This window comes from Sulfitobacter sediminilitoris (genome assembly GCF_010667575.1).
Classification (GTDB): Bacteria; Pseudomonadota; Alphaproteobacteria; order Rhodobacterales; family Rhodobacteraceae; genus Sulfitobacter; species Sulfitobacter sediminilitoris.
Window position 1 is genome coordinate 167,180 of sequence record NZ_JAABNT010000005.1, and the last position, 115,040, is coordinate 282,219.

General features: G+C 59.8%; 100 protein-coding genes, 3 tRNA genes, 3 rRNA genes and 1 riboswitch (2 of these 107 running past the window's edge). Of the genes, 53 read left to right on the forward strand and 53 right to left on the reverse strand.

Annotated elements, in window-relative coordinates:
• The 3 genes from GV827_RS10280 to GV827_RS10290 form a co-directional block, all read right to left on the reverse strand.
• Window positions 1-986: the 5' portion of a DNA polymerase IV gene (locus tag GV827_RS10280; RefSeq protein WP_164353717.1), read on the reverse strand. The gene continues 268 nt to the left of window position 1, outside the view; only the first 986 of its 1,254 coding nucleotides appear in the window; its start codon is at window positions 984-986; the stop codon falls past the left edge of the window.
• 284 nt (window positions 987-1,270) lie between these two features.
• The gene (gene pyrF / locus GV827_RS10285; RefSeq protein ID WP_164353718.1) at window positions 1,271-1,963 is read right to left on the reverse strand and encodes an orotidine-5'-phosphate decarboxylase; all 693 of its coding nucleotides are present in this window, start codon (window positions 1,961-1,963) and stop codon (window positions 1,271-1,273) included.
• A 232-nt stretch (window positions 1,964-2,195) separates the two neighbouring features.
• Window positions 2,196-2,510 (reverse strand): orotidine 5-phosphate decarboxylase, encoded by a 315-nt coding sequence (locus tag GV827_RS10290; protein ID WP_164353719.1) that lies wholly within the window; start codon window positions 2,508-2,510, stop codon window positions 2,196-2,198.
• A 368-nt stretch (window positions 2,511-2,878) separates the two neighbouring features.
• On the opposite strand from GV827_RS10290, the gene clpB reads away from it, so the two are divergent.
• The gene (clpB, locus tag GV827_RS10295) at window positions 2,879-5,494 is read left to right on the forward strand and encodes an ATP-dependent chaperone ClpB (protein ID WP_164353720.1); all 2,616 of its coding nucleotides are present in this window, start codon (window positions 2,879-2,881) and stop codon (window positions 5,492-5,494) included.
• A gap of 410 nt (window positions 5,495-5,904) precedes the next feature.
• Here the strand turns inward: clpB and GV827_RS10300 are convergent, their stop codons facing one another.
• Window positions 5,905-6,390 (reverse strand): fasciclin domain-containing protein, encoded by a 486-nt coding sequence (locus GV827_RS10300; RefSeq protein WP_164353721.1) that lies wholly within the window; start codon window positions 6,388-6,390, stop codon window positions 5,905-5,907.
• A 315-nt stretch (window positions 6,391-6,705) separates the two neighbouring features.
• On the opposite strand from GV827_RS10300, the gene msrP reads away from it, so the two are divergent.
• The 8 genes from msrP to GV827_RS10340 all read left to right on the forward strand — a co-directional run bounded on the left by msrP (window position 6,706) and on the right by GV827_RS10340 (window position 14,552).
• Entirely contained in the window at window positions 6,706-7,611 is a 906-nt protein-coding gene (gene msrP / locus GV827_RS10305) for a protein-methionine-sulfoxide reductase catalytic subunit MsrP (RefSeq protein ID WP_164353722.1), read from the forward strand.
• 66 nt (window positions 7,612-7,677) lie between these two features.
• Window positions 7,678-8,289 carry a protein-methionine-sulfoxide reductase heme-binding subunit MsrQ gene (msrQ, locus tag GV827_RS10310; protein WP_164353723.1) on the forward strand — a complete coding sequence of 204 codons (612 nt, stop codon included), beginning with the start codon at window positions 7,678-7,680 and terminating at the stop codon, window positions 8,287-8,289.
• An 896-nt stretch (window positions 8,290-9,185) separates the two neighbouring features.
• Window positions 9,186-10,647: ribosomal RNA gene (locus GV827_RS10315) — 16S ribosomal RNA — on the forward strand.
• A 160-nt stretch (window positions 10,648-10,807) separates the two neighbouring features.
• Window positions 10,808-10,884: transfer RNA gene (locus tag GV827_RS10320), tRNA-Ile, on the forward strand.
• A 20-nt stretch (window positions 10,885-10,904) separates the two neighbouring features.
• Window positions 10,905-10,980 (forward strand) — tRNA-Ala (locus GV827_RS10325).
• Between the two features lie 402 nt (window positions 10,981-11,382).
• Window positions 11,383-14,215: ribosomal RNA gene (locus GV827_RS10330) — 23S ribosomal RNA — on the forward strand.
• A 90-nt stretch (window positions 14,216-14,305) separates the two neighbouring features.
• A 5S ribosomal RNA gene (gene rrf, locus GV827_RS10335) occupies window positions 14,306-14,420 on the forward strand.
• The 16S, 23S and 5S rRNA genes sit together here with 3 tRNA genes alongside, the layout of an rRNA operon.
• 55 nt (window positions 14,421-14,475) lie before the next feature.
• Window positions 14,476-14,552 (forward strand) — tRNA-Met (locus GV827_RS10340).
• A gap of 166 nt (window positions 14,553-14,718) precedes the next feature.
• Here GV827_RS10340 and rpiB read toward each other — a convergent pair.
• Entirely contained in the window at window positions 14,719-15,168 is a 450-nt protein-coding gene (gene rpiB, locus GV827_RS10345; protein ID WP_164353850.1) for a ribose 5-phosphate isomerase B, read from the reverse strand.
• 588 nt (window positions 15,169-15,756) lie between these two features.
• Between rpiB and aspS the strand changes: the two genes are divergently transcribed.
• A complete protein-coding gene (gene aspS, locus GV827_RS10350) occupies window positions 15,757-17,607 on the forward strand; it encodes an aspartate--tRNA ligase (RefSeq protein ID WP_164353724.1) in 1,851 nt (616 codons plus the stop codon).
• Window positions 17,608-17,640: 33 nt separating this feature from the next.
• On the opposite strand, the gene GV827_RS10355 is transcribed toward aspS, so the two are convergent.
• Entirely contained in the window at window positions 17,641-18,117 is a 477-nt protein-coding gene (locus tag GV827_RS10355) for a hemerythrin domain-containing protein (protein ID WP_164353725.1), read from the reverse strand.
• Window positions 18,118-18,277: 160 nt separating this feature from the next.
• Between GV827_RS10355 and GV827_RS23600 the strand changes: the two genes are divergently transcribed.
• Window positions 18,278-19,723 carry a DUF1800 family protein gene (locus GV827_RS23600; RefSeq protein WP_164353726.1) on the forward strand — a complete coding sequence of 482 codons (1,446 nt, stop codon included), beginning with the start codon at window positions 18,278-18,280 and terminating at the stop codon, window positions 19,721-19,723.
• On the opposite strand, the gene GV827_RS10365 is transcribed toward GV827_RS23600, so the two are convergent.
• Window positions 19,667-19,849: a hypothetical protein gene (locus GV827_RS10365; protein WP_164353727.1), complete on the reverse strand. Its 183-nt coding sequence runs from the start codon at window positions 19,847-19,849 to the stop codon at window positions 19,667-19,669. The two genes, GV827_RS23600 and GV827_RS10365, sit on opposite strands and share 57 nt — an antisense overlap.
• Before the next feature lie 161 nt (window positions 19,850-20,010).
• Between GV827_RS10365 and GV827_RS10370 the strand changes: the two genes are divergently transcribed.
• A complete protein-coding gene (locus GV827_RS10370; RefSeq protein WP_164353728.1) occupies window positions 20,011-20,736 on the forward strand; it encodes a GNAT family N-acetyltransferase in 726 nt (241 codons plus the stop codon).
• A gap of 120 nt (window positions 20,737-20,856) precedes the next feature.
• Here GV827_RS10370 and GV827_RS10375 read toward each other — a convergent pair whose 3' ends face one another.
• On the reverse strand, window positions 20,857-21,576 hold the full coding sequence (locus GV827_RS10375) for a response regulator (protein WP_164353729.1): 720 nt from the start codon (window positions 21,574-21,576) through the stop codon (window positions 20,857-20,859).
• A 132-nt stretch (window positions 21,577-21,708) separates the two neighbouring features.
• Here GV827_RS10375 and mce point away from each other — a divergent pair, with 132 nt between their 5' ends.
• A complete protein-coding gene (mce, locus tag GV827_RS10380) occupies window positions 21,709-22,113 on the forward strand; it encodes a methylmalonyl-CoA epimerase (RefSeq protein ID WP_164353730.1) in 405 nt (134 codons plus the stop codon).
• Between the two features lie 3 nt (window positions 22,114-22,116).
• A complete protein-coding gene (locus tag GV827_RS10385) occupies window positions 22,117-22,410 on the forward strand; it encodes a DUF1467 family protein (protein ID WP_164353731.1) in 294 nt (97 codons plus the stop codon).
• On the opposite strand, the gene GV827_RS10390 is transcribed toward GV827_RS10385, so the two are convergent.
• The 5 genes from GV827_RS10390 to trpS form a co-directional block, all read right to left on the reverse strand.
• Window positions 22,343-23,089: an EI24 domain-containing protein gene (locus GV827_RS10390; RefSeq protein WP_164353732.1), complete on the reverse strand. Its 747-nt coding sequence runs from the start codon at window positions 23,087-23,089 to the stop codon at window positions 22,343-22,345. The two genes, GV827_RS10385 and GV827_RS10390, sit on opposite strands and share 68 nt — an antisense overlap.
• Window positions 23,074-23,652: a nitroreductase family protein gene (locus GV827_RS10395; RefSeq protein WP_164353733.1), complete on the reverse strand. Its 579-nt coding sequence runs from the start codon at window positions 23,650-23,652 to the stop codon at window positions 23,074-23,076. The genes GV827_RS10390 and GV827_RS10395 overlap by 16 nt, the downstream gene beginning before the upstream one ends.
• A gap of 4 nt (window positions 23,653-23,656) precedes the next feature.
• Window positions 23,657-24,763 carry a class II histone deacetylase gene (locus GV827_RS10400; RefSeq protein ID WP_164353734.1) on the reverse strand — a complete coding sequence of 369 codons (1,107 nt, stop codon included), beginning with the start codon at window positions 24,761-24,763 and terminating at the stop codon, window positions 23,657-23,659.
• A gap of 111 nt (window positions 24,764-24,874) precedes the next feature.
• The gene (locus GV827_RS10405; RefSeq protein WP_164353735.1) at window positions 24,875-25,357 is read right to left on the reverse strand and encodes a VOC family protein; all 483 of its coding nucleotides are present in this window, start codon (window positions 25,355-25,357) and stop codon (window positions 24,875-24,877) included.
• Between the two features lie 121 nt (window positions 25,358-25,478).
• Window positions 25,479-26,495 carry a tryptophan--tRNA ligase gene (trpS, locus tag GV827_RS10410; RefSeq protein WP_164353736.1) on the reverse strand — a complete coding sequence of 339 codons (1,017 nt, stop codon included), beginning with the start codon at window positions 26,493-26,495 and terminating at the stop codon, window positions 25,479-25,481.
• 75 nt (window positions 26,496-26,570) lie between these two features.
• Here trpS and GV827_RS10415 point away from each other — a divergent pair, with 75 nt between their 5' ends.
• On the forward strand, window positions 26,571-27,257 hold the full coding sequence (locus GV827_RS10415) for a rhomboid family intramembrane serine protease (RefSeq protein ID WP_164353737.1): 687 nt from the start codon (window positions 26,571-26,573) through the stop codon (window positions 27,255-27,257).
• A gap of 40 nt (window positions 27,258-27,297) precedes the next feature.
• On the opposite strand, the gene murJ is transcribed toward GV827_RS10415, so the two are convergent.
• Window positions 27,298-28,842, reverse strand: a complete 1,545-nt coding sequence (gene murJ, locus GV827_RS10420) for a murein biosynthesis integral membrane protein MurJ (RefSeq protein ID WP_164353738.1) — start codon at window positions 28,840-28,842, stop codon at window positions 27,298-27,300.
• Window positions 28,843-28,906: 64 nt separating this feature from the next.
• Entirely contained in the window at window positions 28,907-29,770 is an 864-nt protein-coding gene (locus tag GV827_RS10425; RefSeq protein ID WP_164353739.1) for a LysR family transcriptional regulator, read from the reverse strand.
• 97 nt (window positions 29,771-29,867) lie between these two features.
• On the opposite strand from GV827_RS10425, the gene GV827_RS10430 reads away from it, so the two are divergent.
• Entirely contained in the window at window positions 29,868-30,941 is a 1,074-nt protein-coding gene (locus GV827_RS10430; protein ID WP_164353740.1) for a sodium-dependent bicarbonate transport family permease, read from the forward strand.
• Between the two features lie 23 nt (window positions 30,942-30,964).
• Here the strand turns inward: GV827_RS10430 and GV827_RS10435 are convergent, their stop codons facing one another.
• Both GV827_RS10435 and GV827_RS10440 read right to left on the reverse strand, forming a co-directional pair.
• Window positions 30,965-33,748, reverse strand: a complete 2,784-nt coding sequence (locus GV827_RS10435) for a [protein-PII] uridylyltransferase (protein WP_164353741.1) — start codon at window positions 33,746-33,748, stop codon at window positions 30,965-30,967.
• 2 nt (window positions 33,749-33,750) lie between these two features.
• Window positions 33,751-34,935, reverse strand: a complete 1,185-nt coding sequence (locus GV827_RS10440) for a penicillin-binding protein activator (RefSeq protein WP_164353742.1) — start codon at window positions 34,933-34,935, stop codon at window positions 33,751-33,753.
• 89 nt (window positions 34,936-35,024) lie between these two features.
• On the opposite strand from GV827_RS10440, the gene rsmI reads away from it, so the two are divergent.
• The 4 genes from rsmI to GV827_RS10460 are packed head-to-tail and all read left to right on the forward strand — an operon-like array spanning window position 35,025 to window position 38,182.
• On the forward strand, window positions 35,025-35,888 hold the full coding sequence (gene rsmI / locus GV827_RS10445; RefSeq protein WP_164353743.1) for a 16S rRNA (cytidine(1402)-2'-O)-methyltransferase: 864 nt from the start codon (window positions 35,025-35,027) through the stop codon (window positions 35,886-35,888).
• Window positions 35,885-36,265: a YraN family protein gene (locus tag GV827_RS10450; RefSeq protein ID WP_164353744.1), complete on the forward strand. Its 381-nt coding sequence runs from the start codon at window positions 35,885-35,887 to the stop codon at window positions 36,263-36,265. The genes rsmI and GV827_RS10450 overlap by 4 nt, the downstream gene beginning before the upstream one ends.
• Window positions 36,266-36,323: 58 nt before the next feature.
• The gene (gene gshB, locus GV827_RS10455) at window positions 36,324-37,259 is read left to right on the forward strand and encodes a glutathione synthase (RefSeq protein WP_164353745.1); all 936 of its coding nucleotides are present in this window, start codon (window positions 36,324-36,326) and stop codon (window positions 37,257-37,259) included.
• Window positions 37,256-38,182, forward strand: a complete 927-nt coding sequence (locus GV827_RS10460) for an alpha/beta hydrolase (protein WP_164353746.1) — start codon at window positions 37,256-37,258, stop codon at window positions 38,180-38,182. Before gshB ends, GV827_RS10460 begins: the two co-directional genes overlap by 4 nt.
• Here the strand turns inward: GV827_RS10460 and GV827_RS10465 are convergent.
• The 4 genes from GV827_RS10465 to cobU all read right to left on the reverse strand — a co-directional run bounded on the left by GV827_RS10465 (window position 38,148) and on the right by cobU (window position 41,619).
• A complete protein-coding gene (locus GV827_RS10465; RefSeq protein ID WP_164353747.1) occupies window positions 38,148-39,662 on the reverse strand; it encodes a YifB family Mg chelatase-like AAA ATPase in 1,515 nt (504 codons plus the stop codon). The genes GV827_RS10460 and GV827_RS10465 overlap by 35 nt on opposite strands.
• Window positions 39,663-39,775: 113 nt before the next feature.
• Complete coding sequence (locus GV827_RS10470; protein ID WP_164353748.1) at window positions 39,776-40,459, reverse strand: glutathione S-transferase; 684 nt, start codon at window positions 40,457-40,459, stop codon at window positions 39,776-39,778.
• A gap of 60 nt (window positions 40,460-40,519) precedes the next feature.
• Complete coding sequence (locus GV827_RS10475) at window positions 40,520-41,101, reverse strand: histidine phosphatase family protein (RefSeq protein WP_164353749.1); 582 nt, start codon at window positions 41,099-41,101, stop codon at window positions 40,520-40,522.
• On the reverse strand, window positions 41,098-41,619 hold the full coding sequence (gene cobU / locus GV827_RS10480) for a bifunctional adenosylcobinamide kinase/adenosylcobinamide-phosphate guanylyltransferase (RefSeq protein WP_164353750.1): 522 nt from the start codon (window positions 41,617-41,619) through the stop codon (window positions 41,098-41,100). Before cobU ends, GV827_RS10475 begins: the two co-directional genes overlap by 4 nt.
• Window positions 41,620-41,715: 96 nt before the next feature.
• On the opposite strand from cobU, the gene GV827_RS10485 reads away from it, so the two are divergent.
• The 5 genes from GV827_RS10485 to GV827_RS10505 all read left to right on the forward strand — a co-directional run bounded on the left by GV827_RS10485 (window position 41,716) and on the right by GV827_RS10505 (window position 47,455).
• Window positions 41,716-42,594 carry an RNA polymerase factor sigma-32 gene (locus tag GV827_RS10485; RefSeq protein ID WP_164353751.1) on the forward strand — a complete coding sequence of 293 codons (879 nt, stop codon included), beginning with the start codon at window positions 41,716-41,718 and terminating at the stop codon, window positions 42,592-42,594.
• 82 nt (window positions 42,595-42,676) lie between these two features.
• Window positions 42,677-43,870: a bifunctional phosphopantothenoylcysteine decarboxylase/phosphopantothenate--cysteine ligase CoaBC gene (gene coaBC, locus GV827_RS10490; protein WP_164353752.1), complete on the forward strand. Its 1,194-nt coding sequence runs from the start codon at window positions 42,677-42,679 to the stop codon at window positions 43,868-43,870.
• A gap of 3 nt (window positions 43,871-43,873) precedes the next feature.
• Window positions 43,874-44,326 carry a dUTP diphosphatase gene (dut, locus tag GV827_RS10495; RefSeq protein ID WP_164353753.1) on the forward strand — a complete coding sequence of 151 codons (453 nt, stop codon included), beginning with the start codon at window positions 43,874-43,876 and terminating at the stop codon, window positions 44,324-44,326.
• Window positions 44,326-45,369: a HesA/MoeB/ThiF family protein gene (locus GV827_RS10500; protein ID WP_164353754.1), complete on the forward strand. Its 1,044-nt coding sequence runs from the start codon at window positions 44,326-44,328 to the stop codon at window positions 45,367-45,369. Before dut ends, GV827_RS10500 begins: the two co-directional genes overlap by 1 nt.
• 73 nt (window positions 45,370-45,442) lie before the next feature.
• Window positions 45,443-47,455, forward strand: coding sequence for a M3 family metallopeptidase (locus GV827_RS10505; RefSeq protein WP_164353755.1), 2,013 nt, complete (start codon window positions 45,443-45,445; stop codon window positions 47,453-47,455).
• A gap of 95 nt (window positions 47,456-47,550) precedes the next feature.
• On the opposite strand, the gene GV827_RS10510 is transcribed toward GV827_RS10505, so the two are convergent.
• The 6 genes from GV827_RS10510 to GV827_RS10535 are packed head-to-tail and all read right to left on the reverse strand — an operon-like array spanning window position 47,551 to window position 54,105.
• Window positions 47,551-48,483, reverse strand: coding sequence for a 2-hydroxyacid dehydrogenase (locus GV827_RS10510; RefSeq protein ID WP_164353756.1), 933 nt, complete (start codon window positions 48,481-48,483; stop codon window positions 47,551-47,553).
• 3 nt (window positions 48,484-48,486) lie between these two features.
• Entirely contained in the window at window positions 48,487-49,626 is a 1,140-nt protein-coding gene (gene rodA / locus GV827_RS10515; protein WP_164353757.1) for a rod shape-determining protein RodA, read from the reverse strand.
• A complete protein-coding gene (gene mrdA / locus GV827_RS10520; protein ID WP_164353758.1) occupies window positions 49,623-51,566 on the reverse strand; it encodes a penicillin-binding protein 2 in 1,944 nt (647 codons plus the stop codon). The genes rodA and mrdA overlap by 4 nt, the downstream gene beginning before the upstream one ends.
• Window positions 51,567-51,578: 12 nt before the next feature.
• Window positions 51,579-52,118 (reverse strand): rod shape-determining protein MreD, encoded by a 540-nt coding sequence (locus tag GV827_RS10525; protein ID WP_164353759.1) that lies wholly within the window; start codon window positions 52,116-52,118, stop codon window positions 51,579-51,581.
• Window positions 52,111-53,007 (reverse strand): rod shape-determining protein MreC, encoded by an 897-nt coding sequence (mreC, locus tag GV827_RS10530; RefSeq protein ID WP_164353760.1) that lies wholly within the window; start codon window positions 53,005-53,007, stop codon window positions 52,111-52,113. Before mreC ends, GV827_RS10525 begins: the two co-directional genes overlap by 8 nt.
• A 51-nt stretch (window positions 53,008-53,058) precedes the next feature.
• Window positions 53,059-54,105, reverse strand: coding sequence for a rod shape-determining protein (locus GV827_RS10535; protein WP_164353761.1), 1,047 nt, complete (start codon window positions 54,103-54,105; stop codon window positions 53,059-53,061).
• A 172-nt stretch (window positions 54,106-54,277) separates the two neighbouring features.
• Between GV827_RS10535 and GV827_RS10540 the strand changes: the two genes are divergently transcribed.
• The gene (locus tag GV827_RS10540; RefSeq protein WP_164353762.1) at window positions 54,278-54,862 is read left to right on the forward strand and encodes a VOC family protein; all 585 of its coding nucleotides are present in this window, start codon (window positions 54,278-54,280) and stop codon (window positions 54,860-54,862) included.
• A 179-nt stretch (window positions 54,863-55,041) separates the two neighbouring features.
• On the opposite strand, the gene GV827_RS10545 is transcribed toward GV827_RS10540, so the two are convergent.
• The gene (locus tag GV827_RS10545) at window positions 55,042-56,610 is read right to left on the reverse strand and encodes a 2-isopropylmalate synthase (RefSeq protein WP_164353763.1); all 1,569 of its coding nucleotides are present in this window, start codon (window positions 56,608-56,610) and stop codon (window positions 55,042-55,044) included.
• A 305-nt stretch (window positions 56,611-56,915) separates the two neighbouring features.
• Between GV827_RS10545 and GV827_RS10550 the strand changes: the two genes are divergently transcribed.
• Together GV827_RS10550 and GV827_RS10555 are read left to right on the forward strand one after the other, a co-directional pair.
• Entirely contained in the window at window positions 56,916-57,581 is a 666-nt protein-coding gene (locus tag GV827_RS10550; protein ID WP_164353764.1) for an SDR family NAD(P)-dependent oxidoreductase, read from the forward strand.
• Window positions 57,575-59,104 (forward strand): cryptochrome/photolyase family protein, encoded by a 1,530-nt coding sequence (locus GV827_RS10555; RefSeq protein WP_164353765.1) that lies wholly within the window; start codon window positions 57,575-57,577, stop codon window positions 59,102-59,104. The genes GV827_RS10550 and GV827_RS10555 overlap by 7 nt, the downstream gene beginning before the upstream one ends.
• A 400-nt stretch (window positions 59,105-59,504) precedes the next feature.
• Here the strand turns inward: GV827_RS10555 and GV827_RS10560 are convergent, their stop codons facing one another.
• The gene (locus GV827_RS10560; RefSeq protein ID WP_164353766.1) at window positions 59,505-61,151 is read right to left on the reverse strand and encodes a hydantoinase B/oxoprolinase family protein; all 1,647 of its coding nucleotides are present in this window, start codon (window positions 61,149-61,151) and stop codon (window positions 59,505-59,507) included.
• Window positions 61,148-63,193 (reverse strand): hydantoinase/oxoprolinase family protein, encoded by a 2,046-nt coding sequence (locus tag GV827_RS10565; RefSeq protein ID WP_164353767.1) that lies wholly within the window; start codon window positions 63,191-63,193, stop codon window positions 61,148-61,150. The genes GV827_RS10560 and GV827_RS10565 overlap by 4 nt, the downstream gene beginning before the upstream one ends.
• 278 nt (window positions 63,194-63,471) lie before the next feature.
• Between GV827_RS10565 and GV827_RS10570 the strand changes: the two genes are divergently transcribed.
• The 8 genes from GV827_RS10570 (at window position 63,472) to GV827_RS10605 (ending at window position 73,391) form a co-directional block, all read left to right on the forward strand.
• A complete protein-coding gene (locus tag GV827_RS10570; RefSeq protein WP_164353768.1) occupies window positions 63,472-64,308 on the forward strand; it encodes an FAD binding domain-containing protein in 837 nt (278 codons plus the stop codon).
• Window positions 64,305-67,040 carry a molybdopterin-dependent oxidoreductase gene (locus tag GV827_RS10575; protein ID WP_164353769.1) on the forward strand — a complete coding sequence of 912 codons (2,736 nt, stop codon included), beginning with the start codon at window positions 64,305-64,307 and terminating at the stop codon, window positions 67,038-67,040. The genes GV827_RS10570 and GV827_RS10575 overlap by 4 nt, the downstream gene beginning before the upstream one ends.
• A complete protein-coding gene (locus GV827_RS10580; RefSeq protein WP_164353770.1) occupies window positions 67,037-68,497 on the forward strand; it encodes a 6-hydroxynicotinate reductase in 1,461 nt (486 codons plus the stop codon). Before GV827_RS10575 ends, GV827_RS10580 begins: the two co-directional genes overlap by 4 nt.
• Window positions 68,494-69,324: a UPF0280 family protein gene (locus GV827_RS10585; RefSeq protein ID WP_164353771.1), complete on the forward strand. Its 831-nt coding sequence runs from the start codon at window positions 68,494-68,496 to the stop codon at window positions 69,322-69,324. The genes GV827_RS10580 and GV827_RS10585 overlap by 4 nt, the downstream gene beginning before the upstream one ends.
• Complete coding sequence (locus GV827_RS10590; protein ID WP_164353772.1) at window positions 69,317-69,898, forward strand: amino acid synthesis family protein; 582 nt, start codon at window positions 69,317-69,319, stop codon at window positions 69,896-69,898. The genes GV827_RS10585 and GV827_RS10590 overlap by 8 nt, the downstream gene beginning before the upstream one ends.
• Before the next feature lie 265 nt (window positions 69,899-70,163).
• Entirely contained in the window at window positions 70,164-71,570 is a 1,407-nt protein-coding gene (locus tag GV827_RS10595; protein ID WP_164353773.1) for an amidase, read from the forward strand.
• A gap of 57 nt (window positions 71,571-71,627) precedes the next feature.
• A complete protein-coding gene (locus GV827_RS10600; protein WP_164353774.1) occupies window positions 71,628-72,617 on the forward strand; it encodes an acetamidase/formamidase family protein in 990 nt (329 codons plus the stop codon).
• Between the two features lie 12 nt (window positions 72,618-72,629).
• The gene (locus GV827_RS10605) at window positions 72,630-73,391 is read left to right on the forward strand and encodes an SDR family NAD(P)-dependent oxidoreductase (protein WP_164353775.1); all 762 of its coding nucleotides are present in this window, start codon (window positions 72,630-72,632) and stop codon (window positions 73,389-73,391) included.
• A 12-nt stretch (window positions 73,392-73,403) separates the two neighbouring features.
• Here GV827_RS10605 and GV827_RS10610 read toward each other — a convergent pair whose 3' ends face one another.
• The 9 genes from GV827_RS10610 to GV827_RS10650 all read right to left on the reverse strand — a co-directional run bounded on the left by GV827_RS10610 (window position 73,404) and on the right by GV827_RS10650 (window position 85,317).
• Window positions 73,404-73,700, reverse strand: a complete 297-nt coding sequence (locus GV827_RS10610; RefSeq protein ID WP_164353776.1) for a putative quinol monooxygenase — start codon at window positions 73,698-73,700, stop codon at window positions 73,404-73,406.
• An 18-nt stretch (window positions 73,701-73,718) separates the two neighbouring features.
• Window positions 73,719-75,410, reverse strand: a complete 1,692-nt coding sequence (locus GV827_RS10615) for an AMP-binding protein (RefSeq protein WP_164353777.1) — start codon at window positions 75,408-75,410, stop codon at window positions 73,719-73,721.
• A 21-nt stretch (window positions 75,411-75,431) separates the two neighbouring features.
• Complete coding sequence (locus GV827_RS10620; protein WP_164353778.1) at window positions 75,432-77,819, reverse strand: amidase; 2,388 nt, start codon at window positions 77,817-77,819, stop codon at window positions 75,432-75,434.
• Window positions 77,816-78,550: an ATP-binding cassette domain-containing protein gene (locus tag GV827_RS10625; RefSeq protein WP_164353779.1), complete on the reverse strand. Its 735-nt coding sequence runs from the start codon at window positions 78,548-78,550 to the stop codon at window positions 77,816-77,818. Before GV827_RS10625 ends, GV827_RS10620 begins: the two co-directional genes overlap by 4 nt.
• Window positions 78,547-79,587 carry a branched-chain amino acid ABC transporter permease gene (locus GV827_RS10630; protein ID WP_204325831.1) on the reverse strand — a complete coding sequence of 347 codons (1,041 nt, stop codon included), beginning with the start codon at window positions 79,585-79,587 and terminating at the stop codon, window positions 78,547-78,549. The genes GV827_RS10625 and GV827_RS10630 overlap by 4 nt, the downstream gene beginning before the upstream one ends.
• Window positions 79,584-80,453: a branched-chain amino acid ABC transporter permease gene (locus tag GV827_RS10635; protein WP_164353780.1), complete on the reverse strand. Its 870-nt coding sequence runs from the start codon at window positions 80,451-80,453 to the stop codon at window positions 79,584-79,586. Before GV827_RS10635 ends, GV827_RS10630 begins: the two co-directional genes overlap by 4 nt.
• Window positions 80,454-80,507: 54 nt before the next feature.
• Window positions 80,508-81,752, reverse strand: coding sequence for an urea ABC transporter substrate-binding protein (locus GV827_RS10640; protein ID WP_164353781.1), 1,245 nt, complete (start codon window positions 81,750-81,752; stop codon window positions 80,508-80,510).
• 41 nt (window positions 81,753-81,793) lie between these two features.
• Complete coding sequence (locus GV827_RS10645; RefSeq protein ID WP_164353782.1) at window positions 81,794-83,422, reverse strand: flotillin family protein; 1,629 nt, start codon at window positions 83,420-83,422, stop codon at window positions 81,794-81,796.
• 890 nt (window positions 83,423-84,312) lie between these two features.
• On the reverse strand, window positions 84,313-85,317 hold the full coding sequence (locus tag GV827_RS10650) for a M14 family metallopeptidase (protein ID WP_164353783.1): 1,005 nt from the start codon (window positions 85,315-85,317) through the stop codon (window positions 84,313-84,315).
• 184 nt (window positions 85,318-85,501) lie between these two features.
• On the opposite strand from GV827_RS10650, the gene GV827_RS10655 reads away from it, so the two are divergent.
• Window positions 85,502-86,239 carry a gamma-glutamylcyclotransferase gene (locus GV827_RS10655; protein WP_164353784.1) on the forward strand — a complete coding sequence of 246 codons (738 nt, stop codon included), beginning with the start codon at window positions 85,502-85,504 and terminating at the stop codon, window positions 86,237-86,239.
• Between the two features lie 348 nt (window positions 86,240-86,587).
• Here the strand turns inward: GV827_RS10655 and GV827_RS10660 are convergent, their stop codons facing one another.
• Window positions 86,588-87,004, reverse strand: coding sequence for an acyl-CoA thioesterase (locus tag GV827_RS10660; protein WP_164353785.1), 417 nt, complete (start codon window positions 87,002-87,004; stop codon window positions 86,588-86,590).
• A 135-nt stretch (window positions 87,005-87,139) separates the two neighbouring features.
• Between GV827_RS10660 and GV827_RS10665 the strand changes: the two genes are divergently transcribed.
• Window positions 87,140-87,880, forward strand: a complete 741-nt coding sequence (locus GV827_RS10665; RefSeq protein WP_164353786.1) for a helix-turn-helix domain-containing protein — start codon at window positions 87,140-87,142, stop codon at window positions 87,878-87,880.
• Window positions 87,881-87,947: 67 nt separating this feature from the next.
• Window positions 87,948-88,328, forward strand: coding sequence for a VOC family protein (locus tag GV827_RS10670; RefSeq protein WP_164353787.1), 381 nt, complete (start codon window positions 87,948-87,950; stop codon window positions 88,326-88,328).
• A gap of 19 nt (window positions 88,329-88,347) precedes the next feature.
• Here the strand turns inward: GV827_RS10670 and GV827_RS10675 are convergent, their stop codons facing one another.
• Both GV827_RS10675 and GV827_RS10680 read right to left on the reverse strand, forming a co-directional pair.
• Window positions 88,348-88,692 (reverse strand): antibiotic biosynthesis monooxygenase family protein, encoded by a 345-nt coding sequence (locus tag GV827_RS10675; RefSeq protein WP_164353788.1) that lies wholly within the window; start codon window positions 88,690-88,692, stop codon window positions 88,348-88,350.
• Window positions 88,689-89,012, reverse strand: a complete 324-nt coding sequence (locus GV827_RS10680) for an NIPSNAP family protein (RefSeq protein WP_164353789.1) — start codon at window positions 89,010-89,012, stop codon at window positions 88,689-88,691. Before GV827_RS10680 ends, GV827_RS10675 begins: the two co-directional genes overlap by 4 nt.
• A gap of 72 nt (window positions 89,013-89,084) precedes the next feature.
• On the opposite strand from GV827_RS10680, the gene GV827_RS10685 reads away from it, so the two are divergent.
• Window positions 89,085-89,765 (forward strand): ArsR/SmtB family transcription factor, encoded by a 681-nt coding sequence (locus tag GV827_RS10685; RefSeq protein ID WP_164353790.1) that lies wholly within the window; start codon window positions 89,085-89,087, stop codon window positions 89,763-89,765.
• Here GV827_RS10685 and GV827_RS10690 read toward each other — a convergent pair.
• From GV827_RS10690 to GV827_RS10700, 3 genes are all read right to left on the reverse strand, one after another.
• On the reverse strand, window positions 89,762-90,562 hold the full coding sequence (locus tag GV827_RS10690) for an alpha/beta hydrolase family esterase (RefSeq protein ID WP_164353791.1): 801 nt from the start codon (window positions 90,560-90,562) through the stop codon (window positions 89,762-89,764). The two genes, GV827_RS10685 and GV827_RS10690, sit on opposite strands and share 4 nt — an antisense overlap.
• 167 nt (window positions 90,563-90,729) lie before the next feature.
• Window positions 90,730-91,158, reverse strand: a complete 429-nt coding sequence (locus GV827_RS10695; protein ID WP_164353792.1) for a hypothetical protein — start codon at window positions 91,156-91,158, stop codon at window positions 90,730-90,732.
• 85 nt (window positions 91,159-91,243) lie between these two features.
• A complete protein-coding gene (locus GV827_RS10700) occupies window positions 91,244-92,902 on the reverse strand; it encodes an NAD+ synthase (RefSeq protein WP_164353793.1) in 1,659 nt (552 codons plus the stop codon).
• Window positions 92,903-93,105: 203 nt separating this feature from the next.
• Between GV827_RS10700 and GV827_RS10705 the strand changes: the two genes are divergently transcribed.
• Both GV827_RS10705 and GV827_RS10710 read left to right on the forward strand, forming a co-directional pair.
• Entirely contained in the window at window positions 93,106-94,494 is a 1,389-nt protein-coding gene (locus GV827_RS10705; RefSeq protein ID WP_164353794.1) for an MORN repeat-containing protein, read from the forward strand.
• A gap of 234 nt (window positions 94,495-94,728) precedes the next feature.
• Window positions 94,729-94,875, forward strand: coding sequence for a hypothetical protein (locus GV827_RS10710; RefSeq protein ID WP_164353795.1), 147 nt, complete (start codon window positions 94,729-94,731; stop codon window positions 94,873-94,875).
• 149 nt (window positions 94,876-95,024) lie between these two features.
• Here the strand turns inward: GV827_RS10710 and GV827_RS10715 are convergent, their stop codons facing one another.
• Window positions 95,025-95,951, reverse strand: a complete 927-nt coding sequence (locus GV827_RS10715; protein WP_164353796.1) for an MBL fold metallo-hydrolase — start codon at window positions 95,949-95,951, stop codon at window positions 95,025-95,027.
• Between the two features lie 101 nt (window positions 95,952-96,052).
• Here GV827_RS10715 and GV827_RS10720 point away from each other — a divergent pair, with 101 nt between their 5' ends.
• From GV827_RS10720 to GV827_RS10735, 4 genes are all read left to right on the forward strand, one after another.
• Window positions 96,053-96,460 carry a DUF1801 domain-containing protein gene (locus tag GV827_RS10720; protein WP_164353797.1) on the forward strand — a complete coding sequence of 136 codons (408 nt, stop codon included), beginning with the start codon at window positions 96,053-96,055 and terminating at the stop codon, window positions 96,458-96,460.
• Window positions 96,461-96,606: 146 nt separating this feature from the next.
• Window positions 96,607-97,023, forward strand: coding sequence for a VOC family protein (locus tag GV827_RS10725; RefSeq protein ID WP_164353798.1), 417 nt, complete (start codon window positions 96,607-96,609; stop codon window positions 97,021-97,023).
• A 175-nt stretch (window positions 97,024-97,198) separates the two neighbouring features.
• The gene (gene gltX, locus GV827_RS10730) at window positions 97,199-98,533 is read left to right on the forward strand and encodes a glutamate--tRNA ligase (protein ID WP_164353799.1); all 1,335 of its coding nucleotides are present in this window, start codon (window positions 97,199-97,201) and stop codon (window positions 98,531-98,533) included.
• 42 nt (window positions 98,534-98,575) lie between these two features.
• Window positions 98,576-99,967 carry an MATE family efflux transporter gene (locus tag GV827_RS10735; RefSeq protein ID WP_164353800.1) on the forward strand — a complete coding sequence of 464 codons (1,392 nt, stop codon included), beginning with the start codon at window positions 98,576-98,578 and terminating at the stop codon, window positions 99,965-99,967.
• Here the strand turns inward: GV827_RS10735 and GV827_RS10740 are convergent.
• On the reverse strand, window positions 99,947-100,501 hold the full coding sequence (locus tag GV827_RS10740; RefSeq protein WP_164353801.1) for a gamma-glutamylcyclotransferase family protein: 555 nt from the start codon (window positions 100,499-100,501) through the stop codon (window positions 99,947-99,949). The two genes, GV827_RS10735 and GV827_RS10740, sit on opposite strands and share 21 nt — an antisense overlap.
• Before the next feature lie 98 nt (window positions 100,502-100,599).
• A riboswitch (glycine riboswitch) is annotated at window positions 100,600-100,685 on the forward strand.
• A 155-nt stretch (window positions 100,686-100,840) separates the two neighbouring features.
• Here GV827_RS10740 and gcvT point away from each other — a divergent pair.
• The 3 genes from gcvT (at window position 100,841) to gcvP (ending at window position 105,253) form a co-directional block, all read left to right on the forward strand.
• Complete coding sequence (gene gcvT / locus GV827_RS10745) at window positions 100,841-101,965, forward strand: glycine cleavage system aminomethyltransferase GcvT (protein ID WP_164353802.1); 1,125 nt, start codon at window positions 100,841-100,843, stop codon at window positions 101,963-101,965.
• A gap of 19 nt (window positions 101,966-101,984) precedes the next feature.
• Window positions 101,985-102,344: a glycine cleavage system protein GcvH gene (gene gcvH, locus GV827_RS10750; RefSeq protein WP_164353803.1), complete on the forward strand. Its 360-nt coding sequence runs from the start codon at window positions 101,985-101,987 to the stop codon at window positions 102,342-102,344.
• Between the two features lie 62 nt (window positions 102,345-102,406).
• A complete protein-coding gene (gcvP, locus tag GV827_RS10755) occupies window positions 102,407-105,253 on the forward strand; it encodes an aminomethyl-transferring glycine dehydrogenase (protein ID WP_164353804.1) in 2,847 nt (948 codons plus the stop codon).
• Window positions 105,254-105,293: 40 nt separating this feature from the next.
• On the opposite strand, the gene GV827_RS10760 is transcribed toward gcvP, so the two are convergent.
• Genes GV827_RS10760 through GV827_RS10770 form a run of 3 tightly spaced genes read right to left on the reverse strand, consistent with a single transcriptional unit; the run spans window position 105,294 to window position 109,380 of the window.
• On the reverse strand, window positions 105,294-106,184 hold the full coding sequence (locus GV827_RS10760) for an inositol monophosphatase family protein (RefSeq protein WP_164353805.1): 891 nt from the start codon (window positions 106,182-106,184) through the stop codon (window positions 105,294-105,296).
• Between the two features lie 14 nt (window positions 106,185-106,198).
• Window positions 106,199-108,715, reverse strand: a complete 2,517-nt coding sequence (locus GV827_RS10765) for an ABC transporter permease (RefSeq protein WP_164353806.1) — start codon at window positions 108,713-108,715, stop codon at window positions 106,199-106,201.
• The gene (locus GV827_RS10770) at window positions 108,712-109,380 is read right to left on the reverse strand and encodes an ABC transporter ATP-binding protein (RefSeq protein WP_164353807.1); all 669 of its coding nucleotides are present in this window, start codon (window positions 109,378-109,380) and stop codon (window positions 108,712-108,714) included. The genes GV827_RS10765 and GV827_RS10770 overlap by 4 nt, the downstream gene beginning before the upstream one ends.
• 48 nt (window positions 109,381-109,428) lie before the next feature.
• Here GV827_RS10770 and GV827_RS10775 point away from each other — a divergent pair, with 48 nt between their 5' ends.
• Together GV827_RS10775 and GV827_RS10780 are read left to right on the forward strand one after the other, a co-directional pair.
• Window positions 109,429-110,070, forward strand: a complete 642-nt coding sequence (locus GV827_RS10775; protein ID WP_164353852.1) for an arylesterase — start codon at window positions 109,429-109,431, stop codon at window positions 110,068-110,070.
• Window positions 110,071-110,074: 4 nt separating this feature from the next.
• Complete coding sequence (locus GV827_RS10780) at window positions 110,075-110,692, forward strand: SOS response-associated peptidase (RefSeq protein WP_164353808.1); 618 nt, start codon at window positions 110,075-110,077, stop codon at window positions 110,690-110,692.
• A 46-nt stretch (window positions 110,693-110,738) separates the two neighbouring features.
• On the opposite strand, the gene GV827_RS10785 is transcribed toward GV827_RS10780, so the two are convergent.
• Window positions 110,739-110,945 (reverse strand): cold-shock protein, encoded by a 207-nt coding sequence (locus GV827_RS10785; protein WP_164353809.1) that lies wholly within the window; start codon window positions 110,943-110,945, stop codon window positions 110,739-110,741.
• A gap of 284 nt (window positions 110,946-111,229) precedes the next feature.
• On the opposite strand from GV827_RS10785, the gene GV827_RS10790 reads away from it, so the two are divergent.
• Both GV827_RS10790 and preA read left to right on the forward strand, forming a co-directional pair.
• A complete protein-coding gene (locus GV827_RS10790) occupies window positions 111,230-112,552 on the forward strand; it encodes an NAD(P)-dependent oxidoreductase (RefSeq protein WP_164353810.1) in 1,323 nt (440 codons plus the stop codon).
• A 24-nt stretch (window positions 112,553-112,576) separates the two neighbouring features.
• On the forward strand, window positions 112,577-113,878 hold the full coding sequence (gene preA, locus GV827_RS10795) for an NAD-dependent dihydropyrimidine dehydrogenase subunit PreA (RefSeq protein ID WP_164353811.1): 1,302 nt from the start codon (window positions 112,577-112,579) through the stop codon (window positions 113,876-113,878).
• Between the two features lie 2 nt (window positions 113,879-113,880).
• Here preA and GV827_RS10800 read toward each other — a convergent pair whose 3' ends face one another.
• Window positions 113,881-114,258, reverse strand: a complete 378-nt coding sequence (locus GV827_RS10800; RefSeq protein WP_164353812.1) for a hypothetical protein — start codon at window positions 114,256-114,258, stop codon at window positions 113,881-113,883.
• Window positions 114,259-114,476: 218 nt separating this feature from the next.
• Window positions 114,477-115,040, reverse strand: the 3' portion of a protein-coding gene (locus tag GV827_RS10805; RefSeq protein ID WP_164353813.1) for a TetR family transcriptional regulator C-terminal domain-containing protein. The gene runs 54 nt beyond the window's last position; the window shows 564 of its 618 coding nt (coding positions 55-618); the start codon falls outside the window, past its right edge; the stop codon is at window positions 114,477-114,479.

Here is a 115,040-nt window from a genome sequence, read left to right on the forward strand (position 1 = left end):
GTCAGGGTCTTGAAATCACCACGCTTGATCTTGAGTGTTACGATTCGCCCCGCAAGCCCCTTCGCCTTGGCGCGATCAGAAACCTGTTCAGACAGCCGCCACAGGTGACCATCCAGAATATCCGGGTCTGCGGTATCTTCGCCAAAGGTGGTTTCCTTGGAAATGGATTTCACCGGCTCATGCGCCGAAACGCGCCGCCGATCCTGCCCACGGGCAAGATACCACAGCCGTTCACCCATGCCGCCGAAGCGGGCAAAAAGGTCATCTTTTTCCCAGCGGTGCAGATCTGCAAAAGTACGAATCCCAGCCTTTTCCAATGCCTCTTGGGTGACTGCGCCCACCCCCCAGATCAATTTGACGGGCTTGGGGCGCAGAAACTCCACTGTTTCTGCTTGGCCAATGATCGAAAAGCCATGCGGCTTGTCGAGGTCTGAGGCGACCTTGGCCAGAAACTTGTTGTGGCTTAGACCGATGGAGCCCGTCAGCCCCAGTTCATCCTTCATGCGTTTGACCAGTCCGGCCAGCATAATCGCAGGCGCGTGACCGTGCAGGCGCGCGGTGCCTGTCATGTCGAGAAAGGCCTCATCCAGCGAGAGCGGCTCGATCGCCGGGGTCAGTTCCTCCATCATGGCGCGGATTGCGCGGGAGGCTTCGACATAGGCATCCATGCGGGGTTTGACGATGACGGCATCGGGACACAGCTTGAGCGCCTTGAACATCGGCATGGCTGACCGCACGCCCCTTATCCGGGCGACATAGCAGGCGGTTGACACGACGCCGCGCCGCCCACCGCCGATGATCACCGGTTTGCCTTCCAGCGCCGGATTGTCGCGCTTTTCAACCGAGGCATAGAAGGCGTCGCAATCCATATGCGCGATGGAAAGGTCAAAAAGCTCGGGATGGGAAAGCACGCGTGGACTGCCGCAGGCGGGACAGCGGCGACTTTCGTTAATTTCTTTCAGGCAGTCACGGCAGAGCGCGGCCATGGGTCCTCGTGTGCGGTGAAGATACGGGCATTAGACTAAGCGAATGGGCAGGCGATGAACATGGGATTGGAAACACAAACCTTTTGCCACGCTTTCTACAAGAAAGCCCCCCGCTGCCTTAAGCGGGGGGGAGGTGACGAACATCAGGAAGAACCAGTTCGTCGGGGAGTATCACCTAGGGTCAACGTACCATCGGAGTGTTATTTCACATAGTCATGAATACCTGACCACAGGGTCAAAATGCCTTTTGTTGTGAAATTGCTACAGTCACAGGTTGAAACCGCTTACATCGGTAATTCGGCCAGAACGGCCTTTGCCGCCGCACGCGGATCGTTCGCTTGCCAGATCGGACGGCCCACGACGATGTGATCCGCGCCATCCGCGATCGCCTGAGCGGGCGTGGCCACCCGTTTCTGATCGCCAAGCGCCGCGCCCGCAGGACGCACGCCGGGGGTGACAATCAGGCGGCCCTCCGCTTCGGGCAGTGCCCGGATCGCGGCGGCCTCTTGCGGGGACGAAATGACGCCATGCGCACCTGCATCAAAAGCGCGCGCTGCGCGGGTCAGGACCAGATCGGCCACATCGCCCGCCTGAATCAGGCTGGCATCAAGGTCAGCACGATCAAGTGAGGTGAGAATCGTTACTGCAAGGATCTTGAGGTTGCTGCCAGAGGCGCCCTCCATCGCGGCGCGAACCACGTGCGGGTCGCCATGAACCGTCAGAAAATCGAGGTCGAATTGCGCAAGACCCCGCACAGCAGCTTCGACGGTCGCGCCGATGTCGAACAACTTCATATCAAGGAAGATGCGTTTGCCGTGTTCTTGCTTGAGTTCGTTGGCGAGAGCCAAACCGCCCCCCGTCAACATGCCAAGTCCAATCTTGTAGAATGATACCGCGTCGCCCAGTTTCTCCGCCAACTCCAACCCGGCGACGGCATGGGGGACATCAAGGGCAACGATAAGACGGTCATCTGACATGGGGAGGCTCCGCTTTTGAAAATGCAAACGGCCATGACCTACGCGTCAGCTGGGGTCTTGTCCAGCATCGTGACGAATGCCCGCGCAGGCGAAAAAAGACCGGATCCGCCAAAGGCGTGATCCGGTCAAGTAGCAGAGACGATGCAGGCAGGCAGCTGTCCCTGGAGGGACCCTCTGACCATTGCGGGACGGCAACGGGAGGGTCAAAGCGCAGGCGAACCCGCGCAATCGGTTAGGCGGCCTTGCGTCCCGGCCGCGTGACGATGCTTTCGAGCCAGCGCAACGGGTCGAAACCGGGGCGTCCGGCGCGTTGTTTCGGCGCATGGCAGGCCGCGTTGGAAAACAGGCCGCCTCGGTGCTGGTGACGACGGATGGCCTGACGCGCCAATCCTTTCGCCGCGTCCTCGAAAGTCATTGAAATAGGGGCATTGATGGCACAGGCGTAACGGCGCACGGTGCTGTTGTCATGGACGGTCACCAATGCCTCGAAAGAGCTGCTGGATGCGTTGTATCGCACGTCGCTTAATTGAATGGGGCAGGTATACATCTCGATTACCTCAGGGTTCTTTGTTGTGCATCTTATGTGTGGATGCCGTATTGAAAATTGAACGTCTAAACAGGGGGGAAAGTTTCCCAAAAGTTAACATCTTGTGGAAAACTGCAAAAAATCAATGAATTACATGGGTTTGGCGCGGTATAACGTTGGCGTGAAGTCCTCGGGACACCAAGATTTTCGGACGTTTTGATGATGGCGACCGTGAGTGAAATGCTTTTTCGCCGAGCGACGACGATTTTTGCCCGCTACTTCACTTGAACGTGAACGATCCATCCCCACATTGATTTCGAGGCCCAACACCACGCGTGCCGCCAAGCGGGCGCAACGACAACAGGGCGCTTTTAAAAAGGAGAGAAACCATGGACTTGAGCAAGTTCACGGAGAGATCACGCGGATTTATTCAGGCCGCGCAGACCATCGCGACACGCGAAGATCACCAGAAGCTATCCCCCGAACATATTTTGCAGGCATTGCTTGATGACGATCAGGGCTTGGCCTCCAATCTGATTGCCGCAGGTGGTGGCGATGCAGGTCGGGTCCGCGAGGCGCTGGCGCTGCAATTAAGCAAGTTCCCCAAAGTGACAGGTGACGCCGCGCAGGTGTACCTGGATAACGCCACGACGAAAGTCCTGGCCGAGGCAGAGGCCATCGCCAAAAAGGCGGGCGACAGCTTTGTCCCCGTTGAACGAATTCTGATGGCTTTGTGCATGATCAAATCCGGTGCCAAAGAGGCGCTGGATGCGGGCAAGGTGACCGCGCAGGGTCTGAACACCGCGATCAATGACATTCGCAAGGGGCGTACGGCAGACTCGGCAAGCGCCGAAGAAGGTTATGAAGCGTTGAAAAAATACAGTACGGACCTGACCGAGCGTGCGCGCGAAGGCAAGATTGACCCGATCATTGGCCGGGACGAGGAAATCCGCCGCGCCATGCAGGTGCTGTCGCGCCGGACAAAGAACAACCCAGTCCTGATTGGTGAGCCGGGTGTCGGTAAAACAGCGATTGCCGAAGGCTTGGCCCTGCGGATCGTGAACGGCGACGTGCCTGAAGGTCTGCGCAACAAGCGTCTGTTGGCGCTGGATATGGGCGCATTGATTGCCGGTGCAAAATATCGCGGCGAATTCGAAGAGCGGCTGAAAGCCGTTCTGACCGAAGTGACCGAGGCTGCGGGTGAGATCATCCTGTTCATCGACGAGATGCACACGCTGGTTGGTGCCGGCAAGGCGGACGGGGCCATGGATGCCTCCAACCTGCTCAAGCCTGCGCTGGCACGGGGCGAGTTGCACTGTGTGGGTGCGACGACGCTGGATGAATTCCGCAAGCACGTGGAAAAGGATGCAGCCCTTGCCCGCCGGTTCCAGCCGGTGATGGTGCAGGAGCCCACGGTTGAGGATACGATCTCCATTCTGCGGGGTATCAAAGAGAAATACGAACTGCACCACGGTGTGCGGATCAGCGACTCGGCTCTTGTTGCGGCGGCGACGCTTTCGCACCGTTACATCACGGACCGGTTCCTGCCGGACAAGGCCATCGACCTGATGGACGAGGCAGCATCGCGTCTGCGGATGGAAGTGGACAGCAAGCCAGAAGAACTGGACGCGCTTGACCGCCAGATCCTGCAAATGCAGATCGAGGAAGAAGCGCTGAAGCTGGAGGATGATCAGGCATCCAAGGACCGCCTTGAGACCCTTCAGAAAGAGCTTGGTGATCTGAAAGACAAGTCCGCCCAGATGACAGCGACGTGGCAGGCAGAGCGTGACAAACTCGCCTCGGCCCGCGACCTGAAAGAGAAGCTGGACCGTGCGCGTGCCGATCTGGACATCGCCAAGCGTGAAGGCAACCTCGCCAAGGCGGGTGAACTGTCTTACGGCGTGATCCCCGATTTGGAAAAGCAACTTGAAGCGGCCGAATCCCGTGACGACGACATGATGGTCGAAGAGGCGGTGCGCCCGGACCAGATTGCGTCTGTCGTGGAACGGTGGACCGGTATCCCGGCTGGGAAAATGCTGGAAGGCGAGCGCGACAAGCTGCTGCGCATGGAAGAGCAGTTGCATGGCCGCGTGATCGGCCAGGACCAGGCGGTCAAGGCGGTTGCCAATGCCGTGCGTCGTGCCCGGGCTGGTCTGAACGACGAGAACCGACCCTTGGGCAGCTTCCTGTTCCTTGGACCAACCGGCGTCGGTAAGACCGAGCTGACCAAGGCGGTGGCCGAGTTCCTGTTCGACGACGACAACGCGATGGTGCGTATCGACATGTCGGAGTTCATGGAGAAACACAGCGTCGCCCGTCTGATCGGTGCCCCTCCGGGGTATGTCGGCTATGACGAGGGCGGTGTGCTGACCGAAGCGGTACGCAGGCGTCCGTATCAGGTTGTCCTGTTCGACGAGGTCGAAAAGGCGCACCCGGATGTGTTCAACGTGCTCTTGCAGGTGCTCGATGATGGTGTGCTGACCGATGGTCAGGGCCGGACGGTCGACTTCAAGCAAACGCTGATCGTACTGACCTCGAACCTCGGTGCGCAGGCGCTCAGCCAGTTGCCCGATGGCGGTGACATGGTACAGGCCAAGCGCGACGTGATGGATGCGGTGCGTGCACACTTCCGGCCCGAGTTCCTGAACCGTCTGGACGAGACGATCATCTTTGACCGTCTGGCGCGTGACGACATGACCGGGATTGTCGAGATTCAGCTGGCGCGGCTGCTCAAGCGGCTTGTCGGTCGCAAGATCGAACTGGAGCTGGATGACAGCGCCAAGGTCTGGCTGGCCGACGAAGGATACGACCCTGTGTTCGGTGCGCGACCTTTGAAGCGTGTCATCCAACGGGCCTTGCAGGATCCGCTGGCTGAAATGATCCTTGCCGGTGATGTCCGTGACGGTGATCTGATCAAAGTCACAGCCGGTGCCGACGGGCTGATCATCGGGGACCGGATCGCGGCCAGCAACAGGCCCAAGCCGGACGACGCGGTGGTGCACTAAGCACGCAGAAATATCTGAGAAAGGCCGGGGATTTCCCCGGCCTTTTTGTTTTGAGCCAGGTCTTGCGCAGACGGCCTGTCGGCTTTGTTTGGGCCGCGCACATCAAAGACAGCGAGGTCGTGATGCGAAACCCTCTTGTAGCTAAATGGCTCCTTCCTATTGCGAGGAAGGCCGCTTGTTCATTGTGGGATGAGCGCAGGTATGATGCAGTCAGTCCGGGATATCATGCCGCTCTGCCGTACGAATAGCCTCACTATATATATGCAACGTATTTTGCCGCACGTCCCTTGGCGTCGAAATCGGCGGTATCTGGCGCGCAAGTGCGTGTTCTGCGGTGGCTGCGGGGCCACAAGAAAGGCCCGCCAGCATACTGCTGACGGGCCAATAAGGCTTCGGTTTCAAATGCCGCTTCAGGAATCAGGCAGGATCACGGTGTCGATCACGTGGATCACGCCATTTGATGTCTCGATGTCCGCCTGCACAACGGTCGCTTCTTCGACCATTACGCCATTGTCGAGGTCGATGGTCACGGATGACCCTTGAACGGTCGGTGCTTCCATGTCGTCGGTCAGGTCTGTCGACATGACTTTGCCTGAGAGCACATGGTATGTCAGAATCGCGACCAGCTGGTCTTTGTTCTCCGGCTTTAGCAGCGTTTCAACGGTGCCTTCGGGTAGTGCGGCAAATGCTTCATCTGTGGGTGCAAACACGGTGAAGGGACCTTCGCCTTTCAGTGTTTCGACCAGACCGGCAGCCTCAGCGGCGGCCAGCAGAGTACCAAAGTTTCCTGCTTCGGATGCCGTATCTATGATGTCCTTGGCATGGCCACCGGCCAGAGCAGAGGTGGCCACGAGTGTGGCGGCAGTTGTCAGTGCAAGTGCTGTCTTACGAAACATTTGTTTCTCCTCAGTTTGGTTAAAGTTTGCCGTGAGTGGCAATGAAGTGGATACGCACGGGAAACCCTTTGGTTCACGGGGGGATGTCCGCTCATGCGCTGATGCTGCGCGTTGACCGAAAGGCAGCTCGGACTAAGCCAGCGTCAAGAAATTGGGCCACTCAATAATATGTGAAGAAACCGGCGATTTTCCCGCCTGATCCGGCGGCGTCTCATCTGACATTTCGGTGTTTTGGCTGAAATGATCCGGCTTAAACGTTGGTACATCTGGACCTGCGCCTTACCTAAACCGGTAATCATGCAAGGAGACCTGATCATGGCCCACCGTTGGACGAATACCCTGAACCATCAAGATATCACCCCCGAGGCGGCATTTCTGAACCGGCGTCAGGTCATGGCGGGTCTGGGGGTCGGTTTGGGTCTGGCCGGATTGGGCGGCGTGGCACAGGCGCAGAATGCGCTTGAACCGAATTCATATGAAGACATCACCTCATACAATAACTACTACGAATTTGGCACCGGCAAGGATGACCCCGCGCGCAATGCGCATACGCTTACAACCTCACCTTGGACGGTACAGATTGATGGGTTGGTGGATCAGCCCGGTGAATATGCTTTCGCAGACATCATGGACGCGATGACCATCGAAGAGCGCATTTACCGTTTCCGGTGTGTCGAAGCTTGGTCAATGGTCATTCCTTGGAACGGGTTCGAGCTTGCTGATCTGTTGAACATGGCGGGCGTACAGTCGGGTGCAAAGTATGTAGCTTTTGAAACAGTGCTGCGGCCGGATGAGATGCCGGGTGTCCGATTCCCGGTTCTGGATTGGCCCTATGTTGAGGGGCTGCGCCTTGATGAAGCGATGCATCCGCTGACGATCATGGCGACAGGTATATATGGTAAGGACATCCCAAATCAGAACGGCGCTCCTTTGCGTCTGGTGGTGCCGTGGAAGTATGGCTTCAAATCCATCAAATCGGTCGTTCGGATTACCCTCACCGAAGACGAGCCGCCGACCAGCTGGAACAAAGCCAACGCGCGCGAATACGGCTTCTATAGTAATGTGAACCCAGAGGTGAGCCATCCGCGCTGGTCGCAATCATCCGAGCGTGTCATTGGAAGCGGCCTTTTTGCCAAACGCCAGCCGACACTCATGTTCAACGGTTATGAGGATGAGGTTGCATCGCTTTATGAAGGTATGGATCTCAAGGCAAACTTCTGACGGTACCGATAGACCGGACCTGTTCATCTGGTCCGAACGTCTCTCGAAAAAAAAACGAGACCTCACTTGAGTATTGTAGAGCGTATAAACACAACCGCCCGCCGCATCCCGACCTGGGCTGTCTATATACTCTATATACTACCGGCGCCGTACTTCTTCTATCTGGCGCTGACCGGGGGGCTTGGCCCTGATCCGGTAAAGCCACTGGAACATGAATATGGAGAGATCGCGCTCCAGCTGCTGATCATTGGCCTGTGCGTTACGCCCCTGCGGCGCTTCTTTGGCATCAACCTGGTCAAGTTCCGCCGAACCTTCGGTATGCTGGCCTTTACTTATGTCACTCTGCATCTGCTGGTTTGGGCGTTCTTGGATGTACAGACCTTGGATCGCGTCATCGCAGACATAATTAAGCGGCCCTACATCACCATTGGCATGGCAGGCTTCTTGTTGTTGCTTCCTTTGGCGATAACCTCAAACAACTGGTCGGTACGCAAGCTGGGACCAAAATGGCGTCAGCTTCACAAGCTTACGTATGCCGCCGTGATTCTGGGTGGGGTACACTACATATGGCTCGTGAAAGGCATCCAGCTTGAGCCACTCATCTATATGGCCGTGATTCTGGGATTGTTGGCACTGAGGCTTCGTAAAAGCCGGTCTAGGGTGCGCTTGCCAGGCTAATTGTGCTGGCCTCTATATATACAGAGAAGAAAAAGCCGCCGGATGAGGCGGCTTTTGCCGTTTATAGTGCCGGTGATCGGTGAATCACTAAAGCGAGTCGCAGAATCTGCACGGTGACTCGCCATGCATGGGCAGATTCTGAGCTGTTTGAGAAAAAAATACCGGCTGATTCCGATGAATCGCCGAGTCGGGGCAAGCGATTCACCCGGAATCGAATGCCGATTCACCCGATTCACCCGAAAAATGTTCGCGCAAACAGGCTGAGTCTTGGTCTGAGTAGGGGGTATGCCTGTGGATAACACAATATCTGGCATTCTGTTGTCATGGGCTGACCCATGGTAAGAGCAATAAAGCTGCTCAAAACGGGCCTTTTGCGAAATAAATCAGACGCAAACTGCTGTTTTTATGGAAAAAATAGGGGAACACACAAAAAATGCAGATTTCTTGAAAAAAGGGGTTGCGGGTATCGGCCACTAACCGTAGAACCCACTTCACCGGCGGCGCAGAGATGCACCAACGGGGCGCCAGACGGGCCACACGGAAGCGGAAACGCAGACAGAGGCAACGAGGCGGAACGATAGAATACCAGAGGTATTAGGGCGGGGCGCGCCAGTAAGTTACGGCGCATCTCAGTCTCTTTTGTCTCTACGCTCTTTGAAATTGATAATATCTGAAGAGATATGTGGGCGGTTTGGTTCATTCGATGGATCAACGTCTGTATATCGCGCTCTTAGCCTAACGGCGATGATAGAGTGTCAGCTTCACTGTTTGGACGGCCTTCGGTTACTTTGGTAACTGAAAGCACAACAAACAGAAAAGACGCCTGTAGTATTCAGTAAGTACTGCAGGTCGATGTGCAGAGGTTCGACGTCAAGGATATGTTCGCAAGAACATTTCAACTTGAGAGTTTGATCCTGGCTCAGAACGAACGCTGGCGGCAGGCCTAACACATGCAAGTCGAGCGCACCCTTCGGGGCGAGCGGCGGACGGGTTAGTAACGCGTGGGAACGTACCCTTGTCTACGGAATAGCCTTTGGAAACGAAGAGTAATACCGTATACGCCCTTCGGGGGAAAGATTTATCGGACAAGGATCGGCCCGCGTTAGATTAGATAGTTGGTGGGGTAATGGCCTACCAAGTCTACGATCTATAGCTGGTTTTAGAGGATGATCAGCAACACTGGGACTGAGACACGGCCCAGACTCCTACGGGAGGCAGCAGTGGGGAATCTTAGACAATGGGCGCAAGCCTGATCTAGCCATGCCGCGTGTGTGATGAAGGCCCTAGGGTCGTAAAGCACTTTCGCCAGGGATGATAATGACAGTACCTGGTAAAGAAACCCCGGCTAACTCCGTGCCAGCAGCCGCGGTAATACGGAGGGGGTTAGCGTTGTTCGGAATTACTGGGCGTAAAGCGCACGTAGGCGGATCAGAAAGTAGGGGGTGAAATCCCGAGGCTCAACCTCGGAACTGCCTCCTAAACTCCTGGTCTTGAGTTCGAGAGAGGTGAGTGGAATTCCAAGTGTAGAGGTGAAATTCGTAGATATTTGGAGGAACACCAGTGGCGAAGGCGGCTCACTGGCTCGATACTGACGCTGAGGTGCGAAAGTGTGGGGAGCAAACAGGATTAGATACCCTGGTAGTCCACACCGTAAACGATGAATGCCAGTCGTCGGGCAGTATACTGTTCGGTGACACACCTAACGGATTAAGCATTCCGCCTGGGGAGTACGGTCGCAAGATTAAAACTCAAAGGAATTGACGGGGGCCCGCACAAGCGGTGGAGCATGTGGTTTAATTCGAAGCAACGCGCAGAACCTTACCAACCCTTGACATCCTGTGCTAACCCGAGAAATCGGGCGTCCACTTCGGTGGCGCAGTGACAGGTGCTGCATGGCTGTCGTCAGCTCGTGTCGTGAGATGTTCGGTTAAGTCCGGCAACGAGCGCAACCCACATCTTTAGTTGCCAGCAGTTCGGCTGGGCACTCTAAAGAAACTGCCCGTGATAAGCGGGAGGAAGGTGTGGATGACGTCAAGTCCTCATGGCCCTTACGGGTTGGGCTACACACGTGCTACAATGGCAGTGACAATGGGTTAATCCCAAAAAGCTGTCTCAGTTCGGATTGGGGTCTGCAACTCGACCCCATGAAGTCGGAATCGCTAGTAATCGCGTAACAGCATGACGCGGTGAATACGTTCCCGGGCCTTGTACACACCGCCCGTCACACCATGGGAGTTGGTTCTACCCGACGACGCTGCGCTAACCTTCGGGGGGCAGGCGGCCACGGTAGGATCAGCGACTGGGGTGAAGTCGTAACAAGGTAGCCGTAGGGGAACCTGCGGCTGGATCACCTCCTTTCTAAGGATGTTCCTAGCATCTTGAGCTTGCTCTTGATCGTGGAACACTTAGCAGATCGGCAAACAAAGCCGATCATATTTAGAGGCACTTTCGGGTGCACTCTACGGACCGAGCCGTCCTCATATCTCTTCAGCAAGTTTTCAGGCCTACCGGCCTGTCTGGGTCGGTAGCTCAGGTGGTTAGAGCGCACGCCTGATAAGCGTGAGGTCGGAGGTTCAAGTCCTCCTCGACCCACCATATCCCCACGGGGAACTGATGGGGCCTTAGCTCAGCTGGGAGAGCGCCTGATTTGCATTCAGGAGGTCAGGAGTTCGATCCTCCTAGGCTCCACCATCACACAGTAGAACACATCTTCAAGCATTCACTGAATGTTTGAACGTCTGTTCTGCAGACGAATTGACATCGTATAGAGAGATACAAATATCAACACTGTTTGATCGCGCCGAGTAAGGCGATGATCTCAGTTAGGTGCCCTTCGGGGCAAGCGATTGTGCGACTGTTTCCTCGGTCAATCCTTCGTATGCCTGCTGAAACGAACAGCGTTGTCCAAGTCAAGTACACTAACCAGAGACATGACGCTGCTTGCCCGCACGGCTGGCGGCTATATGCATGTCTCAATTGTCCACTCTTAGAGAGTGGGCGGGAAAGTATGCTTTTGAACCAGGATAAGGATCTACAGTTTCTTACCAGCTTCTGTGGATCGCGCAGGACGCAAGTCTTGCTTTTTCTGGATCAAATCAAGCGCGAAAAGGGCGTTTGGTGAATGCCTTGGCAGTAAGAGGCGATGAAAGACGTGATACTCTGCGATAAGCCATGGGGAGCCGAGAATAGGCACTGATCCATGGATTTCTGAATGGGGCAACCCACCTGATACTGTGTTATTGTTACCGCTTCGGCGGTTCTCAATAATGCGGTAAACCAGGTATTTTTAACCTGAATATATAGGGTTAAAAAGGCAAACCCGGGGAACTGAAACATCTAAGTACCCGGAGGAAAGGAAATCAATTGATACTCCCCTAGTAGCGGCGAGCGAACGGGGACCAGCCGAGCCATGAGTGTGGTTAGAATGCGTTGGAATGCGCAACCAGAGTGGGTGATAGTCCCGTATAAGAAGCATGATTGGACGTATTAAGTAGGGCGGAACACGTGAAATTCTGTCTGAAGATCGGAGGACCACCTTCGAAGGCTAAGTACTCCTTACTGACCGATAGTGAACCAGTACCGTGAGGGAAAGGTGAAAAGCACCCCGACGAGGGGAGTGAAACAGTACCTGAAACCGAACGCCTACAATCAGTTGGAGGGGCTTTACGCCCTGACAGCGTACCTTTTGTATAATGGGTCATCGACTTGGTCTCACGAGCAAGCTTAAGCCGTTAGGTGTAGGCGCAGCGAAAGCGAGTCTTAATAGGGCGTCGAGTTCGTGGGATCAGACCCGAAACCGAGTGATCTAGGCATGGCCAGGTTGAAGATAAGGTAACACTTATTGGAGGACCGAACCCACATCCGTTGAAAAGGATCGGGATGAGCTGTGCCTAGGGGTGAAAGGCCAATCAAACTCGGAGATAGCTGGTTCTCTGCGAAATCTATTTAGGTAGAGCGTCATCCGAATACCCTCGGGGGTAGAGCACTGGATGGGTAATGGGGCCCCACAGGCTTACTGATCCTAACCAAACTCCGAATACCGAGGAGTACTAGATGGCAGACACACGGCGAATGCTAACGTCCGTCGTGAAGAGGGAAACAACCCTGACCTCCAGCTAAGGCCCCTAATTCATGGCTAAGTGGGAAAGCAGGTGGGACGACCAAAACAACCAGGAGGTTGGCTTAGAAGCAGCCATCCTTTAAAGATAGCGTAACAGCTCACTGGTCTAAATAAGTTGTCCTGCGGCGAAGATGTAACGGGGCTCAAGCCATGAGCCGAAGCTGAGGATGCATTTATTGCATGGTAGCAGAGCGTAGTGTGACATAATTCCATGTCTCCTTACCGGTTTCGACCGGATTGGAGACGCGGAGTTTTCTGTGAAGCCGGCGCGTGAGCGATCCGGTGGAGAGATCACTAGTGAGAATGATGACATGAGTAGCGACAAAGAGTGTGAGAGACACTCTCGCCGAAAGTCCAAGGGTTCCTGCTTAAAGCTAATCTGAGCAGGGTAAGCCGACCCCTAAGGCGAGGCCGAAAGGCGTAGTCGATGGGAACCAGGTTAATATTCCTGGGCCAGATGGAAGTGACGGATCTCGAGGGTAGTTCATCCTTATTGGATTGAATGGGCTGCTTAGAGGTTCCTGGAAATAGCTCCATCGCTAGATCGTACCCTAAACCGACACAGGTGGACTGGTAGAGAATACCAAGGCGCTTGAGAGAACTATGTTGAAGGAACTCGGCAAAATACCTCCGTAAGTTCGCGAGAAGGAGGCCCGGTTCCTAGGCAACTAGGGGCTGGGGGCACAAACCAGGGGGTGGCGACTGTTTATTAAAAACACAGGGCTCTGCGAAGTCGCAAGACGACGTATAGGGTCTGACGCCTGCCCGGTGCCTGAAGGTTAAAAGGAGGAGTGAGAGCTCTGAATTGAAGCCCAGGTAAACGGCGGCCGTAACTATAACGGTCCTAAGGTAGCGAAATTCCTTGTCGGGTAAGTTCCGACCTGCACGAATGGCGTAACGACTTCCCCGCTGTCTCCAACATAGACTCAGCGAAATTGAATTACCTGTCAAGATGCAGGTTTCCCGCGGTTAGACGGAAAGACCCCGTGCACCTTTACTACAGCTTCACACTGGCATTAGGCCGAACATGTGCAGGATAGGTGGTGGGCTTTGAAGCCGGAACGCTAGTTTCGGTGGAGCCACCCTTGAGATACCACCCTTGTTCTGCTTGATGTCTAACCGCGGTCCGTTATCCGGATCCGGGACCCTGTGTGGCGGGTAGTTTGACTGGGGCGGTCGCCTCCTAAATCGTAACGGAGGCGCGCGAAGGTTGGCTCAGAGCGGTCGGAAATCGCTCGTTGAGTGCAATGGCAGAAGCCAGCCTGACTGCGAGACTGACAAGTCGAGCAGAGTCGAAAGACGGCCATAGTGATCCGGTGGTCCCAAGTGGGAGGGCCATCGCTCAACGGATAAAAGGTACGCCGGGGATAACAGGCTGATACTGCCCAAGAGTCCATATCGACGGCAGTGTTTGGCACCTCGATGTCGGCTCATCTCATCCTGGGGCTGGAGCAGGTCCCAAGGGTATGGCTGTTCGCCATTTAAAGAGGTACGTGAGCTGGGTTTAGAACGTCGTGAGACAGTTCGGTCCCTATCTTCCGTGGGTGTAGGATACTTGAGAGGAGTTGCCCCTAGTACGAGAGGACCGGGGTGAACGATCCACTGGTGGACCTGTTGTTGCGCCAGCAGCAGTGCAGGGTAGCTATGATCGGACAGGATAACCGCTGAAGGCATCTAAGCGGGAAGCCCCCCTCAAAACAAGGTATCCCTGAGAGCCGAGGTAGACCACCTCGTCGATAGGCCAGAGATGTAAGCGTGGTAACACGTTCAGTTGACTGGTACTAATTGCTCGATAGGCTTGATTTGATCCAGTAGAAGCAAGACTTCTGCTTATCAATCAAAAGCATACACAGCACGTTACTGTACGTGACTTGGACATTCAGAGGATTTACTTGGTTTGGTGATCATAGCGAGAGCAAAACACCCAGCCCCATCCCGAACCTGGCAGTTAAGTGCCTTAGCGCCGATGGTACTGCGTCTTAAGACGTGGGAGAGTAGGTCATCGCCAAACCTAGTAAGTTCTCTGAACGATGTATCTCTCTTCGATGATCATACATACTTAGTGGCGCGGGATGGAGCAGCCCGGTAGCTCGTCAGGCTCATAACCTGAAGGTCGTAGGTTCAAATCCTACTCCCGCAACCAAGTCAAAAACCAATCATCAGTCGACAAGAATACAATATCCTGCATGCCGCGTTGGCGCAGGATGAAGATCGTAATGCGTTTCATGCGCTGAAACCAAACTCATTTTCCTAGCGCGAAGATCAGCACCCAAAAATTGAATACCGGTACAAGGTACCTGTAGAGAGGGCTAACCCTCCAGTGCTTCAATCATGCTGACCCGTTTGCTATGGCGACCGCCATCGAACGGGGCAGACAGAAATGCGTCGACAATATCGAGGGCCAGCCCCTCACCGACAACACGGGCACCTAAAGAAAGCATATTGGCATCGTTGTGCTGACGTATCATCCGCGCTGAAAACGTGTCAGCGCAAACGCCGCATCTGATACCTTTGACCTTATTAGCCGCCATCATAATACCCTGACCCGTACCGCACAAAATGATCCCAAGCTGGCAATCACCGGAGACGATATGCTGTGCTGCCGCTTCGCCGTGTATTGGATAATCCGTGCTTTCTGCGGTCACCGGGCCGATATCAACCACTTCCCAGCCTTGCGCGGCGATGTGGTTAGCAATCACTTGCCGAAGCGTAATGGCCGAATGGTCGCTGGATAGAACGATGCGTTTGTTTTCGGTCATGAGAAATGCCCATTTTCCTGTAAGATGCAGCGACATGAGCCTTTCGCACCAGGTTTTCCACCTTCGCAACTCCTTGCATATAGCGGTGTTCAGAACAAGCAGGACGAGTGTGTGCCATCTCTGCCGGGATCCTCACGCATGAACGGAATCGCAATGAAGTTTCAACACCTATTGTGTGTTCAGGATGTTCTTGCGCTCCGCATCAAGTGGGCCAGGGACCACCGGTTTCCAGACAGCTCTCCAAATTTCCGATGGACATTTTTTTGGCTGACTTTTCACTGAAAAAAGCTGCGCCTACGCATCGTGCTCACGATGAAGAACTCACCCAATTCTTGGTCTGGGTCCACTGCCAATGTTCCCTATCAAACAGCGCTAAGATCTGCCTAATCCAGAAGAAACGTAGATCCATTGAAAGGCAGGGCCTTGGTTTGACTATAGACGCACGTCGGACTTGCCAGAAGGGCCCCAAAGGAACAAACCTTTCGATCAACCCAATAAACACAAGGCTTTCCCCCTACCCGCCCTTGACTTCCCCGCCGCCAAAAGGTGTACCTGCGCCAACAATTTCAGCCCTCGAAAGGGACGCTCATGCACGCCTATCGCAGTCATTCTTGCGCCGATCTGAACATCTCGAACAAGGGCGATACCGTCCGCCTTTCCGGCTGGGTTCACCGGGTCCGCGACCATGGCGGCGTGCTCTTTATCGACCTGCGTGACCACTATGGCATAACGCAGCTTTTGTGTGATCCAGACAGCCCGGTTTTCTCCGAGGTCGAGAAGGTCCGGTCTGAATGGTGTATTCGCATTGATGGCGAGGTGAAGGCGCGCGATGAGAGCCTGATCAACGCCAAGATCCCTACAGGTGAGATCGAAGTCTTCATTCGTGATCTCGAAGTCCTGGGCTCTGCCGGTGAACTGCCGCTCATGGTCTTTGGCGATCAGGAATATCCCGAAGAAACCCGCCTGCGGTATCGCTACCTCGATCTGCGCCGCGAGAAGATGCAGGAGAATATGAAGCTCCGCTCTGACGTGGTGGCGTCGATCCGAAAGCGCATGTGGGATCAGGACTTCCGTGAATTCCAGACGCCGATTATCACGGCAAGCAGCCCCGAAGGCGCGCGCGATTTCCTCGTCCCGTCGCGTCTGCATCCGGGCAAGTTCTATGCCCTGCCGCAGGCCCCTCAGCAGTTCAAGCAATTGCTGATGGTGTCCGGCTTTGATAAATACTTTCAGATCGCACCGTGTTTCCGCGACGAAGACCCGCGCGCTGATCGCTCTCCCACCGATTTCTACCAGCTTGATATGGAAATGTCTTTCGTCACCCAGCAGGACGTATTTGACACGATCCAGCCCGTTCTGATCGGCATTTTCGAAGAGTTCGGCGGCGGCAAGAAGGTCGATCAGACATGGGAGCAGATCTCTTATAAAGACGCGGCACTTTGGTACGGCTCTGACAAGCCTGACCTGCGTAATCCGATCAAGATGCAGGTGGTTTCAGAGCATTTCGCTCACTCTGGTTTCGCGATCTTTGCCAAGCTGCTTGAGCAGGAAGGCACAGAAATACGCGCCATCCCGGCACCCACCGGCGGCAGCCGCAAATTCTGTGACCGTATGAACGCCTTTGCGCAAAAAGAAGGTCTGCCCGGCATGGGCTATATCTTCTGGCGCGAAAAAACTGCTGATGCCGTGGCCCAGGAACTGGGCATCACCGTGAAAGAGGCTCAGGCCAAGCTGAAATCAGGCGAGGTCGAGGGCGGCATGGAAGCGGCCGGGCCGCTTGCCAAGAACATCGGACCAGAGCGAACGGAAGCCATCCGTCAGCAGTTGGGCCTGGATGTGGGCGATGCAGCGTTCTTCCTTGGTGGCAAGCCCAAGGCGTTTGAGGGCGTTGCAGGCCGCGCACGGAATGTCATTGGCGATGAACTGGGTCTGACCGACAAGGACCGTTTTGCCTTTGCTTGGGTCGTGGATTTCCCGATCTACGAAAAGGACGAGGAAACCGGCAAGATCGACTTTGAACACAACCCGTTCTCCATGCCGCAGGGCGGGATGGAAGCGCTGGAGGGCGATCCTCTGAAGGTGCTTGGATACCAGTATGACCTTGCCTGCAATGGGTACGAATTGGTGTCCGGCGCGATCCGAAACCACAAGCCAGAGATCATGTTCAAAGCCTTTGAAATTGCGGGTTACGGCGAGGACGAGGTTCGCAAGCGTTTTGGTGGCATGGTCAACGCCTTCCAATATGGTGCCCCACCCCACGGTGGCTGTGCGGCGGGCATCGACCGGATCGTAATGCTGCTGGCGGAAGAGCAAAACATCCGAGAGGTGATCCTGTTCCCGATGAACCAGCGCGCCGAAGACCTGATGATGAACGCTCCCAGCGACCCGACATCGGACCAACTGATGGAACTTGGCCTCCGCGTCATCCCACAGGAATAATCAAAAAAGGGCCGCATCAAGCGGCCCTTTCTTTTAATCTTCCAGGCTGTCTTCTTTCTTTTCCTCGATCAGCCCGCGCTCTTCTTTCTTGCGGGCCTCGAAACGCTCGCCGTAGCCTTCGATCTCGCTGTCCTCGATCACTTCTTTGGCGCGAGTGAAAACTTCGTCCTCTTCTTCTTCCATGTGATGCTCATAATCGTGTTTGAGCGTTTTGAACTTTGTCAGCCAACCGGGCGATGACATGTCCATTTCGTTCAGCTCTTCCATCAGGTCATCAAGCTGCTGATGCTCATGCACAGAATGACGGGCTGCGTCCTGACCCCATGTCTTGGAAATCAGCTTGGAATAGAATGTCTCTTCCTCTGCCGCCGCGTGAGATTTCACATCGTTGTAGAACGTATTCCAGGCATTCTGGCGCTTGATGCTGTCGCCGCTGGTGTCGGCCAGTTCGTTCAACAAGGCGCGGTGCTGATCATGGTCTGCTATGATGGCGTCGTAGATATTGGGCATGTTGGTTCCTTCCGTTTGAACGTTAACGCAGACCGCTTGGGCGCAGTTCCCGCTCATGCGACGTGATGGGCTGCAAGGCAGTACAGGTGGATGAAAAAAACCGATATTTGTGCCTATGTCAGAACGACGGGATCTGATTGAAAGAACGAAAGCAGCCAGAATGAACTTCAATCCCCACATCGCGGAGTGTCGCTTTGGCTATGGACTTTCGCCGATCATTGCTGCCCCTTCCGGATTGACCGAGATGCTGGACGGGCTGCAAGAACCGGACGACGCTCAAGCGCAGTTCCCTATCCCCCCATTTCGCTACATGCAGGACGCGTTGGCGCGCAGGCGTCGCTGGTCAAGCTATGCTCGCAAGTTCCCCGATACTGCAGAAGGCAAAGAGGCACAGAAAAAATCGCGCGATATTCTTTGCGCGGTGCGACAGGACCATGACGGATGGTTTGCGCAGGTCATGTTGCGGCGGATCAACACCCGAACCGCGTTTCGTGAAAGGCTGGTGGCGTTCTGGGCTGATCATTTCACCGCCGTGGGCAAGGGGGGCCTTTTGCGCGCAGCGGCTCCTCTATATGTCGAAAAATCGCTGAGACCCCACATCGCGGGCAAATTCACGGACCTGCTCATCTTTGCAGTCACGCATCCGCTGATGCTGCATTACCTGGATCAGAACACCTCGGCCGGGCCAAACAGCCCCCTGGCCCAGCGGCGAAACAGACCCATTGGACTAAACGAAAACCTCGCCCGTGAAGTGCTTGAACTGCATACGCTGAGGGTCCAGGGACCTTACGACCAGCGCGACGTCCATGAACTTGCCACGCTTTTGACCGGGCTTGCAGCGACCCGGAATTATAGCTTCAAGTTCTGCCAAAATATGACGGAGCCGGGGCCCAAGACCGTTTTAGGCCGGACCTACGGAGCGGAAGAAGGAATGCGTGCCATCCGCAAGGTGCTGAATGATCTGGCTCTGCACCCGGCGCTGGCGTCCCTTATGCCACTTTGGCACGCGCAGGAACTTGGGTTCATTCACGCCGTGTCGGCCCCTTACCGGGACAAGCGCAGCTATTTCGATGGCCAGGATTTGCTTGAGGCGGGCACCGATGCCTTGGCTGGCGGCGTGCGTGACGGTTGGCTGAACCGCATGCTACAGGAGGTGCCGGGCATCCGGGCCGATACCGCCTATGCGATTGGCAACAGCGATATCCGTGTACTTGACGCGGCCGCGCCGGTGGCGAACTGGGCACCCGAAGCCAATTTGCGGCTCAGCCCGCAGGCGTTGCGGTTGGCTGAATTGGTGATGGAGGACGATCCTGCACTGCACGCGGCATTGGCAGAGGCAGAGATGCTGTCAGTGACGGCATCCGGTCAGTCGCCTCAGGGCAGGGCACATAACAAGATAGCGCAGTTTGCGGCATCTCGGTTGCGCGGCGACGCACGTGTCGCGGCGTTTTCCCTTGGCGGATGGGACACGCATCGCAGACAGGATCGCGCCTTGCCCCGCAGCCTGACAGCGCTTGCTGATACGCTGCTGACGCTAAAGTCCGGAGTCCTAGAAGAATGGATAGTCCGTGATGTAATCACCGGTGTTGTCGGCAAGGCCTGCTGACCCGGTCTGAATGACGCCGATTGTAACTGCGGCAAGGGCCACAACCGCCGCCGTGAGGACGATCCAATCGACGGTAACCGCACCGGATGTGTCTTTGCAAAATGCCTGTAGCTTGTTCTTGATCATCTCTATCTCCTCTTCAGGCAAAAGGGCCCGAGTGTCGCAACAGTGTGCACCTGTATTGTGGCCGCAATAGGAGGCTGGGATGGCGGAATGCGGCTTTTCATATTGAAAAAAGGCAGTTTTTCGGGCTTGGCCTGCGTGGTTGGAGTGCCTAACGTGATGCCATGAACACTGAACCATCTAATGCGCGCCCATTGGGAAAACCATTGGAAGACTGGAGCCCGCCACCGGTCCCCCAAGGTGAAACGCTGACCGGTCGATACGCAGAACTTGCACCGCTTTCGGCAGAGGCGCATGCCGCTTTGCTGTATCGCGCCTACGCCGGTCATGATGCCGTCTGGGACTATATGCCCGTGGGCCCGTTTTCGTCCGCCTCTCAATATCATCGCTGGGTTCGGGATCACGAAAACAAGCCCGATCCGTTCTTCTATGCCATTCGGAACAAAGACACCGACAAATGGGAAGGGGCGGCAAGCTATCTTAGGATCAAGCCCGAAAGTGGGTCGATCGAGGTTGGCTTCATCAGCCTAAGTCCTGCGTTGCAGCGTACCCGCGCTGCGACAGATGCGATGTTTCTGATGATGAAGTGGGCCTTCGAGGCAGGCTATCGCCGTTACGAGTGGAAGTGCGACGCGCTGAACGCGCCGTCACGCAGAGCCGCGCAGCGTCTGGGGTTCAGCTATGAAGGCGTGTTTCGACAGGCCACAGTCGTCAAGGGCCGCAACAGGGACACCGCGTGGTTTGCGATCATCGACAAGGAGTGGCCCGCTCTCAAAGAAGCGTTCGAGGCGTGGTTGGCACCCAGCAATTTCGATACTGAGGGCCGCCAGATGGAACGTTTGGGTGACCTGACCGGGCTGGTGCGGGCGGCGAACGATCCGTCTTTGTGATAGGGGTGATCCACAGGGCGTGAGTCCCCGCAAGACGGCTTCGTTTAAGCAAGCTGCGGTTGGTGCCGAATGATCATACACCGTGTGACTGGTGCATTGAGAATACGCCAAGAAAAGTGACTAGATCGCCGCCTTGTCCGCCAGGCGGTGCTGAATGAGGCCCGCAATGCGCGCTGTTTCTGACGCCGCAGTTTCACCAACGGCACGTTTTTCGGCCAGCGCACGGGCGGCATCTACAAGAATCGTATCGTCGGCCAGACGGGCAACGCCGCTCAGAAACTGTGCCACGTAATCAAGCGTGTGACCGCTGATCTGATCCTCCAGCACATCCGCGATATGCGCCATATCATCCCGATAGGCGAGCTTGTCTGGCGCTACGGTAACTTCATCGATCGGGCGAAGACCTTTTGGCCGTCGATCCGGGGGGAGCAGGGAAAGTATCGTTTCCTGAAAGACGCTGAGTGACGTGATCGGTTTTTCAAGGAAGTCATCCGCACCGGCGGCCATGGCTTCGTCCCTAAGGTGGCCGTCGCCCGAAATGGCGAGTATCCCCTCAACCCGTGGCACGCTCTCGTTAAGTTCGGCAATCAAGTCAGTTCCGTTGCCGTCTGGCAAACCCAAATCAATCACAACGACCGAAGGGCGGTAGACCCTGAAATGGCGCCGGGCAGAGCGCAGGCAATCGGCCCGCCTGATCCGAGCACCCGAGCGCAGGCACAGCAGGCGCATCGCCTCGCAGGCAAAGCGGCTGTCCTCAACAGCCAGTATCGTGAGCCCCAGCAAGGGGCGCGCTGCGGTGGGCGCAGGAACATTGGCCGCAAAAGGGTCTGTCGTATCCATCATAGCCTCCGGTGTTCAGTCTCTCATCGTTATCCGCCGGTGGCTAACAGTCGGTTAACGTGACGCATTGCTCTTCACGAATCTTGCGGCCATAAGGCGGTGCAATTACGCCAGCCAGAAAGGACCAGGGAAATGATCGGACGTCTGAACCATGTGGCCATCGCCGTGCCAGACCTTGAGGCGGCGGCAGACCAATACCGTAACGCGCTTGGTGCCAACGTGGGCGCGCCGCAGGATGAACCTGATCATGGCGTGACGGTCATCTTCATCGAACTGCCCAACACCAAGATCGAATTGCTTTACCCGCTGGGCGATGACAGCCCGATCAAGGGATTTCTGGAAAAGAACCCCGCCGGTGGCATTCACCACATCTGCTACGAAGTCGACGACATTATCGCCGCCCGTGACCACCTGAAATCCACTGGCGCCCGCGTACTGGGTACCGGAGAGCCCAAGATCGGCGCGCATGGCAAGCCAGTGCTGTTCCTGCACCCCAAGGATTTCAACGGCGCACTGGTCGAGCTGGAGCAGGTCTGAACGATGGGTATTGTCTCGGGCCTTGTCCTGTTTGCGGTGATCTGGTCGCTGGTGTTTCTGATCGCGCTGCCCATTCGCGTGCAGACGCAGGGCGACCTCAACGACATTGTGCCGGGGACGCACGCAGGCTCGCCCGAACATCACCACCTGCGCAAGAAAGCGTTCTGGACCACGGTTGTTGCGCTGATCATCTGGGCGATTGCCGCGACGATTATCCTGTCCGGATGGATTACCGTTGATGAGGTGGAGAGCCTCTTTCGTGCAGGGGCGTGGTCAGGCCGTGGTATAGATGAGTAAACGTCGCGGCCCCGATGATCGGGATCACGAGGTTCAGCAGCGGCACGGATAGCGGGATCGCCATCAGCGTTCCCGCCACCCAGATCGCCCCGCTATGGCTGCTGCGCAGCCGCTTCGCCTCGGCCCGACCGACCCGGCGCATCGCGACCAGCATGAAATATTCCCGCCCCAGCAAGAACCCGTTCAACCCCCAGAAAACCAGGGGGGCCGCAGGCGGAAAGATAAAGAACAGGATCACATAGACGATCAGTCCTATCAGGTTCGCCAACAGCAAAACGCCCAGAAAGTTGACCGTGTCGCGCAATCCGTCCCAGAAGGACACCGGCTGCGCGCGCGGCAACTGGGGATAATGCTTGGCCTCAACCGCATGGGCCACATCTTCCAGAAACATCGACGTGATGGCTGACGCGACCGGAATCATCAGAAAGACCGACAGGAAAAGCAGCAGAAAGACTGCGCTCCAGGACAGCAGGTCATCGACCCAATGCACTTCCCCCAGCACCGGCAACCAAAGGTCTTCCGGCACCAGCCAGTCGGTGAACCACGCAAAGGCGGCGGTAAAGCCGATCAGAAGCGCCAGTGCCAGAAAAACCCCGATAAAGAATACCCGCCGGAAACGCGGGTCCGAAAGCTGCCCGATGGCACGCAGGAACGATTCAAAGATCAGTCCGAGAGCCATGTCGTGATCTCCTGCACATTGGGGCGCGGCCGCTCTGGCGGGGCAGATGTTTCGGTGCCGATGTGGATGATCCCGGCGATGCTTTCATGCTCTGCCAGCCCCAGTGCGTCCACCATGAAACCACGGTCGTGTGAGGGCCAGCCGCTCAGCCAGTTCGCCCCCCAGCCCGATGCCAGCGCAGCGTTCAGCAGCGACAGGCAAACCGCACCCGCAGAATAGCTCTGTTCGATTGGCGGAATCTTCTCCGAAGGTTTCTGCACTTCCACGACGACAACCGCCAATTGCCCCTGATCGAACTGGGTGCGCCCCTTGGCGATCTGCTCCGGCGCAAGGCCCAAGGCCTCACCCCGCTGCTGTACGACATCGGCCAAACGCGCCATTGCGGGGGCTTCGATGACGATAAACCGCCAGGGCTCAAGCTTGCCGTGATCCGGTGTCCGCGCGGCAGCGGTCAGCAGGGGCTGCAGCGCCGCACGGTCAGGCACGGGGGTGCCAAGCGTCTTGGCCGGACGCGAACGGCGGGATTGCAGGAACTGCAGGGCGTTCAGGTTCGGTGTCGGCATAGGTCTAAAGGTCCAGTTGTTCTGCCATCCGGTCGATGGATTGCCTCAGGAAAGCGTCAAAGTCAGACGACGGCTGGCGCATGCGCAGGCTTTGGCCCAGCGGGTCTGGCGCGTCAATGGCGCTGCCCGCAAGGGCCGCGATCGTCGCATGGCCGCAGAACGGCACATAGGCTTCGGAATAGCCGCCCTCGTGGACCAGCACCAGTTTACCGTCACACAGACGGTGCGCCGTCTCCTTGATCCTTTGCGTCATCGCGCCAAAGGTTTCGGCCAGCACCATCATCTGGGCCAACGGGTCCAGCACCGATGCATCAAAGCCGCAGGCAACGATAATCATGTCCGGCCGGAATGCTTCAAGCGCGGGGATCACCACGCGGTCCAGCGCATGCAGATAGGCGGTATGCCCCGATCCCGCGTACATCGGCAGATTGATGTTGTGGCCTTCACCCGCGCCCCGGCCCCGGTCAGCCAGCGCGCCCGTCGTGGTCGGATAGTTCCGCTCCTGATGCAGCGAGATCGTCAGAACGTCGTCGCGGTCATAAAAGATCGATTCCGTCCCGTTGCCATGATGCACATCCCAGTCCAGAACCGCGACGCGCTTGACCAACCCCTTGGCCCGCGCCGCTTCGATTGCGATGGCGATATTTGCCAGCAGGCAAAACCCCGCAGGAGTATCCGCTGAACAATGGTGTCCCGGCGGGCGGCTCAATGCATAGGCATTCTCAAGCGTGCCGGACGCAACGGCATCGACAGCCCCGACGGCCAGACCTGCCGAAAGGGCCGCAATCTCGTATCCGCCCTGCGAAAATGGCGTGTGGTGGCCCAACTCACCCCCACCCGCGTCCGAAGTTTTCTTGAATTCATCAAGATAGGCTGCGGGATGCACCCGTTCGAGGGCCTCGCGCGATGCAGGCGGCGCCGTCTGCGCGGCAAGCTCTGCGGTCAGGCCCGTCACATCCATCAGGTTCTTCAGCCTGCGTTTTGTTTCAGGGCTTTCCGGCAGCCCCCCTGCGGCAAGCGGCTGTACCAGCCCGCCCACCGGCATGGTCAGGGTATAATTGCCGCCCGAGTGCCAAAAGCAGCGTTCGTCCCAGAAGAAACCAGTGGCCATATCATCTCTCCCTCAGCGTCCGCTGCAAACTGGCGGAGGCTGAACGGATTGTCCATGGGGGCACGCTCTGTGCAGGGTGGCACAGGCCCGGCCGGTCATTTCAAGAGCGGTTCATATGCCAGCCGCTTCGGCCAGCAACGCCGGGATATCCAGCGGCGTGTTGCCCATGTTAAGGGCACCGTCACTGTCGCGGGGCCAGTCTTCGGGCGCCCGGTCGCGGTAGAGCTCAATACCATTCTGGTCCGGGTCGCGCAGATAGACCGCTTCGCTGACACCGTGATCTGCCGCGCCGTCCAGTGTAATTCCTGCGTCGATCACCCGCTGAAGGACCGCCCCCAGCGACGCCCGATCAGGATAAAGAAACGCCGCATGGTAAAGGCCCGTGTGCCCGTCTGGCGGCGGCGTCGCCCCAAGGCTGTCCCAGGTGTTCAGGCCAACATGGTGATGATAGCCACCCGCCCCGAGAAAGGCAGCGCCTGCGCCGTAACGCTGCGTGACCTCAAACCCCAGAATATCGCGATAGAACGCGATGGAGCGGTCGATATCCGATACCCGCAAATGAACATGCCCAACGGAAGGATGTGAAGTCGTCATGGCGCACCTCTTTGTGTCTGAACCAGAGGTATACCTCGCTCAGCCACCGCACAATTTCGATCTCTGCAGAGACGCTGTGCAGAAATGCAAGTTCAGGCCGCGACGTCCTGCCTGAGCGGGCTTAGCCAACCATCCCGACGATCTCGTAGGTGCGCTTGAGGATCGGCGCGGTGATCTCGCGGGCCTGTGACGCCCCCTTGGCAAGGATACGGTCAATCTCGGCCGGGTCGTCCATCAGGCGCGCCATTTCGGTCGAGATCGGCGCGAGCTTGGACACCGCAAGGTCGGCCAGCAGTGGTTTAAAGGTGCCGAATTGCTGTCCGCCTACTTCGTTCAGCACGTCTTCGACAGTCCGGTCGCTCAGGGCGGCAAAGATGTTCACCAGATTGCGTGCCTCGGGCCGCTCTGCCAGACCTTCCACTTCGGAGGGCAGGGCGTCAGGATCTGTCTTGGCCTTGCGGATCTTCTTGGCGATGGCATCGGCATCATCGGTCATGTTGATCCGGCTGGCATCGGAGGGGTCAGACTTTGACATCTTCTTTGATCCATCCCGCAAGGACATCACCCGTGTCGCCGCCCCTTCAATCACCGGTTCCGTCATCGGAAAGAAATCGACGCCGTAGTCGTGGTTGAACTTGGCCGCGATGTCGCGCGTCAGTTCAAGGTGCTGTTTCTGGTCCTCGCCCACCGGGACATGGGTGGCGTGGTAAACAAGGATGTCCGCCGCCATGAGGGCCGGATAGCCGAACAGCCCCAAGGACGCATTCTCGGCATTCTTGCCGGCCTTGTCCTTGAACTGGGTCATCCGCTTCATCCAGCCCATCCGCGCCACACAGTTGAAGATCCAGCCAAGCTGGGCGTGCTCGGGCACCTGGGACTGGTTGATCAGAATGGATTTTTCCGGACTGATCCCGCTGGCGATGAACCCAGCGGCCAGTTCACGGGTGTTCCGCGTGAGGTCCGCAGGATCCTGCCAGACGGTGATCGCATGCAGATCGACCATGCAATAGATCGTCTCGAAATCCTCTTCCTGCATCTGGACGAAACGCTTGATCGCACCAAGGTAATTGCCCAGCGTCAGACCGCCTGACGGCTGGATGCCGGAAAAGACGCGCGGTGTGAATTTTTGTTCGGACATGCGGATACCTCGGAGGGCTGGATTTCGGGCTGTGAGCGGCTTACTCATGGGGCTTGTCGCCGTCAAGGAGCGCCCATGCAAGACCCTGATTTCCAACCACCGGTGAACCCGTTGCCGCCGATCGTCACGCTGACCTTCCTGGCCATCGCAGGGGTCGAGGCAGGACTGTCGCTGGGCGAGGCCGGGATCCTTGGCGGACCGGGCGCGGTGGGCTGGCGTTTGGGCCTGATCCGGGACTACGGATTTTCTGGTCAGATCTTTGACTGGATGCTGGCCAATGGCCGCTGGCCGCTCCAAGAGGTGCTGCGCTTTTTCACATATCCCTTCATCCATCTCGGCTTTACCCATGCGCTGTTCGCCATGGTGTTGCTGCTGGCGCTGGGCAAACTGGTGGCCGAGGCAATGGGATCAGTGGTCTTTGCCACGATATTCGTGCTGGCGGGGGCCGGCGGTGCCGGGATCTATGCGCTCTTGCTCAATGAAAGCATGTGGCTGGCGGGCGCCTATCCAAGTGTCTACGGGCTGATCGGCGGATATTCTTTCGTGATGTGGCGGCATCTGGCAGGCAGCGGCGCGCAGCAATACCGCGCCTTTTCGCTGATCGCGTTCCTGATGGGCATCCAACTGATCTGGGGCATTTTCTTTGAGGTTGGCTTGCAATGGGTTGCCGAACTGGCGGGGTTCTTCATCGGCTTTGGTCTGTGCTTTCTGGTAGCTCCGGGCGAATGGGCGCGCATCCGCGAGGGGATCAGGCGGCGTTAGGTGGGGGGGGGGACCTCGGCGGGCACGGTCAGCCGCGCCGTCACCCGCCCCGGCGCAGTGCGCGGCGAAACTCGGAAATCTGAAACGCCCCGAAAAGCTGTCCGCTGCCAAAAAAGGTGACCGCGCCAATCGCTATCAGTGCCAGCAACCCAAGACCGCGCCACCACGGTGTGTTCAGCACCAACTCAAGCAGCGCCTCTCCGATCACCAGTGCCACACCCATCACCGCAGAGGCCGCGAGGATGCGCCACACCCGCCGCCGCAATCGCATGTCGAACTTTACCGCATCGCCATAGCGTCGCGCACCGAAGGCAAGGCAGGCCACCATGGTCCAACCTGCCACGCTGGTCGCAATCGCCGGGGCGAGCCATCCGATGTAGGGCGACAGTCCCACGGCAAGTGCCACGTTCACAACCATGGCCACCAATGCGAATTGAAACGGTCTTTTCGTATCCTCACGGGCAAAATAAATCGGCTGCAAGACCTTTTGCAGTACGAAGGATGGCAGCCCCAGCGCATAGACCGCCGTTGCTGCAGCGATCGCAGCGGTGTCATCCACATCCGACGCCCCGCGCTCGAACATCACGGATACAAGGGTTTGCGGGATCACCAGCAGTGCCACCGCAGACGGGATCGTCAACGCCAGTGAAATTTCGGCCGCGCGGCTCAGCGCATTGCGCGCACCATCCTCGTCGCCTGACCGCAACCGGCGCGACAGATCGGGCAGCAGCACGATGCCCACGGCAATACCGACAACCCCTAATGGCAACTGGTACAGCCGGTCCGCAGCAAAAAGCCAGGATACGGCCTTGTCATATTGGCTGGCAACCAGTTGACCGACCACAAGGTTAATCTGCATGACCCCTGACGCAAGCGCCGCTGGCAAGGCGATCACGATCATCGCTTTCATGTCAGGCGTCCAATGGGGCAGTTTCGGGCGCAGGGCAAATCCCGCATCTGCCGCCGCCCACCACGTCAGCGCCAGTTGCGCCACGCCCGCGATAGGGATGGACCAGACCAGCCAATTGATCACTGCGCCACCGATCACCTCGCCGGTGACCATCGCCGCAATCACAAAGATATTCAGCAAGACCGGTGCTGCGGCGGCCACGGCAAAGCGCCCCGTGGCGTTCAGGATGCCCGAGAACAGCGCGGCCAGCGACATGCAAAGAATATAGGGAAAGACGATGCGCCCATAGCCCACGGTCATGTCAAAGCGTTCATCGCCCGCGAACCCTTCGGCGGTCAGCCACACGAAACCGGGCATGAATACCATGCCCAATCCCACAAGGATCAGGACAACAAACCCAAGCCCGCTGAACGCATCTTGCGCAAACTTCGCGGCCCCTTCCTCGCCCTCGTATTTCTTGGCGAACATGGGCACAAAGGCCGCGTTGAACGCACCTTCGGCAAAGAAACGGCGGAACATGTTGGGCAGGCGGAAGGCTGCAACAAAGGCGTCCATGACCGGCCCCGGGCCAATTAATGACAGCAGCAGGACCTCACGCAGAAATCCCAGCACGCGGGACAGCAAGGTCCAGACGCCCACCGTGAAAAAGCCGGACATGAGGCGGATAGGTTTCATGAGGTGCCTTGCGCGTTCTGGTCGTCTCAGCCTTATCGCGGACCAAGTTCCGGTGCAATCTGCATCACTGCTCCAGCAAAGCCGCAAGAGCCGTATGCGGAAAGCTTCGACGCGGCACCACGGCATAGAAACTTTCGACCAGTTGCAGATCGAAAGGTGCGGTCCGCAGCATCCCTTGCGCGATCTCATCGGCCAGTACCACAGCCGGTGCCAAGGCCAATCCCACATCATCGCGTGCAAGCAGGCGAACCATGGCCATATCGTCCACCTCGGCCACGATGCGGGGCGTCACATCAAGGTGTTCCGCAAGGCTTTCAAAGTCGCTCCGGATGGAACTGCCGGAAGGGACAATCAGCGGTTCATTCCGGATCAGATCGGCAAGGGTCTCATGGCGCAGCCGGGCAGGGTGTCCATGAAGGCCAACGGGCTGTTCATCAATCCGGCGTGCCGTCAGCTCCCTGCCATAGACGCCGCGCGGTGGTTCTGTCGTCAACACAATATCAAGCGCCAGCGATGACAGGCTCTCGAACAAGACCTCAGCGCTGCCTGATTTCAGAGCGACATCGGTGCCACCGTCCCTGAGCAACGGCATCAGGAACCGCAGCTGAAAGTTGCGCGACAGCGTGGACAGCGCCCCGATCCTGAGCGGCGTGGCACTGCGGCCCGATTGCGCAAGCGTTGCGATCAGTTCTGCACCTGTGCTGAAGATTCGATCCGCATGATCGAGCGCGATGCGCCCGACCTCTGTCAGCACCAGTTTGCGATCCACCCGATTGAACAAGGGATGGCCCAGACGCTCTTCCAAGGTTTTGATCTGCATGGACAAAGCGGACTGCGACACGTTCAACCGCTCTGCCGTCCGGGTCAGATTGCCGTCGTGCGCCACCTCACGAAAATACCGCAGATGATGGTAGTTCAACGTGTCCATGTTCACTTTTATAGATCGAAAATAGAAAAAAGATATATTTTTATATCGCACCCCGCTCCTCCATATCCACCTGAAACGCAAATGAAGGGGAATTGCGATGGAACTGATGATGGACATTGCGTCGACCGTGGTGGGTCAGATGCAGAAACCGACGTTGGCTTTCCTGATCGGCGGCATGATGCTGGCCGCTTTGGGCAGCAAACTGGAGGTGCCCGAGCCGGTCTACAAATTCGTGGTCATGCTGCTCTTGCTCAAGGTGGGCCTCAGCGCTGGCATCTCGGTGCGCGAGGCGGATCTGATCGCGCTGGCGGTGCCTGCGGTGCTGGCAGCGCTTGTCGGCATCTCAATTGTTCTGGTCGGGGCAGGAACCATCGCCCGGTGGCGCGGCGTTTCCCAAATGGACGGCATGGCAACGGCTGGTCTCTTCGGCGCTGTCTCGGCCTCTACGCTCGCGGCGAGCATGGCGATGCTGGACGCCGAAGGGATCAGCTACGAAGGCTTCATCGGCGCACTGTATCCCTTCATGGATATCGCGGCACTGGTCACGGCCATCGTGCTGGCGCGGATGGCGGCGGCGCGCAAGGCGGCGGCCACGCAGAACGCCGGGGGTGGGACCCTGACGATGGGCAGCGGCAGCGGCAGCAGCAGTGGTTTTGGAGGGGGCTTCGACGGCAAGATGATCGGCACCATCCTGCGGGACACGTTCCAAAGCGCTGCAATCTCGGCCCTGATCCTCGGTCTCGCGCTTGGTATCTTCGCCCGGCCCGAAGCTGTGTTTGAAAGTTTCTACGAGCCGCTTTTCCGGGGCCTGCTGTCAATTCTGATGCTGATCATGGGCATGGAAGCCTGGTCGCGGCTCAGCGAACTGCGCAAAGTGGCCCATGCCTATGTGCTCTACGGTCTCAGTGCACCGCTGATCCACGGGCTGCTGGGCTTTGGCGCGGGTCTCATTGCGCATCACGTCACGGGCTTTTCTGCGGGTGGCGTGGTGCTCTTGTCGGTGATGGCGGCGTCAAGCTCGGACATCTCTGGTCCGCCCACGCTGCGCGGCGCGCTGCCCGAGGCCAACGCCTCGGCTTATGTCGGGTCTTCAACGGGTCTTGGCACACCCGTTGCGATCCTGAGCATCCCGCTCTGGATCTGGCTGGCGGATCTCGCCATCGGCATCTGATCCGCGAAAAATCGGGCCGGGATTTACTTCTCGGCCCGTTCCACCCCTTCAGAGATCGCCTGACGCAGACGCTTCTCCAGCGTCTTTTGTTTGCCTTCAGAATAGTATTTCAGCCCGAACATATCCTTGACATAGAAGGTATCTACCACCTGCTCGCCGAAGGTCGCGATCACCGCATTTGCGATATAAACGTTCGAATCCGCCAGCGTCCTGGCCAGATCATACAGCAGTCCTGGCCGGTCGCGGGTATCGACTTCAATGATCGTGTAAATCTCGGACCCGTCGTTGTCGAAGGTGATATGCGTCGGAACCTTGAACGCCTTCTCGCGCTTCTTGACCTTGTCGCGGGATTTCAACGCGTCGCGTGCGACCACCTCGCCGCGCAGTGTCTTTTCGATCATCTGCCGCAGACGCGGCAGCTTGGACGCTTCATAGGCATTCCCCTCGGCGTCCTGAATCCAGAAGGCGTCGGTGACATAGCCGTCCTTGGTCGTGTAGCTGCGCGCATCAACCACGTTCGCCCCGACCAGCGCCAAAGCTCCGGCAAGACGTGCGAAAATACCCGGATGGTCCGGCATCACGAAACTGGCGCGGGTCGCATCGCGGTCCTCGTCGGGGTGCAGGTCAATGCGCACATCATCCTCGCCAATGTCCCGCAGTAGTTCCGCGAAAGCGACATGCGCGGTGACGTGCAGCCCTTGCCAATAGGGTTCGTAGTGGCGCGACGTCTCGGTCTGCAAGGCCTTGCGGGGCCAACCGGACAACGCCTCGCGCAACGCCTTCTTGGCCTCCGCACCTCGGTTCTCGCGGTTCAGATCCTCCAGCCCGGTCTCAAGCGCCCGCTCTGTCTGGCGATACAGCGCACGGATCAGAACAGCCTTCCAGTTGTTCCAGGTGTCCGGCCCGACTCCCCGAATGTCACAGACCGTCAGCACACACAAAAGGTCCAGCCGCTTGACCGTCTGTACCGCCTTGGCAAAATCGCGCACCGTGCGCGGGTCGGCGATGTCGCGTTTCTGGGCCATGTCGGACATCAGCAGATGATAGCGTACCAGCCATTCAACCGTGTCCACTTCCTCCTGCTTCAATCCCAGCCGGGGCGCCACCTTGCGTGCGATCTTTGCGCCAAGGATCGAATGATCCTCGGGCCGCCCCTTACCGATGTCATGCAGCAGCAGCGCGGTATAAAGCACCTTGCGGTTGACCCCGCGCTTGAGGATCGAAGAGGCGACCGGCAGTTCTTCCTCCAGTTCGTTCTTTTCGATCATCGCCAGATTGCGGATCGTCTGGATCGTGTGCTCGTCCACCGTATAGCTGTGGTACATGTTGAACTGCATCATCGCCACGATGGGCTCAAACTCGGGAATGAACGCGGCCAGCACACCCAATTCATTCATCCGGCGCAGCGCGCGTTCCGGGTTTCCGTGCTTGAGAAGGAGGTCGAAGAAGATGCGCTTGGCCTCTGGGTTCAAGCGCATGTCATCATCGATCAGATGGAGATTAGCCTTGACCAGCCGCATGGCGTTCGGGTGGATCAGCATGCCTGTCCGCAACGCCTCCTCGAACAGGCGCAACAGGTTCAGCTTGTCGGTCAAAAACGCCGTATCATCGACAATTGCGATCCGGTTGTGAACCACCTCATAACCAGCCTTCGTCTTGGGACGGCGGCGAAAAATGCGCTCCAGAAGGGGTTCTGCCTTGACGTGAATAGCCTCAAGGCTGGTCAGGAAGATGCGGGTCAGATCGCCGACCGCTGTTGCATGCAAAAAGAAATCCTGCATGAAGATTTCAACGCCGCGCCGTCCACCCCGATCAGCATAGCCCATCGCGTCTGCGACCTGCACCTGCATGTCGAACGTCAGTTGCTCTGTTGCGCGGTTCGTCAACAGATGCAGATGACCGCGCACAGCCCATAGAAAATCTTCTGCTGCGCGGAATGTTTCGTACTCTTCGGGCCGGAAAATGCCCTTCTCCACCAGCTCCGAGATGGCATCGACCTTGTAGATGAACTTGGCGATCCAGAACAGCGAATGCAAATCACGCAGCCCGCCCTTGGCTTCCTTCACATTGGGTTCAACGACGTACCGCTCCCCCTGCTTTTCATGGCGGCGGTCGCGTTCTTCGAGCTTGGCCTCGATAAACTCGCGCCCGTTGCCAGAGAACAGCTCTTTGGCAAGCGCCTTGCGCAGCTTTGCCTCAAGACCTGCGTCACCACAGATATAGCGATGCTCCAGCAAGGCTGTCTGGATCGTGAAATCCTCCCCGCCAAGACGGACGCAGTCTTTGATCGTCCGCGTCGAATGGCCGACTTTCAGCTTCAGATCCCACAGCATGTAGAGCATGCTTTCGATCACGCTCTCTGACCATGCTGTGGCCTTGTATGGGATAAGAAACAGCAGATCGACGTCCGAGAACGGGGCCATCTCGCCGCGGCCATATCCGCCTACACCGATGACACACAGCTTTTCGCCCTCGGTGGGGCTTGGATTGCGGTGTAAAACGGATGTCGCAAATTCAAGCGTGGTACAGACCAGTTGATCGGTCAGATAGGAATAGGCCCGCGTCATGCCGCGCGCGTCAAAAGGCGCTTCGGCAAAACTGCGGGCAATCACCTCTCGCCCGTGCTTTTGTGCGTCGCGCAACACATTGACGGCGGCGCTGCGTTGCTCTGCCGGCGGCAGGTCCGCGCAGGCAGCGGTCACGGCGGCATCGACAGCAGCGTGATCAAAGATCAGCTCAGGTGCCGCGATCAGGCGCGGTGTGGTTGCCGCACCTGATGCTTTTGTGGAAGATTCTGCCGTGTCCAAGTTCAGAAACCGGCACCGCCGAAGGCCTGCGGCGCGCCTTCCAGCACCACAACGCCCTGATTGCGGATCGTCGCCACGGCCAGACCACGCTCATTCGTGCCGTCGCGGCGCAGCCGGAAGATGCCACTTGCCCCCCGGAAACCTGCCCCCTGCGTGAGCGATGCCCCCGTCAGCGCGGTGGACTTGCCGGATTTGGCCAGCGCCCCGACAGCAGCAATTCCGTCAAAGGCCAGACCGGCCAGCGGATGTGGATCAGAGCCGTAAGCAGCATTGTATTTCTGACGGAAAGCGCCGGATGCACCGGGATCGGGCAGGGCGAACCAACCGCCTTGCACACCCGGCAGGCTGAGCGTTTGCGGCGGAATATCCCAACGCGTCAGGCCAATGTATTGGGTCGAGGCAGTCTGAATACCCGCTTCTGGCAGCAGTTGGGCAAAAAGCGGCAAGGCCGACGCAGACGACGTTGTCAGGAACAGCGCATTGGCGCCCGCCCCGTCAACCGCCGCCTTGACGCGAGGTACAGCCGCGACAACAGATTCCTGGCTCAGCGCATAATCAACTGATCCTGCCAGCGTCGCCCCGTTGGCCGAAATCGCCTGCTGGATTGCATTGCGGCCCAGCTGACCGGCAACATCCTGCGCATGCAGGATCACGATGCGATCCTTGCCGTTGCGCTTGGCATAGCCCACCAGCCGGTTGGCGGTATTGGCAAAGGTTGGCCCCAGAACAAAGACGTTGCCGCCTGCAATGGTGGGGTTGTTGGAAAATGACAGCACGTTTACGCCGTTACTGGCGACCGCTACGCCGGCTGAATTGGCCGCTTCCCCATAGACCGGACCAAGGATGATCTTGGCCCCTTCGCTCACCGCCTGCGATGCCATGCTTGCAGCCGTTCCCGCATTGCCAGCGGTGGCGTAAACCCGCAGGTCCACATTTACGCCATCAAGGTCGCGAATGGCCAAACGCGCTGCGTTTTCAAGATTTTGCGCCAAAAGATCATCACTGGCTGACCCGCCACGAGGGACAAGAAGCGCCACCGGCACAGGGGCATTCGCATCAATCTTGGGGCCGCCCGTGTTGGCAATACTGCCCAGGGCCGCCGGATCACAGGCTGCCAGCATCAGGGCGATGAAGGGCAACACCAGCAACCGCAGCTTCTTGCGGCCCGCATCGAAAAAGGCAATCATCTTGAACTCACTCCCACCATGGTCAGATCGGTGCTTGCGCACCGTATCAATCGGGCGTGATCATAGAGGGTGCAAAAGGCGGGTCCAGCGTGAATTATCAAAAGGTGCCACTGGCGGCGGGTTTGTACTTTGTCGGTGTGCCAATCGGGTCAGCACGGGACATTACCTTGCGCGCACTGGATGTGCTTGCGTCGGCGGATCTGTTGGCTGCCGAAGACACCCGGTCCCTTCGCAAACTGATGGACATTCACGGCATTCCGCTGGGCGAACGCCGGGTGATTGCCCTGCATGATCACAGCCGCGCAAATGTTCAGGACCGGTTGATCGCAGCAGTACGCGAAGGCAAATCTGTCGCTTATGCGTCTGAGGCTGGCATGCCGCTGATCGCTGATCCGGGCTACGAGCTTTCGCGCGCGGCGGGTGAGGCGGGGATCATGGTCACCTGCGCGCCGGGCCCCTCAGCGGTGTTAACTGCCTTGACCCTCGCAGGCCTGCCAACGGATGCGTTCTTTTTTGCGGGCTTTCTTCCCAACAGTAAATCCGCACGGATCGACGCGCTCGAAAAACTCCGCGAGGTGCCGGGAACCCTTGCATTCTACGAATCTCCCAAACGCCTCGCGGCAATGCTGCGCGATGGCGCCGATGTCTTGGGCGCTGGCCGTGATGCCGCAGTTTGTCGCGAGCTGACCAAGAAATTTGAAGAGGTACGCAGGGGAAAACTGTCCGAACTTGCAGAAGCCTACGACACGAAACCACCCAAAGGCGAAATTGTGGTCCTTGTGGACCGATCGCGTTCAGGAACCGTTAAACAAGTTGATCTAGACACTGAATTGCGCAGTGCCCTGAAAACGATGTCAGTGCGTGATGCGGCAGATGTCGTGGCGCAGGCGCATGGTCTGCCGCGCAGGCAGGTTTATCAGGCGGCCCTTGCATTGGGAAAGGACATCGAATGAACGCAATCCAGATCAGGCACCATCGGGGCAAGACCGCGTTTCATGCCGGTGTCGCTGCTGAAAATCGTATTGCGCAGGACTATGAGCGCCGCGGATTTGCGATTGCCCGCAGACGCTGGCGTGGCAAGTGTGGTGAAATTGATCTGATTGTGCGCGACGGCAACGCCCTGATCTTTGTCGAGGTCAAGCAAAGCCGCAATTTGGCCCGCGCCGCCGAAAGTCTTTCTGCCAGGCAGATGGCGCGCATCTATGCCTCTGCCGAGGAATTCCTTGGGACTGAACCGGACGGCGCCCTGACAGACGTGCGTTTTGATGTGGCCCTCCTCGACGGTCAGGGCGACATGCAGATCATTGAAAACGCCTTCGGTCACGGCTGACCCATTGCACCTTGCAGCCTGCTGCGCCATTTAAAGTGGACGCAGCAAGGATAAGCCCATGAAGATCGCCTTTCAGATGGACCCCATTGGGGATGTGAACATCGACGCAGACAGCAGTTTCCGGCTGGCCGAAGAAGCGCAGGCACGGGGGCATTCGCTCTTTTTCTATTCCCCGGATAAACTAGCCTATCAAGAAGGGCGCATCACGGCGCGGGGCCACGATTTTACCGTGCAAAGGGTGCAGGGCGATCATGCGCAGCTTGGGCCGGAGCATGAGGTTGATCTGGCCGATTTCGACGTGGTCTGGCTGCGCCAGGATCCGCCGTTTGACATGCACTACATCACATCCACACATTTGCTGGATCGGCTCAAGGGCAAGACGCTGGTCGTCAATGATCCGTTCTGGGTGCGGAACTACCCCGAAAAACTCATGGTGCTGGATTTCCCCCAGCTCACGCCCCCCACGACCATTGCGCGCGATCTGGACACCATCAAGGCCTTCAAGATCAAGCATGGCGACGTCATCCTGAAACCGCTCTACGGCAACGGCGGTGCCGGGGTGTTCCGTCTGGACAAGCAGGATCGCAATCTGACCTCGCTGCACGAATTGTTCACCGGGTTCTCACGCGAACCCCTGATCGTGCAAAAATTCCTGCCCGATGTCGCGAACGGCGACAAGCGCGTCATTCTAGTGGATGGCGAGGCAGTGGGCGCGATCAACCGCGTCCCAGCCGAAGGCGAGACCCGTTCCAACATGCATGTGGGCGGGCGACCCGAAAAGATTGGTCTGACAGAGCGCGATCTTGAGATATGCGCGACCATTGGACCGCTGCTCAAGGAAAAGGGCCAGATCTTTGTCGGCATTGACGTGATTGGCGATTACCTGACCGAGATCAACGTGACCTCGCCCACCGGCATTCAGGAACTTGAACGTTTTGACGGTGTAAACATCGCTGCCAAAATCTGGGAGGCGATCGAGGCGCGCTGCGCATGAGCCTGCGCGCGCGATTGCTCAACATCTGGCTGAGGCGCGTGGAAAAACCCCTCATGGCCAGAGCCAGCGATCCCGTACAGCTCCGCCAGCGATTTGAGCGCACAGCGCGCATCATATTCCACGCGCCGCGTGGCACCCAGATGCAGTGGTACGTCATTGAACATGCCCAGCGGCGTGTTGAGGCGTTGGAAATTGTGCCGCCTGAGCTGAACGAGGACGCGGTGCTTCTCTATATCCATGGCGGTGGCTTTGTCTTTGGCAGCCCAAGAACACATGCGGCCATGGCAGCACAGCTTTGCAAACGGCTTCATGCGCGGGCGGTGCTGCCGCGCTATCGCTTGGCACCCGAAGCGCCCTTTCCGGCAGCTTTTGACGATGTGCGTTTGGCATGGGACGCCCTTTGCGCCAGCGGGGTGCGCCCCGACCAGATCGTAATCGGCGGTGACAGTGCTGGTGGCGCCTTGGCCTTGTCACTATTGGGGCAGTTGATTTCAGAAAAGGCACCCTTGCCCGCCGGGGTCTTTTGCTTTTCCCCGCTGACCGACCTGACATATTCAGGGCAGAGCTTTCAGAAAAATGCCGAGGTCGAAGTACTGTTGGCCGCAAGCCGTGCGGCCGACACGAGCGCGCAATATCTTAAAGGGCATTCAAAGACTGACCCAAGGGTCAGCCCGCTGTGGGCTAAATACGACGGTGCCCCACCTGTCTGGATCACGGTCGGAGACACGGAAATCCTATACGACGATGCGCGGCGCCTCGCAGCACGACTTGCCGAGGCTAACGTCGATGTAACCCTTGAGGAGCGGCACGACCTGCCGCATGTCTGGCCCATCTTTCACAATATCCTGCCCGAAGCCCGCGACACCCTGGATGATCTGGCCATATGGATCAGGCGACAACTGATGTCGCCAGACGAAAGCTGACGGCTTCGGCTACATGGGGTTTGCCAACCGTTTCGGCTCCGTCCAGATCGGCGATGGTGCGCGCCACCCGCATGACCCGGTGATAGCCACGCGCGGACAGGTGGAAACGTTCAGCCACCTTGGTCAAAAGCGCACGACCTTCAGAATCCGGGGTGGCGATCTGCTCAAGCATGTCCCCTTCGGCATCGGCGTTCACCCGAAGGCCAGGTGCCCCGTCAAATCGCGCCTGCTGGATATCGCGCGCCGCCGCAACGCGTGCCGCAACCTCGGCAGAGCTTGCGCCGCTCGGCGGCAGGTCAAGATCGGAAAAGGCAACGGGCGGAACATCAACGCGCAGGTCAAAGCGGTCCATCAACGGGCCTGAAATCCGGCCCATGTAGTCTTCTCCGCAGTGCGGCACGCGCGCGCAGGCGCGGGCAGGATCGGAAAGATAGCCGCATTTGCAGGGGTTCGCCGCGGCCACCAGCATGAATTTGCAGGGGTATTTCACATGCGCATTGGCGCGGGCTATCATCACTTCGCCGGTTTCAATCGGCTGGCGGAGAGTTTCCAGCACGGTGCGCGGAAACTCCGGAAATTCATCCATGAACAGAACACCATTATGGGCAAGGCTGACCTCGCCCGGTTTGGCCTGCCGCCCGCCGCCAATGATTGCGGCCATTGACGCCGTGTGATGCGGTTCGCGAAACGGCCGCGCCCGAGAGATACCACCCTCGTCCAGCAAACCGGCAAGCGAATGGATCATCGACGTATCCAGCGCCTCGGCCGCCGTGAGGGGAGGCAGGATCGAGGGCAGGCGTGCGGCCAGCATGCTTTTGCCCGACCCCGGCGTGCCGACAAACATCAGATGGTGACGCCCCGCTGCCGCGATCTCAAGCGCGCGTTTGGCGCGCTCTTGTCCCTTAACTTCGCGCAGGTCGCGCCCCTGCGGGCCAAGAGACACCTCGCCCGGTTCCGCCGGGTTCAACGGGGTTTGCCCGGTATAGTGCCGCACGACGTCCCCCAGACTGGCCGCCGCGATCACTTCTGCTGTGCCGACCCACGCGGCCTCGGCGCCGGACCCTTCGGGACAAAGCAGACTTCGGTTATGCTCGGCTGCGGCCATCGCGGCAGGCAGTGCACCCACCACCGGCACCAGTGTCCCGTCCAGCGACAGCTCACCCAGCGCGACGACGGTTTCTGTCACGTCCGCAGGCAGGATATCCAGAGCGGCCAGAAGCGCGAAAGCGATGGGCAGATCAAAATGGCTGCCCTCCTTGGGCAGATCGGCGGGGCTGAGGTTCACCGTGATCCGCTTGGACGGCAGCGCGATGGCCATGGATGTGAGCGCGGTGCGCACCCGGTCGCGGGCTTCTGAGACCGCCTTGTCAGGCAGTCCCACGATAGAGAACGCCGGAAGACCGGGGGTCACGGCGCATTGCACTTCGACCATCCGTGCCTCGACCCCCTGAAACGCGACTGTGTAGGCGCGCGATACCATCCCATCCTCCCGACAACTTGGTTAATGGGTATGCAGGGTGTGTTTAGGAATGGTTAATGCCGCGCTACTGGCGAGGGCGAATGCCGAAAGGCGTCAAGGCACTCTACCAGTCGTCAGTCTACAGGCCATGCGCGTGTCTTGAGGCCAAAATCGTATGGGAAAGGATCATAGGTGACCTTCAATCCTTCGGCCCGCCACGCTTTGAATGCCTCGTCATTGATCGTGGTTTCGCAATAGGGGCGCGCCCTGTCGGATACGGGCAAATCGTATCCGACGATCCGGGCCGCGACCGGGGCATAGAACACATCGGCCAGACTGTACTTGCCAAACAGCCACGGGCCGTCCGTGCCGCGCAGGTCTTGCGCATGGGTCCAAAGCGCCTCAACTTGGGCAAGGTCCGCTTTCACCGCGTCGCTGACGTCAAATCCGATGTTCACATGTTCCAATTGCATCGGACAGGCCCCGCGCAGCGCACCGAAACCTGCGGCCATCGCCGCACAAAGCCAACGGGCTGTTGCGCGCGCTGCCGGATCATCGGGCCACATCCCCGCGTCCGGATGCCTTTCTGCCAGCGTTTCCGCCATGGCGACTGTTTCGCCGATCACCGTCCCTTCGGGCGTGCGTAGCGTCGGCACCAGTCGCGCCGGTGCCAGATCTGCCAGATCCTCGGCCATGGTGCCGCTGTAGAGCCCCACCAGATGCGCGCGGTACGGCAGGTTGAATTTTTCCAGCATCAGCCAGCCCCGCAGGGACCAGCTCGAAAAGGTGCGATCACCGATATAAAGATCATAAGTCATGGCTCTGACCGTATGATGAGGCCGCAGTGAGCGGCAATCGCTATTCTGTGAGCCAGCCTATCACGGAAGATGATTGATCGCGCCGACGTCCCAGTTTCCGCCGTGGTGGTGCAGGGTGGTGACCGACAGATTGTCGATCTTGTGGGCCATCGCTTCGTAAGCTGTCACACCCAAAGCCCGCTGCACCTGTGTCAGGATCACGCCGAAATGCGCCACGGCGATGATATGTGCCTCGGGGTGCGCGTGGTTCATCGCATCCACCACGCTACTTACCCGCGCGGCAGTCTGGTTCCAGCTCTCGCCTTCTGGCGCCTGAATGTCTCCGGGCGTTTCCCAATAGGCACGTGAGAGTTCAGGATGACGTGCGGCGACCTCTTTGAAATGCATGCCGTCCCAAACACCAAAATGGATCTCACGCAGGTCAGGATGATGCGGCAAGCGGGTGCGCGCGCCATGATGCAGCACGTCAGCGGTAGCGATACAGCGGATGAGATCGGACGAAATCAGCAAGGCGTCCGACGGCAGATGGGCGTGCAGCCGCGCGATCTGCTCCGCATCGGACAAATCCGCAGGCACGTCGCGCCATCCGACAAAGGTTTTCTCATGCGTGGGGCCGTGTCGCACCCAATGCCATGTTGTCATGGTAACCTGCCCTTCAAAACCTGCGGAAGCCCCGCGATGACCTGCACCGCCAGTTCCGCCTGCGCCGCCAAAGTGATGTTAAGCCGCCCTTGCGCCTCGCGAAAAGAGCGCGCCATCGCATTGTCCGGGACAATCCCATGCCCCACTTCGTTCGATACGATCACCCATGATGCTGCACAGGTTTGAAGCGCGTTAAGGAGCCGGGCCTGTTCGATCTCAAGGTTTGCGTCATTCATCAGATGATTGGTCAGCCACATCGTCGCGCAGTCAATCAAAACAACCTGCTTGTCGCTTAGTGATGCGAGGGTTGGCGCAAGATCAAACGGCTCTTCCACTGTCTGCCATCGTAAATTTCGACGATTTTTGTGAATTTTTACGCGGGCCTCGACTTCGTCATCAAAGACCTGGCCTGTCGCCAAGTAAACCATTGGTAAATTGTAAGATTCAACGAGGCCCTCAGCCCAGATGGACTTGCCCGAAGCGGCGCCTCCTAAGACGAAAGTTGATCGCGGCAACATTTAATTCACTTTTTTCGGAAACCAATTAGCGACTTCGTGCGTATAGAATTCATAAGTCTGCCACAAGGTGGGCCAAGATCCAGGGAAAAACAGAATATGACACTCCAAACGGCGCGCGAATTCTCACTTACCCGTACCGCGATGAAAGCAGAACTGCTGGACGCGGAAACAGAGCTGGAGCTGGCCTACGCCTGGCGAGATAAACGCGACGAAGCCGCGCTTCATCGCCTGATCACCGCCTACATGCGCCTTGCGATTTCCATGGCGGGCAAATTCAAGCGCTATGGCGCACCGATGAACGACCTCATTCAGGAGGCGGGTTTGGGCTTGATGAAGGCCGCTGATAAATTTGACCCCGACCGTGGCGTGCGTTTTTCGACCTATGCTGTATGGTGGATCAAGGCGAGCATTCAGGACCACGTGATGCGGAACTGGTCCATGGTGCGCACCGGGTCCACATCGTCCCAAAAATCCCTGTTTTTCAACATGCGCCGTGTGCAGGCGCGGCTTGAGCGTGAAGCTGCCGCAGTGGGTGAAACGCTGGACAGGCACCAGTTGCGTCAGCTGATCTCGACCGAAATCGGCGTGCCGTTGCACGACGTTGAGATGATGGAGGGACGCCTGTCCGGCTCCGATTATTCGCTCAATGCCACCCAGTCCGCTGAGGATGAGGGCCGCGAGTGGATCGATGCGCTGGTAGACGATAGTGCGCAGGCCGCTGAACAGGTTGAGGAAAGCCACGACAATGCTCAGCTGCGCGCATGGTTGCTGTCCGCAATGCAGGAATTGAACGAACGTGAGCAGTTCATTGTGCGCGAACGCAAGCTGCGCGACCAGCCCCGGACGCTGGAAAGCCTTGGTGAGGAGCTGAAGCTTTCCAAAGAGCGCGTGCGCCAGCTTGAGGCGGCTGCTTTCGTCAAGATGCGCAAGTCGCTTGAGGGGCAATCCCGCGAAGTGCTTCATTTCCTGAACTGATTTGTCCAGCCCGCGAGGGCTGGCAAGCTTGACCTGTGCGCCTTATGGTCCCGTGACAGAACGGACCTGAAAGGGGCGACTTATGCTGGCAGGCAAACATATACTGCTGATCATCGGCGGCGGCATCGCGGCCTTCAAATCGCTTGATCTCATTCGGCGTCTGCGCGAACTCGGTGCCGAGGTCACGCCCGTTTTGACCAGAGCAGGTGAAGAATTCGTCACACCGCTTTCGGTTTCTGCGTTGGCAGGCAAAAAGGTTTTCCGCGATCTCTTCGATCTGGGGGACGAGGCGGAAATGGGCCACATCCAGCTCAGCCGCGTCGCGGATTTGCTGGTGGTCGCCCCGGCAACCGCCGATCTGATGGCAAAGATGGCGCAGGGCCATGCCAATGACCTTGCCTCGACCCTGCTCTTGGCAACCGATACGCCTGTCATGATCGCGCCTGCCATGAACGTGCGCATGTGGGATCACTCTGCGACCCAGCGCAATCTGGAAAGGCTCAAGCAGGACGGTATCACAGTCGTCGGCCCGAACGAGGGCGACATGGCCTGTGGTGAATACGGCCCCGGTCGGATGGCCGAACCGATGGAGATTGTCTCCGCGATTGAGGCCCATCTGTCGGACGGCCCATTGAATGGCAAGCGTATCCTTGTGACCTCTGGCCCAACGCACGAGCCAATTGACCCGGTGCGCTATATCGCGAACCGATCCTCCGGTGCGCAGGGCACGGCGATTGCCCGCGCCTTGGCCGCCCTTGGCGCCGAAGTGATCTTTGTCACCGGTCCGGCAGATGTGCCGCCGCCAGACGGTGTTCAGGTCATCCGCGTGCAAACAGCGCAGCAGATGCTGGATGCTGCTCGGGCCGCGTTGCCCGTTGATGCAGGGATCTTCGCCGCAGCGGTCGCGGATTGGCGCGTCGATGGGGCCAGCGACCGCAAGCTGAAGAAATCCAAGGATGGTCTGCCAACGCTGTCCTTTGCCGAAAACCCCGATATCCTGAAAACCATCAGCCAGATGGAAAAGGGGCGTCCTCCGCTTGTCGTGGGCTTTGCGGCAGAAACCAACGATGTGATCGACAACGCCACCGCGAAACGCGCGCGCAAAGGCTGTGACTGGATCGTGGCGAACGACGTCTCGCCCGAAACCGGGATCATGGGCGGCACTGAGAACGCGGTAACGCTGATCACGTCAGACGGGGCAGAAGACTGGCCGCGCATGAACAAGAAAGCTGTGGCCGAGAAGCTTGCCGCGCGTATCGCACAGGCGCTGGGCTGAGCCATGGTTCAGATCAAATGCACATGGGCGGCAGGGGCGGACAGCGCGCTGGGCCTGCCCCGATACGAAACCGCAGGGGCCGCAGGCGCTGACCTGCGCGCCAACCTGCCAGACGGGCCGGTGACCCTCGCGCCTATGGCGCGCGCGCTTATCTCGACCGGTTTGCATATGGAAATTCCCCAAGGGTTTGAGGTGCAGGTGCGGCCGCGTTCCGGCCTCGCGCTGAAACACGGGATCACCCTGCCCAACAGCCCCGGCACGATCGACAGTGATTATCGTGGTGTCGTTGGCGTGATCGTCCTGAATACCGGGGCGCACGCCTTTGAAATCACCCACGGGATGCGTGTCGCGCAGATGGTGGCAGCCCCCGTCGTTCAGGCTACCTTCCTCGAGGTCGAGGCGCTGGGCGACAGTGCCCGCGCTTCTGGCGGTTTTGGATCAACCGGGGTGAACTGATGATACTGGTATTGCTCTTGGGCGCCGCCATCTGGTTCGGCGGCGGGCGGATGGGTGCCAGCCGCGAAGTGCGCGGCATGTTTCTGGGACTGCTCTATGTGGCGATCCTTGGCATTCAGGTGGCGTTCCCGGAAACCCACCCGTTGCGCGTGGCCACTGGCGGCAGTGCAGCACTGTGGCTGCTCATTGGCGGGTTCGTCGTGCTGTTCTGGGGGTACCGGCAGGTGATCCTGTCACTGCGCAAGAAGGCCGGATGGCAGGAAGAAAAAGCGCCAGCACCCAAACCCGGTGCGTTTTCGGACACCGAGCTGAACCGCTACGCCCGTCACATCGTCCTGCGCGAGATCGGCGGTGCCGGTCAGAAGGCGCTCAAGGATGCAAAGGTTCTGGTGATCGGGGCAGGCGGCCTTGGCGCGCCTGCGCTGCAATATCTGGCGGCTGCAGGGGTCGGCACCATCGGCGTTGTTGACGATGACACGGTCGAGAACGCAAACCTACAACGGCAGGTGATCCACGACGACGCCAACATCGGGATGCCCAAGGTGTTTTCCGCTCAGGCCCGGATGGAAGCACAAAACCCCTTTGTCACGGTGCGCCCCTACAACCGTCGCCTGACCGACGACATCGCGGCAGAGTTGATTGCCGAATATGATCTCGTTCTGGACGGCACCGATAATTTCGACACCCGGTATCTTGTCAATGCGGCCTGTGTCGCGGCGCAAAAACCGCTGATTTCCGGCGCGCTCAGCCAGTGGGAAGGGCAGTTATCGGTGTTCGACCCGGCCAAGGGCGGGCCCTGCTATCGGTGTATCTTTCCGGAGGCACCCGCCCCGCATCTGGCCCCAAGCTGTGCCGAGGCTGGTGTGATCGGGCCATTGCCCGGTGTGGTGGGCGCGATGATGGCGGTCGAGGCGATCAAGCTGGTCACCGGGGCAGGCACGCCCGCACTTGGACAGATGCTGATCTACGACGCTCTTTTTGGCGAAAACCGCACCATCATGCTCTCGCGCCGGGCGGATTGCCCGACCTGTGGCGGCAGTTGAGCCGCAGGATTTTCTCTCATCCGATTGAACCCCCGCATCCGCGCCCCTAGCTTGAGCGCAAAGGAGAACATGCATGACAAATCCACTGCTCGCAGATTGGAACACCCCCTACGCCGTCGCCCCCTTTGACAAGGTCAGCGACGAAGATTTCGCCCCCGCGCTGGAAGAAGCGCTGGCGGCACACAATGCCGAAATTGATGCGATTGCCAACAACACAAGCGCCCCAACCTTTGCCAATACGGTCGAGGCGCTGGAGGCTGCTGGCGAGGCGCTGGACAAGGTGCTGGGTGTTTTCTTTACCGTGGCCGGGGCCGACAGCAATTCGGTGCGGGAGGATCTGCAGCGTGCTTTCTCGCCCAAGCTGGCGGCGCATTTCTCTGAAATCTCGGGCAACAAGGCGCTCTTTAGCCGGGTCGCCGCCGTGTGGGAGGATCGCGAAAATCTTGATCTGACCGATGAACAGGCGCGCGTGCTGATGCTGACCCATCGCGGTTTTGTCCGCGCAGGTGCCGCGCTGGAAGGCGAGGCCGAAAAGCGCATGAAGGAAATCAAGGCGCGGCTGGCCGTGCTGGGGACCGAGTTCACCCAGAACCTGCTGGCGGATGAGCGGGAATGGTTCATGCCATTGTCCGAGGACGATCTGGAAGGTCTGCCTGATTTCGTGATCGACGCTGCCCGTGCGGCGGGAGAGGAGAAAGGCGCGGATGGCCCCGTGGTGACACTGTCGCGTTCGCTGATCGTGCCGTTCCTGCAGTTCTCCCCACGCCGCGATCTGCGCGAGAAGGCGTTCCGCGCATGGGAGGCGCGCGGCGCAAACGGCGGCAAAACCGACAACCGCGCCATTGCTGCTGAAACGCTGACGCTGCGCGAAGAGCGGGCGAAACTTTTGGGCTATGAGAACTTCGCCGCCTACAAACTTGAAACCGAAATGGCCAAGACCCCGGAGGCTGTGCAGCAACTGCTGATGGAGGTTTGGGAGCCTGCCAAACGACAGGCCAATGCCGATGCCGAGGTGCTGACCGCCATGATGCGCGAGGACGGCATCAACGGTGATCTCGCCCCTTGGGACTGGCGTTACTACGCCGAGAAACGGCGTGCCGCAGAGCATGATCTGGATGAGGCGGCGCTGAAGCCCTATTTCCAGCTGGATCGCATGATCGAGGCGTCTTTTGCCTGCGCCAACCGGTTGTTCGGGTTGGAGTTCAAACCGCTTGACGTGCCGCTTTATCACCCCGACTGCCGTGCATGGGACGTGTCGCGGGGTGGCGAACATGTGGCGGTCTTCATCGGTGACTACTTCGCGCGCGGCTCCAAACGATCCGGCGCGTGGTGTTCCGCCATGCGGTCGCAGGCCAAGTTCCCCGAGCCGCAAACGCCGATCGTCATCAACGTCTGCAACTTTGCCAAGTCGGACCCGGCACTGCTGAGCTATGATGACGCGCGCACGCTTTTCCACGAGTTCGGTCATGCCTTGCACCAAATGCTGTCCGATGTGACCTATGAAAGCGTCAGCGGCACCTCAGTCGCACGTGACTTCGTGGAGCTGCCAAGCCAACTCTATGAGCACTGGCTGGAAGTGCCAGAGGTGTTGGGCGAATTCGCGACCCACGCCAAGACCGGTGAGCCGATGCCGAAAGAGATGCTCGACAAGGTATTGGGCGCGGCGACCTTCGATATGGGTTTTCAGACGGTCGAATACGTGGCCTCGGCTCTGGTCGACCTGGCGTTTCATGACGGTCCTGCACCGGCTGATCCGATGGCCAAGCAGACCGAGGTTCTGGACAAGATCGGGATGCCCTCAGCCATCCGGATGCGTCACGCGACACCGCAGTTCGCGCATGTCTTCTCTGGCGATGGTTATTCAAGCGGCTACTACAGCTACATGTGGTCCGAGGTGATGGATGCTGATGCGTTCGAGGCCTTCGAGGAAGCGGGCAGTGCGTTTGACACCGAACGGGCGAAGGCGCTTGAGACGCATATTCTGTCGACCGGTGGTTCGCGCGACGCGGCAGAGCTTTACGTGGCCTTCAGGGGGCGTTTGCCGGGGGTGGAAGCGTTGCTGAAAGGGCGCGGGCTAGCCGCCTGATGCCGGGCGTCCCCGCGGGGACGCCGCTCTTAGGTTGCGCGATTCCAAAGGTTTGCAGTGGCTGTAAACCTTTGGTTTACCTTTGATTTGTGGAGCTAGTAGCCTAGTTTCCGATCCACCAGATTGATAAACGGCTCTCCTGCTTCGCCCCGACGGATGTTGTCCACGATCACTTCCGAGGCGGTATCGGCCCGCGTCTCTGCCGCGATATGCGGCGTAACCGTGACCTTTGGATCCGCCCAGAAAGGGTGATCCGCAGGCAGGGGTTCCACCCGAAAAACGTCCAGCGTTGCATGGGCGATCTGCCCGCTGTCCAGCGCGGCCAGCAATGCATTATCGTCGATCAGCGGCCCACGCCCCGGATTGATAATAAAGGCCCCTTGGGGCATATGCGCCAGCGTCTCTGAGCTGATGATGTCTTGTGTCGCGGGTGTGTCGGGCAGCAGCAGAACAGCGATCTCGGCCCGTGACAGAGCTTCCTTCAATCCGTCTTCGCCGTGCAAACAATCAATGCCGTCGACCGTCTTTGGGCTGCGCGACCATCCTGTCACGGAAAACCCAAGATAGACCAGCGTTTCGGCAACTGCCTTGCCAAGAGCGCCAAGGCCAAGGATGACCACCTGCCGCTCCGGGGCCAGCGGGGGCGTCCGGTATTCCCATTTCGCATCACGGCGCAGGATGTCGCTGTCGATCCCCAGATGATAGCGCAGCACGTGGCCGGTGACCCATTCGACCATCCCCTTGGTCAAACCGGGGTCCACCATGCGGGCCAGCGGTATCTTGAGGGTTTCATTGCCGACGATGCTTTCTACCCCGGCCCAGAGGTTCAGCACCGCCTTGGCCCGGCTGTAGGGCGTGAAATCCTGCAGATCACTGTTGGGCGCGTAGATGATGTAATCCACGTCCTGCGCCGGTATGTCCGTCGAAAGATTGGCCTTGATCCCGGCTTTCTCCAAGGCATCCCGCAAGGGGCGTTCGTAAATCACCCACCGTTCCGGACGGGCGGCGAAAAGGATATTCAGGGGCATCGATTACCTCGGTCTGTGAACATGGGCTGATTGCACAAGACCAAAGGCCAAAAGCAACACCAGCATTGCGGATCCACCATAGCTGACCAGCGGCAGGGGAACACCCACGACAGGGGCAAGGCCCATCACCATCGACATATTCACGGCGAAAAACAGAAAGAAGTTGAGCGCGATGCCAAGTGTGAGCAGGGACGAGAAACGATCCTTGTTCAGGATCGCAGTGACCACGCAAAAGACAATGATCAAAGCGTAAAGCCCCAGAAGTGAGAAAGCCCCGACAAAGCCGAACTCTTCGGCCAGTGTGGTGAAGATAAAGTCGGTGTGTTTTTCCGGCAGGAAGTTCAGGCGCGATTGTGTGCCCTGCATGAAGCCCCGCCCGGTCCATCCGCCTGAGCCCAGGGCGATCTTGGATTGGGTGATGTGATACCCCGCGCCAAGCGGGTCAGCGGCCGGGTCCAGAAAGGTATCGATCCGGCGATACTGGTAGTCATTCAGCAACTGCCACGTGGTGCCGCGCGATTGGAAAACCGCCGTGATCAGCCCCACGCCCGAGGCGATAACCACGGCGAAATAGGCCCAGTGTACACCCGCAAGAAACATCAGACCCGCACCCGCGATCAGCAACAGGATCGACGTGCCCAGATCAGGCTGTTGAAGCACCAGCGCAGTGGGAGCAAGGATTACGACAACCGGCAGGAGAACCCAGAAAGGACGCGATACCTTCTTGGCAGGCAGCCAGTCGTAATAGGCGGCCAGAAACATCACCAGCGTGATCTTCATCAGTTCAGACGGTTGCAGATCGATGAAGCCCAGATCGAGCCAACGTTGCGATCCTTTGCGTTCATCCCCGACCAAGGCCACCGCGACAAGCAGCAGCATCGATGCACCGTAACCCACGCCAGACAGGTTCCGCCACAGCCAGATTGGGACCATCGCGACAAACATCATCAACGCAAGGCCAAGGCCAAACCGCTTCATCTGCGGTTCTGCCCAAGGGGAAAATGACCCGCCCGCAACCGAATAAAGCATCAGAAAACCGACACCGGAGACCGACGCCAGCAGCAGGGTCAGCGGCCAGTTCAGGTGCAGGATTTTGCGGAACCCCGTGGGGACCGATTTGACGGTATATTCAAGATAACTCATGCCTGATCGTTTCCGTCGATCGCGGCCTGCGGCTGCACATCGCGCAGCCGCTCTTGCTGGGCCTTGATCCGGGCGCGGTCGCCGGTGGGATAGGCCTCCAATGGTGGTTCGCCCCCGGCAAGCGCCTGCAACATCACATCGCGTGCGATGGGGGCCGCTGCGGTTGATCCGCCGCCACCGTGTTCGACCAGGACCGACAACGCGTAGCGGGGACTGTCGTAGGGCGCGAAAGCTACAAACAACGCATGATCGCGCCGCTCCCATGGCAGATCGGCGTTTCGGGTGACGCCGCGCGCGCGTTCGGCAGCGGTGATGTTGCGCACTTGCGATGTGCCGGTCTTGCCCGCCATGCGCCATTCGTCGGCGATGATCCGGCTGCGATAGGCCGTGCCGCGGCGGTCGTTGACGACCTCGTACATGGCGCGGCGCATCTTGCGCAGATTGTTTTCGTTCATGTCCAGTGGCCCGTCGCCAGCCAGCGGCTGTTCGACGCCGTCAATGGATTTGATCAGGCGGGGTGTGACCATCTCTCCGGTAGCGATCCGGGCGCTCATCACGGCAAGCTGCAAAGGGGAGGCCAGCATGAATCCCTGGCCGATTGACGCGTTGACCGTGTCACCGATCACCCAGTCAGCGCCGCGGGCGCTGCGTTTCCAATCCTTCGTGGGCGTGAGGCCCGAATTGACCGACGACAGAGCCAGATCATGTCGGATACCAAGCCCGAAGCGGTTGGCCATGGCCGAGATCTTTTCGATCCCGACCTTGAGCGCCAGATCGTAGTAATAGACGTCGCAGGACTGCTTGAGTGAGTTGCCAAGATCGACCCAGCCGTGCCCTGCGCGTTTCCAGCAGTGGAACCTGCGGCCCGCGACCTCCAGGTGGCCGGGGCAGTAGACGGTCTCATCCGGGCCGATCAGCCCCTCTTCGAGGGCGGCCATCGCGGTCATCATCTTGAAGGTTGAGCCGGGTGGATAAGCACCCTGCACTGTTTTGTTGACCAACGGGCGGTACTTGGAATTCAGGAGCGGATCGTAATCCTTGGAGGAGATGCCGCCGATAAAGAGGTTGGGATCATAGCTGGGTGCCGACGCGCAGGCGACCAGATCACCGGTTACACAATCGATCACCACGACCGCGGCGCTCTCTTCGCCCAGCCGCGCCTGCACATAACCCTGCAGCTTGGAATCGACGGTCAGCTGAACATCATTGCCCGATTGCCCCTCGCGGCGGGACAACTCTCGCATCACGCGGCCGGTTGCGTTTACCTCGACCTGCTTGGTCCCGGCGGACCCACGCAGCACGTCTTCGGCACGCGCCTCCACGTTGATTTTGCCGATTTGAAAACGCGGGATGCGCAGGACCTGATCGGGGTTCTCCAGCGCATCAAGGTCTTTCTGGCTGACGCGGCCCACCCGGCCCACCACATGGGCGAAATCCGATCCGCGCGGATAGACGCGGGTCAGACCCACCTCTGGCGTGATGCCGGGCAGGGCAGGGGCGTTCACGCTGACCTTGCTGACCTCGTCCCAACTGACATCATCAACGATGGTGACAGGCAGGAAGGGCGCGGAGCGTTTGACCTCGGCCAGTGCGCGCTCATAGGTTTCAAGGTCGATCTCGATGATCTGGCTGAGGCGGGCCATAACCTCATCCACGTCGCCTGCATCTTCGCGGACCATGACGATCCGGTAGCTGGGTACGTTTTCGGCCAGACGCACCCCGTTTCGGTCAAAGATTTCACCGCGTGCGGGTGGGATCAGGCGGATGTTGATGCGGTTCTCTTCGGCCAGCAGGCGGAACTGGTCAGCCTGATCAACCTGAAGGTACCGCATGCGGGCAGCCAGCCCACCCATGAACAACAGTTGCGCCCCACCCAGCAGGGCGGCACGCCGGGTCAGCTTGGCGTGGCTTGCATCGTTCTCTGCGCGGTTGCGTCTCATCCTGTCAAACCCTCAGACCCGGTTGCCCAAAGCGTCCAGTTCCCCGGCTGCTGCCTTGCGAACGCCCATGGCAAAGTGCGTTATCGCAACGACTGCGGGATAGAATAGCAAGGTCATGGCAAGTTCGGAAAGGCTGAGCGCGAGGCTGGGCTGATCGACAAGGGCCAGTCCCATGATAATGCGATTGGCAAAGGTGATCGCGACGACGATCAGACCGGCCGTCACCCATTCAGCGGCGAAATTTGCATCCCGCAGCGACCGGCTTCTTGATTTGAAGTTCTCGCAGCCGATCAGCGCCAGCATCGCCCACAGACCGGGCGGACGCTGCAACAGGAGATCGGCCAGCAGGAAGGAAGCCGCCAACACGGGGGATGGCACGTATTCGGGGCGTCGCATGCTCCACGCAAGGGCGAAACACAGCAGGATATCGGGACCGGCCCAGCGGCGCGGCGTCGTTTCAAGCGGCAACAGGTGGAAGAACAGGATCACCAACGTCAGAAGCAGGAACGACGCGCGCATCAGCCACAGGCGGGTTTGTGACAGATCATTCATTAACCACCTCCTGTGCTTCCGCCAATGGGCCTTCGGGTGTGATGATGCGGGCGGTGTCGGTCACATTTTCGGTGCCGTAATGGCGCAGAACACGCAGGAATTCGAGGCGTTCGTAATCTGCGGCAAGACGCACGCGCAGACGGCCACCGGGATCAGCCGCAACCTGTCCGATCAACAGCCCTGCGGGGAATACGCCACCGTCACCGGAACTGATCACGCGGTCACCGGGGCGCACCAGATCAGGATTTTCCAGAAAGTCGATGGGCGGCGCTGCAGAATTGTCGCCCGCGACAATGGCGCGCTGGCCGGAGGGCTGGATGACGGCGGGAATCCGGCTTGAGGCGTCCGTCAGGAGGATCACGCGGGCGGTATTCTCGGCCACGCCAGAGATGCGGCCGACCAGCCCGATGCCGTCCATGGTGGCCCAGCCGTCAATCAGACCATCGCGGGAACCGACGTTCAGCAGCACGGATTGCCGGAACGGAGAGCCACTGTCAGCAAGGACCACACCGGTGATGAAGGTCAGTCGTGGATCTAGGCGCACCTTGTTGAGGTCGAGAAGACGGGCGTTTTCCTGTTCAAGCTGAAGCGCTGCTTCTTTCCAGGCCTGCATCTGGCGCAACTCGCTGCGCAGTTCCTGATTTTGTTCGGCAAGCCGCTGATAAGACTGAAAATCACGCAACAGGTTAATGGTGCCTGTGACCGGCGCCATGGCCCAATCGAGGTTGGGCACCAACCTGTCGGTGATCTGTGCGCGGAAGCGTTCGACGCGCGGACTGTCGATCCGCCACAGAAGGAATGTGGCACCCAAGAGCAGGATCAGCACGGCCAACAGCAGCCGCCGCAGCGGGCCGGTATAGTCACTGCTGTTTGTGCGGTCGTTGGCCATGTCCCATGCGCTCCTGCCCTTTGTCCGGGCCTGCGTCTAGTCTAGCAAGGATCAGCTGTCGTAGTCGATGGCGTGGCGCAGTTGTTTTTCGTATTCCAGCGCCTTGCCGGTGCCCAGTGCCACGCAGTTCAGCGATTCGTCCGCGATGGAAACCGCAAGCCCGGTCTGTTCGCGCAGCGCGAGGTCCAGATCACCCAAGAGTGCGCCGCCACCGGTCAGCATTACGCCACGGTCCACGATATCAGCGGCCAGATCGGGCGGGGTTGTTTCAAGCGCGGTCATCACCGCTTCGCAGATCTGTTGCACGGGTTCCGCCAGTGCTTCGGCGATCTGCGCCTGCGTCACTTCGATTTCCTTGGGCACACCATTGAGCAGATCGCGGCCGCGGATCTGCATCGAGGTTCCGCGCCCGTCGTCCGGCATGCGTGCGGTGCCGATCGAGGTCTTGATGCGCTCCGCCGTGGTTTCACCGACCAGCAGGTTCTGCTGGCGGCGCAGGTAGGAAATGATCGCCTCGTCCATGCGGTCCCCGCCGACGCGGACCGAACGCGCGTAAACGATGTCGCCCAGCGACAGCACCGCAACCTCGGTCGTCCCACCGCCGATGTCCACGACCATGTTGCCGGTGGGATCTGTGATAGGCATGCCGGCCCCGATGGCCGCCGCAATGGGTTCTGCAATCAGACCGGCGCGGCGCGCGCCCGCCGACAGCACCGATTGGCGGATCGCCCGCTTTTCAACCGGGGTCGCGCCATGGGGCACACAGACGATAATCTTGGGCTTGGAAAATGTGGAGCGTTTATGGACCTTGCGGATGAAGTGCTTGATCATCTCTTCGGCGGTGTCGAAGTCCGCGATGACGCCTTCGCGCATCGGGCGGATGGCTTCGATGCTGCCCGGCGTCCGGCCCAGCATCAGCTTGGCGTCCTCGCCGACGGCGAGCACCTTCTTGACGCCGTCCTTGACGTGGTAGGCCACGACGGAAGGTTCGGAAAGGATGATCCCGCGACCTTTCACATAGACCAGCGTGTTTGCCGTGCCGAGGTCGATTGCCATATCGGATGAGAACAACCCACCGAGATTTCCAAACAGGTTCATGCCAGAAGATACCTTGTTAAAAGTCATATGGGCCCGCGACTCTGATGAGGCGGGCTGACAGCCCTTATAGGCTTGGGGCAGGGGAGGTGAAAGGGGGTGTTTATCCGCATTGGGCATGTTGCCGCCTGTGCGCTATGTTAGGATAAAATTCGCTACATCGGAGACCCGTGAAATGAAAAAGATCCAGAGCCTTGGTGTGCATCACATCACCCTGACGGGCGCCGACCGCCAGAGCAGCATTGATTTCTGGGAAGGGGTATTGGGCATGCCCTTTATCTTTGATCAGCCCAATCTGGACAACGACGACGAAGGGCATCTGTACTTTGATCCCGGCGACGGGCGGCTGATCACGATCTTCAGCAACGAGAACCGCAAACCGGTGCATGACCGGACGCCGACTGACCCCGGATGCGTGCACCACATCGCGTTTGAAGTGGATCACGCGATGTTCGATCAGGTGCTTGACCGGCTGGAGGAGCGCGGGATCGAGAATTCCGGCGTGAAGGACCGGGGTTTCATGCATTCGATCTATTTCAAGGATCCGCTGGGGCTGCTGATTGAATTGGCCGCCTACAATTTCATTCCGCCGCGCGGGTCGAGCCATGCCGAAGTCATGCTGGAGGCGCACAAGCTGCGCGTTGCGAGTGGTGCCAAGGCGATTGAGAGGGAACATCTGGCCGATGCGGCGGTGATGATTGTTGAGCGGTCACAGAGATCTCTCAGCGATGACCGGAGTGCCAAAAATCCATATGGCTAGAAACGTGTGTTCCTTGTCGTTCTGACAACGGCAAGGTTGCACGCGTCTCACCTCTTGAATTGAATTGTATTGGAAAGATGAAGCGCGACGGGTCTCTTCATCTTTCCAATACAATTCATTTTCTGCGTGATCAGCTTGCGCCGCGGCTGGCGTGAGACCACTCCGCGGCGCATCAGGGGTCAGCCCACGTCTTTATAGCTGACTTCGCGCTTGTCCGTCCCGCCCTTGGCGCGGCGCACCAGCAGACGGTTCAACGCGTGAATATAGGCGCGGACAGAGGCGACGACGGTGTCCGTATCGGCAGACTGGCCGGTGACGATGCGCCCATCTTCTTCCATCCGGACGGACACTGTCGCTTGTGCGTCCGTGCCTTCGGTGACCGCGTGCACCTGGTAAAGCTGCAGCCGTGCCTCGTGTGGCACGATGGCCTTGACGCAATTGAAGGCGGCATCCACGGGGCCGTCGCCGGTTTGCTCGGTCTTGTGCTCCTTGCCGTCCACTTCGAGGGTCATCCGCGCCTGGTTGGGGCCTTCGGTGCCGCAGACCACGTGCATGGATTTCAGCTTGATGTGGTCTTCTTCGGGGTCGGTCGTGGTCCGCATGAGGGCAATGAGGTCGTCCTCGTAGATTTCCTTCTTGCGGTCGGCAAGTTCCTTGAACCGGACGAAAACGTCCTTCAGCTGGTTGTCGCCGAGGGTGAACCCGAGGTCTTCGAGTTTCGAGCGCAGGGCCGCGCGGCCCGAGTGTTTGCCCATCACGATGTTGGTCTCGGTAAGGCCCACATCCTCGGGCCGCATGATTTCGAAGGTTTCGGCGTTTTTCAGCATGCCGTCCTGATGGATGCCGGATTCGTGGGCGAAGGCGTTCTTGCCCACGATGGCCTTGTTGGGCTGCACAAGAAAGCCCGAAACAGCCGAGACACGGCGCGAGATGTTCATGATCTTGGTGCTGTCGATGCCGGTCTGGTAGGGCATGATGTCATTGCGCACCTTCATGGCCATCACGACCTCTTCCAGCGCGGTATTGCCAGCGCGCTCACCCAGGCCATTGATGGTGCATTCGATCTGGCGCGCGCCAGCCTCGACCGCGGCGAGGGAGTTGGCGGTCGCCATGCCGAGGTCGTTGTGGCAATGGGTGGCAAAGACGATTTCATCCGCGCCCGGCACGTTTTCCAGCAATTTGCGGATCAGGTCGGCGCTTTCGCGCGGGGCGGTATAGCCGACGGTATCGGGGATGTTGATCGTGGTTGCACCCGCTTTGATGGCGATCTCGACCACGCGGTAGAGGTAATCCAGTTCGGTCCGGGTCGCGTCCATGGGGGACCACTGGACGTTGTCGCAAAGGTTGCGGGCATGGGTGACGGTGTCGTGAATACGCTCGGCCATCTCGTCCATGTTGAGGTTCGGGATGGCGCGGTGCAGGGGCGATGTGCCGATGAAGGTGTGAATGCGCGGGCGTTCCGCGTGTTTCACCGCCTCCCAGCAGCGGTCGATGTCGCCGAACTGGGCGCGGGCGAGGCCGCAGATCACGGCATTTTTCGCGTTCTTGGCGATCTCGGACACGGCGGCGAAATCACCTTCGGAGGCAATTGGGAAGCCTGCCTCGATGATATCGACACCCATTTCGTCAAGCAGGCCCGCGATTTCCAGTTTCTCGGCGTGGGTCATGGTCGCACCGGGGGATTGTTCCCCGTCGCGCAGCGTCGTGTCGAAAATCAAGACGCGGTCTTGGGCTTTGGTATCGGTCATGTGAGTATCTTTCGTTCTGCTGTTTTCATCCATGGCGCGGTGCATACCCTCTGAGCGGACGCGCCGGGATGGCACGCTCAGAGGCGGATTAGCAGCAGCAGGTTTGCACGCAGCGGCATCGCGGGCAGGCGCGATGGGGTCGGAATATGTGCGGCGTGTGTCATGGGGCGTATTTATACGCCAGTGATTTCAAATGGGAAGAGGGAGTTTGAACTTTGCTGTGCGGCGTGAGGCCGTCGTGTGGCCAGAAGATTTTGCTTGGGTGAAACATTGAAGCTGCGGATGCCACCGCTAGGTCGCATGGCATGAGGAAAACTTTGATATTGGGCGCATCAGGCGGGATCGGCAGTGCATTTGCCGCCGCTTGTGAAGCGCAAGGAGAACATGTGGTGCGCCTGTCGCGCAGTGCGGATGGGTTTGACATCACCGATGAGGCGTCTGTGGCGCGGCATCTGGGGGCGTTGGATGGATCGTTTGACCGCGTGGTCGTGGCGACCGGGGCGCTGGAGATCGGCGGGGCCGAGCCGGAAAAGACCATCAAATCCATCGAGCGGCAGGCGATGATGGATCAGTTTGCGTTGAATGCGGTGGGACCGGCGCTGGTCATTGCCCATGCGCATGATCTGTTGCCGCGGGACCGCCGGGCGGTGCTGGCCGTGCTGTCCGCGCGCGTGGGGTCCATCGGAGATAACCGGATTGGCGGGTGGATCAGTTACCGGTCGGCCAAGGCGGCGGTCAATCAGGTGGTGCACACGGCGGCGATTGAACTGGCGCGGACCCACAAACAGGTGGTTTGCGTGGCGCTGCATCCGGGAACGGTCGCGACGCCCTTTACCGAGAAGTACCTCGGGCGGCATCCGGCAGTGGCACCGGAAGAAGCCGCCCAAAATTTGTTGCGGGTGATGGATGGTCTGACGGTTGAGAACTCCGGGCAGTTCTTTGACTGGGCAGGCAAGGAGGTGCCGTGGTGAGCCGTCTTGTTTTGATATTGGGCGATCAGCTTTCAAAGGATCTCTCGGCGCTGAAGAAGGCGGAGAAGGGCAGCGATATCGTCGTGATGGCGGAGGTTGCCGAGGAGGCGGGGTACGTCAAACACCATCCAAAGAAAATCGCGCTGATCTTTGCCGCCATGCGCAAGTTTGCGCAGGCGCTGGAGGATGGCGGTTGGGACGTCCGCTATACCAAGCTGGACGACCCGGACAATGCGGGGTCCATCGTCGGAGAGCTGTTGCGGCGGGCCGAGGAAACGGGCGTGGCAGGGGTGATCTGTACCGAGCCGGGGGAGTGGCGGCTGTTGGGCAAGCTCAAGCATGCGCCGATCAAAACGCATATTCTGAACGATGACCGATTTATCGCCAGCCATGCAGAATTCGAGGATTGGGCCGAGGGACGCAAGGCGCTGAGGATGGAGTATTTCTATCGCGATATGCGTCGCAAGACCGGGCTGATGATGGAGGGTGATCAGCCCGCCGGGGACAAGTGGAACTATGACCATGAGAACCGCAAACCGGCACCGGAGGACGTGACCTATGACGGACCTTTGTGGTTTGAACCGGATGAGGTGGTCGAAGAAGTGCTGGAGCTGGTTGAGGCGCGGTTTTCAGATCATTTTGGCGACCTGCGGCCCTTTGGCTTTGCCACCACGAGAGAGCAGGCGCTGGAGGCGCTGTCGCACTTTGTGAAACACGCCCTGCCCAAGTTCGGGGACTATCAGGATGCGATGCTGGAGGATCACAAGTTCCTCTATCACGCGATTGTTTCGCCCTATATCAACCTTGGTCTGCTGGGGCCATTGGAGGTGTGTCAGGCCGTCGAGAAGGCTTGGAAAGATGGTGACGCGCCGATAAATGCTGCCGAAGGGTTCATCCGGCAGATCATTGGCTGGCGCGAATACGTGCGCGGCATCTATTTCATGGAAGGGCCCGATTATACCGAGCGGAACGTGTTAAAGCAGTCACGTGATTTGCCAGATTTTTACTGGGGCGCGGAGACGAAAATGAACTGTGTCGCCCATGCGGTGGCACAGACCCGCGAAGAGGCTTACGCGCATCATATTCAACGTTTGATGGTGACAGGGAACTTTGCGCTGCTGGCTGGGGTCGACCCGCATCAGGTGCATGAGTGGTATCTGGCGGTTTATGCCGATGCCTACGAGTGGGTGGAGGCCCCGAATGTGGTCGGGATGAGCCAGTTCGCAGATGGCGGGATCATCGCGTCGAAACCCTATGTTTCTTCGGGCTCCTACATCAATCGCATGTCAGACTACTGCAAGGGGTGCGATTACAGCGTGAGCAAGAAGACAGGCGAGGGGGCCTGTCCGTTCAACCTGCTGTACTGGCATTTTCTGGATCGTCATCGGGACAGGTTCGAGGGCAACGGCCGCATGGGGAACATGTACCGGACCTGGGACCGGATGGATGAGGGCAGGCGCGAGACGGTGCTGAAAGAGGCCGAGGCGTGGCTGAAGCAGCTGGACGGGGGCGAGGTGGTTTAACGCACGGACAGGTCAACCAAATTATTCATACTCAGATGAACGGACACGTTCGTTCAAGGCTTCAAGTGATGCTGAAAGAGGCAATACTCGGCTGCCTGACCTTAGTGCAGCAACAACTTCGCAGAGCCTCTGCGGCAGTGCTCAGACCTAGAAGAAATCGAAATCAGCTGGTCTCATAAAGCGATTGCGAGTCCTGCGTTTGTATTCAGCAAAAGGCGGGACAAGATCGGCCCGCATGCGTCGCCGATAGCGATGGCGTTGCCACAGATACTTCCACTCTCAATGCGAAGGGGTAGCAGGCCGCGGGAATCCTGGTTCACAACGTGGCGCCGAAGGTGATGTGACTGAAAGCGACGCGGTCATTCCATCATTATCTGCGAATAGATCCGACTGCACAGGCCTAGGTGCGCCCCAACAGTTTGTCTTCGTCTATCAGCGCTTTGGGGCGATCCGACGGTGGGCCGTAGCCGCCTCCCCCCGGAGTTTTCACCCGAACACGGTCGCCTGCCTGCAACGGGATGTCCTGTTCTTTTGACAGATGTTCGGGCGTGTACATTTCTCCGCCGCGCCAGACCTCGACAACGTTCGGCGCGCCGTCTTTGCCGCCAAGTGCACCCTGCGGGCCAAAACGGCCGTGATCCATGACGAAGCTGGCGCGGGCCCATCCGCGCCGCAGTTCCACCTCGTAATCCAGTCCCAGCCCGCCGCGGTGTCTGCCTTCGCCACCGGAGCCTTCCCTCAGCGCGTAGCGATGGTAGAGCACGGGAAAGTTCTGTTCCATAATCTCTACCGGCGGGGCCTTTGAAATCCCGATGGTTGAGCACCCGTTGGCAAGGCCATCATGATCCGCGTTCCCGCCATAGCCGCCGCCCGAAAGCTGGTACATCACGAAGTCCCGCCCCGTGAGAGGATCGTGACCGCCAAGGGCAAAGTTTCCGCTGGTCCCGGCTGGTGCCGCCGTGACCCTGTTCGGCAGTGCATCGACAAGGGCCGCGAATACCGCTTCGGCAATTCGCTGACTGACCTCTGCGGCGCAGCCGGATACAGGGCGGGGATAATGGGCGTCAAGGAACGTCCCCTCCGGTCGCCGCACCTCCAATGGCTCAAAGGCACCGGCGCTTACGGGGACTTCGGGAAAGATGTGGCGCATAGCGAGATAGACCGACGACAGGGTGGTCGCGAGTACTGAATTCATCGGGCCTTGGCAGGGCGGGCTGCTGTCGGAAAAGTCGAACACCAGATGCCCGGGGGTCTTGTCGATCGTCAGGTTGATGGCCAGCGGTTCGTTGACCACGCCGTCGCTGTCGATCCAGGCGGTCGATGTGTAGCGGCCATCCGGTATTTCGTCGATCAGGCTGCGCATCTGGTCGCGGGCGCGGACGCGCAATTCCGCGATGGCCTCGCGCACCACGTCGTCGCCGTAGCGATCCAGCAGGGCGTTGAGCCTTTCTTCGCCCACCATGAGGGCCGCCGCCTGCGCCTTCACATCGCCGATCCGCTGGTCTGCCACCCGGATGTTGGAACAGATGATCGCGTAGATCTCCTCGTCCATCACCCCCTGTTTGAAGAGACGCACCGGCGGAAGCCGCAGTCCTTCCTGCTCAACAGAAGTGGCAGAGGCGGAAAACCCGCCCGGCACCGACCCGCCGGTGTCGGGCCAGTGGCCGGTGTTGGACAGCCAGCAGAAGATTTTGCCGTCGCGGTAGAACGGACGGGCAAAGCGAACATCCATCAGGTGCGTTCCGCCAAGATAGGGGTCGTTGACGATGTAGATGTCATCGGGTTGCGGGGCGGCCACGCGGCCTTCTGCGATCATTTCGATCAGGGTGCGCGTTGAATATTGCATGGTGCCCACGAACACAGGCAGCCCGCCAGCCCCCTGCGCGATCAGCGCGCCATCGTCGGCGGCGTAAATCCCGTCCGAGCGGTCGTTGGCCTCTGCGATTACTGGGGAAAAGGCCGCGCGCGAAAAACTCAGGTCCATCTCGTCGCAGACCTGCTGCAACCCGGCCTGAATGACGGAAAGAGTGATCGGGTCAATGCTCATGCCGCCGCTCCGATATGGATGATGAGGTTTCCATTTGCGCATCCCTCGACCCTGTCACCGGGCGGCACCAGAATGGTCGTGTCGAATTGCTCAATAATCGCTGGTCCCTGCAACGTAACGGCAGAGGGCAGATGATCGCGCCAGTAGACTGGCGTGTCGTGGGTGACGCCATCGAACATGACGTCGCGGCGCGATGTCGGCTCAGCCGTGGACTTGCGTCCCGCCGGATCGATCATCAGGGCCAGATCAACCGGCTCACGCGCACCGATGACCGAGCAATTGACGTTCACGACCCGCGCGCGCATTCCGGCGAGTTCGACCTTGAAACGCTTCCAATAGACGTCCTCGAAGCGGCGGCGCAGGTCTTGCCGTGTTGGCGTGCCGTTCTCCAGCGGCACCCGGACGATGTGACTTTGGCCCTGAAACTGCATGTCGACGCTGAAATCATGACTCACCGCGCGCAGTTCGATGTTCTCGCGGTCCAGCGCCGCCCTACCTGCGGCGGCTTGTTCGGCAAAGAGGGCGTGCAGGCTGTCCATCTCGACCGTGTCCAGCGGTGCGTTGATCGTGCGGACGTAATCGTGCCGCAGGTCGGCGACGATACAGCCAAGCGCGTTGGTCAGTCCCGGCCGGGCCGGGACCAGTACCCGTGGAACGCCAAGCTCGCGTGCGAGGGCTGCGGCATGCAGCGGACCCGCGCCGCCGAAGGCAAACAGCGCGAAATCGCGCGGGTCTTCGCCCAGGGACAAGGATACCATGCGGATCGCGCCCGCCATTTTTGCATTGGCGACGCTAATGACAGCCTCGGCCGCTTGCAGCGCACTCAGCCCCAGCGCGTCGCCAATATTCGCGTCGAACGCGGCGCGCACCGTGTCCAGCGTGACCCCGCCTGCCACGGCATTGAGCTTGCCGGGGTCCAGCCGACCCAGCATCAGGTTGGCGTCGGAAATTGTCGGGCGGGTTCCGCCCTTGCCATAGCAGATCGGTCCCGGCTCGGCCCCTGCGCTTTCCGGCCCGATCTCAAGCAGCCCTGCAAGGTTCACATGCGCAATAGAGCCGCCTCCGGCACCAACGGTGCGCACATCGACCATGGGCACGTGGATCGGCATGGCGTATTCCACCTCGATTTCGTTCGAGACGGACGGGTTCCCGTCGCGGATCAGCGCGACATCGGTCGAGGTGCCGCCCATATCGTAGGTCAGCAAGTTGGTCTCGCCCGCGATGCGCCCGGTGTATGCCGCTGCCATCACGCCCGATGCGGGCCCCGACATCACCGTTTTCGCCGCTTCCCGTGATACCAGCTGCGAAGATATCATGCCGCCGTTGCCGTTCATGACAAGGACATCGCCCCGATAGCCTTTGCCGCCCAGTTCCTTGCGCAGCCGGGCCACGTACCGTTCCAGAAGCGGCTGTACGGACGCATTCACCGCTGCCGTGACCCCCCGTTCGAACTCGCGGGTTTCCGAAAGCAGGCTATGCCCCGTAGTGATGAAATCGTTGGGCCAGAGGCGCGCAGCGATCCCGGCCGCGCGCAGCTCATGCGCGGGGTTCGCATAGGCGTGCAGGAAGTGGATCACCAGCGCTTCACAGCCTCTTTCCAACAGCACTTCGGTTGCTGCGGCCACCGCGTCTTCGTCCAGCGGCAAGACAACTTCGCCTGCCGCATCCATGCGTTCGGGTACTTCCAGCCGCAGGTCACGCGGGATGATGGGGATGAACTGTCCCTTCATACCATAGGCCTGCGGTCGCGTTCTGCGGCCAAGCTCCAAAACATCGCGGAAACCGGCGGTGGTGATCAGGCCAGTGCGGGACAGTTTCCGTTCAAGTACCGCGTTTGTTGTCGTGGTCGTGCCGTGAACGATCAGATCAACCTGGGACAGATCGACCTCTGCCTCGGCCATAGAGGCGAGCACGCCGAACGCCTGATTGTCGGCCGTCGTCGGTGTCTTGGCGATCCTGAGGCCGCCGCCGTCGCTGTCCAGCTGTATCAGGTCAGTGAATGTCCCGCCGACGTCCACGCCGATGATCTTGCCGCCTGCCAAAGGGTACCCTTTCCGCGTTGGTTGCGCCCCAGTAAGAGCGCAGCGTGCTGGACCTCGTCAATCTCAAACTGGGCAAGCGCTGTTTGGGTTGGCCATCGATACGTGGTGAGCCGACCTTGCCGCAAGAGACACGAGATTGTCGGAAAGGGATAATGTGCGGCATGGCCGCTGTCAGGCGCGCGGCATCCCGGTGCGGAGCGCGGCTGTATTGACAGCTTGCCCTGCCTACCGCACGATCCAAATCTATTTCAACGAGATTGCAGGCAGCGCGAAGGCACATGCACTATCTCCGCCCCGACACGCTCCATGATGCGCTGGCCGCGTTGCAAAGCACTGACCTGTGTATTGCTGCGGGATGCACGGATCTTTTTCCGGCGACGCAGGCGCGCCGTCTGCCGGGGCCAGTTCTGGACATCAGTGGGCTGGCCGAACTGCGCGGCATAAGCCGGAGCACGGATGGCTGGAAAATAGGTGCCAACACCACATGGAGTGATCTTGTTCGCGCCGAGCTGCCGCCTGCGTTCCGCGGTCTTCAGCTGGCTGCGCGGGAAGTCGGGGCAAAGCAGATACAGAACCGCGGCACCATTGCAGGAAACCTATGCAATGCATCTCCTGCTGCGGATGGGGTTCCGCCCCTTCTGACGCTGGACGCGGAGGTGGAGCTGAGCAGCGCTGATGGCGGGCGTAAGCTGCCGCTTGGGAATTTCCTGACAGGACCGCGTCAGACCGCCTTGCGCAAGGGAGAGATGGTTACGGCCATTCACGTTCCCGAAACTGCGGTTCGGGGGGAGGCGGACTTTCTCAAGCTTGGGGCGCGGGCGTATCTTGTTATATCCATCGCGATGTGCGCGGCCCGGATCGAGATTATTGACAATCACGTGACCGACGCAGCCTTGGCCGTGGGGTCCTGCGGCCCGGTGGCCGCGCGCCTTTCGGAAGTGGAGGCGGCCCTTACCGGCAGACCGCTTGACCCCGCGCTGATCACCGATGCGGCTGTTTCAGCAGCGCTGTCACCGATTGATGATGTCCGCGCCGATGCTGATTACCGGGCGCGCGCTGCCGCTGAACTGTTGCGCCGTAGCGTGGCCCGGCTTGGCAGGGTGGAGGCCGCATGAACATACAGCCCATCCCACTTTTCCTGACCGTCGCCGGAGAAAAAAGGCTGGTCACATCGGATCCGGGCCGCCGCCTGTCCGAGGTTCTGCGAGAGGAAATGGGCCTCAAGAGCGTCAAGGTGGGCTGTGATGCGGGCGATTGCGGGGCCTGCACGGTACTTGTCGATGGCGCGCAGCACTGTGCCTGCCTGATCCCTGTGGCGCAGGTCGCAGGATGCACGGTCGAGACGTTGGAATCCGTTGAGGACGATCTTCTGTGCTCCTTGCAGGAGGCTTTTCTGGAGCACGGAGCGGCGCAGTGCGGCATCTGCACGCCGGGCATCATGATGGCCGCGCTGGAACTTCTGCGCGGAACACCACAGCCCGTCGCAGCGCAGGTCGAAGACACGCTGGGCGGCGTGCTGTGTCGCTGCACTGGCTATCGCAAGATTATTTCTGCGGTGATGGCGGCAACTGCCGGGGCCACACCCGCCCCGCTGCCGGACGCGGGAGAGGCCGTCGGTCGCCCGATCCGTCGGCTTGACGGGCAGGCGAAAGTCTCGGGGGCCGAGGTCTTTGGCGCGGATTTTGCCCCGCAGGATGCGCTGCTGGTACGTGTCGTGAGGTCGCCCCACTTTCACGCCACGTTCTCCTTCGGCGATCTTGATGACTGGGCCGCTGCGCATCCGGGGGCTGTCGCGGTCCTGACCTCGGACGACGTTCCGGGCGAAAACCGCTTTGGCGTCATCCCGCATCTGGCTGACCAGCCTGCGCTTGCCGAAGGTCGCGCGCGATTTCTGGGCGAGGCGGTGGCGCTGGTTGTGGGACAGGCGGACGCGATCGAACGTCTTGACCTCAGCACCTTTCCTGTCACGTGGGCGCCATTGGATCACAGCGTGACGCAAGCCGAAGGCGCTGCGTCCGGTGCGGCGCAACTACACGCGGATCGCCCGGACAACACGTTGATCTGCGGCCGGGTTGTTACGGGTGACGCGGAGACGGCTTTGGCCCGATCAGCCCATGTGGTCTCTGGCCGGTTCCAGACCGGATATGTCGAACATGCCTACATCGAGCCCGAAGCCGGGGCGGCGTGGCTCGACGGGGATCAGCTTGTTATTCAGGCCTGCACCCAGGCGCCCGTCATGGATCAGGAGGAGACGGCCAAGGTCCTCGGCCTGCCCATGGAGCGCGTTCGGATCATCCCATCTGCTGCCGGGGGTGGTTTTGGCGCGAAGCTTGATCTGTCCGTGCAGCCGTTGCTGGGCCTTGCGGTGCTGAAGACCGGCCAGCCTTGCCGGATGGTGTTTTCCCGCAGCGAGTCCATGCAGGCCAGCACCAAGCGGCATCCCTCGACCATGGAGGCCGCCATCGGGGCCGATGAAACCGGGCGCATCACCGCGATGACATTCCACGGGGATTTCAACACGGGTGCCTATGCAAGCTGGGGGCCGACCGTGGCCACCCGGGTGCCTGTGCATGCCTCCGGTCCGTATCTGACGCCCGCCTATGCCGCGACCAGCCGGGCAGTCCACACCAACGGGCCTGTGTCCGGCGCCTTTCGCGGCTTTGGCGTGCCGCAGGCGGCCATCTGTCAGGAAATGCTCTACGATGATCTGGCCTCGGCCTGCGGGCTCGACCGTCTGGCCTTTCGCCGTCTCAACGCCCTGAAAGACGGAGAGAAATCTCCGTCAGGTCAGGTGCTTGTGTCTGTTGGTATAGAAGCCTGTCTCGACGCGCTTAAATCCCATTGGGACCGCGCCGGGGCAGAGGCCCGCGCATTCAACGCGACCTCCGACACGGTGAAACGGGGGATCGGTGTCGCGTCCTGCTGGTACGGCTGCGGCAACACGGCGCTGCCGAACCCATCGACCATCCGCATCGGCATCACGCCAGAGGGCCGTGTGCGTCTGCATCAGGGCGCGACCGATATCGGGCAAGGGTCCAACACCGTGATAGCCCAGCTTGCAGCGGATGCGCTTGGCGTGGCGATTGCCGATATAGATCTGGTCGGCCCTGACACGGCACTGACCCCTGATTGCGGCAAGACCTCTGCCTCGCGCCAGACGTTCATCACCGGCAAGGCTGCCGTGAAGGCAGGTGAGGTCCTGCGCGCGGCGATCCTGCGCCAGACCAATCTGGATGACAGGGCCCGGATCACGCTTGGCGCCGGTCTGCTGACCGCGACGGACGGGATCAACCGCAGCGAGATCCATCTGGCTGGTCTGGAACCGGACGCTAATGGCTATGTCTTCGCGGCGGAGGAAACATACGATCCGCCGACATCCGCGCTTGATGGGGATGGTCAGGGCATTCCTTACGCGCTCTACGGCTACGGCGCGCAGATGGCAGAGGTCGAGGTCGATCTGAAACTCGGCACGACGCGGGTCATCCGGATGACCGCGGCCCATGACCTTGGCCGTGTGATCAATCCGGTGCTGGCCGAAGGGCAGATCGAAGGCGGCATTGCCCAAGGCCTTGGTCTGGCGCTGATGGAGGAATTCATTCCGGGACGGACGGAAAACCTGCATGACTACCTGATCCCGACTATCGGAGACATGCCAGAGGTGGTGTCGATCCTGATCGAGAAACCCGACCCCGAAGGGCCGATGGGCGCGCGGGGGCTGGGCGAGCATGTTCTGATCCCCACGGCACCCGCTATCCTGAACGCGGTCCGCGACGCCTCCGGTGCGCGGATCACACGCCTGCCAGCCCTGCCACACCGGGTGCTGGCCGCGATGAGAGACACCTCATGACCGCGGCCACCGACACTGGTCGGCGTGCGCCGGTGGAAAAGCTGCGCTGCGATGCCTGTCCGGTCATGTGCTACATCGCCGAAGGTAAGATCGGCGCCTGCGACCGCTATGCCAACGAAGGCGGGCGCATCGTCCGCTGCGATCCACTGACGATCTTTGATCGCCGCCTTGAGAAAGGCGATGAAATTAAACCGTTCCTTGCCGCTGACTGGGATGGCGAACGCGTCAACGACGCCGACATGGTGGTCAGTGCCATCGGTGCGGGCACCACCTATCCCGACTACAAACCTGCCCCCTTCATCGTCAGCCGCGACGTCGACGGCGTGGACTTCGTAACCGTGGTGACAGAGGCGATTTTTTCCTACTGCGGGGTTAAGGTGAAGATCGACACCGACAGGCACCTTGGCCCGGAAACGGCGCTGGTCCGGTCCGAAGGAGAGGTGATCGGCCACGTAATGACCTCTGAATACGGCTCGCAGATGCTGTCGCTGGGCGGCGTGGACCACCTGACCGGCGGTTCAAAGGCGGAAGGACGCAAGACCTGCGACGCACTGCTCAGGCTCTGCAACAAGGAGGCGGTTGAGCTGACCATCGACGGCGGCCTGCCCGTGATCGTGCAGGCCGGTGCGGCACCGGTGGTCGATGGCAAGCGCGAAGAGCGGATGCGCGTCGGCTGCGGGTCAGCCACCATCGGCATGTTTGCGTCCCAGTGGAAGGGCCTTGTTGACGATGTGGTTGTCGTTGACGATCACATCACCGGCGTGGTGTCCGAGCATCAGGCAGGCAAGGTGATCGACTGGCCTGACACCGGCATCCGGATACTGGGACACAGATCCACGCCGGGCCGATATTTCAAGGTGGCCAAGCCCGGCCTTGGCTGGGGCGGCACGGACATCAGCGATCCGCTGTCCATCCTCGGGCCCTGGCGCCCGGAAAAAGGGGCGAAACCGGGCATTCGGCTCTTGATGGTGTCAACCACCGGAGAGCACAGCGCGTATTATGAGTTGAACGATGACCTTCAGGCGATTGCCAAGCCGATGCCGGAGGCCCTGCAGCCATCGGTCGATCTGATTGCCGAGAATTGCGAACCGGCGCTTTGTACGGTCCTTTTCATGGGCGGGGCGGGCGGCTCGTTGCGCTCGGGTGTGACGCGCAATCCGATCCACCTGACCCATTCCGTGCATGCGGACAAGACGCGTGTGACCGTCGGTGGCGCGCCGGTCTATATCTGGCCCGGCGGCGGCATCACACTGATGGTGGACGTGACGCAACTGCCGGATGGCGCTTTTGGCTACGTGCCTACTCCGGCGCTTGTCGCGCCGCTTGAATTTACGATTCCAAGGGAAGAATTCGAGCGGCTGGGTGGACACGGCACATCGGTTCGCGATCTTGACGACGTGCTGGAAAAGGGCGGTGAGTACGGCGATGCGGTCCGTCTGCTTGGGGCAAAGCAATGACGAAGGGTCCACAGGCCGCACTTTTGCCCGATGGACGCAGGTTGCACCTGCATCACGGACCCATTGACCTGATCGTCGAGGTTATCGGCGCCCCGCGCGCGGCCGCCTATGCGCGTGCAGTGGACCGGTTCGATACTCTTCTCACAGGTCTGGTTGAGGAACTGCCTGCGCTGCGCCGCCCGCTTGAGAATTATGCCTTTGCCGACCCTGTCGCGCGGCGCATGGCCCGCGCGGTGAGACCCTTCGCAGGAACGTTCGTCACGCCCATGGCTGCCGTCGCCGGGGCGGTCGCGGACGAGGTGCTGGCGGCACTGGTCGCCGATGCCGCGATCCCGAAGGCCTACGTCAACAACGGCGGCGACATCGCGTTTCATCTTGAACCCGGCCAGTCCGTCACATCCCTGGCGCCGTCGGGCGATATCCGGATCACGGCGGAGTCCCCCTCGCGCGGGCTGGCAACGTCGGGCTGGCGGGGGCGCAGCCATTCTCTGGGCATCGCCGACGCCGTTACCGTCGCCGCGCAAACCGCTGCGGCGGCTGACGTGGCTGCCACGCTGATTGCCAACGCCGTCGATCTGCCCGGGCATCCCTCGATCCACCGTGTTCCGGCCACGGACCTGAACCCCGACAGCGATCTTGGGGCGCGTTTGGTCACGACGCATGTCGGACCTTTGACTGTCGCGGAGGTCCAGACCGCGCTTTCCCGTGGCCTGTCGGTCGCCAAAAGCTTTGTCGCACGCGACCTGATCCACGAGGCCGTTCTCGGGCTGGACGGGATCGTGATGACGACCGTTTCAACCAAGGAAAGTATCCCTATCCATGCCTAATTTCATTGTCCGGAAAATGCAGCTTGTCGTGGAGGAGGTGCGCCATGACGGCGGACCGCCGCCCGAGATTCCACGCAAGTTGGGCGCTATTCTTGCCTGCGTCGCCAATCCCTTCGCAGGGCGTTACGAACCCGATCTGCAGCCCGCGATGGAGGACCTTAAACCGCTTGGTGCGGAGATGAGCGAACGTCTTATCGCCGCTTTGGGCGGCGAGGCGGGCATCGATGGTTACGGCAAGGGGGCCATCGTTGGCGAGAATGGTGAGCTGGAACACGGGGCGCTTTGGCATGTACCCGGCGGTTATGCGATGCGTGGTTTGCTGGGGCAGTCGAACGCCATCGTCCCCTCCTGCATGAAACGCGGTGGCGTCGGCGCGCGGCTGGACATTCCCCTGGGCCATATCAACGCGGCCTATGTGCGCAGCCATTTCGATGGGATCGAGGTGGGCTTGCCCGACGGTCCCCGTGCTGACGAGATTGTCTTTGTCCTTGCCATGTCTTGTGGCGGGCGCGTGCACAGCCGGATGGGCGGGCTTGAGGCATGGGACGTCAAGGGCGAGGATGGGCTTCGCTGAATACGCTTGCGTTGGGACCGGGTCCCAAACATCAATTCAGAAAGCCCCGGTGCTCAGTCAACAGGCAACGGTGGTCATCTTGTCATAAGCGATGCTGGTTTTGTTGGTAGAACAGATTGAGAGTGCTACGCTGGATGGGCTGCTGGCTTAGTATCTGGCCTGAAATCGCGCAGGCGGATACCGGCCCGCCGGACAGTGTGGCTGGAAAACTGCGCTGTGGCCTCGACCACGTTCGCCGCCAACATGACGCTTGAAGGAGTCTTCAATGACCTCACATCCGCTGCATTTCAAAAGCATTGTCGAGGTCGGCCAGATGATCCGTCGGGGCGAGGTCACCTCGGTTGGTGTCACGCGCCACATGCTTGATCTGATTGCGTCGGTCGACGGGCGGTTCAAAAGCTATATCCATCTGTGCGGCGAACGCGCACTGGAACAGGCAGAGGCCGCCGATGCGGCACTGGCGGCGGGGCTCTACCGTGGACAGCTTCATGGCGTGCCGATAGCGATAAAGGACCTGTGCTATACCACCTACGCGCCGACCCGCGCAGGCACGACGATCTACAGGGGTTTCATGGCGCCCCACAATGCGACCGTGGTCGACAGGCTTGAGACTGCGGGCGCGGTGATCCTGGGAAAGCTGTCGATGACCGAAGGCGCCTATACCGGCCATCATCCGACCATCCCCGCGCCGAAGAATCCGTGGAATGAAAGCTACTGGGTCGGTACGTCCTCCAGCGGGTCCGGCGTGGCCCCGTCCGCGGGGCTGTGCTTTGCGTCTCTGGGCAGCGATACGGGCGGGTCGATCCGCTATCCCTGTGCGACCTGTGGTCTGACGGGCATCAAGCCGACGTTCGGCCGGGTCAGCCGTCATGGTGTCTTTGCACTGGCGGAATCGCTTGATCACGTGGGACCGATGGCGCGGTCCGTGGCGGATTGCGCCGTGATCCTTCAGGCGATGGCCGGTTGGGATGCGCATGATCCGACCTCGCTGGATGTGCCCGTCCCCGATTATGCCACCGAGATCGGAAAAGGTGTGCGGGACATGCGCATCGGCATTGACCGCGAGTATGCGTTCCGTGGCGTCGACCGTGAGGTTGCGACGGCGCTGGAGCAGGCCGTTGAGGTGTTCGAGACCCTCGGTGCTCGGATCATCGAGGTGACGCTTCCTGACTATGACGCGCTGGTGGATGCTTGGATCATGATGTGCGCAATCGAGACGGCGGTTGCCCATCAGGATACCTATCCCGCTCGCAAGGAGGAGTATGGCCCCGATCTGGCCCAGCTGATCGAAGAAGGTCTTTCGACCACGGGAACCGAAGCGGCGCGCGGCCACCATCTGCGCATCAACTTCAGCATGGCGTTCGAGGCTCTTTTCGGCGGCATTGACTGTATGCTCTGCCCGACGATGCCGAGCCCGACGCCCAGCCTTGCGGACATGAAGGACTACGGTGCTGACCCCGCCGTGCTGAACGCGATCATGCGCTACACCGCGCCCTATGATTTCTCCGGCAGCCCGACGGTTACTCTGCCGAACGGCTTTGACAACGCGGGCATGCCGCTGAGCATGCAGATCGTGGGACCTAAGCTGGGCGAGGCGGCGATCATCCGCGCGGGCGACGCGTTCCAAAGTGTGACGGACTGGCATACCCGCCACCCGGACATCGGGGGGTGATGTCAGGACACGACCAAAGACCGATAACCGAAACACCACAGCAACAGGGATAGAACGATGGAATGGATAGACAGCTCAATCCTGGGCCGGAACGCAGTTGCCAAGGGGCAACCCGGCGCGAAACACCGGTTAAGCGAGGAAGATCAGGGCGAGTTTCACTATGTCTACGGACCTTACGCCGAACCGGTCATGCGGATCGCACCTGGAGACGTGGTTGAGGTCGAAACGCTGGATGCCTTCGGCGGTGCGATCAAGACGGAGGACGACCTGCCGTCGCAGGTGTTGAACATGCCCTTCGTCAACCCGCAGAACGGCCCCATCGCCGTTGAGGGGGCAGAGAAAGGCGATGTGCTTGCGGTCTACATCCATTCGCTGCTGCCGCGCGGCCCGCAACCGGCGGGCACAACCGCGCTGATCCCCAGCTTTGGTGCATTGGTGGCAGATGGCAATCTGATGCTGAACGCGCCCACACCGGAACGGGTCAAGAAGATGGACGTCACGCCCGAGGGCGGTGTGAAATTCTCGGACCGGATCACGCTGCCGTATGAGCCCTTCGTCGGTACCATGGGCGTCAGTCCCGAGATCGAAGCGGTCAGTTCCCTGCAACCCGACTATTGGGGTGGCAACATGGATTGCCCCGACGTGGCACCGGGCGCGATCATCTATTTCCCGGTGCAGCGCAAGGATGGCCATTTCTTCATCGGTGATTGCCACGGACGTCAGGGCGACGGAGAGCTGTGCGGCGTGGCGGTTGAAATACCGGCGACCGTGACCGTCCAGATTGACCTGATCAAGGGATGGTCTATCCCCGGCGTGCGGATCGAGACAGAGGATTTCATCATGTCGCTTGGCAGTGCGCGCCCGATGGAAGACGCCGCGCGCATGGCCTACCGCGATCTGGTCCGGTGGATGGTCGACGATTACGGCTTTGAGGAATCGGAGGCTTATTTCCTGGCGACGCAGGCTGGAAAGATGCGCGTCGGCAACATGGTCGATCCGAAATACACCTTGGGCGCGTCGATGCTCAAAGAATATCTGAAATCATAAGGGAGCCGCAAAATGGATCTGGGACTGAAAGGGTTGAACGTGCTGATCACCGGCGGCACCAAGGGGATCGGTCGCCAATGCGCCGAAATCTTTGCGGATGAAGGTGCGAATGTTGCCGTCTGCGCGCGCGACAACGCTGGAGTGACCGAGACGATAGAGGCGCTGAAGGCCAAGGGCGTGACGGCGATTGGCCGCGGCGTGGATGTTGGAAACAAACACGCGTTGGCATCTTGGGTGTCGGATTCTGCTGTAGCACTTGGCGGGATCGATATTGTCGTCGCCAACGTATCGGCCCTTGCCGTGGCGGATGACGAGGCCGCGTGGGAGGCAGGTTTCGGCGTCGATATGATGCACTCCGTGAGGCTGGTGAACGCGGCGATGCCATACCTGGAAAAATCCAAGGCCGCTTCGGTCACACTGATCTCATCCGTATCGGGCCGCGAGATCGACTTTACCGGACCGGCCTACGGGGCCTTCAAGGCCGCATTGGTGCACTATGCGCAAGGTCTGGCGGTGAAGCTTGCGCCGCAGGGTATCCGGGCGAATACGGTGTCGCCTGGCAACACATATTTCGAGGGCGGGATCTGGCAGAACATCGAACAGAACAACAAAGACCTGTTCGCCGAGGCGCTGGGCATGAACCCCATGGGGCGCATGGCGAGCCCGCAGGAAATCGCGCGGGGTGTGGTCTTTCTGTCCAGCCCTGCGTCCAGTTTCACGACCGGCACCAATCTGGTGATCGACGGTGCACTCACCAAGGGGGTCCAGTTGTAGCGGCGGCGCGCGCTACTCCGGCCAGACTTCGCTTGCCGTGACCACGGTCACCTCTCCGTCCAGCAGATCACCGGCCGCGGCAAAGAAACCCTGGGAGCCGGCACCGTTGTTGTGCCGCTCCATCGCTGCCTTGTCGGTGAACCGTTCATAGGTGGTGAAGAGGCAAGGATCGTCCGGGTCCTGAGCGACGAAAAAGCCGATGGTTTCAGGCTCATGGTCCCGGGCGAAGGCACCGACCTTGAGCAGTTCGGCCCGGACCGTAGCTTCGCTGCCCTTGCGGGCGCGGATGATGGCGGTCAGCGTGTGCATGCGTCTGTCCTTTCGGTGTCAGGATGGGATGGCGATGCCCAGATCCTGGCACATCATGTCGCGCATCCTGAATTTCTGCGGCTTACCTGTGGCGGTGAGCGGCATGTCGTCGGCAAAGCGGATATGGCGCGGCACCTTGAAGCGGGCAATCCTTTCGCGGCACCAGTCCTGCAGCGCCTCAGCGGTCAGCGCGGCACCGGGCCGCAGGATGATCCATGCCGCGACCTCTTCGCCAAGCCGCGCATCGGGCAGGCCGAATACCTGCGCTTGCGCTATGTCCGGGTGGGTCACCAGCAGTTCTTCGATCTCGGCGGGATAGACGTTCTCGCCGCCCCGGATCAGCATATCGCCCGCACGACCCGTGATCTGGCAGTAGCCTTCGGCGTCGATTGTGGCGAGATCGCCAGTATGCATCCAGCCGTCGCGGATGGCCTCGGCGGTAAATTCGGGGTCGTTCCAGTAGCCTTTCATGACCAGATATCCCTTGGTCAGAAGCTGTCCTTGCTGGCCGACGGGAAGGGTGCGTCCCTCGGTGTCGATGACCTTGCATTCCACATGAGGCTGCACGCGCCCGACCGTCGAGACGCGACGCGCGGGCGGATCGTCCGGGGCGGTCTGAAACGAAATCGGGCTGGTTTCGGTCATGCCGTAGCCGATAGTGATGTCGCGGCAATGCATGCCCTCCATCACCCGTTTCATCAGCGGGGCAGGGCAGATGGACCCCGCCATGATCCCTGTGCGCAGGCTGCGCAGATCGAAACGGTCAAAGTCGGGATGATCCAGCATCGCGGCGAACATTGTGGGCACACCATGCAGCGCGGTGCAGCCTTCGGCCTCGACTGCCTTGAGCGTGGCAAGGGGGTCGAACCCCTCACCCGGAAAGACCATTTTCACCCCGTAGGAAACCGCCGCGAGGTTCCCCAGCACCATGCCAAAGCAGTGATAAAGCGGGACCGGAATGCACAAGGCGTCATCAGGCGTCAGCCGCATCGCCCGCGCAGAGGAGATCGCGTTGTTGATGATGCTGCGGTGGCTCAGCGTCGCGCCCTTTGGCCTGCCTGTCGTGCCCGACGTGAACTGGATGTTGATCGCGTCGTCGGGTGACAGGCCCGCAGTGATCCCGTCGAGGCGCGCCTTGGGTGCCGCACCGCCACGTGACATCACCTCATCAAAAGACATGGCCCCGGGCATGGGATCGCCGCCAAGTTGGATCACGCGGCGCAGCTTTGGCAGCTTTTCACTTTGCAGATGGCCGGGGCGGGCGGTGGCCAGCTCCGGCGCAAGCTCTTGCAGCTTTGCCAAATAGTCGGAGTCGCGAAACCGGGGGGCAGTGATCAGGGTGCTGACACCGGCATGGTGCAGCGCATAGTGCAACTCGGCGCTTTGATAGGAGGGGTTGATGTTGACCAGAATGGCACCGATCCGCGCGGTGGCAAATTGCGCCAGCACCCATTCGGGCCGGTTGGGCGACCAGATGCCCACGCGGTCGCCCTTGTAGACCCCAATGGACAGCAATCCCGCCGCCAGCCTGTCCACCCGCCGCATCAGGTCATGGTAGCTCCAACGTTCGCCCGTTTGGGAAAACACAGCCGCCACGCGATCGCCGTAGCGACGGCGCACCTCGGCCATGAAACCGGGTATCGTGGCGTTGATCAAAGGACGGGCGGTGCTTCCCTTGACATGTGATAGGCCGTTGATCGGACGTGTCATGCGGAAAGCCCCTTTCCGGGTCTACATATTGCGCCAGTCGCCCGCTTGCTCGAACGCGGAGGCCGCACGGTAAATCGTGCTTTCATCATAGCGCCGGCCAATGATCTGAAGGCCCACCGGCAGTCCGTCGGACATGCCGCAGGGCACGGACATCGCCGGGTGACCCGTGACATCGAAGGGGGCGGTATTGGTGATCATTTCGAATGCCCGCTGGCACCACAGTTCGAGCGAGGAATCCGAAGGCGGAATGGGCGGTGCTTTCATCGCGGTCGTGGGGGTCAGCAACAAATCGTAAGACGCGAAGACCTTGTTGAACTCATCACGCAGCTGCCGCGACAGGTTCTGCGCCTTGGCGTAGTAGCGGCCGCGCGTGTGTTTCAGGTGATACTGGCCGATCAGCATGGAAATCTTGAGCGTATCGCTCAACTCATCCGCCCGCGTGCGCCAGTTCGAGTGATGCTCCAGCAGGGAAGTGGTATAGAGCCCCTCCCAGCCGGTACCCATGCCATTGCCAAGCATCATCTGCTGGGTCAGGCCTTCCAGCGCGATGGGTGTCCAGATCGCGACGCCGTGCAGATGCCAGGGCACCGAAATCTCGTCCACCGTCGCGCCCAGACCGCGAAGGGTCTCTGCCGCCGCACGGACCTTGTCGTTCACGTCTGCTTCGGCACCGGGTTGTTCATACCCCTCTTTGATTACACCGATCCGCAGGCCCGATACCCCCCGTCCGACGGCGGCGGTGTAGCGATCTGTCTTCACGTCGTACTGGCGCGGATCAAGGCCATCGGCACCCGCGATCACCTCAAGCATCAGCGCGTTGTCCATGACGTTCTGTGTCATCGGGCCGGTGTGGTCGATCGTGTTCTCAATGGGCATGATCCCGGAATAGGGCACAAGGCCGTGGGTCGGCTTCATCCCGTAGCAGCCGCAGAACGACGCGGGCATGCGGATCGAGCCACCCTGATCGCCGCCTATGGCCATGTCGACCTCGCCTGCGCCCACAAGTGCGCCGGAGCCGGAAGAGGAGCCTCCTGCGGAATGACCATGCTTGTGCGGGTTGTGCACCGGTCCCGTGGCATTGGTATGCGATCCCCCTGAAAGACAGAAATATTCGCAATGCGCCTTGCCCGCGATTGTGGCACCCGCGTCCAGCAGCCGTGTGGCGACGGTAGCATCCAGATCGGGTGTATAGCCCTTGAGGGTCGAGGCGCCGTTCATCATCGGCACGCCCGCCAGACAAACGTTGTCCTTCAACGCCACGGTCCGCCCCTGCAGCGGCCCGCGCGGCGCGCCCCTGATCTCTGTCTTTACGTACCAGGCGTTCATCGGGTTCTCTTCGGGCGTCGGGCGGTAGCCCGAGGTGCGCGGGTAGAGAACAGGTGGCAGGTAATCGGGCAGGGCATCGACGACATCGTAGGCATCGAGTGTGCCCTGCATGACATCAAGAAACTCCTGCACGCGGGCGTCTGACATGCTCATGCCAAGTTCGGCGACCACGTCTTTCATCTGGCTCAGAGTGGGGCGTTGGACAGTCATGTAGGACATCCTTTCCGTGAGGGAGGCAGCAGGCGCAGCGGCGTGCGTTGGCGTTTCTGTTGGCGCTTGAGCGGCGGCGCTTTGGCTTGCGGATTCAGACTTGCTTTGGCCGGGGACGCCAGCGCTGATCGGAGCGGACAAAGGTTGCGCCATTCCACCTGATCCACCAAAGCCTGTGAACTCTTCGATGAGGGCGGGGTTCGAGGCTTCGGACCCTGAAATCTCACCGGTGATTGCGCCTTTCTGGATCAGCAGAACACGATCAGAGAGGGCCGTGATGAAATCCAGACTCTGTTCCACCAGAACGATCGTGATGCCGGTGCGCTGGTTCAGTGTCTGCAGAAGTTCGATGATTTCGTCGATGATAGACGGTTGAATGCCTTCGGTAGGTTCATCCAGCAGGATCAGGTCCGGGTCTGAGATCAGGCAGCGGGCCAGGGCAAGCAACTGTTGCTCCCCGCCCGACAATGCGCCGCCGTCCCGCTCAAGCAGCCGCTCAAGACGTGGGAAATTGTTCAGAACGCTTTCAACGGCATCCATTTCGTCCAGTTCGTGGGCGGCCACACCCATACGCAGGTTGTCCAGCACGCTCAGGTTCGGAAAGATGCCACGCCCCTGCGGGACGTATCCGACACCGAAACGGGCGCGGGCAGACGATCGGAGGCCGGTCAGGTCCTCGCCGTCGAAAACGATCTGGCCCGAAGTCGCAGGCACAATGCCCATCAGGCTTTTCAGCAAGGTGGTCTTGCCCATGCCGTTGTGGCCCAGCACGCCCAAAATCTCGCCTTGGGCCACCTCGAAGTTGATGCCATGGAGCACAGGCACCTTGCCATAGCCTGCCGTCAGTCCCTGAACTTTCAAGAACCCGCTCATGCCCGGTGCCCCAGATAGACTTCGCGGGCTCGCTTGTCGTTCGAGATCGCCTCCATGGTGTCTTCCATCAGAATTTGACCTTCGTGAAACACGGTGACCTGTTGCGAAATCATGCGGATGAATTGCATGTCATGTTCGACCACGATCAGCGCGGCCTCGGTGTTGATCTCCTTGATCAATTCAGCGGTGCGTGCGGTTTCCTCGTGGGTCATGCCAGCGGCGGGTTCGTCCAGCAGGACCAGCCAGGGTTCGGCAGCGACGACCATGCCCAGTTCGACCCATTGGCGCTGTCCGTGGGCCAGACGGCCGACTACCTCGCGGCGGATATCGCCCAGCTTCAGCCGCTCAATCGTTTCCGCCGTCAGGGTGCGCGCGCGCTTGGCCTTGTGCCAGCGACGCGCGGACAACCAGATGTTTTCGTCCACCGTCAGCCCGTCGAACACGTTGGGTACCTGTGTCTTGATCCCGACGCCCAGACCCGCGATCTCGTGCGTCTCGGCGCGGGTGGTATCGTCACCGCGAATGATCACCTCGCCAAACGTTGGGCTAAGCTGACCTGTGAGGCACTTGAAGAAGGTCGATTTGCCAGCCCCGTTAGGGCCGATCAGGCAACGGAGTTCCTTGTCAAAAAGCGTGAAATCGACCTGATCCACCGCACGCACACCGCCGAAATGCATCGACAGATTGCGCGTCTCAACGATTACTTCGCGTCTGTCGCGGGCGGAACTCATGCCTTGTTCACCTGACTGCGACGGCGGCGTCGGTTCGCCCTGCGGGGCTTGCGGCGTTTCGTGAACCAGTCCGTCAGGGTGGGGGCGACGCCCTTGGGCACCAGCAGGACGAAGAAGATCAGGATGACGCCGAGGACAAGGTTGTTGTTAAGGACGGACTGCCCGCCAAGCGCGGAGGTCAGGTAGAACAGCCCGAAAGTGGCGGCAATCGGTCCGATCAGCGTGCCGCGCCCACCGACGATAACCCAGATGATGGTCAGGGCCGCGTTATAGAGGTTGAACACATCCGGCGTGATCCGCCCCACGCCGTTGCAGAACAGCACGCCGCCAATCGCGGCGATCCCGGCGGAAACGGTAAAGATGCCCAGCTTGTAGAGACGCGAGTCGTAGCCCAGCAGTTCCGCCCGCAACTCGTTCTCGCGGATGCCGACGCAGACGCGCCCGAAATGGGTTGTCACCAACCAGCCGCAGAAGACGTAGCAGAGGATCAGCGCTGCCATCGCGACATAGAAGACGTGTTCGGGAAACAGGAAGGATGAGGTATCCCACGGCAGGTTTAACGGTGGCGAGGTTATCCCGTTGAAACCGCCCATCAGGGCATTGCCTATCTTGTACTCAGGCCCCGACGTGCGCCGGATGAGGGAAAAGAAGATCAGCGTGACGGTCAGGGTTATGACGCCCAAATAGACATCTGACACCCTGCCGAAAAAGACAAAGTACCCCAGCAGCGCCGCAAAGGCCGAGGCGACCATGATCGCCACCAATATGGCCCAGGTCGAACCGCCGAAATTGATCGCGGCAATCGTGTAGGCATAGGCGCCCAGGCCAAAGAACGCGACCTGCCCGAAGCACAGGATGCCGCCATACCCCCAGACCAACGCGAGGCTCAGCGCCAGCACCGCAAGTGCGATGGCGGTGGTCAGGTTTATGATGGTGAAAAGCTGCAGCACGTAGGGTGCCACGAACATGAACACCACCCCGATGAAGGCGAAGACAAGAACAGGACGCATCTGGCGCAGTGTGTTGTTGCCATTCATAGGGATTTCCGGAAGAACCGCCCCGTGATGCCGCGCGGCATGAGGCGCAGCAGGATGATGGCCGCGACCAGCAGCGCGACTTCACCGATGGTGGGACCGGTGATAAAGGCAAATATTCCGTTGATCCCGCCCAGCAGGATCGATCCTGCTGCTGTACCCGCGAGGATCGACGCACCGCCCGAGATCACGGTGATGAAAGCCTTGGCGATATAGGTCGCGCCAATGGTCGGCAGCACGCCCGTAACCGGGGCCAGCAAGCCGCCCGCCAGCCCAGTGACCGCAGCGCCAAGCCCGAATGTGACCATATAGACCTGCGTCGTTGAAACCCCCAGCGCTGAGGACATTTCAGGGTTTTGCATGGTGCCGCGTGCGACCAACCCAAGCTTGGTCATTTTCAGCGTCGCGAAGACCGCGATGAACAGAACTATCGTCACACCGATCAGGAACAGCTCATAGCCGGATGCGGAGTAATCCCCGAGCCGGATGATCCCCAGCGGCGGAGAAATCGTGGTGGCGGTGGACGCGCCGAAAATCGAGGTGACAAGGCCGATCAGCAACAGCGACAATCCCCAGGTTGCCAGAAGCGTGTCCACCATTCGTCCGTAAAGCCAGCGGATCAGAAGCCGCTCAACGATCACGCCGATGATACCGACCACCAATGGGGCAAGGATCAGCATCGCGATCCAGATGTTCACGCCGGCGTTGGTGGCCACCACCACGGTGTAGCCGCCCAGCATCAGGAATTCACCATGGGCCAGGTTGATGACCCGCATCATGCCGAAGATGATCGCCAGCCCAAGGCTGATCAACGCGAGGTTGGCAATACCGTAAACAAGCTGAAAAAGAACTGCGACGACCAGATCCAAGGTGATCTCCCGATGAGGGTGAAAGCAGGCCCGGCTGTCGCCGGGCCAGTGGGTTTACTCGATACCGGCCGCAGCGAGGCCGTTCTCGAACAGGAAGGTCGACTGGTTCGGATTGGCAACCAGATCGCAGACCAGCTGCGTGTCGGCAGGAGGCTGGTTTTCAAACGATTCAACGATGTTCCAGGTCTGATCCTGAAGCTCGCCAATGTAGACGTTCATCGAACAATGGTTCGTTTGGGCGTCGATGGTCACAGGACCGGACGGCCCGTTGTATGTCAGTCCCGACCGCAGCGCCTCGATCACCGGATCGCGGTCCGCCGTGCCCGCGGCCTTTACCGCCTCGGCCCACAGCATCGCGCCCTCGTAGGACCGGATCGCCAGTTCATTCATCACCGGACGGTCCGCGCCCAGCTTGGCAGTGAGCCGTTCAAGGAACGCGGTGTTGACCGGGTTGTCGGCGCCTTCGAAATATCCGTAGGAGGCAATGATACCATTGCCCTCTTCGGCTGAGATCAGCTTTTGCTCATTGCCGACGCCGAAGGTGGTGGACGCAATCGGGATTTCCTTGAGCATGCCCGCCGCCGCGTACTGGCGGTAGAAGGACACATGTGCGCCGCCGACAAGCGCCGAGATCACCATATCGGGCTTGGCGGTCTGGATCTTGTTGATGGTCGGGCCGAAGTTGGTGACATCCAGCGGGAAGAATTCGACGTCCAGCGTCTCGCCGCCGTTCTCGGCCACGAACTTTTGCATCCACTGCGCGGTAATCTGGCCGTAGTTGTAATCAGCGGCGACGATATAGACCTTCTTGCCCCATTTGTTCATGGCGTAGGGCACGACCTTGGCCACGGTCTGCGCAGGCGTGGAGCCGGTGCAGAAATTGTTATAGTCGCACACGCCGCCCTCGTACTGGGTATTATAGAAATACAGGGTCTTGAACCGCGCCAGCGTGGGCCGGATTGCTTCGCGCGAGGCCGAGGTGATCCCGGCATGGACCGTATGCGCCTTGTCGCCCGCTGCCGCCTGTGTCGCGTACTGCGTGTAGAACTGAATGGTGGACTGCGCGTCATACATCGTCAGCTCGACCTCGCGGCCCAGAAGACCGCCGGCGGCATTAATGTCCTCGATGGCCATCTTGGTGGTTTCCGCCATCGGCGCGCCGTAAATGTCGAGGCCCCCTGAAAGGTCGAGGATCGAGGCAAATTTGATATTGTCCGTTTGCGCACGGCCAATGGTCGCCGGTGCCGTCAGAGCGATGGCGGTGGTGCCCATCACGAAGTTTCTGCGGGAAAGTGTCATTGTCTTTTTCTCCTGTCGGTGAGTGACGACGCTTCTGGGCGTCAGTCCTTTTTGCCGGATGAGGTCTCGTCCGACGATTTGTCCGGTTCCGTCCCGGTTGACTTGCTGTTGAGCGAACTGGATATGCCGCGCACCCCGTCCCCGATGTTCATGCCGACCTCTTCGCCCAGCTTCTGGACGGCGGGCAGTTGCAGGGCCATGCTGAGGACCGAGTCGACGACCTGGTTGACGGTGGATTTGTCGCCCCCATCGCCACCGCCGCCATTCGCGCCACCGAAACCCGTCATCTGATTGATCCGGATGCTTTCGATCTTCTCGGCGGGTTTCATCATGCGCTCCACGACCTGTGGCAGCGTCCGCAGGCGTGCCTCGTCCAGCTTCATGGCGATAAGTTCGGGGCTTTGCGCGTTTTCGGCGGATATGATTGCCGCACGGCCCTCTGCTTCGGACAGCAAGCGGTCGCGATCCGCCTGTGCCTTTTCCATCATCGCCTTGGCTTGCGCCTTGGCCATCGAGGTGACTGTGTCTGCTTCTGATTTTACGCGGGTGTCGTCAACTTCGGCCTGTTCAGCCGCTCGGATCAGCGCGAGGTGCTTTTCACGCTCGGCGGCGGCGGTCTCGCGAATCGTGCGTACACGCTCTTCGGCTTCGGCCTCACCGGCTTTGGCGGCAATCGCCTCGGCCTCGGCCTTGGCTTCCTCGCCGCGCTTCTTGGCCAGCGTGACGGTGTTTTCAGATTTCTTCAGGGCGGAATTCAGCTCTGATTCCAGCGTTTGACGACGCAGTTCGGTGTCGCGGGCAATCTCGGACATGCGCACTTCGCGCTCCCGCTCAATTCGTGCCGCCTCGCGACGCTTCTCGGAAATTGCCTGCTCTTCGGAGGTCTCCGCCGCAGAGCGCGAGCGCGCGATCTCGATCTCGCGCTGCTGGGTGATCATCGCTTCTTCTTCTTCGCGGCTAATCGTCAGCTTGCGCTTGGTCGCATCAAGCTGGCTTTGGCGCACGGAGACGTCCGCATCCGCTTCGATCACCGCGCGTTCTTTCTTGTTGACCGCGATGATCTCCGCCAGGCGACGCATCCCCAGCGCGTTGAAGGCATTGTTTTCGTCCAGCGCGTTAAACGGGGTCTGGTCGATGCGTGTCAGCGACATGGATTCCAGCATCAGGCCGTTCTGCGCAAGATTATCGCCCAGCACATCAGTGACTTCCTTAACATAGCCGGCACGGTTGTCCTGCAATTCGTCCATCGTATACCGCGCCGCCACAGACAGCATCGCGTCTACGAGCTTGCCCTCAAGGATGTCTTCCAGATCGGCGGCGCGAAAGGACTTGCCCGCAAGCGCCTGCGCTGCTGTCGCGACGCCTTCGACGCTGGCCTGTACGCGGACATAGAATTCTGCACCGACATCGACGCGCAAGCGATCCTTCGTGATGATGGACTTTGGTCCCGTCCGCTCGATCACGAGCTTGGAGGTCCGCATGTTTACTTCGGCGACCTTGTGCAAAAACGGAAGGGCAAGACAGCCTCCGTCCAGAACGACTTTCTGACCGCCCTGACCGGTACGCACCACGCTTATTTCCCGCGTCGCCTTGCGGTAGTAGCGGTTCATGAAAAGGATGATCAGTATCGCTGCAACAATCAGCAACACGATCGTGACAAACCACGCCATAGAATAGCCTTTCCAACGATTTCTGGACCGCCACATCCCCCGCTCCAACGGCAATCGGCTGGCAGGTCGCTAAGCCGTTGGAATGCTTAAATTCTAGGTTCGCGAAAAATTTTCTGTCAAGCATTTCTTTTGAATTTAAAATGGTATGCCCTGTACCTTACGGTTAAACGGCTGTTTTTTCATCGCTTGTTCGGGCAAGTCAGTTTGACAGAATTTTCAATTTCGAATCAGGTACTTTGAGGTGTGGCGGCTGTTTTTTCTCCGCCGCAGGGCAAACGATCCGGGTCCGGAAGGGCAGGCTGTCAGAGAGCTTGGGACCATGACCAAGCGCTCTGCTCCAAGGCGGTTGACGACGTAAAATCGGTGCCGTCTTTGACCCGTCGCGCGTGTCCTCGCCAATTGATCTTTGGCCGAAAACTGTCCAACACAATCAGGATTCGGCTTGTTGGTCATCGCCCGCCGCCCATTCAGCAGCCCAGCCTTGGCCAAGACATCGGCACCCGTACAGCCGGACGTGATGTCTCAGCATTCGCAGTTGGGTTTGAGTATCAGCATTTGGGGTTCTCCTTTTCATACCGCTACACTAACGCCATAGGCTTTGGCGTAAGTGGCAAGATGACCTCAAATTCCGCCAAAACCGTCCTCTTTATCGTTTCCAAGGTCGTGAAGCTGTTGGACTTGGCGGGCCCGATGCAGGTTTTTATCGATGCATCTGACGTCAGCGATCACAGGTATGAAGTGATTGTGGCCTCAAAGAACGGGGGTGCAGTCACGTCCGATACGGTTTTGCCTGTTGCGAGCGTTCCGCTTTCGACATTGCGCGATGAGGATTTCGACACGCTCATTATTGCGGGGGGATCGGGCGTGAAAGACGCCGCAGACGATGCGGATCACAGAGGGCCGCCCAGAGCAAACAGGCAATCGCCGGGCTGCGCATGGGCATGCAGACGCCGCGCCAACACGACTCCATCAGCTGCAAAGTGATAAAGGGATGGCGGTTTTTCTGGTGACAGGAGATCGAACATGTTCAGCGCAGGCTGGCCAGCCGCAACAGTGTCGCCAACCTCGGCCAGCGGTTCAGCCCAGCCTGTTTCCGTCGCATAGACGAACAGCTCTGGCCGATTGAAGGAAACAAATTGTGTTTCAATGTTTTGCTCCGGCGGACGCGACAGGATGCGGCGCTTGAGGATGCCCAAATGCAGAAGGACGTTCTCCAGCGCGCTCGTGGTATCGATCACCGATTGCGGGGTCAGGCTCCCACCGCCGCCGAACTCGCCGCCGATTGCCAGTTTGCCAGCGCGCCGGGCTTGGCCAATCGCTGTCGGGCTGGCTGCGTCCGTGTCGATCAGAAAGACGTAAGGAAGCCCCATCGCGGTCAGGGCCGCGCGGGTGGCCGGGTCAATCTCCGCTCCCGGTTCCCTCTGGGTCAGGCCGCAGGCGATGTGCGCCATGGACGTACCACCAGCGTGGAAATCGAACACTGCGTCGTGGCGCGGGATGATCTCTTGCGAGACGAATGCAGCGATTTGATCCGTCGGCATACCGCCCACCGATCCCGGATAGGATCGGTTCAGGTTGCCGCCGTCAAAGGGAGAGCACCGCGCATGTGCTGCGACAGCCGGTGTATTCAATGCAGGAAAGATCGTGATGGCGCCCGATATGTCGTCCGCAGACACCGCCTGAAGAAATTTCGTCAGCACCGTCGGCCCTTCGTATTCATCACCGTGGTTTCCGCCAAGCAACAGGATTGAGGGGCCCTCCCCGGCGCGCAATCGCCAAAACGGAAGTTGGATTTGGTAGTAGGGCGATCGATCGACGGAATGGGGCACTGCGACGGTTCCAGAAGACAAACCGACGCGCTCAAAGTCGATAGTTCCGATCACACCCTTGAACATCCCATGCTCCTTTCACCCAGTTTCGGATTGACGCTACCACGCGATCTGAAGGAAGGGCCACAACCACATGAAGAGGACCAATCACAAAGGCCGAGCGTGTTTTAACCGCCTCCGTCAGAGGGATGGCAGCAATTCGGTCAAAACACCTCTGGTCCCCTGACGGAAAAGCGGGCTAAATCACGCTATGCCATTTCCTGCCCATGTTTTCCGCTATACCCCGGCGCTTCGCGGCCTCATCACACCGCCGGACGCCTCCGAAATGCGCTTTGGCCAGGACCGCTTTGCCGAGCTTGATATCCAGGCACAGGAGGAAAGCTGGCCGCCCGGCTGGCGCATGGACCACGACGCAAGAGAGGCGAACCGGCAGGCCGTCCTGAATGATCGGTGGGGGCAGGATCTTTGGGTGTTTGCTTACGGCTCCCTCATCTGGGATCCGGCAGTACAGGTAGAGGAATACAGGTACGGAACCTTGGCAGGCTGGCGCCGGAGGTTCTGCATGCGCCTCGAAGGCGGGCGCGGCAGTCACGACCGGCCCGGACTGATGGCGGCGCTTGATCAAGGCGGACATTGCGACGGCGTTGTGTTCCGCATACCGGCGGCGCTTGTTGATCAGGAAACTCAATTCATGTGGCGTCGGGAAATGTTTGCCGGCGCTTACTGCCCGCTGTTTCTGGAGGTGGCGACGCCGCAGGGGCCGGTCGACGCCTTGACCTTTGTGATGGACCGGAACAATCGCCGCTACATGCCGGACCTGCCCGAAGACGAGGCCGCACAAATGATTGCCGTCGCAGAGGGCGGGCTTGGGCCCAACTTCGCCTACCTCGACTCACTCGTCCGGCATCTGGAGGAACTAGGCATTTCGGATAGGGACATCCAGCGGCTTCATGCCCGCGCCAGCACCTACCGCTTCCAGTCGAACTGAAACATTGCCTGTAAGCATTGTCGCTAGCACATCACGTCGGCAGCACATTCTGGATGCACGAGAATGGGAACACGTTCCTGTACATGCCGGGCTCGAAGCTACTTTGAAGCAGTGCAGCGGATCAATTTCGAACCGTGATCCGAATGCAGCCTTGTCTTCTATTCAGGCGATTGATCGTATTTGGCGGGGTGGAACGATTACCTGAAACTCCGCAGCCGGAGGCCGCTGATACCCGCATCAATATCCGCCTGATCTAAAACATGTGCGTTGTATGCGTTTCGCAGCTTCAATGGGTCTCCTGTTATGCCGACATTCAAATCTGTGTCCGCTGATAAAACCCGATCCCTGCTACTCCGTCACCAACCATTCATCCAGCGTGGTTTTCACCTCGTCCGGCCATGGCACTGACGTGTGCTTGTCCAGATCCGATGCCGCCAGCACTTGCGTGCTGTTCCAGCGTTTCTCACCTTCGCAGCTGATCTCGTGTTTCAGCGTGACCGAGGACCGACCCACTTTGACCACCTTTAATTCGAACGTGAGCGTCTGACCAAATAGCGATGGCACGGAAAAATCGCATGACAAATGGACCGTGGGCGTGCCCCAACGTTCTTTCCAGATGATTTCGTGCCACGGATAACCGATATGCGCCCAGAATTCTTCGTTCACGCCGTTGAGCAGGTCCAGATAGGACGGGAAATATGCGGTGCCCGAGATGTCACAATCGCCAAAGCGAAGCTCGCGGGTTGTGGTGAAGGTTTTGGTCATGAATAGCGCATCTTGATAGAGAACAGGAATGCCTGTTTAGCCGGTGTTGGCAGCTTTGGGTAGGCCATTCCCTTGATCGCCGCTGGCATCGGGACGCGCACCCGCTAGACTGTGTCCAAAAGGGGCACCGGACCGATGTATGATCCAAAAGGGAACGGTAAGGAAAAGACCGTCGAGGCGGTGCAGTTTGTAGAGGCTGAACCACCCGCCCATCTGCGGGGGATCGTGCACAGGTATGTCTACCTTAGGACACAGGGGATGTTGGCAGAGGAGTATCGGTTTCACGCCTTGCCGGATGCCTGCGCCTACATCGTTTTTGATCAGTCCGACCCGACCATCACCGGGGTGTCCAAACTGAGTGCAGCATCAGAGGAGTTCAACCTGGGCCGGACATTTCACTTTGTGAACATCCGGTTGCTGCCCGGTGTCTGGCAGGACAGCAAGGAACCAATTTCATATGGCCAGCTCAATACACCCTACACCGGGGATTTGCCGCTGGTCGACGTCAACCGCGCGTTGGCGGGGCGGGATTTTGGTGACATGTCCGACATACTGTCAAGTTTTGTTGAGCGGTTGTTACAAGATGGTATGGTCGCGCCAAATCCGGTGACTGCGCAGATTTTTCAGCATCTCGATGAGATACACACCGTGGCGGACATGGCCGAGATCGTGGGGCTGTCGGCACGCCAATTGCAACGCACATTGAAACGGACAACGGGCTTTGCGCCGCATGATTTCCTGAAGGTGCTGCGCTTGCAGATGGCGCTGAACGGAAATGATACGTGGTCCTACGCGGATCAGTCGCATTTCATCCATTCGTTTCGCCGCGCGACGGGCTACACGCCGGGAAAATACGCACGGAAATTCGATGTCTGATATCTACAATACAGGTCAGATCCAGCTTGCTAGATCGGTGTCATGATTGACACTGAAGGAGCTGGAAATGACCAAGATGAACGCAGTTGGATGGTTTGATATCTACGTTGACGACCTGAACAGGGCGACAGCCTTTTACGAAACCGTGCTGGGCGAAAAGCTGGAGCAGATGGGCGATCCCACAGGAGAGGCGCAGATGATGAGCTTTCCTGCGGATATGAACGCTTACGGGGCCGCCGGAGCATTGACCAAGTCGCCCCACGCCGGGCCGGGTATCGGTGGCACGATCATCTATTTCTCGGTCGAAGACTGCGCTGTGGAAGAGGCGCGTGTGGGGCAGGCCGGTGGACAGGTCATGCGACCGAAGTTTTCAATCGGGGAGTTTGGTTTTGTGACACTTTGTCAAGACACCGAAGGCAACATGTTTGGACTGAACTCCCTGAAGTAATGAAACTTTGAGCCGCGCCTTACCCATGTGAGGCGCGGCTGTCCTGTGGTGCCTCGGCACGGTCGAACATGCCATAGTCGCGGATCACATGGGCGATGCGCAGATGGTAATCTGTGAAAATACCAGACCGACCCTTGGCCTGCGCACGGCGGTGCGCGGCCAGTTTGCGCCAGTTCTGCACAGCTTCCTCGTCACGGAAGAACGACAGGGACAGAAGCTTGTCAGGGTTCGTCAGGCTTTGGAACCGTTCAACCGAGATGAAGCCGTCCACCTCGTCCACCATCGGTTTCATTTCAGCGGCAAGATCGAGGTATTCGGCCTTGCGATCGGGGTGGGGCATTACTTCAAAAATGACGGCGATCATGTGCTATCTCCATGCGGGGCGGAGGCGAGTTTCAGAAAGGTTCGGTCCTCGCGCAAGAGGAACTTTTCAGTTTGGGCGAATTCGTAATTTTCGCGCCCCAGAGGATCAGCCGCAAGGCGGGCGCGGTAGGCTTCGTATTCGGCAAGGCTGGGGATATTGTAGATGCCGTAGGCCAACGTCGATGACCCTTCGTGCGGTGCAAAATACCCGATGAGGTCCGCACCGCATCGGGGAATGGCCTGTCCCCAGTTCCGGGCGTATTTTTCGAACTGGGCTTTCTTGGTCGGGTCGATTTCATAGCGGATGATGCAGGTCAGCATGGGGTGTTCCTTTCGTAGCTGGCCACTGTTTAGCGGATTGATCGCCGGGGATGCTTCGGCTACGGTCGAAGTATGAAGGAAGGTCCGGATATATCCCGCATCGCGGCACTGATCGGTGATCCGGCACGCGCCAATATTCTGACCGCGCTGATGAGCGGGAAAGCTCTGACGGCGACGGAACTGGCGTCAGAAGCCGGAGTGACGGTGCAGACGGCCAGCGCGCATCTGTCAAAACTTGAGGCGGCTGACATGATCGCCTGCCGAAAATCCGGCAGGCACAAGTATTTCACCTTGGGCGGCGATGACGTGGGCCATGCGCTGGAGGCGTTGATGGGGTTGGCTGCGGGGGCGGGACACCTGCGGACAAGGACCGGGCCGAAAGACGCAGCCCTGCGCGAGGCGCGGGTGTGCTACAATCATTTGGCCGGGGCAAAAGGGATCGCGCTGTATCAGGGATTGCTTGCACGCGGGGTCATTCAGGAGCGGGGCGATGATGTCGCGCTGACGGACGCGGGCGTGACGTTCCTGCGCACGTTTGGCGTTGACGTCGACGGGTTGCGCAAGGCCAAGACGCCGCTCTGCCGGTCGTGCCTTGATTGGTCGGCGCGACAGACCCATCTGGCAGGCAGCGTGGGGCGGGCGCTTTTGGCGCGGATGCAAGAGATCGGCTGGGCCGAACGCGTGGAAGGCACGCGGGTTGTGCAGTTCACGAGCAAAGGTGAAGCTGCGTTCCTGGACACATTCGGGGTCTAGAGCTGTTGCGCGTCCAATAGTTCCGCGATGCCATGCCCCAGCATTTTCACGCTGAAGGAATGGCCGCCTTCAAACAGGCAGTACTGCAATATTTCACCCTGCGGGTTGCTGCGGTTTCGGCATGTCAGCGGGCCGGTTTTGAAATAATTGGACGCGCCGAAATCGCCGAACTTTTGATACATTGTCAGTGCGTCTTCGACCTCGCCTTGTTTGGTGTCACCGATTGCGCGGCCCTTAAGCGGGACGGTCTTGTCCTTGGTGCCGTGAATATGAACAACGCTCGCCGTCGGCGCTTGGCATGTGTCCGGCGGTTTGAGCCAGAACGTCCCGGAGATGGGGATGAAACCCGCAAATTTGTCAGGGCGGGAACAGGCAAGGTTCCAGACCATCATGCCGCCTGCCGAGAAGCCCGAGGCGATGATGCGGGCAGGGTCGATATGGTGGTTTTCGGTAACATCCGCGATCACGGCGTCGAAATAGGCAAATTCGGCTGCGCCGTCGCTGTCAAAGGTCCGGGGGCCGAATGGCAGATCCCAAGAGCCGCCAACGCCCTGTGCCGCAATCAGGGCAAAGCCAGCATCAGAGAGCATGCGGCGCAGGGACGTGTTGCGCATGACCCCTGCGGCGCTGCCGCGGTAGCCATGTGACCAGATGAGGGCCGGCACAGATGCCTTTCCGTCCCACCCTTCGGGCATCGCGATGCGAAAGATGCGGTCGCCAACGGGACAGTCCGTATCGGGGCCGCAGGCCAGCGCGGGCGTGGCGAGGATGAGGAGGAGAGCGACCAGAAAACGCATGGCGAGAGGATGGCGCGGAGGTCTGTCCTGGGCAAGTCAAATCGCTGTGGGCGGGGGTGTATAGTCTCGGACGGGGCCGCCCGGGGCTGCGGGTGGATTTGAATTGTATTTGAAAGATGAAGCAGGGGACGCGTCTGGCAAGGCGGAGGTTGCACGGTCCGCAATGGTCACGCGCGATGGTCTTGGAGGAACTGCTGGGCGGTCTTTGCAAGCTCTTCGACTGTTACAGCGGCCAGCACCATCTCGGGCACGACTTGATGGACGCCGTTTTGCCTGCCGAGACTCCATGACCTGTAGCGCCGCCAGGGGGTCTGACGATCGCGAAAGGTTGCGGGGTCTTTGAGCTCGAAGCCGAGAAACCTGTGCCCTTTGCCAGCTATGAAGGCCCGGACATCCTTGATTTCATCCCAAGTGGCGGGGTCGACGTAATAGCCGGAGATGCCTTTTTCATCCATACGCAAGGCCACTGGACGGCGGCGGGCCAGAGCGAGGAAGGTAAAGGCGAACCAAGCGAAAAAGAGGAAAACGGCCAGGCCGCCCGCGACCAGCCCGTCAAAGATGCCGACCATGATGGGCAAGGCGATCAGGCCCCCCATGAGAGCGGCGAAAGCCCCGTAGACGGTTGCAAGTATGACGCAACGCTTGCCGTTGAGGTGGACAAGGACGGGCGCTGGCATCGCGTCAGCTGGGATCGCGCCAGCGGTTCACAATCGGATAACGCCGGTCAAGCCAGAAGGCGCCCTTGGTCAGGCGTGGGCCCGGCGCGGACTGAAAGCGCTTGTATTCCGAAATGTAGATCAGGTGCTCGACCTTTTTCGCTGTCTCCCGGTCATAGCCCGCCGCGACGCAGTCTGCGATGGAGCCGTTCTGGTCCACGAGGATTTCAAGCAGCGCGTCGAGTTCGGGATAATCGGGCAGGGAATCGCTGTCTTTCTGATCTTCGCGCAATTCTGCCGTGGGCGGCTTGGTGATGATGCTTTCAGGGATCATCGTGCCTTTGGGTCCCATCATCCAGTCGCGGTGGTTGGCGTTGCGCCAGCGGCAGGTTTCGAACACGCGGGTTTTGTACATGTCCTTGATCGGATTGTAGCCGCCCGACATATCGCCGTAGATCGTGGCATAGCCCACGGCGACCTCGGATTTATTGCCGGTGGTCAAAAGCATTTCGCCGAACTTGTTGCTGAGCGCCATCAGCAGCAGACCACGCAGGCGGGACTGGATGTTTTCTTCGGTGATGTCCGCGTCGCGTCCTTTGAACAAAGGTGCGAGCGTGTTGGTGATGGCTTGCCGCCCTTCCTTGATCGGGACGTAGTCGTAACGGCAGCCAAGGGCCTTTGCCACGGCTTCTGCATCGTCAAGCGAGGCCTGCGAGGTATATTCGGACGGGAGCATGACGCAGCGCACATTGTCGGGGCCAAGGGCGTCGGCCGCGATGGTGGCGACAATCGCGCTGTCGATGCCGCCCGAGAGGCCCAGCAGGACCTTCTTGAAGCCGGTCTTGCCCATGTAGTCGCGCAGGCCCTGCACCATGACGCGATAGTCGCTTTCCCAGGGGTCGGGTAGATGCGCCAGCGGTTGTTCGGCCACGCGCCACCCGTCCGGCGTCCGTTCGAGGTCTATGTTGTGTATCATCGCGTCGAAGGCGGGCATTTGCATGGCCAGCTTGCCACCGGGGTTCAGGGCGAAGGATGCGCCGTCAAACACCTGATCGTCCTGACCACCCACCATGTTGAGATAGATCAGCGGCAGACCGGTTTCGATCACGCGCGCGACCATTATATTCATCCGTGTGTCCATCTTGCCCCGGTAGTAGGGCGAGCCATTCGGGACCAGCAGGAATTCAGCGCCGGTTTCAGCAAGCGTTTCTGCCACGTCTGGGTGCCAGGCGTCCTCGCATATGGGCGAGCCGATGCGCGTGTTGCCGACGGCATAGGGACCTCCCAGCGGGCCGCTGTCAAAGATACGCACCTCGTCGAAGACGGTCTCGTTGGGCAGTTCGTGTTTCAGGGTGCGGCTGGCGATCTTGCCGTTCTTGAGGATGAGGTAGGCGTTGAAAAGCTCTGCCCCTTCGGCCCATGGTGCACCGATGGCCAGCGCGGGGCCGTCGGCACAATCCTGCGCGAGTTTTTCGAGGTGGGTCATCACGTCCAGCTGGAACGCGCGTTTCATCACCAGATCCTGCGCGTTGTAGCCGGTGATAAACATTTCAGGCAGGGCGACCAGATCGGCCCCGGCTTTCTTGCCTGCTTCCCATGTGTCGCGTGCAAGTGCCGCGTTGCCGGCCAGATCGCCGACAGTCGGGTTCAACTGGCCCAGGGTGATGCGGAAACGGTCTGCCATGTGGGTGGCCTCAATCTGTAGCGTTGTGAGGGATGTAGCAGATCAGCGCCGAGGGGAAAGGGGCATTGGGGCCGCAGACATTTCGTTTGTGCCATACACCGCGAGGTGAAATGCAGCGTTTTCAAAAGGCGTTGCCCCCTCTGGCCCCAGTGCTTAGGCTGGCAACGAAGGTTTACAACCACACCAAGGATAGGTTTTCCGGGATGAAATTGCGCATAGTGCTTTTGTGTCTGACCTTGCTGCCCCTGCCCGTATTGGCGCAGGACGCAGAGGTACTGACCAAGCAATACGATGATGGCGGCATTTACGAGGGCACTTTCCGCGGTGGTCTGCAGCATGGGCAAGGCACATACAAACTGCCCAATGGCTATGAGTACTCTGGCAACTGGATTGACGGCGAGATCAAGGGGGAGGGTGTCGCCCGTTTTCCCAACGGATCGGTCTATGAGGGCAATTTCGACAAGGGCAAGCCGGACGGCTTTGGCAAGATCACCTTTGCGGACGGCGGCACCTACGAGGGTGAGTGGCAGGCCGGGGCCATCATGGGGCAGGGTATCGCACTTTATGCCAACGGCGTGCGCTATGAGGGACAGTTCCGCAATGCCAAGCACCACGGCAAGGGCGTGATGCAAAGCCCCGGTGGCTATGAATACAAAGGCGACTGGGTTGACGGTGTGAAACAGGGCACCGGAACGATCACCTATCCCGATGGCGCAGCCTATGAAGGCGAGATCGCAGGGGGCGAGCGCAATGGAACCGGCACGCTGACGATGCCTGACGGGCTCATTTATGTCGGCATGTGGAAGGACGGCCAGATTGACGGGACAGGCAAGCTGACCCAGCCAAACGGGGACGTCTATGAAGGCCAGCTTGTCGCCGGGCGCCGCGAGGGCAAGGGAAAGGTCACCTATGAAAACGGTGATGTCTACGAGGGCGACTTCAAGGACGACCGCCGGGATGGGCAGGGGGCGTTCATCGGCACGGATGGCTATGTATACAACGGTTCGTGGGTGGCCGGTCAGATCGAGGGGCAGGGGCGCGTCATCTACCCTGACGGGTCTGTTTACGAGGGCAGCTTTCGAAACGATCTGGCCGATGGAGAAGGCAAAATCACCTATCCAGACGGATCAACCTACGAGGGGCAATGGACAGGTGGCGTTATCGAGGGCAAAGGGCGCGCAACCTATCCCAATGGCGTGGTCTACGAGGGTGATTTCGTCAATGCGCGCAATGATGGGCAGGGCGTGATGACCTATGCCGACGGGTATCGTTACGAGGGCGGCTGGAAAGATGGTCAGCGCCACGGAACGGGCACCGCCACCTATTCTGACGGTACAGTTTATCAGGGCGAATTCCTGAACGGTCAGCGCCACGGCAGCGGCTCCATCGAGATGGCGAGTGGCTTCAAGTATCAAGGCGAATGGGCTGATGGTGAGATCGAGGGGCAGGGAACCGCGACTTATGCCAATGGCGATGTTTACGAAGGCATGTTTGTGGATGGAAAGCGGCAGGGCGCGGGGACGATGCGCTATGCGACGGGTGAAGAAGAAAGTGGCGAGTGGGAAAACGGGGCACTGAGCAACGGCGGGTGATGGCCGACATCCCTTCATCGGCCAAAGATCCCGCTTGTCTGATATGCGCGGCACCTCGGAAACGCTGGATGCAAGTTGAGGATGATAGGGGCGAATCGGATATGCTACCAAAGTCCGCAGCGGCTGAAATCTGGGACGTTCCCGCAGTCGGATCTTTTCCGGACTTCTTGGTTCGAAGGATGGACGGACAAGGGTTAAGGATCAGTTTGCAAGCACGCGAGTGCGCATCCTCAAATGTCGATCACTATTGCTGGTGTCCCGCATGAGGTTTGGGCGGGTGATGTGTCGGCATATGCGACAATGACAGAGCATGACGTGATCTGGGCCGATGAGGGCTGCGTGTTCTGGAGTGTGTTCCGTGCTGCTTCGGGGAAGTTATAGCAATCGCTGCGATCCCCAACAGCCAAGAGCGGGAAAGTCGTTTGCGCTTTGACAAGCGATCCAATGCCGCTTTGTTTTGGGAACCAGCGCGAATTCTGGACCCGTAAAGTAAAAGGGCGGCACTGCCGCCCTTTCTGTCGAAACGAGGATCAGAGCAGCAGCTGATAGCTGTGCGGCACATAGGCGAAGCCGTCGCCTTTTTTCTCGACGTATCCGAAAGCGGGCCATGGCATGTGGTAGCCGACGAAAGGCACGCCATCAGCCGCCATCATATCCAGCATGCGGCGACGGGTTGCGGCGGCGGCTTCCTTGTCCATGTCGAACTTCACTTCCCAGTCGGGATGGGCCAGTGACCACACATAATGGTTCGCGAAATCCGCACCAAGCACAAGCTGCTTGCCTTCGCTTTCAATCATGTAACCCATGTGACCCGGTGTATGACCGAAGGCGGCCATGGATGTGATCCCAGATGCCACGCTGCCGCCATCGCCGAGGAATGTCATCTTTTCCGCCAGTGGCTTGACCTTGGCATCGAAATTCTCGTTTCCGGCCTGCGACCAGTGATCAAACTCTGCCTGCCCGGTCACGTAGCGTGCGTTGGGGAAAGTCGGCGCATCGCCCTGCATCAGGCCGCCGATGTGATCGCCGTGCATGTGCGTCAGGACCACGATATCGACCTGATCGGCGCTGTAGCCTGCGGCCTGAAGGGCGGCCAGCGTGCCGTCGGGGGACAGGCCGGTGTCGAATAGAACCAGCTCGTTGCCGGTGTTCACGACCGTGGGTGTGAAAAAGAACTGTGCCGCATCGATGGGCAGATGAGCGGCGGCAGACACTTCGTTAAAGGTCTCGGCGTCGACGTTCATTCCGAAGATGCTTTGTGGTTCCGGACGTGTTGCTGTGCCGGCAAGGATCGTTGTGACGTCAAAACCGCCCAGCTTGACGCGCTGGTAGGGGGCGATGGACATGCCTGCCATGGGGGCGGCGGCGCGGGCGCCACTGGCAAGAGATGCGGCAAGGGGTAGGGCTGCGACACCTGCCAGCGCAGTGCGACGTGAAATATTCGGCGGGTTGGTCATGGATCACTCCTCTATGTTAATTACGACCGTATGGTAGGGTGATGCCCGTACCTTCCAAGGTGTCATGGCAGAGGGGCGGATCATTTTTTCGTCAGAAGTGGATGGCTGCGTCAGAAGTGGACGACTTCCTCCGAGCGGTTGTGCCCGAAAAGCGGCAACAAGAGGCGATAACGCTGGATGCATTCTTTCGCGACGTGACGGGGTTTGAACCACGGTTGTGGTCGGGAAATATGATGGGCTACGGTTATTACGACTATCGCTATGCGTCGGGGCGGGAGGGGCGATGGTTTGCCACCGGGTTCGCCCCGCGCAAGGCAAAGCTGAGCATCTACATCATGCCCGGATATGCGGATTTCGGGAGCATTCTAGCACGGCTGGGAAAACATACGAAGGGCAAGTCGTGCCTGTATCTGAACAAACTAGAGGATGCCGACATGGACGTTCTGGCAGAGCTGGTGCGCGCGGGGCTGGTGGATTTTGGTAAACGGTGGCCGGTGAAGGGGACGTGAGTTTCACATGACAAGATCAAGTCCGGCGTCGCACTTTGTCCAAAAGTTGGATCAAGTGGCGGGTATTGATCCGATTGTGTATGGGCAATCCAAGAATATGGTAAACTCGCGCCAATTCCCAACTTTCCGAAAAAGGAACGGACAGAATGATTGCCTACTTCACCGTCGGTGCTGATGACATCGCGCGCGCGAGACACTTTTACTCAGCGTTTCTGCCGGCCCTTGGTTACGGGCTGAAGGAGGGTCCTGAGGGCCTTAGCTACGCGCTGCCCGTAGAACCGGGCCAACGTCCCGTTCTGCCTGACTTCTATGTCAAACCACCCTTCGATGGCAGTCCGGCCTCGGTTGGGAACGGCGTGATGATCGCATTTGAGGCGCGCAGTCAAAAGCAGGTTCGTGAACTTCACGCCGCAGCAGTCGCCGCAGGTGGTTTTGACGAAGGCCAGCCGGGTTTTCGCGCGTCGTACGGACCTCATTTTTATGTAAGCTACCTGCGCGACCCTCAAGGCAACAAGATCGCATTGTTCTCCAGCGACCCTACCGAGCCCGGCCGAGACGGATAGCTAGGTTTCGCAGGCGACAAAATCGCCTGGTTTGCAGGCCAGACCCGGCGGCTGCGTGAGCGATGGCTCGTTTGCGAAGCGTGGCCGACTATCTTGGTTTATGCTGCCCACCATCGCTTTGCTGGACAATTCGCTTGCCCTGTGACACTCCGTCCGAACGACAGGAGAGCACCTTATGGCCAACCAGATCATCACCCGTTTTGCCCCTTCGCCCACGGGATACATTCACGTCGGTAACCTGCGCACGGCGCTGATGAATTACCTCATCGCGCGCAAGGCCGGGGGAACGTTCATCCTGCGGATCGACGACACTGATCCTGAGCGATCCAAAGAAGAATACGTCGACGGGATCAAGCAGGATCTGGAGTGGCTGGGACTGCATTGGGACCGGGTTGAGCGGCAGTCGGAGCGGCTGGATCGCTATCACGCGGCAGCCGACGAATTGCGCGCCAAGGGGCGGTTCTACGAGGCTTTCGAGACGCCAACCGAACTGGACCTGAAGCGCAAAAAGCAGCTGAACATGGGCAAGCCCCCGGTCTATGACCGTGCGGCGCTGAACCTGTCGGATGAAGAGAAAGACAAGCTGCGCGCAGAGCGAGGCGATGGTGTCTGGCGGTTCAAGCTGGATCAGGAGCGGATCGAGTGGGCCGACGGTATTCTGGGCGATATTTCGATTGATGCGGCCTCTGTTTCCGACCCGGTGCTGATCCGGGGTGACGGACAAATTCTGTACACGTTGGCAAGCGTGGTCGATGACACCGAGATGGGCGTGACGCATGTTGTGCGTGGCTCTGACCACGTGACCAACACGGCGACGCAGATCCAGATCATGGCGGCGTTGGGCCATGATCATCCTTCTTTTGCGCACCATTCGCTGCTGACCGGCCCGCAGGGTGAGGCTTTGTCCAAGCGACTGGGCACGCTGGCGCTCCGGGATTTGCGTGAGCAGGGGGTGCAGCCTTATGCGCTGCTCAGCCTGATGGCGCGGCTGGGGTCCTCTGATCCGGTGGAACTGCGGACCGATATGGAAAGCCTGATCGAGGGGTTTGACATCAATCACTTCGGGTCGGCCCCGACGAAATTCGACGTCCGCGATCTGTTCCCGCTGACGGGTCGGTACTTGCAGACGCTATCATACACTGACGTGGCCGGGGATATCGCAGCGGTGGGTGTTCCAGAAGATCAGGCAGAGCTGTTCTGGGCGGTCACGCGCGAGAACATCGAGACGTTGCATGACCTCAAGGGTTGGTGGGCGATGTTCCGCGACGGGGCAGAGCCGGTCATCGAGGACGAAGACAAGGACTTCGTGGCCGAGGCCATGGGAATGCTGCCGGAGATGCCCTTTGACGACAGTACTTGGAGCACGTGGACGGCAGACGTCAAAGAGAAGACGGGCCGCAAGGGGCGCGGATTGTTCCGGCCGTTAAGGCTGGCGCTGACCGGGCAGGAAAGCGGGCCGGAGATGGCTGCGGTCATGCCGCTGTTGCAGGTCGTGAAGGCGCGGGGATGAGACGCGCCACAGTCACCGGACCCCGCGACGCGAGGGGATGGGATGGCTGAGGCGAAGTTTCTCAAGGGCAACCTTTTCACCCATGTCACGGTGATGTCGCTGACCGCCTCGATCGGTCTGATGGCGGTTTTCGTCGTCGATTTCGTCGACATGATCTTCATCTCCATGCTGGGCAAATCTGAGCTTGCGGCGGCCATCGGCTATGCGGGCGCGATATTGTTCTTCACAACCTCCTTTGGCATCGGCCTTGGCATTGCGGCGGGTGCCTTGGTGGCGCGTGCGCTGGGCGCGGGGGACGAGGCGCTGGCGCGGGAGCGGACGACCCATGCGCTGACCTACGGGCTGATCTTTGCGACGGTATTTGCGACCGCGGTCTGGCTATCGCTTGATGTTCTGGTGAGCCTTCTTGGCGCAAAAGGTGAGACCGCGGCGCTGGCGGTGCATTTTCTGCAGATCATCGTACCGTCAATGCCTTTTCTGATCCTTGGGATGATGGCGAGTGCCGTGCTGCGGGCGCATGGGGATGCGCGGCGCGCGATGATGGCAACGATTTCAGGTGGGGTAGTCAACGCCGTGCTGGACCCGATCCTGATCTTTGGGCTGGACCTTGAGCTGACCGGCGCGGCGATTGCCTCTGTCATAGCCCGTCTGGTGATTTGCGGCATGGCAGTCTGGCCCTTGATGGCCATTTACGGCGGTATCAGCCGTCCGCGAATTGGCGGGATGTCGCGTGATCTGAGCCCCATACTGGCAATCGCATTTCCCGCCATCCTTGCGCAGATCGCGACACCTGTCGGCCAAGCCTATGTCACCCGTGAAATGGCCAGCTATGGCGAGGAAGCGGTGGCAGGCATGGCAATTGTCGGACGGCTTATTCCGGTGGCCTTTGGCGTGATCTTTGCGCTGTCAGGTGCAGTTGGGCCGATCATCGGGCAGAATTTCGGGGCGGGGGACATGGCACGCGTGCGGCGTGGTTTCAACGCGGCGGTGCTGTTCGTGGGGGTGGTGATCGTGCTTGTCTCGGCCATTTTGTTTGTGGCGCGGGGGGCTATTGCGGACCTGTTTGGCGCCTATGGTGTGACACGCGACCTGATCTATCTGTTTTGCGGACCGCTGGCGCTGGCGTTCTTTTTCCCCGGCGTTCTGTTCGTGGCGAATGCGGCGTTCAATAATCTGGGCCAGCCGTTTCTATCCACCTTTACCAACTGGGGCCGCAACGCGGTTGCCCTGATCCCGCTGGTTTGGATCGGCTCTACCTTCTATGGCGCGCCCGGTGTGCTGATCGGGCAATCGCTGGCCGGGGTTGTCTTTGGCATCATTGCATGGGTCATGGCACTGCGCGTCATCGCGCGGGGTGGCAAGCCTGAGCATGCCAAGCAAGACCTCTTTGGCCGTGAAGGCCGTCTGATGGCCCTATTTCAGGCGCGCAGATAGCCGCTTGAGGTGGTGGTCGACCAGCGCGGTTTCATCCGAGGTGAGCTTTTGATGGCGTGGATACCGAGGATCTTCACGGTCGTGCAGGATGGGCGTGTCCCAGCCATCCGTCGTATCAAAGAAACGCTGCACGCCGTCCTCTCCGAAAACGCGTAGGTAGCCTTGGACGACCACATCCAAGTAGCTGAGCAGGATCACGTGATCGCCATCGTCGCGCACATGTTCGGGCGGGATGGCGTAGTGTTCAACTTCGGGGGCTGGATCAATCGGATGATGAACGGACCCGCCTGATGACAGTCTTGCATAGCCTGCCTCGCGCAGATCAAGCGCTGCCCAATCGGCATCTGGCACAGCGGCGATAAGCCCCTCAATGGTGCTGTGGCCGTCCATGTGCACGGTCAAAAACACCGTCTCGCGCCCCTCGGTACGGACCCACGCCCGCCGCCAGCCGCGCAAATGCGCCGGGTGCGTTTTGTCGTAGATATGGGTGTCGGTATTCACAAGGCTGCCGTAGCCAAAGAAGTAGGGTGTCATGTTGCCTGGTTCTGATGTGCACTCTGCTGTTAGAAAGCATTCTTCGGCTCCGGGTACAAGCGCGCTTGACGCAAGGCGTCTGCAGGGCCTACCAAGGCACCCAGATCATGGGAGAATCGGCCTAGCCGATGCCGAAGGAGCAACCGCCCCGGAAACTCTCAGGCCCAAGGACCGTGATCTGCGACGACACTCTGGAGAGTGGTGCGCGACGCACCCGCCGAAGGGATAACGATCTCAGGCGAAAGGACAGAGGGGGCATCTTGGGCCGCAGTGGTGCGGCGCAACGGTGCCGGTCTGAACCCATCGCGGGAACCGGTTTGAAGGGGAGAACCGTACCGGATGGCAGAACTGAAACGCACACCGCTTTACGACCTGCACGTGGAATTGGGGGCCAAGATGGTGCCTTTCGCCGGCTATGAGATGCCGGTGCAGTATCCCCTTGGCGTCATGAAAGAGCACCTGCATACCCGAGAGGACGCCGGTCTTTTTGACGTCAGCCACATGGGGCAGGTGATCGTGTCGGGCAGCTCTTGGGAGCAGGTTGCCACCGCGTTTGAGCGGCTGGTGCCGATGGATGTGCTGGGGCTGGAAGACAGGCGGCAGCGCTACGGGTTCTTTACAAACGATTCAGGTGGGATCGAGGATGATCTGATGTTTGCGCGGAAGGGCGACGATTTGTTCGTCGTGGTAAACGCTGCCTGCAAGGATGCAGATATTGCACGGATGAAAGCCGCGCTTGAGCCAGAGGTCACGGTGATGTCAGTAACGGACCGCGCGTTGATCGCGGTTCAGGGGCCGGGCGCGGAAGCGGCTGTCTCGGCGCTGGATGCGCGTGCGGCGGAAATGACGTTCATGGATGTTGCTGATCTGGAACTGGGCGGGATCGCCGTTTGGGCATCGCGGTCAGGCTACACCGGCGAAGACGGATATGAAATTTCCGTGCCAGCGGCGCAAGCCGAAGCGCTGACGCGGGCGCTTTTGGCGCAGGATGATGTGGAGGCGATTGGCCTTGGCGCACGGGATTCGCTGCGGCTTGAAGCGGGGTTGTGCCTTTATGGGCATGACATTGATAGCGACACCAATCCGGTTGAGGCTGCGCTGACCTGGGCCATTCAGAAGGTGCGTCGCGCGGGGGGCGATCGGGCAGGCGGATTTCCCGGTGCCGACGTGGTGATGGCCGCACTTCAGGACGGCGTGACGCGCAAGCGGGTCGGCCTGCTGCCGGAAGGGCGTGCGCCGATGCGGGAAGGCGTTGTGATTTTCGATGCGCCTGAGGGCGGCAACGAAATTGGTGTTGTGACATCAGGGGGTTTCGGCCCAACTGTCGGCGGGCCGGTGGCGATGGGCTACGTCGCGACGGCGCACAGCAAGATTGGAACACCGCTTTGGGGTGAAGTGCGCGGCAAGCGTCTGCCCCTGAGCGTGGCAAAGCTGCCCTTTGTGGCGGCAAACTTTAAACGATAACCAACGGGGAAAGACCAAGATGAAATTTACCGAAGAGCACGAATGGCTGCGCGAGGAAGACGGCGAAATGGTGGTGGGCATCACCATTCATGCGGCGGAACAGCTGGGCGACGTGGTGTTCGTGGAACTGCCGGACGAGGGCACCACGGTCAGCAAGGACGACGAGGTCGTCGTGATTGAATCCGTCAAGGCCGCATCGGACATTCTGGCCCCTGTTGACGGTGAGATCACCGAAGTAAACAGCGCGCTGGCCGACAATCCCGGCATGGTGAACGAAGACCCGCAAGGCGATGCATGGTTTTTCAAGATGAAGATCAGCGATCCAAGCCAGATGGACGAGTTCATGGATGAAGCGGGCTATCAGAAATTTATCGGATAGCGCCAGTTCCCCGTCAGAGCCTCCGGCGGGGATATGACTGATCAAAAAGAATGGGACATGTGATGACCTTCAAGCCGACCGAATACCTACCCTATGACTTCGCCAACCGCCGTCACATCGGACCGTCTCCGGCAGAGATGTCGGACATGCTCAAGGTGGTTGGAGCGAAATCGCTCGCCGACCTGATCGCCGATACGGTGCCCAAAGGCATCCGCATGGAAGGTGAGCTTGATTTTGGAAAGCCGATGAGCGAGCGCGAAGTGCTGGAGCACATGCGCATCACCGCGTCCAAGAACAAGGTGCTGACGAGCCTGATCGGGCAGGGGTATCACGGAACGGTCACACCGCCCGCGATCCAGCGGAACATTCTTGAGAACCCGGCGTGGTACACGGCCTACACGCCTTATCAGCCCGAGATCAGTCAGGGGCGGCTCGAAGCATTGCTGAATTTCCAGACGATGGTGTCGGACCTCACGGGCCTTGAGGTTGCCAATGCGTCTTTGCTGGACGAGGCGACGGCCTGCGCCGAGGCCATGACCATGGCGCAGCGCGTTTCAAAGTCGAAGGTCACCGCTTTCTTTGTCGATCAGGATTGCCATCCTCAGAACATCGCAGTGATGAAAACCCGGGCGGCACCGCTGGGGATCGAGGTCATCGTCGGTGATCCCAACGATATGGAGGCCAACAAGGTCTTTGGTGCGATTTTTCAGTATCCGGGCACCTATGGGCATGTGCGTGACTTCACGCCGCTGATTGCTGCGCTGCACGAACACAAGGGCATCGCGATCATGTCTGCCGATCCGCTGGCGCTGACCCTGCTGAAAGAACCCGGCGAAATGGGTGCGGATATCGCCGTCGGATCGACGCAGCGGTTTGGCGTGCCCGAAGGATATGGCGGTCCGCATGCGGCCTACATGGCATGCAAGGATGCCTACAAACGGGCGATGCCGGGGCGGATTGTCGGCGTGTCGATCGATGCGCACGGGAACCGCGCCTATCGGCTTAGCCTGCAGACAAGAGAGCAGCATATCCGGCGGGAAAAGGCGACGTCGAACGTTTGCACCGCGCAGGCGCTGCTGGCGGTGATGGCGTCGATGTACGCGGTGTTCCACGGGCCAGAGGGGCTCAAGGCCATTGCGCAGCGCATCCACCGCAAGACCGTTCGGCTGGCCGAAGGGCTGAAGCAGGCGGGCTTTGACGTGCGCCCGGCGACCTATTTTGACACGATCACGGTCGAGGTCGGGCCGCTGCAATCAGCGGTGATGAAGTCCGCAGTTGAGGAAGGCGTCAACCTGCGCCGCGTCGGCGACACGAAGGTGGGCATCACGCTGGACGAGCGAAGCAAGCCGGCAACCATCGAAGCCGTCTGGCGCGCCTTCGGGATCGAGCGGAAAGACAAGGATTACACTCCGCATTACCACATGCCGGAAAAAATGATCCGCACAAGCGCCTATCTGACCCATCCCATTTTCCACATGAACCGGGCCGAGACCGAGATGATGCGTTACATGCGCCGTCTTGCGGACCGCGATCTGGCGCTCGACCGGGCGATGATCCCGCTGGGGTCCTGTACGATGAAGCTGAATTCGGCCGCTGAAATGATGCCGGTAAGCTGGCGGGAATTCTCCCTGATCCATCCTTTCGTGCCTGACGATCAGGCGGAAGGATACCGCGAGATGATTGACGATCTGTCGGCAAAACTGTGCGATATCACCGGCTATGACGCGATTTCCATGCAACCCAATTCCGGGGCGCAGGGCGAATACGCGGGCCTTCTTTCTATCGCGGGCTACCACCGGGCCAATGGGGAAGATCACCGCAATATCTGTCTGATCCCCATGTCGGCGCATGGTACAAACCCCGCCAGCGCGCATATGGTGGGCTGGGATGTCGTAGTGGTGAAATCGGCAGACAATGGAGACATCGATCTAGATGACTTCCGCACCAAAGCCGAAGCGGCGGGTGAGAACCTGGCAGGTTGCATGATCACCTATCCCTCCACGCATGGTGTGTTTGAAGAGACGGTGACCGAGGTTACGAAGATTACCCATCAGTTTGGCGGGCAGGTGTATATCGACGGTGCCAATATGAACGCGATGGTGGGCATCAGCCGTCCCGGTGATCTGGGTGGGGATGTGAGCCACCTGAACCTGCACAAGACGTTCTGCATCCCGCATGGCGGCGGCGGACCCGGCATGGGGCCTATCGGGGTGAAGGAACACCTCATCCCGCATCTGCCCGGACATCCGAACGCGGGCGGCGATGCCGTATCTGCTGCACCTTATGGGTCGCCGTCCTTGCTGCCAATTTCCTGGGCCTATTGCCTGATGATGGGCGGAGAAGGTCTGACCCAGGCAACGCGGGTGGCGATCCTGAATGCCAACTACATCGCAAAGCGGCTCGAGGGGGCCTACAACGTGCTCTACAAGGGGCCGACAGGCCGGGTGGCGCATGAGTGCATCATTGATGTCCGGCCCTTTGAAGAGAGTGCGGGTGTGACGGTTGAGGATGTGGCCAAGCGGCTGATCGATTGCGGTTTTCATGCGCCGACGATGTCCTGGCCGGTGGCTGGCACGCTGATGGTTGAGCCTACGGAGAGTGAAACAAAGGCAGAGCTTGATCGGTTCTGTGACGCGATGCTGGCGATCCGTGAAGAGATCGACGCGATTGCCAAAGGCGAGATGGACCGCGAGAACAATCCGCTAAAGAATGCGCCGCACACGGTTGAGGATCTGGTGCTTCAGTGGGGGGAACGGCCCTATACCCGCGAGCAGGGCTGTTTTCCTCCGGGGGCCTTCCGGGTGGACAAGTACTGGCCGCCGGTGAACCGCGTGGACAATGTTTTCGGGGACCGGAATTTGGTTTGCACCTGTCCGCCGTTGGAGGACTATGCGGAGGCAGCGGAATAAACCAGCGCAGTTTGCCGGCTTGCATTCCATTGGGGGTTATTCAGGTGGGCGCACTGCCCGCCGCCCCCTGACCCATGAGAAACCCGAACACCTTTGCCAGCCGGTTCCATGTTGTCCGGTCCGGGGCGACCAGCAGATGTCCCTCGTGCCGGGCGGCTGAATAGGGGCCACCGTCGAGCATTTCGACATGACATCCCGCCTGTTCGCAGATCAGTGCGCCAGCCGCGTGATCCCATGGGTGCAGAGAGGCGGTCATCAGGAAGTCTGTATAGCCCTGTGCGATCATCCGGTATTCGTGCGCTGAACACCGCAGCGGGTGGGTGCGTTTGAAGCTGGGAAGCACGGTGGCGATTTCGGCCTGTCTTGCCTTGCTGAACATATGGAGTGGAACAAAGCCGGAGAGGGCTTCAATGGGTTTGCCCATGGCCGCCTTGAGGGGGCGGGACGTGCCGTTGGCGCGTTCCAAAACCGCCGGGTTTTCATCATCTGCCACGGCCCAGTCATCGGCGATGGGATCATAGATCAGGCCAAAGGCGGGGCGCCCGAACTGCGTGACGGCAAGGATCACGCCAAAGACGGCTACCCCATGGGTGAAATTCCACGTGCCATCGATGGGGTCGAAGATGAAGGCAAGCGGCGCATCCGCGATCTGGTCGAGCAGGGCGGGATCGCTGGCAACGGCCTCTTCGCCGATGATCAGCGCAGAGGGGAAGGCTATCTGAAGCGCACGTGTGATCATTGCCTCAGCCGCAAGGTCAGCGGTCGTGACCAGATCATCGGCGTGTGATTTCGTGCGCACGTCACTGGCCGCAAGGCTGCGGAAGCGCGGCAGGATCTCGGTCCGGGCGGCGCGGCGGATGATGTTGAGGATATGCTGCTGCTGCGCAGGGGTGACCGGAGCGGGGAGCGTGGCGGGAAGGGTCTCGGACATGGGGCCTCTCAGCTTTACTCGCGGGATCGCAGCACCTGCGCGGGACGTGCATTGAGGGACTTAAGCGCAAAGCCGAGACCTGCCAAGACCGTGGCAACGATGCCACCGGCAATAATCATCAGCGCGGATGACCAGATCAGCGTGAAATCGGTCTCCATCACGTAATGGCTCACAGCCCAGCCACCCAATGCCCCGGCAAACAATGCGACGGTGCCTGCGAAAAGGCCCAGAAGCGCTGCGCGGAGCATGAAGCTCAGGGCGATCTGGCGGCGAGGCGCGCCGAGAGTCTTGAGGATCGCGGCCTCAAAGGTGCGGGCCTCGGCGCCAGCGGCGGCGGCACCGATCAGAACGATGAACCCCGTCAGCAAGGTTGCCAGGGCGCCATAGGAGGTCGCGGCGGCAAGGCTGGCGAGAACGGATGACACCCTGTCGATGGCATCGCGGACGCGGATGGCGGTGATGTTGGGATAGGCACTGGTAAGATCGCGGAGAATGGCAGCCTCTGCCTTATCTTCGGCGTAAACGGTTGAGATGAAGGTATGCGGCGCACCTTGCAGGGCAGCGGGGTTCATGGCGAGTATAAAGCCAATCCCAGCGGTGGAAAAATCGACCTCGCGGAATGAGCTGACCGTGCCGGTGATGTCGCGCCCCAGAATGTTCACGGTCATCGTATCGCCAAGGGCAAGGTTCATCTCTTCGGCCTCCTCCGCGGCAAAGCTGATGAGCGGTGGCCCGGTGTAGTCGTCGGGCCACCATTCGCCTGCGGTGATCTTCGTGTCGGCGTCGGGCGCGGCGGCATAGGTCACGCCCCTGTCGCCACGCAGGACCCAGTGATCGCCCGCCGTCTCGGCTGCCGGTTTGCCGTTGATCTGGGTGATCACACCGCGCAGCATCGGGGCGCTGTCGATGCGGCTGACGGCAGGGTCATTTTCCAGCCGCTCGGTGTAGCCGGGCATCTGGTCCTTCTGAATGTCGACGAAGAAATAGGAGGGGGCGACATCGGGAAGGTTTCCGGAAATCGCCTGGCGCAAATTGCCATCGATCTGGCCCACGGCGGCCAGCACTGACAGGCCAAGGCCAAGCGAAAGGACAACCGCCCCCGCGTCTTCGCCCGTGCCGGAGATAGCGGCCAAGGCCCATCGCAGGCGCGGATAGCCGCGTGCGACATGTGACGCACGGCGGGCGATAAAGCGGATGAGCGCTGCTGCAAGGGCAAGGATGAGGAGGGCTCCGGCAATGCCGCCAAGGGTCCAGAGGGTCAGCCGCCATGAGCCGTTGAACCAGCCCGCGATGCTGACAAGGGCAATGGCCAGAAGCGTGATTGCGATCAGATAGTGGGGCGCGGGCAGGCGGCGTGCACCGGACCATGCGTCACGGAACAGTGTCGCTGCGCGGACGTTCTCGCTGCGGGCGAGGGGCCAAAGCGTGAAGGCAAGAGCGGTGAGAATGCCATAGATCGCGGCCTCTATCAGTGGCGCGGGATAGATGGCGAAGGTCGCTGGCACTGGCAGGCGCGCTTCAATAAGCGGGGAAAGCAGAAAGGGGACAATCGCCCCGAGCGCAAGGCCAATGGCGATGCCAAGCAGGGACAGCGTGCCGATCTGGATGAAATAGGTTTGGAAGATGGTAGCGCGGTTCGCTCCTAGGGCGCGGAGAGTGGCGATGACTTCGGTCTTGCCATGCAGATATGCACGCACCGCGGCTGAGACCCCGACCCCGCCCACCGCAAGGCCGGACAGGCCAACAAGGACCAGAAACGCGCTCAGACGGCGGACAAACTGCGCCACGCCCGGCGCACCGTTACGCGCGTCTGTCCAGCGCATGCCCGCGTTCTCAAAGTCTGTTTCTGCGGCCGTTTCAAGCTGGGCGAGATCCGTGTCAGGCGGCAGATCAAGGCGGTACTTGCTGTTGTATAGGGTACCTGGTGCCAGGAGGCCGGAACCTTCCAGCGCGTCGAGCCGCAGCAGTGTGCGGGGGCCAAGGGCGAAACCGCTGGCGGCCGAGTCCGGCTCGCGTAGAATGAGTGCTGACAGGCGGAAGGACTTGGTCCCGAGCGTGAAACTGTCACCGGGTGACAGGCCAAGCCGGTCGGACAGGGCGCGTTCCATCACGGCGCCCGGCAGGCCATTCACGGTCGCCATTGCCTGATCCAGCGGGATCGCCGGATCAAGCACCATATTTCCCACAAGCGGATATGCGTCATCGACGCCCTTGATCTGGGTCAGCGCACGGTCTTCGCCCACCACAGCCATGGAGCGGAATTCGACGATCTCGGATACTTTCGCGGCGCGCTCTTCCATCCAAGCCCGTTCCTCGGCGCTGGCAAAGCGGTAGGTGAAGTCCAGTTCAGCGTCGCCGCCCAGCAGGGCCGCCCCCTCGCGCGTCAGCCCCGCTTCGATCGCGGATCGGACGGAGCCAACGGCGGCAATGGCGGCGACGCCGAGCGCAAGGCAGGCCAGCAGCAGGCGAAAACCGCGCAAACCGCCCCGCATCTCGCGCCGGGCAAAGCGGGTGGCGAGCCGAAGGCTCATGCAACCTGTCCGTCAGCAAGGGCCACGGAACGGTCGCAGCGTACCGCGAGGGCGGGGTCATGAGTGACCAGCACCAGTGTCGCGCCGTACTGGTCTCGCAGATCGAAAAGCAGGTCCATGATCGCAGCGCCGTTGACGCTGTCGAGATTGCCGGTGGGTTCATCCGCAAGCAGGATCGCGGGCCGCGGTGCGCAGGCCCGTGCGAGGGCGACGCGCTGTTGCTCACCGCCAGACATCTGCGACGGGTAATGGCCGGTCCGGTGGCCAAGCCCCACGGTCTTCAGCGCCGCTTCTGCCTGATCAAAGGCATCGTGAACGCCTGCCAACTCAAGCGGTGTGGCGACGTTTTCAAGCGCGGTCATCGTCGGAATAAGGTGGAAGGACTGAAAAACGATGCCCATGCGCCCCAGCCGAAACCGCGCCAAGGCGTCTTCGTTCATATCTGTCAGGTTTTGTCCCAGCGCGGTGACCGTCCCACCTGTGGCCTGCTCTAGCCCGCCCATGACCATCAGCAGCGAGGACTTGCCAGATCCGGATGGCCCGGTCAGCGCAATCGTCTCTCCGGGTTGGACATCAAAGGAAATGCCCCGCAGAATATCGACCGGCCCGGCATTGCCCTTGAGCGAAAGCATCACATTTGAAAGGTGAAAGACGGGATCGGACATGAACGGGCCTCGAGCGTTGGTTCAACTGGATATGGAGTGTTACGCAACATGCGCAAGGCGGTGATTGGCATTGTTCTGGGTTTGGCCGGAACGGCGCAGGCAGACGAAGTGGTGATTGCAGCCCTTGGGGACAGCCTGACGCAGGGGTATGGGCTGCCCGCAGATCAGGGGTTTGTCCCGCAATTGCAGCGCTGGCTTGACGCGCAGGGGGCGGAGGCCCACCTCATAAACGCAGGCGTGTCCGGAGATACGACAGCGGGCGGTTTGGCTCGTGTAGACTGGACTTTGACACCCGAAGTCGACGCGATGATCGTAACTCTGGGCGGAAATGATCTGTTGCGAGGGTTGATCCCGGCGCAGGCGCGGGAAAACCTTCAGGGAATTCTGAAAGCCGCTGACAGGTCAGAGGTTGACGTGCTGTTGGTCGGTATGGAAGCGCCGGGAAATTATGGACCGGATTATAAAGCGCAATTTGATGTGATTTATCCTGAGTTGGCGGCAGAGTTTGGCAGCTTGTATCTGGAAAGCTTTTTCGCGGGGCTGCGGGACGGGGGCGTGTTGCCTGACCCGGTGACGCTGCGGCCTTACTTTCAAACCGACGGGATACATCCCAATGCAGAAGGTGTGTCGCGTATCGTCGAAGGGATTGGTCCGAAGGTACTGGAACTGATTGCACGGACCGAGGACTAGGCGGATGCCGGGACGGCTCTTTCTTGATCTGACCGGAGCAGAACTTGCCGCCGCGTTGGGGATGGATCGGGCGGCGGTTGAGGATGAGCCCAGACGCCAGAATATTGCACCCGGACAGCAAATCATCGTGCAGACGGCGGAGGGTCTGGGCCAGATGCGTTGGGGCATTATCCCGGTAGGCCGGGTTAATGCGCGCGGCAGACCCGTGATGGAAACGCTGATCAATGCGAGGTCCGAAACGGTCTTTGACAAATCTGCTTACGAAGGTGTCGGGCGGGCGGTTGTGCCGGTCAGCGGGTGGTACGAATGGACCGGCGAGAAGCGGCGCAAGACAGCGTGGCGGATCAGATCAAAAGACAAGGGTTTGCTGTTCTTCGCGGCAATCACGGATGTCTGGGAAGCGCCCGGCGGCATCACTGTTCCACAAGTTGCCACGGTAACCTGTCCACCGAACCAAGACGTAGCGCCGATCCATCATCGCATGGGTGTTGTGCTGCAGAAGGAAGACGTTCCGACTTGGCTGCATGGTTCAAAAAAAGACGTTGTCCCTTTGATGGTGCCATGGCCGAATGGTCTGCTGAAGATCGAAGAGGCCAGGGACGTCGACTGGGATGCACCATGAAAAACGGGCGCCGAAGCGCCCGTTCAACTGTGATTAATGATGTGGCTCAGGCCAGCGCGATGTTACCCGCGCTTTCGCGACCGTCGCGGCCAGCCTCAACATCAAATGTCACTTTCTGATTGTCGGCAAGGCCGGTCAGCCCCGCACGCTCAACTGCAGAAATGTGCACAAAAATGTCTTTGCCGCCCCCATCAGGGGCAATAAAGCCGTAGCCTTTGGTGGTGTTGAACCACTTTACTGTTCCAGATGCCATGACCCGGGTCTCCTTGGTTTTCCTGCCCGCAGAATGCGGCAGCGCGGCTCGGACGAAGTCGTGATCGTTCCTAAGCCGAAGAGGCAGATCGGGTCGAGAGTCGTTCGCTTTGCACCCTCGATATTGGAAGGAATCAGTAAAAAATCAAGAAATTTGGCCGCGACCAGCCTAATTGGCGGTTGTTTGCGCACAAAATTTCACACGTTTGAAATAATTTTACCAGTTGATAAAAAAATCATTCCGTGAGAGCGTTTTTAAAATCGAACGCACAAGGGATGGGCCAGATGGGATCAGACGTCTTTCAACCGGGGATTACGGCAGGTCGACTTGACCCGGATAGTTATGCCGAACACTTCTCTGATTTGCATCCCCGGCTGGATGCGCATGAGGCGTTGGTCGCCGCGGATCGGTGTTATTTCTGTCATGACGCGCCCTGCATCACGGCCTGTCCCACGGACATCGATATCCCGCTGTTCATTCGTCAGATCGCGACCGGCACGCCGGATGCTGCGGCCAAGACCATCCTGACGCAAAACATCATGGGCGGCATGTGCGCACGTGTCTGTCCGACGGAGACATTGTGCGAGGAAGCCTGCGTGCGTGAGGCGGCAGAAGGCAAGCCGGTGCTGATCGGGCAGTTGCAACGCTATGCGACTGACCATCTGCAGGAACAGGGTATACATCCGTTCTCCCGTGCTGCGGCCACTGGTAAAAAGGTGGCCGTGGTGGGGGCGGGACCTGCGGGTCTGTCCTGCGCGCACCGGCTGGCGATGCTGGGCCATGATGTCGTTGTCATGGATGCGCGCGCCAAGCCGGGCGGACTGAATGAATACGGGATCGCGACCTACAAGACACCCGACGGATATGCGCAGACAGAGGTTGATTGGCTGCTGCAGATCGGTGGCATCACGCTCCAATGCGGAACCGCGCTGGGCGACGGTTTCACATTGGAGGACCTGAGAGAGGGGTACGACGCGGTTTTCCTTGCCATGGGCCTGGGCGGCGTGAACGCGCTGGACGCCGAAGGCTCCAACAAGGACGGTGTGCGCGACGCGGTGGATTTCATAGCGGAACTGCGGCAGGCCTCGGACGTGGCCGAGGTGCCGATTGGGCGGGATGTGGTCGTGATCGGTGGTGGCATGACGGCAGTGGATGCCGCTGTGCAGGCCAAGCTTCTTGGGGCGCTGAATGTCACGCTGGTCTATCGTCGCGGGCGCGACCGGATGAACGCGAGCGTGTTTGAGCAGGATCTGGCGGCCTCCAAAGGAGTGCGGATCGTGACCCATGCGGTGCCGGTGGCTGTCCACGGCAACGGATCGGTGCGCGAGATCGAGTTCGAGTATGTTGATGACGCGATGAAGGGAACCGGTCAGACACTGCGCTTGCCAGCCGACCAGGTGTTCAAGGCGATTGGTCAGACGTTGATCGGCGATGGCATCCCGGAGCTGGACGGGCGCAAGATCAAGGTCTCCGAGACCGGGCGGACCAGCGTTGCGGGCGTCTGGGCCGGGGGCGATTGTGCCAGCGGCGGGGATGATCTGACCGTGACGGCCGTGGCCGAAGGCCGCGACGCCGCGATGGATATTCACAAGGTTTTGGTCGGCTAGGGCCACCCAGCGGGAGAACGAGAAATGGCAGATCTGAGAAGCGAATTCATCGGGATCAAATCCCCCAACCCGTTCTGGCTGGCCTCGGCCCCGCCCACGGACAAGGAATACAACGTCCGCCGCGCCTTTGATGCAGGCTGGGGAGGGGTCGTGTGGAAGACGCTCGGCTTTGACCCCCACGTGGTCAATGTGAACGGGCCGCGTTATGGCGCGGTTTTCGGGGCGGACCGGCGGCTGCTGGGTCTGAACAACATTGAATTGATCACCGACCGCCCGCTGCAGACCAACCTTGATGAGATCAAGGCGGTCAAGCGCGACTACCCGGATCAGGCAATGATCGTTTCACTGATGGTTCCCTGCGAGGAAGAGCCATGGAAGAAGATCCTGCCGATGGTAGAGGAGACCGGTGCCGACGGGGTCGAGCTGAACTTCGGCTGTCCGCACGGCATGAGCGAGCGCGGCATGGGCAGCGCTGTGGGGCAGGTGCCCGAATACATTGAAATGGTCACGCGCTGGGTGAAGGCCAACACGCGGATGCCGGTGATCGTCAAGCTGACGCCGAACATCACAGATATCCGCAAACCTGCAGGGGCGGCAAAATCGGGTGGGGCCGACGCAGTGAGCCTGATTAATACCATCAACTCGATCACCAGCGTCGATCTTGATCTTTTTGCACCCGAGCCAACGATTGACGGTAAGGGCGCCCATGGCGGCTATTGCGGGCCAGCGGTGAAGCCGATTGCGCTGAATATGGTTGCCGAAATTGCGCGCGATCCGGAATTGCACGGGCTGCCGATCAGTGGCATCGGGGGCGTGACGACATGGCGTGATGCGGCGGAGTTCCTCGCGCTTGGCGCAGGAAACGTGCAGGTCTGTACGGCGGCGATGACCTATGGCTTCAAGATCGTGCAGGAAATGATCAGCGGTCTGAGTGATTACATGGACAGCAAGGGAATTGCTTCTGTGGACGAGATCGTGGGCCGCGCCGTGCCAAACGTCACCGACTGGAACCAGTTGAACCTGAACTATGTTGCCAAGGCCAAGATCAATCAGGATCTGTGCATCTCATGTGGACGCTGCTTTGCTGCCTGTGAAGACACCTCGCATCAGGCGATAGCCATGTCCGAGGATCGCACATTCACCGTGATCGACGAGGAATGCGTCGCCTGTAATCTTTGCGTGAATGTCTGCCCGGTCGAGGAATGTATCACCATGGAGGCGATGACGCCTGGCTCGACCGATCCTCGTACAGGCCGCGTTGTCCAGCCGGACTATGCCAACTGGACCACGCACCCGAACAATCCCAGCGCAAAAGCGGCGGAGTAAGATTACGCGTCGCCTTGCGCGCCTTTGAGAAACGGGGAGGTTGGCAGGGGGTCCGGCATGTCCACTTCTGGCAGGTCCACCCCGAACGGCGTCTCTGATGTGTATTCCTGCGCCTGTGCACCAATGACCGAACCGCCCGTCGCGTCCGTCGGGCGGCCCCAGTTGGCGCGGTCGCGGCTTTGGAAAAATGCAACCGTGTTGCCCTGATTGCTTGTACCCGTGCCGCTGCCGGATCCGGCGAAAGAGGAGGCATCGCCAGTGTCAGAAGTGCTCGACGTGGCTTGGGTTGGCGCGACCGAAATCGCGGCAGCTACGTCTTGCGGCATGTTCGCGGCAGGCTGCGGGGCCGTGAAAGGGTTGCTCAGTAAGATCGAACTCATGTTATGCTCCAATCTGAGAGTATGGAGCCCACCACCCACGAGGACATTCCGCGATTTCTTTGAAAGAAGTCTTAACGGCGGATGTGAATTTCACATCAGGTTAACAAAATGATCCGCTCGGTACGTGCTGACTGATATGAGGCCCCTTGTTTAGCACTACAATATGGCCAGCGGTTTTGGATGAGACCATTTGCGGCATGGGCCAGCGATCAGATCGTTCATCGTGTGAGCAATTTGCGGAACATGGCATCAAGATGTGCCGACGCGTTGGCGTATGGGTCTTCCCCTTCAAACAAAAGCAGACTGACCTGGCTTTCGAAATCGGCGTAGTGTTGTGTCGTGGCCCATATCGAAAAGATCAGGTGCCGGGGATCGAGTGGCGGCAGCCGGTCCTGCGCGATCCAAGCTGAGATCAGCGCGCATTTTTCGTCAAACAAAGGTTTCAGACTGTTTTTCAGCTCTGGCTCGATACGTGGCGCCCCTTGCAGAATTTCACCAGCGAAAAGCCTGCTTTCCCGCGGCAGTTCCTTGGCCATCGCCAACTTGCGCTGCACATAGTCCAGGATTTCCTCGACCGGATCGCCGTCCGGGTTCATTTCTACCAGTGGGTCCAGCCATGTTTCCATCAACTGGCTTAGCAAAGTGACGTGGATGTCTTCTTTGCCATCAAAATAATACAGGATGTTGGGTTTGCTCAGCCCGGCCTCGCTTGCGATCTGATCCAGCGTGGCACCCCGGTATCCATGACGCGAAAACACGTTCAGGGCTGCATCCAGAATGGC

Coding starts and splice junctions, on each gene's coding strand:
- pyrF (WP_164353718.1), bottom strand. CDS start 1,963: ATGTCAGATGACCGTCTTATCGTTGCCCTTGATGTCCCCCATGCCGTC.
- GV827_RS10290 (WP_164353719.1), bottom strand. CDS start 2,510: ATGTATACCTGCCCCATTCAATTAAGCGACGTGCGATACAACGCATCC.
- clpB (WP_164353720.1), top strand. CDS start 2,879: ATGGACTTGAGCAAGTTCACGGAGAGATCACGCGGATTTATTCAGGCC.
- GV827_RS10300 (WP_164353721.1), bottom strand. CDS start 6,390: ATGTTTCGTAAGACAGCACTTGCACTGACAACTGCCGCCACACTCGTG.
- msrP (WP_164353722.1), top strand. CDS start 6,706: ATGGCCCACCGTTGGACGAATACCCTGAACCATCAAGATATCACCCCC.
- rpiB (WP_164353850.1), bottom strand. CDS start 15,168: ATGACCGAAAACAAACGCATCGTTCTATCCAGCGACCATTCGGCCATT.
- aspS (WP_164353724.1), top strand. CDS start 15,757: ATGCACGCCTATCGCAGTCATTCTTGCGCCGATCTGAACATCTCGAAC.
- GV827_RS10355 (WP_164353725.1), bottom strand. CDS start 18,117: ATGCCCAATATCTACGACGCCATCATAGCAGACCATGATCAGCACCGC.
- GV827_RS23600 (WP_164353726.1), top strand. CDS start 18,278: ATGAACTTCAATCCCCACATCGCGGAGTGTCGCTTTGGCTATGGACTT.
- GV827_RS10365 (WP_164353727.1), bottom strand. CDS start 19,849: ATGATCAAGAACAAGCTACAGGCATTTTGCAAAGACACATCCGGTGCG.
- GV827_RS10370 (WP_164353728.1), top strand. CDS start 20,011: ATGAACACTGAACCATCTAATGCGCGCCCATTGGGAAAACCATTGGAA.
- GV827_RS10375 (WP_164353729.1), bottom strand. CDS start 21,576: ATGGATACGACAGACCCTTTTGCGGCCAATGTTCCTGCGCCCACCGCA.
- mce (WP_164353730.1), top strand. CDS start 21,709: ATGATCGGACGTCTGAACCATGTGGCCATCGCCGTGCCAGACCTTGAG.
- GV827_RS10385 (WP_164353731.1), top strand. CDS start 22,117: ATGGGTATTGTCTCGGGCCTTGTCCTGTTTGCGGTGATCTGGTCGCTG.
- GV827_RS10390 (WP_164353732.1), bottom strand. CDS start 23,089: ATGGCTCTCGGACTGATCTTTGAATCGTTCCTGCGTGCCATCGGGCAG.
- GV827_RS10395 (WP_164353733.1), bottom strand. CDS start 23,652: ATGCCGACACCGAACCTGAACGCCCTGCAGTTCCTGCAATCCCGCCGT.
- GV827_RS10400 (WP_164353734.1), bottom strand. CDS start 24,763: ATGGCCACTGGTTTCTTCTGGGACGAACGCTGCTTTTGGCACTCGGGC.
- GV827_RS10405 (WP_164353735.1), bottom strand. CDS start 25,357: ATGACGACTTCACATCCTTCCGTTGGGCATGTTCATTTGCGGGTATCG.
- trpS (WP_164353736.1), bottom strand. CDS start 26,495: ATGTCCGAACAAAAATTCACACCGCGCGTCTTTTCCGGCATCCAGCCG.
- GV827_RS10415 (WP_164353737.1), top strand. CDS start 26,571: ATGCAAGACCCTGATTTCCAACCACCGGTGAACCCGTTGCCGCCGATC.
- murJ (WP_164353738.1), bottom strand. CDS start 28,842: ATGAAACCTATCCGCCTCATGTCCGGCTTTTTCACGGTGGGCGTCTGG.
- GV827_RS10425 (WP_164353739.1), bottom strand. CDS start 29,770: ATGGACACGTTGAACTACCATCATCTGCGGTATTTTCGTGAGGTGGCG.
- GV827_RS10430 (WP_164353740.1), top strand. CDS start 29,868: ATGGAACTGATGATGGACATTGCGTCGACCGTGGTGGGTCAGATGCAG.
- GV827_RS10440 (WP_164353742.1), bottom strand. CDS start 34,935: ATGATTGCCTTTTTCGATGCGGGCCGCAAGAAGCTGCGGTTGCTGGTG.
- GV827_RS10450 (WP_164353744.1), top strand. CDS start 35,885: ATGAACGCAATCCAGATCAGGCACCATCGGGGCAAGACCGCGTTTCAT.
- gshB (WP_164353745.1), top strand. CDS start 36,324: ATGAAGATCGCCTTTCAGATGGACCCCATTGGGGATGTGAACATCGAC.
- GV827_RS10460 (WP_164353746.1), top strand. CDS start 37,256: ATGAGCCTGCGCGCGCGATTGCTCAACATCTGGCTGAGGCGCGTGGAA.
- GV827_RS10465 (WP_164353747.1), bottom strand. CDS start 39,662: ATGGTATCGCGCGCCTACACAGTCGCGTTTCAGGGGGTCGAGGCACGG.
- GV827_RS10470 (WP_164353748.1), bottom strand. CDS start 40,459: ATGACTTATGATCTTTATATCGGTGATCGCACCTTTTCGAGCTGGTCC.
- GV827_RS10475 (WP_164353749.1), bottom strand. CDS start 41,101: ATGACAACATGGCATTGGGTGCGACACGGCCCCACGCATGAGAAAACC.
- cobU (WP_164353750.1), bottom strand. CDS start 41,619: ATGTTGCCGCGATCAACTTTCGTCTTAGGAGGCGCCGCTTCGGGCAAG.
- GV827_RS10485 (WP_164353751.1), top strand. CDS start 41,716: ATGACACTCCAAACGGCGCGCGAATTCTCACTTACCCGTACCGCGATG.
- coaBC (WP_164353752.1), top strand. CDS start 42,677: ATGCTGGCAGGCAAACATATACTGCTGATCATCGGCGGCGGCATCGCG.
- dut (WP_164353753.1), top strand. CDS start 43,874: ATGGTTCAGATCAAATGCACATGGGCGGCAGGGGCGGACAGCGCGCTG.
- GV827_RS10500 (WP_164353754.1), top strand. CDS start 44,326: ATGATACTGGTATTGCTCTTGGGCGCCGCCATCTGGTTCGGCGGCGGG.
- GV827_RS10505 (WP_164353755.1), top strand. CDS start 45,443: ATGACAAATCCACTGCTCGCAGATTGGAACACCCCCTACGCCGTCGCC.
- GV827_RS10510 (WP_164353756.1), bottom strand. CDS start 48,483: ATGCCCCTGAATATCCTTTTCGCCGCCCGTCCGGAACGGTGGGTGATT.
- rodA (WP_164353757.1), bottom strand. CDS start 49,626: ATGAGTTATCTTGAATATACCGTCAAATCGGTCCCCACGGGGTTCCGC.
- mrdA (WP_164353758.1), bottom strand. CDS start 51,566: ATGAGACGCAACCGCGCAGAGAACGATGCAAGCCACGCCAAGCTGACC.
- GV827_RS10525 (WP_164353759.1), bottom strand. CDS start 52,118: ATGAATGATCTGTCACAAACCCGCCTGTGGCTGATGCGCGCGTCGTTC.
- mreC (WP_164353760.1), bottom strand. CDS start 53,007: ATGGCCAACGACCGCACAAACAGCAGTGACTATACCGGCCCGCTGCGG.
- GV827_RS10535 (WP_164353761.1), bottom strand. CDS start 54,105: ATGAACCTGTTTGGAAATCTCGGTGGGTTGTTCTCATCCGATATGGCA.
- GV827_RS10540 (WP_164353762.1), top strand. CDS start 54,278: ATGAAAAAGATCCAGAGCCTTGGTGTGCATCACATCACCCTGACGGGC.
- GV827_RS10545 (WP_164353763.1), bottom strand. CDS start 56,610: ATGACCGATACCAAAGCCCAAGACCGCGTCTTGATTTTCGACACGACG.
- GV827_RS10550 (WP_164353764.1), top strand. CDS start 56,916: ATGAGGAAAACTTTGATATTGGGCGCATCAGGCGGGATCGGCAGTGCA.
- GV827_RS10560 (WP_164353766.1), bottom strand. CDS start 61,151: ATGAGCATTGACCCGATCACTCTTTCCGTCATTCAGGCCGGGTTGCAG.
- GV827_RS10570 (WP_164353768.1), top strand. CDS start 63,472: ATGCACTATCTCCGCCCCGACACGCTCCATGATGCGCTGGCCGCGTTG.
- GV827_RS10575 (WP_164353769.1), top strand. CDS start 64,305: ATGAACATACAGCCCATCCCACTTTTCCTGACCGTCGCCGGAGAAAAA.
- GV827_RS10580 (WP_164353770.1), top strand. CDS start 67,037: ATGACCGCGGCCACCGACACTGGTCGGCGTGCGCCGGTGGAAAAGCTG.
- GV827_RS10585 (WP_164353771.1), top strand. CDS start 68,494: ATGACGAAGGGTCCACAGGCCGCACTTTTGCCCGATGGACGCAGGTTG.
- GV827_RS10590 (WP_164353772.1), top strand. CDS start 69,317: ATGCCTAATTTCATTGTCCGGAAAATGCAGCTTGTCGTGGAGGAGGTG.
- GV827_RS10595 (WP_164353773.1), top strand. CDS start 70,164: ATGACCTCACATCCGCTGCATTTCAAAAGCATTGTCGAGGTCGGCCAG.
- GV827_RS10600 (WP_164353774.1), top strand. CDS start 71,628: ATGGAATGGATAGACAGCTCAATCCTGGGCCGGAACGCAGTTGCCAAG.
- GV827_RS10605 (WP_164353775.1), top strand. CDS start 72,630: ATGGATCTGGGACTGAAAGGGTTGAACGTGCTGATCACCGGCGGCACC.
- GV827_RS10610 (WP_164353776.1), bottom strand. CDS start 73,700: ATGCACACGCTGACCGCCATCATCCGCGCCCGCAAGGGCAGCGAAGCT.
- GV827_RS10615 (WP_164353777.1), bottom strand. CDS start 75,410: ATGACACGTCCGATCAACGGCCTATCACATGTCAAGGGAAGCACCGCC.
- GV827_RS10620 (WP_164353778.1), bottom strand. CDS start 77,819: ATGAGCGGGTTCTTGAAAGTTCAGGGACTGACGGCAGGCTATGGCAAG.
- GV827_RS10625 (WP_164353779.1), bottom strand. CDS start 78,550: ATGAGTTCCGCCCGCGACAGACGCGAAGTAATCGTTGAGACGCGCAAT.
- GV827_RS10630 (WP_204325831.1), bottom strand. CDS start 79,587: ATGAATGGCAACAACACACTGCGCCAGATGCGTCCTGTTCTTGTCTTC.
- GV827_RS10640 (WP_164353781.1), bottom strand. CDS start 81,752: ATGACACTTTCCCGCAGAAACTTCGTGATGGGCACCACCGCCATCGCT.
- GV827_RS10645 (WP_164353782.1), bottom strand. CDS start 83,422: ATGGCGTGGTTTGTCACGATCGTGTTGCTGATTGTTGCAGCGATACTG.
- GV827_RS10650 (WP_164353783.1), bottom strand. CDS start 85,317: ATGTTCAAGGGTGTGATCGGAACTATCGACTTTGAGCGCGTCGGTTTG.
- GV827_RS10655 (WP_164353784.1), top strand. CDS start 85,502: ATGCCATTTCCTGCCCATGTTTTCCGCTATACCCCGGCGCTTCGCGGC.
- GV827_RS10660 (WP_164353785.1), bottom strand. CDS start 87,004: ATGACCAAAACCTTCACCACAACCCGCGAGCTTCGCTTTGGCGATTGT.
- GV827_RS10665 (WP_164353786.1), top strand. CDS start 87,140: ATGTATGATCCAAAAGGGAACGGTAAGGAAAAGACCGTCGAGGCGGTG.
- GV827_RS10670 (WP_164353787.1), top strand. CDS start 87,948: ATGACCAAGATGAACGCAGTTGGATGGTTTGATATCTACGTTGACGAC.
- GV827_RS10675 (WP_164353788.1), bottom strand. CDS start 88,692: ATGATCGCCGTCATTTTTGAAGTAATGCCCCACCCCGATCGCAAGGCC.
- GV827_RS10680 (WP_164353789.1), bottom strand. CDS start 89,012: ATGCTGACCTGCATCATCCGCTATGAAATCGACCCGACCAAGAAAGCC.
- GV827_RS10685 (WP_164353790.1), top strand. CDS start 89,085: ATGAAGGAAGGTCCGGATATATCCCGCATCGCGGCACTGATCGGTGAT.
- GV827_RS10690 (WP_164353791.1), bottom strand. CDS start 90,562: ATGCGTTTTCTGGTCGCTCTCCTCCTCATCCTCGCCACGCCCGCGCTG.
- GV827_RS10695 (WP_164353792.1), bottom strand. CDS start 91,158: ATGGGGGGCCTGATCGCCTTGCCCATCATGGTCGGCATCTTTGACGGG.
- GV827_RS10700 (WP_164353793.1), bottom strand. CDS start 92,902: ATGGCAGACCGTTTCCGCATCACCCTGGGCCAGTTGAACCCGACTGTC.
- GV827_RS10705 (WP_164353794.1), top strand. CDS start 93,106: ATGAAATTGCGCATAGTGCTTTTGTGTCTGACCTTGCTGCCCCTGCCC.
- GV827_RS10710 (WP_164353795.1), top strand. CDS start 94,729: ATGTCGATCACTATTGCTGGTGTCCCGCATGAGGTTTGGGCGGGTGAT.
- GV827_RS10715 (WP_164353796.1), bottom strand. CDS start 95,951: ATGACCAACCCGCCGAATATTTCACGTCGCACTGCGCTGGCAGGTGTC.
- GV827_RS10720 (WP_164353797.1), top strand. CDS start 96,053: ATGGCTGCGTCAGAAGTGGACGACTTCCTCCGAGCGGTTGTGCCCGAA.
- GV827_RS10725 (WP_164353798.1), top strand. CDS start 96,607: ATGATTGCCTACTTCACCGTCGGTGCTGATGACATCGCGCGCGCGAGA.
- gltX (WP_164353799.1), top strand. CDS start 97,199: ATGGCCAACCAGATCATCACCCGTTTTGCCCCTTCGCCCACGGGATAC.
- GV827_RS10735 (WP_164353800.1), top strand. CDS start 98,576: ATGGCTGAGGCGAAGTTTCTCAAGGGCAACCTTTTCACCCATGTCACG.
- GV827_RS10740 (WP_164353801.1), bottom strand. CDS start 100,501: ATGACACCCTACTTCTTTGGCTACGGCAGCCTTGTGAATACCGACACC.
- gcvT (WP_164353802.1), top strand. CDS start 100,841: ATGGCAGAACTGAAACGCACACCGCTTTACGACCTGCACGTGGAATTG.
- gcvH (WP_164353803.1), top strand. CDS start 101,985: ATGAAATTTACCGAAGAGCACGAATGGCTGCGCGAGGAAGACGGCGAA.
- gcvP (WP_164353804.1), top strand. CDS start 102,407: ATGACCTTCAAGCCGACCGAATACCTACCCTATGACTTCGCCAACCGC.
- GV827_RS10760 (WP_164353805.1), bottom strand. CDS start 106,184: ATGTCCGAGACCCTTCCCGCCACGCTCCCCGCTCCGGTCACCCCTGCG.
- GV827_RS10765 (WP_164353806.1), bottom strand. CDS start 108,715: ATGAGCCTTCGGCTCGCCACCCGCTTTGCCCGGCGCGAGATGCGGGGC.
- GV827_RS10770 (WP_164353807.1), bottom strand. CDS start 109,380: ATGTCCGATCCCGTCTTTCACCTTTCAAATGTGATGCTTTCGCTCAAG.
- GV827_RS10775 (WP_164353852.1), top strand. CDS start 109,429: ATGCGCAAGGCGGTGATTGGCATTGTTCTGGGTTTGGCCGGAACGGCG.
- GV827_RS10780 (WP_164353808.1), top strand. CDS start 110,075: ATGCCGGGACGGCTCTTTCTTGATCTGACCGGAGCAGAACTTGCCGCC.
- GV827_RS10785 (WP_164353809.1), bottom strand. CDS start 110,945: ATGGCATCTGGAACAGTAAAGTGGTTCAACACCACCAAAGGCTACGGC.
- GV827_RS10790 (WP_164353810.1), top strand. CDS start 111,230: ATGGGATCAGACGTCTTTCAACCGGGGATTACGGCAGGTCGACTTGAC.
- preA (WP_164353811.1), top strand. CDS start 112,577: ATGGCAGATCTGAGAAGCGAATTCATCGGGATCAAATCCCCCAACCCG.
- GV827_RS10800 (WP_164353812.1), bottom strand. CDS start 114,258: ATGAGTTCGATCTTACTGAGCAACCCTTTCACGGCCCCGCAGCCTGCC.